The sequence below is a fragment of the Achromobacter sp. D10 genome, assembly GCF_035282245.1.
In the GTDB taxonomy this organism is placed as follows: domain Bacteria; phylum Pseudomonadota; class Gammaproteobacteria; order Burkholderiales; family Burkholderiaceae_B; genus Achromobacter; species Achromobacter insolitus.
The window spans coordinates 283,610-396,819 of record NZ_JAYJLE010000003.1 but is presented as its reverse complement, the minus strand read 5'-3'; the positions used below and the strand labels follow the sequence as shown (position 1 = coordinate 396,819).

At 64.6% G+C, this 113,210-nt stretch carries 107 protein-coding genes and 4 tRNA genes (2 of these 111 running past the window's edge); 39 read left to right on the top strand and 72 right to left on the bottom strand.

Annotated elements, in window-relative coordinates; translation table 11 throughout:
* Positions 1–2,191, bottom strand: partial view of an ABC transporter permease gene (locus VCS63_RS12085; protein WP_063962288.1) — the 5' portion only. 341 nt of this gene lie to the left of the window's left edge; only the first 2,191 of its 2,532 coding nucleotides appear in the window; it begins with the start codon at positions 2,189–2,191; its stop codon lies off the left edge, out of view.
* A gap of 103 nt (positions 2,192–2,294) precedes the next feature.
* Between VCS63_RS12085 and VCS63_RS12080 the strand changes: the two genes are divergently transcribed.
* From VCS63_RS12080 to VCS63_RS12070, 3 genes are all read left to right on the top strand, one after another.
* Positions 2,295–3,269 carry a TRAP transporter substrate-binding protein gene (locus VCS63_RS12080; RefSeq protein WP_042792720.1) on the top strand — a complete coding sequence of 325 codons (975 nt, stop codon included), beginning with the start codon at positions 2,295–2,297 and terminating at the stop codon, positions 3,267–3,269.
* 102 nt (positions 3,270–3,371) lie between these two features.
* Entirely contained in the window at positions 3,372–3,872 is a 501-nt protein-coding gene (locus VCS63_RS12075; RefSeq protein WP_042792719.1) for a TRAP transporter small permease, read from the top strand.
* A 35-nt stretch (positions 3,873–3,907) separates the two neighbouring features.
* The gene (locus tag VCS63_RS12070; protein ID WP_042792718.1) at positions 3,908–5,185 is read left to right on the top strand and encodes a TRAP transporter large permease; all 1,278 of its coding nucleotides are present in this window, start codon (positions 3,908–3,910) and stop codon (positions 5,183–5,185) included.
* Between the two features lie 883 nt (positions 5,186–6,068).
* Here the strand turns inward: VCS63_RS12070 and VCS63_RS12065 are convergent.
* The 8 genes from VCS63_RS12065 to VCS63_RS12030 form a co-directional block, all read right to left on the bottom strand.
* Positions 6,069–7,052, bottom strand: coding sequence for an oligopeptide/dipeptide ABC transporter ATP-binding protein (locus VCS63_RS12065; RefSeq protein WP_323879889.1), 984 nt, complete (start codon positions 7,050–7,052; stop codon positions 6,069–6,071).
* Entirely contained in the window at positions 7,042–8,082 is a 1,041-nt protein-coding gene (locus VCS63_RS12060) for an ABC transporter ATP-binding protein (RefSeq protein ID WP_175199175.1), read from the bottom strand. The genes VCS63_RS12065 and VCS63_RS12060 overlap by 11 nt, the downstream gene beginning before the upstream one ends.
* Positions 8,079–9,566, bottom strand: coding sequence for an amidohydrolase family protein (locus VCS63_RS12055; RefSeq protein ID WP_063641603.1), 1,488 nt, complete (start codon positions 9,564–9,566; stop codon positions 8,079–8,081). The genes VCS63_RS12060 and VCS63_RS12055 overlap by 4 nt, the downstream gene beginning before the upstream one ends.
* Positions 9,566–10,759 carry an amidohydrolase family protein gene (locus VCS63_RS12050; protein ID WP_042792716.1) on the bottom strand — a complete coding sequence of 398 codons (1,194 nt, stop codon included), beginning with the start codon at positions 10,757–10,759 and terminating at the stop codon, positions 9,566–9,568. The genes VCS63_RS12055 and VCS63_RS12050 overlap by 1 nt, the downstream gene beginning before the upstream one ends.
* 24 nt (positions 10,760–10,783) lie before the next feature.
* Complete coding sequence (locus tag VCS63_RS12045) at positions 10,784–11,725, bottom strand: ABC transporter permease (protein WP_042796869.1); 942 nt, start codon at positions 11,723–11,725, stop codon at positions 10,784–10,786.
* Positions 11,715–12,707, bottom strand: coding sequence for an ABC transporter permease (locus tag VCS63_RS12040; RefSeq protein WP_063641605.1), 993 nt, complete (start codon positions 12,705–12,707; stop codon positions 11,715–11,717). Before VCS63_RS12040 ends, VCS63_RS12045 begins: the two co-directional genes overlap by 11 nt.
* Positions 12,708–12,768: 61 nt before the next feature.
* The gene (locus VCS63_RS12035; RefSeq protein WP_323879888.1) at positions 12,769–14,346 is read right to left on the bottom strand and encodes an ABC transporter substrate-binding protein; all 1,578 of its coding nucleotides are present in this window, start codon (positions 14,344–14,346) and stop codon (positions 12,769–12,771) included.
* A 73-nt stretch (positions 14,347–14,419) separates the two neighbouring features.
* Positions 14,420–15,169, bottom strand: coding sequence for an aspartate/glutamate racemase family protein (locus VCS63_RS12030; protein ID WP_323879887.1), 750 nt, complete (start codon positions 15,167–15,169; stop codon positions 14,420–14,422).
* 246 nt (positions 15,170–15,415) lie between these two features.
* Here VCS63_RS12030 and VCS63_RS12025 point away from each other — a divergent pair, with 246 nt between their 5' ends.
* Entirely contained in the window at positions 15,416–16,135 is a 720-nt protein-coding gene (locus tag VCS63_RS12025; protein ID WP_076812225.1) for a GntR family transcriptional regulator, read from the top strand.
* Between the two features lie 78 nt (positions 16,136–16,213).
* Here VCS63_RS12025 and VCS63_RS12020 read toward each other — a convergent pair whose 3' ends face one another.
* Positions 16,214–16,504: a DUF3579 domain-containing protein gene (locus VCS63_RS12020; protein ID WP_013392635.1), complete on the bottom strand. Its 291-nt coding sequence runs from the start codon at positions 16,502–16,504 to the stop codon at positions 16,214–16,216.
* A 236-nt stretch (positions 16,505–16,740) separates the two neighbouring features.
* Here VCS63_RS12020 and VCS63_RS12015 point away from each other — a divergent pair, with 236 nt between their 5' ends.
* Together VCS63_RS12015 and argF are read left to right on the top strand one after the other, a co-directional pair.
* Positions 16,741–17,922 (top strand): aspartate aminotransferase family protein, encoded by a 1,182-nt coding sequence (locus tag VCS63_RS12015; protein WP_076812222.1) that lies wholly within the window; start codon positions 16,741–16,743, stop codon positions 17,920–17,922.
* A gap of 58 nt (positions 17,923–17,980) precedes the next feature.
* Complete coding sequence (gene argF / locus VCS63_RS12010) at positions 17,981–18,922, top strand: ornithine carbamoyltransferase (protein WP_042796867.1); 942 nt, start codon at positions 17,981–17,983, stop codon at positions 18,920–18,922.
* A gap of 70 nt (positions 18,923–18,992) precedes the next feature.
* Here the strand turns inward: argF and VCS63_RS12005 are convergent, their stop codons facing one another.
* The 4 genes from VCS63_RS12005 to VCS63_RS11990 all read right to left on the bottom strand — a co-directional run bounded on the left by VCS63_RS12005 (position 18,993) and on the right by VCS63_RS11990 (position 21,993).
* Positions 18,993–19,556: a DUF4286 family protein gene (locus VCS63_RS12005; RefSeq protein WP_104654052.1), complete on the bottom strand. Its 564-nt coding sequence runs from the start codon at positions 19,554–19,556 to the stop codon at positions 18,993–18,995.
* A 13-nt stretch (positions 19,557–19,569) separates the two neighbouring features.
* The gene (locus tag VCS63_RS12000) at positions 19,570–20,100 is read right to left on the bottom strand and encodes a carboxymuconolactone decarboxylase family protein (RefSeq protein ID WP_063641610.1); all 531 of its coding nucleotides are present in this window, start codon (positions 20,098–20,100) and stop codon (positions 19,570–19,572) included.
* A 2-nt stretch (positions 20,101–20,102) separates the two neighbouring features.
* A complete protein-coding gene (locus tag VCS63_RS11995; protein ID WP_063641611.1) occupies positions 20,103–21,056 on the bottom strand; it encodes a Bug family tripartite tricarboxylate transporter substrate binding protein in 954 nt (317 codons plus the stop codon).
* Between the two features lie 70 nt (positions 21,057–21,126).
* Complete coding sequence (locus VCS63_RS11990; protein ID WP_076812213.1) at positions 21,127–21,993, bottom strand: amidohydrolase family protein; 867 nt, start codon at positions 21,991–21,993, stop codon at positions 21,127–21,129.
* Between the two features lie 97 nt (positions 21,994–22,090).
* On the opposite strand from VCS63_RS11990, the gene VCS63_RS11985 reads away from it, so the two are divergent.
* Positions 22,091–23,017: a LysR family transcriptional regulator gene (locus VCS63_RS11985; protein ID WP_063641612.1), complete on the top strand. Its 927-nt coding sequence runs from the start codon at positions 22,091–22,093 to the stop codon at positions 23,015–23,017.
* 82 nt (positions 23,018–23,099) lie between these two features.
* Positions 23,100–24,440, top strand: a complete 1,341-nt coding sequence (gene argG, locus VCS63_RS11980) for an argininosuccinate synthase (RefSeq protein WP_042792708.1) — start codon at positions 23,100–23,102, stop codon at positions 24,438–24,440.
* Positions 24,441–24,637: 197 nt separating this feature from the next.
* Here the strand turns inward: argG and VCS63_RS11975 are convergent, their stop codons facing one another.
* From VCS63_RS11975 to rnr, 12 genes are all read right to left on the bottom strand, one after another.
* A complete protein-coding gene (locus VCS63_RS11975; RefSeq protein WP_164794336.1) occupies positions 24,638–26,566 on the bottom strand; it encodes a potassium transporter Kup in 1,929 nt (642 codons plus the stop codon).
* The gene (locus VCS63_RS11970) at positions 26,563–27,678 is read right to left on the bottom strand and encodes a sensor histidine kinase (RefSeq protein ID WP_223306431.1); all 1,116 of its coding nucleotides are present in this window, start codon (positions 27,676–27,678) and stop codon (positions 26,563–26,565) included. Before VCS63_RS11970 ends, VCS63_RS11975 begins: the two co-directional genes overlap by 4 nt.
* A 66-nt stretch (positions 27,679–27,744) precedes the next feature.
* Positions 27,745–28,416: a response regulator transcription factor gene (locus VCS63_RS11965; protein ID WP_006218435.1), complete on the bottom strand. Its 672-nt coding sequence runs from the start codon at positions 28,414–28,416 to the stop codon at positions 27,745–27,747.
* Positions 28,417–28,481: 65 nt separating this feature from the next.
* Positions 28,482–28,964 (bottom strand): ExbD/TolR family protein, encoded by a 483-nt coding sequence (locus VCS63_RS11960; RefSeq protein ID WP_063641614.1) that lies wholly within the window; start codon positions 28,962–28,964, stop codon positions 28,482–28,484.
* A complete protein-coding gene (locus VCS63_RS11955) occupies positions 28,964–29,959 on the bottom strand; it encodes a MotA/TolQ/ExbB proton channel family protein (RefSeq protein WP_042792706.1) in 996 nt (331 codons plus the stop codon). Before VCS63_RS11955 ends, VCS63_RS11960 begins: the two co-directional genes overlap by 1 nt.
* Before the next feature lies 1 nt (position 29,960).
* Positions 29,961–30,770, bottom strand: coding sequence for an energy transducer TonB (locus VCS63_RS11950; RefSeq protein ID WP_042792705.1), 810 nt, complete (start codon positions 30,768–30,770; stop codon positions 29,961–29,963).
* 317 nt (positions 30,771–31,087) lie between these two features.
* Positions 31,088–31,163 (bottom strand) — tRNA-Val (locus tag VCS63_RS11945).
* Between the two features lie 155 nt (positions 31,164–31,318).
* Entirely contained in the window at positions 31,319–31,591 is a 273-nt protein-coding gene (locus VCS63_RS11940; RefSeq protein WP_003812968.1) for an HU family DNA-binding protein, read from the bottom strand.
* Positions 31,592–31,944: 353 nt separating this feature from the next.
* Positions 31,945–32,625: a Fe2+-dependent dioxygenase gene (locus tag VCS63_RS11935; protein WP_042792703.1), complete on the bottom strand. Its 681-nt coding sequence runs from the start codon at positions 32,623–32,625 to the stop codon at positions 31,945–31,947.
* 61 nt (positions 32,626–32,686) lie between these two features.
* Positions 32,687–33,931: a cystathionine gamma-synthase family protein gene (locus VCS63_RS11930; protein WP_042792702.1), complete on the bottom strand. Its 1,245-nt coding sequence runs from the start codon at positions 33,929–33,931 to the stop codon at positions 32,687–32,689.
* Positions 33,932–33,983: 52 nt separating this feature from the next.
* Complete coding sequence (gene rlmB / locus VCS63_RS11925) at positions 33,984–34,721, bottom strand: 23S rRNA (guanosine(2251)-2'-O)-methyltransferase RlmB (protein WP_042792700.1); 738 nt, start codon at positions 34,719–34,721, stop codon at positions 33,984–33,986.
* Between the two features lie 130 nt (positions 34,722–34,851).
* The gene (gene rnr / locus VCS63_RS11920) at positions 34,852–37,329 is read right to left on the bottom strand and encodes a ribonuclease R (RefSeq protein ID WP_063641615.1); all 2,478 of its coding nucleotides are present in this window, start codon (positions 37,327–37,329) and stop codon (positions 34,852–34,854) included.
* A 282-nt stretch (positions 37,330–37,611) separates the two neighbouring features.
* On the opposite strand from rnr, the gene VCS63_RS11915 reads away from it, so the two are divergent.
* A tRNA-Leu gene (locus VCS63_RS11915) sits at positions 37,612–37,696 on the top strand.
* A 146-nt stretch (positions 37,697–37,842) separates the two neighbouring features.
* Here the strand turns inward: VCS63_RS11915 and VCS63_RS11910 are convergent.
* Positions 37,843–38,454, bottom strand: coding sequence for a tRNA-uridine aminocarboxypropyltransferase (locus tag VCS63_RS11910; protein WP_063641616.1), 612 nt, complete (start codon positions 38,452–38,454; stop codon positions 37,843–37,845).
* Between the two features lie 160 nt (positions 38,455–38,614).
* Here VCS63_RS11910 and VCS63_RS11905 point away from each other — a divergent pair.
* Positions 38,615–38,699 (top strand) — tRNA-Leu (locus VCS63_RS11905).
* Positions 38,700–38,922: 223 nt separating this feature from the next.
* Here the strand turns inward: VCS63_RS11905 and VCS63_RS11900 are convergent.
* Complete coding sequence (locus VCS63_RS11900) at positions 38,923–39,372, bottom strand: GNAT family N-acetyltransferase (protein WP_372341563.1); 450 nt, start codon at positions 39,370–39,372, stop codon at positions 38,923–38,925.
* A 113-nt stretch (positions 39,373–39,485) separates the two neighbouring features.
* Here VCS63_RS11900 and VCS63_RS11895 point away from each other — a divergent pair, with 113 nt between their 5' ends.
* The 5 genes from VCS63_RS11895 to VCS63_RS11875 all read left to right on the top strand — a co-directional run bounded on the left by VCS63_RS11895 (position 39,486) and on the right by VCS63_RS11875 (position 45,778).
* Positions 39,486–40,379 (top strand): DMT family transporter, encoded by an 894-nt coding sequence (locus tag VCS63_RS11895; RefSeq protein ID WP_063641617.1) that lies wholly within the window; start codon positions 39,486–39,488, stop codon positions 40,377–40,379.
* A 27-nt stretch (positions 40,380–40,406) separates the two neighbouring features.
* Complete coding sequence (locus VCS63_RS11890) at positions 40,407–41,351, top strand: AEC family transporter (RefSeq protein WP_063641618.1); 945 nt, start codon at positions 40,407–40,409, stop codon at positions 41,349–41,351.
* Between the two features lie 11 nt (positions 41,352–41,362).
* Positions 41,363–42,643, top strand: coding sequence for an arsenic transporter (locus tag VCS63_RS11885; RefSeq protein ID WP_063641619.1), 1,281 nt, complete (start codon positions 41,363–41,365; stop codon positions 42,641–42,643).
* Positions 42,644–42,796: 153 nt separating this feature from the next.
* A complete protein-coding gene (locus tag VCS63_RS11880) occupies positions 42,797–44,023 on the top strand; it encodes a YeeE/YedE family protein (protein ID WP_063641620.1) in 1,227 nt (408 codons plus the stop codon).
* Between the two features lie 84 nt (positions 44,024–44,107).
* Complete coding sequence (locus VCS63_RS11875; protein ID WP_042792697.1) at positions 44,108–45,778, top strand: FMN-binding glutamate synthase family protein; 1,671 nt, start codon at positions 44,108–44,110, stop codon at positions 45,776–45,778.
* A gap of 18 nt (positions 45,779–45,796) precedes the next feature.
* Here VCS63_RS11875 and VCS63_RS11870 read toward each other — a convergent pair whose 3' ends face one another.
* Positions 45,797–47,287 carry a phospholipase D-like domain-containing protein gene (locus tag VCS63_RS11870; protein WP_063641621.1) on the bottom strand — a complete coding sequence of 497 codons (1,491 nt, stop codon included), beginning with the start codon at positions 47,285–47,287 and terminating at the stop codon, positions 45,797–45,799.
* An 11-nt stretch (positions 47,288–47,298) separates the two neighbouring features.
* Positions 47,299–47,634 carry a DUF883 family protein gene (locus tag VCS63_RS11865; RefSeq protein ID WP_042792695.1) on the bottom strand — a complete coding sequence of 112 codons (336 nt, stop codon included), beginning with the start codon at positions 47,632–47,634 and terminating at the stop codon, positions 47,299–47,301.
* A gap of 419 nt (positions 47,635–48,053) precedes the next feature.
* Between VCS63_RS11865 and egtD the strand changes: the two genes are divergently transcribed.
* From egtD to VCS63_RS11850, 3 genes are all read left to right on the top strand, one after another.
* A complete protein-coding gene (gene egtD / locus VCS63_RS11860; protein ID WP_042792694.1) occupies positions 48,054–49,031 on the top strand; it encodes an L-histidine N(alpha)-methyltransferase in 978 nt (325 codons plus the stop codon).
* Positions 49,032–49,066: 35 nt separating this feature from the next.
* Complete coding sequence (gene egtB / locus VCS63_RS11855; protein WP_042792693.1) at positions 49,067–50,383, top strand: ergothioneine biosynthesis protein EgtB; 1,317 nt, start codon at positions 49,067–49,069, stop codon at positions 50,381–50,383.
* Positions 50,384–50,531: 148 nt separating this feature from the next.
* Positions 50,532–50,608: transfer RNA gene (locus VCS63_RS11850), tRNA-Met, on the top strand.
* Between the two features lie 72 nt (positions 50,609–50,680).
* On the opposite strand, the gene VCS63_RS11845 is transcribed toward VCS63_RS11850, so the two are convergent.
* The 3 genes from VCS63_RS11845 to VCS63_RS11835 all read right to left on the bottom strand — a co-directional run bounded on the left by VCS63_RS11845 (position 50,681) and on the right by VCS63_RS11835 (position 52,359).
* The gene (locus VCS63_RS11845) at positions 50,681–51,589 is read right to left on the bottom strand and encodes a hypothetical protein (RefSeq protein WP_082884682.1); all 909 of its coding nucleotides are present in this window, start codon (positions 51,587–51,589) and stop codon (positions 50,681–50,683) included.
* A gap of 186 nt (positions 51,590–51,775) precedes the next feature.
* Positions 51,776–51,970 carry a hypothetical protein gene (locus VCS63_RS11840; protein ID WP_063641624.1) on the bottom strand — a complete coding sequence of 65 codons (195 nt, stop codon included), beginning with the start codon at positions 51,968–51,970 and terminating at the stop codon, positions 51,776–51,778.
* 140 nt (positions 51,971–52,110) lie between these two features.
* A complete protein-coding gene (locus tag VCS63_RS11835; RefSeq protein ID WP_042796862.1) occupies positions 52,111–52,359 on the bottom strand; it encodes a hypothetical protein in 249 nt (82 codons plus the stop codon).
* Positions 52,360–52,620: 261 nt separating this feature from the next.
* On the opposite strand from VCS63_RS11835, the gene VCS63_RS11830 reads away from it, so the two are divergent.
* Positions 52,621–52,812 (top strand): hypothetical protein, encoded by a 192-nt coding sequence (locus VCS63_RS11830; RefSeq protein WP_013392602.1) that lies wholly within the window; start codon positions 52,621–52,623, stop codon positions 52,810–52,812.
* A 29-nt stretch (positions 52,813–52,841) separates the two neighbouring features.
* Here VCS63_RS11830 and yddG read toward each other — a convergent pair whose 3' ends face one another.
* From yddG to VCS63_RS11800, 6 genes are all read right to left on the bottom strand, one after another.
* Positions 52,842–53,750, bottom strand: coding sequence for an aromatic amino acid DMT transporter YddG (gene yddG, locus VCS63_RS11825; protein WP_063961868.1), 909 nt, complete (start codon positions 53,748–53,750; stop codon positions 52,842–52,844).
* Positions 53,751–54,229: 479 nt separating this feature from the next.
* Positions 54,230–55,804, bottom strand: a complete 1,575-nt coding sequence (locus tag VCS63_RS11820) for a sensor domain-containing diguanylate cyclase (protein WP_323879905.1) — start codon at positions 55,802–55,804, stop codon at positions 54,230–54,232.
* A gap of 243 nt (positions 55,805–56,047) precedes the next feature.
* Positions 56,048–56,269: a hypothetical protein gene (locus tag VCS63_RS11815; protein WP_042792688.1), complete on the bottom strand. Its 222-nt coding sequence runs from the start codon at positions 56,267–56,269 to the stop codon at positions 56,048–56,050.
* 118 nt (positions 56,270–56,387) lie between these two features.
* Entirely contained in the window at positions 56,388–57,479 is a 1,092-nt protein-coding gene (locus tag VCS63_RS11810; RefSeq protein WP_042792687.1) for an AI-2E family transporter, read from the bottom strand.
* Between the two features lie 54 nt (positions 57,480–57,533).
* Positions 57,534–58,247, bottom strand: a complete 714-nt coding sequence (locus VCS63_RS11805; protein WP_323879827.1) for a DUF3053 family protein — start codon at positions 58,245–58,247, stop codon at positions 57,534–57,536.
* 155 nt (positions 58,248–58,402) lie between these two features.
* Positions 58,403–58,921: a GNAT family N-acetyltransferase gene (locus VCS63_RS11800; RefSeq protein WP_323879825.1), complete on the bottom strand. Its 519-nt coding sequence runs from the start codon at positions 58,919–58,921 to the stop codon at positions 58,403–58,405.
* A gap of 90 nt (positions 58,922–59,011) precedes the next feature.
* On the opposite strand from VCS63_RS11800, the gene VCS63_RS11795 reads away from it, so the two are divergent.
* The 4 genes from VCS63_RS11795 (at position 59,012) to cml (ending at position 62,308) form a co-directional block, all read left to right on the top strand.
* Complete coding sequence (locus VCS63_RS11795) at positions 59,012–59,371, top strand: hypothetical protein (protein WP_042792684.1); 360 nt, start codon at positions 59,012–59,014, stop codon at positions 59,369–59,371.
* A 559-nt stretch (positions 59,372–59,930) separates the two neighbouring features.
* Complete coding sequence (locus tag VCS63_RS11790) at positions 59,931–60,212, top strand: hypothetical protein (RefSeq protein ID WP_042792683.1); 282 nt, start codon at positions 59,931–59,933, stop codon at positions 60,210–60,212.
* 84 nt (positions 60,213–60,296) lie between these two features.
* On the top strand, positions 60,297–60,989 hold the full coding sequence (locus VCS63_RS11785) for a cytochrome b/b6 domain-containing protein (protein ID WP_063641628.1): 693 nt from the start codon (positions 60,297–60,299) through the stop codon (positions 60,987–60,989).
* 131 nt (positions 60,990–61,120) lie between these two features.
* Positions 61,121–62,308 carry a CmlA/FloR family chloramphenicol efflux MFS transporter gene (gene cml, locus VCS63_RS11780; RefSeq protein ID WP_323879823.1) on the top strand — a complete coding sequence of 396 codons (1,188 nt, stop codon included), beginning with the start codon at positions 61,121–61,123 and terminating at the stop codon, positions 62,306–62,308.
* 54 nt (positions 62,309–62,362) lie between these two features.
* On the opposite strand, the gene VCS63_RS11775 is transcribed toward cml, so the two are convergent.
* The 3 genes from VCS63_RS11775 to purB form a co-directional block, all read right to left on the bottom strand.
* On the bottom strand, positions 62,363–63,112 hold the full coding sequence (locus tag VCS63_RS11775; protein WP_042792682.1) for a class I SAM-dependent methyltransferase: 750 nt from the start codon (positions 63,110–63,112) through the stop codon (positions 62,363–62,365).
* A gap of 128 nt (positions 63,113–63,240) precedes the next feature.
* Positions 63,241–63,699, bottom strand: coding sequence for a c-type cytochrome (locus tag VCS63_RS11770; RefSeq protein ID WP_042792681.1), 459 nt, complete (start codon positions 63,697–63,699; stop codon positions 63,241–63,243).
* A 56-nt stretch (positions 63,700–63,755) separates the two neighbouring features.
* Positions 63,756–65,132: an adenylosuccinate lyase gene (gene purB, locus VCS63_RS11765; RefSeq protein ID WP_042792680.1), complete on the bottom strand. Its 1,377-nt coding sequence runs from the start codon at positions 65,130–65,132 to the stop codon at positions 63,756–63,758.
* A 161-nt stretch (positions 65,133–65,293) separates the two neighbouring features.
* Between purB and VCS63_RS11760 the strand changes: the two genes are divergently transcribed.
* Positions 65,294–65,902 (top strand): glutathione S-transferase, encoded by a 609-nt coding sequence (locus tag VCS63_RS11760; RefSeq protein WP_323879821.1) that lies wholly within the window; start codon positions 65,294–65,296, stop codon positions 65,900–65,902.
* A gap of 126 nt (positions 65,903–66,028) precedes the next feature.
* Here VCS63_RS11760 and VCS63_RS11755 read toward each other — a convergent pair whose 3' ends face one another.
* From VCS63_RS11755 to gcvA, 3 genes are all read right to left on the bottom strand, one after another.
* Positions 66,029–66,847 (bottom strand): sulfite exporter TauE/SafE family protein, encoded by an 819-nt coding sequence (locus VCS63_RS11755; RefSeq protein ID WP_063641630.1) that lies wholly within the window; start codon positions 66,845–66,847, stop codon positions 66,029–66,031.
* 106 nt (positions 66,848–66,953) lie between these two features.
* Positions 66,954–68,147: a tRNA 2-thiouridine(34) synthase MnmA gene (mnmA, locus tag VCS63_RS11750; RefSeq protein WP_165609295.1), complete on the bottom strand. Its 1,194-nt coding sequence runs from the start codon at positions 68,145–68,147 to the stop codon at positions 66,954–66,956.
* A gap of 7 nt (positions 68,148–68,154) precedes the next feature.
* On the bottom strand, positions 68,155–69,084 hold the full coding sequence (gcvA, locus tag VCS63_RS11745) for a transcriptional regulator GcvA (RefSeq protein ID WP_063641632.1): 930 nt from the start codon (positions 69,082–69,084) through the stop codon (positions 68,155–68,157).
* Between the two features lie 297 nt (positions 69,085–69,381).
* Between gcvA and VCS63_RS11740 the strand changes: the two genes are divergently transcribed.
* The 5 genes from VCS63_RS11740 (at position 69,382) to VCS63_RS11720 (ending at position 74,530) form a co-directional block, all read left to right on the top strand.
* Positions 69,382–70,371 (top strand): Bug family tripartite tricarboxylate transporter substrate binding protein, encoded by a 990-nt coding sequence (locus tag VCS63_RS11740; RefSeq protein ID WP_042796860.1) that lies wholly within the window; start codon positions 69,382–69,384, stop codon positions 70,369–70,371.
* A 68-nt stretch (positions 70,372–70,439) separates the two neighbouring features.
* Positions 70,440–71,315: an N-formylglutamate amidohydrolase gene (locus VCS63_RS11735; RefSeq protein ID WP_323879819.1), complete on the top strand. Its 876-nt coding sequence runs from the start codon at positions 70,440–70,442 to the stop codon at positions 71,313–71,315.
* Between the two features lie 338 nt (positions 71,316–71,653).
* Positions 71,654–72,772, top strand: a complete 1,119-nt coding sequence (locus VCS63_RS11730; RefSeq protein WP_042792678.1) for a Re/Si-specific NAD(P)(+) transhydrogenase subunit alpha — start codon at positions 71,654–71,656, stop codon at positions 72,770–72,772.
* 4 nt (positions 72,773–72,776) lie between these two features.
* On the top strand, positions 72,777–73,094 hold the full coding sequence (locus VCS63_RS11725; protein WP_042792677.1) for an NAD(P) transhydrogenase subunit alpha: 318 nt from the start codon (positions 72,777–72,779) through the stop codon (positions 73,092–73,094).
* The gene (locus VCS63_RS11720) at positions 73,091–74,530 is read left to right on the top strand and encodes an NAD(P)(+) transhydrogenase (Re/Si-specific) subunit beta (protein WP_042792676.1); all 1,440 of its coding nucleotides are present in this window, start codon (positions 73,091–73,093) and stop codon (positions 74,528–74,530) included. Before VCS63_RS11725 ends, VCS63_RS11720 begins: the two co-directional genes overlap by 4 nt.
* Positions 74,531–74,566: 36 nt before the next feature.
* Here the strand turns inward: VCS63_RS11720 and glcF are convergent, their stop codons facing one another.
* The 6 genes from glcF to tldD form a co-directional block, all read right to left on the bottom strand.
* Complete coding sequence (glcF, locus tag VCS63_RS11715) at positions 74,567–75,814, bottom strand: glycolate oxidase subunit GlcF (protein ID WP_323879818.1); 1,248 nt, start codon at positions 75,812–75,814, stop codon at positions 74,567–74,569.
* Positions 75,815–75,820: 6 nt separating this feature from the next.
* The gene (glcE, locus tag VCS63_RS11710; RefSeq protein ID WP_063641635.1) at positions 75,821–76,927 is read right to left on the bottom strand and encodes a glycolate oxidase subunit GlcE; all 1,107 of its coding nucleotides are present in this window, start codon (positions 76,925–76,927) and stop codon (positions 75,821–75,823) included.
* Between the two features lie 12 nt (positions 76,928–76,939).
* Positions 76,940–78,439: an FAD-linked oxidase C-terminal domain-containing protein gene (locus VCS63_RS11705; RefSeq protein WP_042792673.1), complete on the bottom strand. Its 1,500-nt coding sequence runs from the start codon at positions 78,437–78,439 to the stop codon at positions 76,940–76,942.
* A gap of 213 nt (positions 78,440–78,652) precedes the next feature.
* On the bottom strand, positions 78,653–80,062 hold the full coding sequence (locus VCS63_RS11700; protein ID WP_076812132.1) for an FAD-binding oxidoreductase: 1,410 nt from the start codon (positions 80,060–80,062) through the stop codon (positions 78,653–78,655).
* A 100-nt stretch (positions 80,063–80,162) separates the two neighbouring features.
* The gene (aroG, locus tag VCS63_RS11695) at positions 80,163–81,236 is read right to left on the bottom strand and encodes a 3-deoxy-7-phosphoheptulonate synthase AroG (protein WP_042792671.1); all 1,074 of its coding nucleotides are present in this window, start codon (positions 81,234–81,236) and stop codon (positions 80,163–80,165) included.
* A 324-nt stretch (positions 81,237–81,560) separates the two neighbouring features.
* Positions 81,561–83,021: a metalloprotease TldD gene (gene tldD, locus VCS63_RS11690; protein ID WP_013392574.1), complete on the bottom strand. Its 1,461-nt coding sequence runs from the start codon at positions 83,019–83,021 to the stop codon at positions 81,561–81,563.
* A 793-nt stretch (positions 83,022–83,814) separates the two neighbouring features.
* Here tldD and VCS63_RS11685 point away from each other — a divergent pair.
* A complete protein-coding gene (locus tag VCS63_RS11685) occupies positions 83,815–84,198 on the top strand; it encodes an H-NS family nucleoid-associated regulatory protein (RefSeq protein WP_042792670.1) in 384 nt (127 codons plus the stop codon).
* 89 nt (positions 84,199–84,287) lie between these two features.
* On the opposite strand, the gene VCS63_RS11680 is transcribed toward VCS63_RS11685, so the two are convergent.
* Positions 84,288–84,932 (bottom strand): DUF4136 domain-containing protein, encoded by a 645-nt coding sequence (locus tag VCS63_RS11680; RefSeq protein WP_082884685.1) that lies wholly within the window; start codon positions 84,930–84,932, stop codon positions 84,288–84,290.
* Positions 84,933–85,081: 149 nt separating this feature from the next.
* On the opposite strand from VCS63_RS11680, the gene pepN reads away from it, so the two are divergent.
* Together pepN and VCS63_RS11670 are read left to right on the top strand one after the other, a co-directional pair.
* The gene (gene pepN / locus VCS63_RS11675) at positions 85,082–87,787 is read left to right on the top strand and encodes an aminopeptidase N (RefSeq protein ID WP_063641637.1); all 2,706 of its coding nucleotides are present in this window, start codon (positions 85,082–85,084) and stop codon (positions 87,785–87,787) included.
* Between the two features lie 9 nt (positions 87,788–87,796).
* On the top strand, positions 87,797–88,819 hold the full coding sequence (locus VCS63_RS11670; protein WP_042792667.1) for a class 1 fructose-bisphosphatase: 1,023 nt from the start codon (positions 87,797–87,799) through the stop codon (positions 88,817–88,819).
* A gap of 83 nt (positions 88,820–88,902) precedes the next feature.
* Here the strand turns inward: VCS63_RS11670 and VCS63_RS11665 are convergent, their stop codons facing one another.
* The 4 genes from VCS63_RS11665 to alaC form a co-directional block, all read right to left on the bottom strand.
* A complete protein-coding gene (locus VCS63_RS11665; RefSeq protein ID WP_042792666.1) occupies positions 88,903–89,124 on the bottom strand; it encodes a YgdI/YgdR family lipoprotein in 222 nt (73 codons plus the stop codon).
* A gap of 178 nt (positions 89,125–89,302) precedes the next feature.
* Positions 89,303–90,712 carry a threonine synthase gene (thrC, locus tag VCS63_RS11660; RefSeq protein WP_323879815.1) on the bottom strand — a complete coding sequence of 470 codons (1,410 nt, stop codon included), beginning with the start codon at positions 90,710–90,712 and terminating at the stop codon, positions 89,303–89,305.
* Positions 90,713–90,838: 126 nt separating this feature from the next.
* Positions 90,839–92,143 carry a homoserine dehydrogenase gene (locus VCS63_RS11655; protein WP_042796859.1) on the bottom strand — a complete coding sequence of 435 codons (1,305 nt, stop codon included), beginning with the start codon at positions 92,141–92,143 and terminating at the stop codon, positions 90,839–90,841.
* Between the two features lie 168 nt (positions 92,144–92,311).
* The gene (gene alaC, locus VCS63_RS11650; RefSeq protein ID WP_042792664.1) at positions 92,312–93,499 is read right to left on the bottom strand and encodes an alanine transaminase; all 1,188 of its coding nucleotides are present in this window, start codon (positions 93,497–93,499) and stop codon (positions 92,312–92,314) included.
* Positions 93,500–93,834: 335 nt separating this feature from the next.
* Here alaC and VCS63_RS11645 point away from each other — a divergent pair, with 335 nt between their 5' ends.
* The 3 genes from VCS63_RS11645 to VCS63_RS11635 are packed head-to-tail and all read left to right on the top strand — an operon-like array spanning position 93,835 to position 96,524.
* Complete coding sequence (locus VCS63_RS11645) at positions 93,835–94,296, top strand: Mth938-like domain-containing protein (protein WP_042792663.1); 462 nt, start codon at positions 93,835–93,837, stop codon at positions 94,294–94,296.
* Positions 94,293–94,757: a peroxiredoxin gene (locus tag VCS63_RS11640; protein WP_042792662.1), complete on the top strand. Its 465-nt coding sequence runs from the start codon at positions 94,293–94,295 to the stop codon at positions 94,755–94,757. The genes VCS63_RS11645 and VCS63_RS11640 overlap by 4 nt, the downstream gene beginning before the upstream one ends.
* 60 nt (positions 94,758–94,817) lie before the next feature.
* On the top strand, positions 94,818–96,524 hold the full coding sequence (locus VCS63_RS11635) for a PhoH family protein (RefSeq protein ID WP_063961860.1): 1,707 nt from the start codon (positions 94,818–94,820) through the stop codon (positions 96,522–96,524).
* A gap of 66 nt (positions 96,525–96,590) precedes the next feature.
* Here the strand turns inward: VCS63_RS11635 and VCS63_RS11630 are convergent, their stop codons facing one another.
* The 7 genes from VCS63_RS11630 to VCS63_RS11600 all read right to left on the bottom strand — a co-directional run bounded on the left by VCS63_RS11630 (position 96,591) and on the right by VCS63_RS11600 (position 102,074).
* Complete coding sequence (locus tag VCS63_RS11630; RefSeq protein ID WP_042792660.1) at positions 96,591–96,722, bottom strand: entericidin A/B family lipoprotein; 132 nt, start codon at positions 96,720–96,722, stop codon at positions 96,591–96,593.
* A 41-nt stretch (positions 96,723–96,763) separates the two neighbouring features.
* Complete coding sequence (locus VCS63_RS11625) at positions 96,764–97,459, bottom strand: fumarylacetoacetate hydrolase family protein (protein WP_042792659.1); 696 nt, start codon at positions 97,457–97,459, stop codon at positions 96,764–96,766.
* Positions 97,460–97,636: 177 nt separating this feature from the next.
* Positions 97,637–97,939 (bottom strand): Dabb family protein, encoded by a 303-nt coding sequence (locus VCS63_RS11620; protein ID WP_063641640.1) that lies wholly within the window; start codon positions 97,937–97,939, stop codon positions 97,637–97,639.
* On the bottom strand, positions 97,939–99,816 hold the full coding sequence (locus tag VCS63_RS11615; protein WP_164794411.1) for an ABC transporter permease: 1,878 nt from the start codon (positions 99,814–99,816) through the stop codon (positions 97,939–97,941). The genes VCS63_RS11620 and VCS63_RS11615 overlap by 1 nt, the downstream gene beginning before the upstream one ends.
* A 12-nt stretch (positions 99,817–99,828) precedes the next feature.
* A complete protein-coding gene (locus VCS63_RS11610; RefSeq protein ID WP_042792656.1) occupies positions 99,829–100,521 on the bottom strand; it encodes an ABC transporter ATP-binding protein in 693 nt (230 codons plus the stop codon).
* A 1-nt stretch (position 100,522) separates the two neighbouring features.
* On the bottom strand, positions 100,523–101,284 hold the full coding sequence (locus VCS63_RS11605; RefSeq protein ID WP_042792655.1) for an ABC transporter ATP-binding protein: 762 nt from the start codon (positions 101,282–101,284) through the stop codon (positions 100,523–100,525).
* Positions 101,285–101,294: 10 nt separating this feature from the next.
* Entirely contained in the window at positions 101,295–102,074 is a 780-nt protein-coding gene (locus tag VCS63_RS11600; protein WP_063961858.1) for an SDR family NAD(P)-dependent oxidoreductase, read from the bottom strand.
* 173 nt (positions 102,075–102,247) lie between these two features.
* On the opposite strand from VCS63_RS11600, the gene VCS63_RS11595 reads away from it, so the two are divergent.
* From VCS63_RS11595 to VCS63_RS11580, 4 genes are all read left to right on the top strand, one after another.
* Positions 102,248–102,646 (top strand): cupin domain-containing protein, encoded by a 399-nt coding sequence (locus tag VCS63_RS11595; protein WP_042792653.1) that lies wholly within the window; start codon positions 102,248–102,250, stop codon positions 102,644–102,646.
* Positions 102,647–102,713: 67 nt separating this feature from the next.
* Positions 102,714–103,925, top strand: a complete 1,212-nt coding sequence (locus VCS63_RS11590) for an ABC transporter substrate-binding protein (RefSeq protein WP_063961857.1) — start codon at positions 102,714–102,716, stop codon at positions 103,923–103,925.
* Positions 103,904–104,686 (top strand): SDR family NAD(P)-dependent oxidoreductase, encoded by a 783-nt coding sequence (locus VCS63_RS11585; protein ID WP_323879811.1) that lies wholly within the window; start codon positions 103,904–103,906, stop codon positions 104,684–104,686. The genes VCS63_RS11590 and VCS63_RS11585 overlap by 22 nt, the downstream gene beginning before the upstream one ends.
* Before the next feature lie 15 nt (positions 104,687–104,701).
* The gene (locus VCS63_RS11580; protein ID WP_063641644.1) at positions 104,702–105,520 is read left to right on the top strand and encodes an IclR family transcriptional regulator; all 819 of its coding nucleotides are present in this window, start codon (positions 104,702–104,704) and stop codon (positions 105,518–105,520) included.
* Positions 105,521–105,628: 108 nt separating this feature from the next.
* Here VCS63_RS11580 and ppa read toward each other — a convergent pair whose 3' ends face one another.
* From ppa to sucD, 9 genes are all read right to left on the bottom strand, one after another.
* Positions 105,629–106,159 (bottom strand): inorganic diphosphatase, encoded by a 531-nt coding sequence (gene ppa / locus VCS63_RS11575; RefSeq protein ID WP_042792650.1) that lies wholly within the window; start codon positions 106,157–106,159, stop codon positions 105,629–105,631.
* A gap of 32 nt (positions 106,160–106,191) precedes the next feature.
* On the bottom strand, positions 106,192–107,811 hold the full coding sequence (locus tag VCS63_RS11570; protein ID WP_042792649.1) for a heme biosynthesis HemY N-terminal domain-containing protein: 1,620 nt from the start codon (positions 107,809–107,811) through the stop codon (positions 106,192–106,194).
* Between the two features lie 5 nt (positions 107,812–107,816).
* Complete coding sequence (locus VCS63_RS11565) at positions 107,817–109,010, bottom strand: uroporphyrinogen-III C-methyltransferase (RefSeq protein ID WP_063642305.1); 1,194 nt, start codon at positions 109,008–109,010, stop codon at positions 107,817–107,819.
* A gap of 37 nt (positions 109,011–109,047) precedes the next feature.
* Positions 109,048–109,866: a uroporphyrinogen-III synthase gene (locus VCS63_RS11560; protein ID WP_323879808.1), complete on the bottom strand. Its 819-nt coding sequence runs from the start codon at positions 109,864–109,866 to the stop codon at positions 109,048–109,050.
* The gene (gene hemC, locus VCS63_RS11555; RefSeq protein ID WP_063641646.1) at positions 109,866–110,813 is read right to left on the bottom strand and encodes a hydroxymethylbilane synthase; all 948 of its coding nucleotides are present in this window, start codon (positions 110,811–110,813) and stop codon (positions 109,866–109,868) included. Before hemC ends, VCS63_RS11560 begins: the two co-directional genes overlap by 1 nt.
* 9 nt (positions 110,814–110,822) lie before the next feature.
* The gene (locus tag VCS63_RS11550; RefSeq protein ID WP_042792647.1) at positions 110,823–110,945 is read right to left on the bottom strand and encodes a hypothetical protein; all 123 of its coding nucleotides are present in this window, start codon (positions 110,943–110,945) and stop codon (positions 110,823–110,825) included.
* Complete coding sequence (locus tag VCS63_RS11545; protein WP_042792646.1) at positions 110,932–111,651, bottom strand: TerC family protein; 720 nt, start codon at positions 111,649–111,651, stop codon at positions 110,932–110,934. Before VCS63_RS11545 ends, VCS63_RS11550 begins: the two co-directional genes overlap by 14 nt.
* Before the next feature lie 112 nt (positions 111,652–111,763).
* Entirely contained in the window at positions 111,764–112,462 is a 699-nt protein-coding gene (locus VCS63_RS11540; RefSeq protein WP_042792645.1) for a TerC family protein, read from the bottom strand.
* A gap of 355 nt (positions 112,463–112,817) precedes the next feature.
* Positions 112,818–113,210, bottom strand: the 3' portion of a protein-coding gene (gene sucD / locus VCS63_RS11535) for a succinate--CoA ligase subunit alpha (protein WP_006388410.1). It continues 489 nt past the right edge of the window; the window shows 393 of its 882 coding nt (coding positions 490–882); its start codon lies off the right edge, out of view — the gene reads right to left on this strand; the stop codon is at positions 112,818–112,820.

Sequence of the window (113,210 nt, the reverse complement as noted above, 5' to 3'; positions counted from 1 at the left end):
CCGCCGCCAGCGTGAACAGGAACAGCAATTGCACCGCGCGGCCCACCTCGTTCAGCACGGACTGCAATTGCTGCAGGATGGCGCCTACGTCGAATACCGTCAGATTCGGGAACTCGCGAACCAGCGCGGGCAGCACCGCGGCCTTGTCGGGCGGCAGATAGAAGGAAGTGATCCAGCTTTGGGGCATGTCAGCCAGCGAGGCGGGGGTCAGGATGGCGAAAAAATTGACGCGCATCGTATCCCAATCGACCCGCCGCGTACCTGAAACGGCCACTTCGACCTGCTGGCCCGCCACGTCGAAAGTCATCTTGTCGCCCAGCGAGATGCCCAGCGTCTTGGCCAGGCCGGATTCCAGCGACACTTCGGCCGAACCCGGCTCCAGCCAGCGGCCCTGCTCGATCCGGTTGGAGGAAGGCAATTCGTCGCCATAGGACAGGTTGAACTCGCGGTCCACCAGCCGCTTGGCGCGGGGCTCCTCGTAATCATCCGGCCCGACGGGCTTGCCGTTGATGGCGATAAGCCGGCCCCGCACCATCGGCGCCAGCGTGATACGCCCCAGGCCTTCGCGGGTGAGCGCGTCCGTCACAGCCTGACGCTGGTCGGGCTGCACGTTGATCAGGAATCGGTTGGGCGCATCCGGCGGCAGGGTCCGCTGCCAGCCCTGGATCAGGTCGGTACGCGTCATGGTCAGCAACAGCAGCGCCATCAAGCCTACCGCCAGCGCGCAGACCTGGGTGATGGTGGCGGCACGCCGACGCACCACGCCGGCCAAGGCAAAGCGCAGCGCCGGCAGGCCGGCAGCCAGCCGGCGCACGCGCGCCAGACCCAGGATGCAGAGCCACGCCACCAACGCGAACACGGCAAAGGCCCCGAGAAAGCCCCCCGCCACCACTCCGCCCAACTTCGCGTCACCGGCAAACCACCAGATCAACAGGGCGAACCCCGCGGCGCCCAAGGTATAGCCCAGGGCGCTACGCGCGCTCAGCGTGTCGGCGTCCCGCCGCAGCACGCGGGCAGGCGGCACGTGACGCAGTTGAGCCAGCGCCGGCAAGGCAAAGCCCAGCAAGAGCAGCAGGCCGGTCAGCAGCCCCTGCAGGGCCGGAATGGCCGACGGCGCGGGCAAGCTGGTGTCAATCAACGAACCCAGCAATATCACCAGCACCTGATGCACCGCATAGCCCAGCAGGCAGCCGGCCGCCGATGAAAACAGCCCGACCAGGGTGAATTCCAGGGTCAGCATGCGCGAAACCTGCGACTGCACCGCGCCCAGGCAGCGCATGACGGCAATGCCATCGCGATGGCGCGTCATGTAACGGCCGGCCGCCAGGGCCACCGCCACGGCGGATATCAGCACCGCCAACAGCGCGACCAGCGACAGGAAGCGCTGCGCCCGGTCCAGCGTGCGGCGCACTTCCGGGCGGCCGGATTCCAGGGTGGCGACCTTCTGGCCTCGTTTCAGGTTCTGTTTGAGCCAAGTCGAGTAACCGGCCACGGCATCGGGTTGGCCGGCAACCAGCATGGCATAGCCAATGCGGCTGCCCGGCGCGATCAGGCCGGTCGCGGGCAGGTCGCTGGCACGCAACAGCACCCTCGGGGCCACGTTGACGAACTGCATGCCGCGGTCAGGCTCATAGGTGATGACGCGATCCACCCGCAGATGGGCGTCCCCCACGTTCAGCGTGTCGCCCACCTTGAGGTTCAACAGGGACAGCAATTGGCCGTCTACCCAGACCGCGCCCTCGGGCGGGATGTCGCGTGTCGCGGCATCGGGCTCGAAGGGCGCGCTGGCCACGCGCAGGGCGCCGCGCAGCGGATAACCTGGCTCCACGGCCTTCAGCGCGGCCAATTGGGCGCCGTCGCCAGCCCCCACCATGGACGGAAATTGCCATGTGCTGGAGACGGTCAGGCCGCGTTCGCGGGCCTGATCCATGAAGGCCGCGGGCACCGGTTCATCGGCATCCAGCACCAGGTCGGCGCCCAGCATCTGGCCGGCGTCGCGCTCCAGCGCCCGGCCAACCCGGTCCGCCAGGAAGCCGACGCTGGTCACCGCGGCCACTGCGACGACCAGCGCCAGCACCAGCAGCCGCAGTTCCCCGGCACGGGCGTCGCGCATCATCATCCTGGCGCCCTGGCGCAGGGTGGACCAAAAACCTGGGCGCCTGGCCCTTGACGTATCAGGGAAATCCATCATTCCACAATGTTAACCAACGGCCTAGATCGGGGCCGAATCCCGATATCATCCCGGGGCGGGAGGCAAAGCCACCCATAAAGATACTCAAAACCTGGAGAAGACAATGCGTAAATCCTGGCTTGCCGCCACGATTCTGGCCGCCTGCACGGCCACAACCGCCCTGCCCGCCGTGGCACAGAACACCTTGAAGATGGCCTATGCGCTGTCCACGTCGTCGCACTACGGCGCGGGCGCCGACGCGCTGGCCAAATCCATTGAAGCCTCCACCGGCGGCAAGTACAAGGTACAGCAATTTGCCAACAGCGCCCTGGGCGGCGAGCGCGAAGTGATCGAAGGCCTGCAGATCGGCACCATCGATCTGGCCATCGTGTCGACCGGCGCCACCCTGAACTTCGTGCCCGAGACCGGGGTCTTCGACATTCCCTTCCTGCTGCGCGACCTGCCCCACGCCCGCAATGTGCTGGACAGCAAGATCGGACAAGATATGCTGGCAAAGTTCCCCAGCCGCGGCATCATCGCCCTGGCCTGGGGCGAGCAGGGCTTCCGCCACCTGACCAACAACGTCCGCCCGGTCAAGACGCCGGCCGACGCCAAGGGTCTGAAAATCCGCACGACGGAAAACCCGATCCACATCACGGCCTTCCGCCAGATCGGTATCCTGCCCACGCCCATGGCATGGCCTGAAGTGGCCACCGCCCTGCAACAAGGCACCATCGACGGCCAGGAAAACCCGCTGTCGGTGATCACTTCGGCCAAGCTGTCGCAAATGCAGAAGTACCTGTCGCTGACCGGCCACGTCTATGGCCCGGCCCTGGTGCTGATGTCGGCCAACGTGTATGACGGCCTGTCGGCCGCCGACAAGGCCAATTTCGACAAGGCCGGCAAGGAATCCGCCCAGGCCATGCGCGCCTACGTCGACAACATCGAAAAGACCGGCGTCGAGCAGCTCAAGAAGGAAGGCATGCAGGTGACCGAGGTGGACCGTGCCGCCTTTGCCGCCGCGGTCGAGCCGGCCTACCCCGAGTACTACAAAAAGTTCGACAAGAAGCTGATCGACGCGATCCGCGACACCAAGTAAGCAGGGCTCGCCCCAACCCGGGGCGGATCGCTCCTGGCGGCGGGATTCCGGTCCCGCCGCTTTCGTTCCCATCCTTTGCGTACAACGCCAACGGGATTCATCATGCGTTTGCTCTGCGCCTTCGACCGCTGCCTGTTCAAAGTGGTCTCGGTCTTTGCCCAATTGCTGCTGGTCGCCGCCGCGGCCGCCGCCTTCTACCAAGTCATCGCGCGTTTCGTGCTGCACTCACCCGCCGACTGGAGTGAGGTGCTGACCCGCGCCCTCCTGATCTGGACCGTGCTGCTGGGCGTGGCCCTGGCCTTCCGCCACGGCGCCATGATCAGCGTGGAACTGCTGCGCAACATGCTGGGCGGCACGCGCCGCCGAGTGCTCGAAGCCATCATCGGCCTGATCTGCGCCGGATTCCTGGGCTTTCTGGCCTGGATCGGCGGCAACATGACCTATCGCGTGCGTTTCCAGAACGTGCCGAGCCTGGACATCTCGATTTCCTGGATCTACCTGGCCATCCCCGTGGGCGCCACCCTGGCCGCCATCGCCGTGCTGGCCCGCTGGTGCGCCGGCGAAGAAGACGACGTGCCCGTGCGCAACGACGCGCAAGGCTGAGCCGCCCCTATCGAACATAAGCAGCAGATATCGCCATGTCCCAATTAATGATTGTCTCGATGCTGATTTTCTTCGGGCTGTCCGTGCCGGTCGCCGTGTCGATCGGCCTGGCCAGCCTGGCGGGAGTCGGCGCCGCCGGCCTGCCCTGGCTGGTGGTGGCCCAGCAGCTGTTCGCGGCGCTGGACAAGTACCCGCTGGTCGCAATTCCCTTCTTCATCCTGGCCGGCAACCTGATGGAAGCCGGCGGCATCTCCGAACGCATGGTGGAGTTCGCCAAGAGCGTGGTGGGCGGCATCCAGGGCGGCCTGGCCTGCACCTGCGTCCTGACCTGCATGATCTTCGCCGCCGTGGCCGGCTCCAGCGTCGCCACCACGTTCGCGGTCGGCGCGATCCTGATTCCCGCCATGATCCGGCACGGCTACCCAGCGCCCTTCGCGGCGTCGCTGCAGGCCAGCGCGGCGGAATTGGGCGTGATCATTCCGCCGTCCATCCCCATGATTCTGTTCGCGGTATCCACCGACACCTCGACCGGCGAACTCTTCATCGCCGGGGTCATGCCGGGCATCCTGATCGGCGTGGCGCTGATGTTCTATGTCTGGCTCTACGCCAAGCGCAACAACCTGGGCAAGCGCGACGGCGAAGGCCGCCTGCCGCTCTGGCCTGCCTTCAAGAATGCGTGGCTGGCGCTGCTGATGCCGGTGATCATCCTGGGCGGCATCTACGGCGGCGTCTTCACCCCGACGGAAGCCTCGGTGGTGGCCGTCATGTATGCCGTGGTGGTGGGCAAATTCATCTACCGCCGACTGAGCTTCAAGCAGCTCTCCGACACGCTGCACAAGTCGGTGGTGTCGACGGCGGTGATCATGTTCGTGATCGCCAACGCCGGCATCTTCAGCTTCCTGCTCAACCGCGCGGGCATTCCCGACGCGCTGGGCGTGTGGCTGGCACAGATCTTCGACACCAAGTTCACCTTCCTGATGGGCGTGAACGCGGCGCTGTTCATCATCGGCATGTTCATCGAGACCTCGGCGTCCATCGTCGTGCTGGCCCCCTTGCTGCTGCCGGTGGCGCTGAAGTTCGGTGTGGAGCCGGTGCACTTCGGAATCATCATGGTGGTGAACCTGGCGCTCGGGATGATTACGCCGCCGTTCGGGGTCAATCTTTTCGCGGCTTGCGCGGTGGCGAAGCTGCCGTTGGAGAGGTTGATCAAGCCGTTGATTCCGTTTGTAGGCGTGGTGATTGTCTGCCTGATGATCATTACTTACTGGCCGGGGTTGTCGCTGGGGTTGCGGGATCTGGTCTACGCGAAGTAGGTTCTGCGGTTTGGCTTGGCGGGCTTGGCTTCTTCGTAGGCCGCTCGCCTGCGCGGGCGCCTGAGGGGCGGGCGCCCACGATTGCGGTCCGGAGCGTTCGCTCCGGACTTCCCCCTCGTCATCGTCGTCACCGCCTACGGCGGTTCCTTCCGATTCCCTCGGGCGCATCGAGGTTGCTCGCCCCTCAGGCGCCCGCGCCGGCGAACTACCGAATTCTTGGCCTGTTGCGCTGCTGGACCCGTGGTTAGTGGCGATTCTTGCGTCGCCCGCTGCTTGCGGCCGCGCGGGCGGCCGCAAGCAGCATACGTGGTGGTGGTCGTCGTTGCTATCCGCGCTTGCGCGAATGCGAGGAACTGTTTGCTAATGGCACCGGCATCTGGGGTGTGAGCGGTGATGGGTGGCGCGCGGCGAGCAGCCATTTACGCATCAAGATCCGTTCGCGCGCGCCACCCATCCGGCGGCGGAGTTGAAATGACGATGTTCGCTGACTGTGTCTTGGCGCTTGAAATCAGCCACCAACAGCGCGCAGCGTCATCGCAAATCGCAAGACACCGCGTAAGCCCCAAGAGGCCGCCCGCGCGGCCGGCATGGGGCGGGCCCCGCAAGACCCGTCTCCACTACGCCGATCGTGAAAAAAATGCCAAGAACACCGCCCGCCCCAGCTGAGGTCAGGTTTCAAACGCCGGAGCCAGCCGCGCCTTGGGCCTGGGGCGAGCGGGGCGTCGATAAGCCCGAGGGAATCGGAAGGAGTCGCCAAAGGCGAGGACGACGATGACGACGGGGCAGTCCGGAGCGAAGGCTCCGGACCGCAATCGTTGCCCCGCTCGCCCCAGGCCCACGGCGCGGCTGGCGTCTTAAGAACCAACGCCGCCCAGCCATAGACTCATGCGGCCTGAACCACATCCCAAGTCACCGCATGACACCGCAGCTGACGCCCGCCAACGCTGGCAACCGCCGGCGCCTCCACCTTGCACTGCTCCCGCGCCATCCCACACCGAGGATGAAACGTACACCCCGACGGCGGCGAAATAGGATTAGGCACCTCACCCCCCATCGGCTCCCGATCCCGCCGCGGATCGTCCAGATCCGGAATCGTATCCAGCAGCATCCGCGTATACGGATGCTGTGGCGAATCGAACAACTGATCGGCAGGCGCCTGTTCCACGATCCGCCCCAGGTACATCACCGCCACGCTGTCCGACACGTGCCGCACCACCGACAGGTTGTGGCTGATGAACATGTAAGTCAGCCCGAACTCCTTTTGCAGATCCCCCATCAAGTTCAGGATCTGCGCCTGCACCGACACGTCCAGCGCCGAGGTCGGTTCGTCGCACACCAGGAATTCCGCCTCGGTGGCCAGCGCCCGCGCAATCGAAATCCGCTGGCGCTGGCCGCCAGAGAACTCGTGCGGAAAGCGACCGGCGTCGCTGGCGGACAGGCCCACCAGCTCCAGCAGCTCGTCGACGCGACGCCGCGTCTCGGTTGGCGTGGCCCGCAAGCCCAGCGTCGTGATCGGTTCGGCCACGATATTGCCCACCCGCCAGCGCGGATTCAGGCTGGCATACGGATCCTGGAAGATCATCTGCGGATGCAGCACTCCGCCCTTGCGGTTGCGCCCGTACCGCAACGTTCCGCGCGTCGGCGCCACCAGTCCCACCAGCAACTTCGCCAGCGTCGACTTGCCGCAGCCCGATTCGCCCACGATGCTCAGCGTCGTGCCTCGCGGCACGGATAGCGACACCCCGTCCACCGCCTTCAGCGTCTGCTCGGGCTGACGCGACAAGGTGCGTTCCAACCAGGGCGGCGACACGTCGAACCAGCAGGCCAGGTCTTCGGCCCGCAACAACACATCATCGTTATGCGGCATGGGCGACTCCTCCTTGATGCAGCCAGCAGGCGCTGACAGTAGCCCCGGTCGGGGACGCCGCCAGCGGCGGGCGCTGCTGGCCGCAGCGCGGACCCGCCATGGCGCAACGCGGGTGGAAAGCACAGCCGTCGGGCATGGCGTGCAGGCGCGGCATGGCGCCGTCGATCTGGTTCAGCCGGGCAGCACGCTGGCGCAGGCCGGGAATCGCATTCATCAGGCCCTGCGTGTAGGGATGGCCCGGGCGACGCAAAACGTCCAGCACCGGCCCGATCTCGACGATGCGACCCGCGTACATCACCGCCACGCGGTCGGCGGTTTCGGCGATTACCCCCATGTCGTGCGTCACCAGCAGCACCGACGTGCCCTGCTCTCGGCACAGACGGCGCAAGAGCGCCGTGATCTGCGCCTGCACAGACACGTCCAGCGCCGTGGTCGGTTCGTCCGCGATGATGAGCGCAGGCCGGGCCGCCAGGGCCAGCGCGATCACCACGCGCTGGCGCATGCCGCCGGAAAACTGGTGCGGATAGTGATCGATGCGCTTGTCGGCCGCGGGGATGCCCACCGCAAGCAGCAGCTCCAGCGCCCGCTGGCGCGCGGCCTGCGCCGTGACCTTGTCATGGTGGCGGATCGTCTCGACCAGTTGGTCTCCCACCGTGAATAGCGGGTGCAGGCTGGTCAGCGGATCCTGGAAGATCGCGCCGATCTCCTTGCCGCGCAAGCGCTGGCGCGCCTTGGGCGGCAGATCGTCGATCCGCCTGCCCGCCAGGCGGATCTCGCCGCCCCCTAGCCGGCCTGGCGGTTCCAGCAGGCCGATCACCGCCATGCCGGTCAGCGATTTTCCCGCGCCGGACTCACCGACCATGCCCAGGATCTCTCCCGGGTGAATGTCGAAACTGATGTCGCGCGTCGCGACCAGAACGCCGTGACGAGTAGGAAACTCGACCGACAGGCCACGCACCGACAAGGTCGGCTCGGCGCAGGTATTGGCCGCGGCTGGCGGCTGCGCGGTGCTTGGCACGATTGCCATCATGACGGACTCCTTGCGGGACGCGGATAGCTGGAGGAAAAAATCTGTTCGACCGGAGGATGGCCCCAGGTGCGATCCGGGTAGCGGCCCACCAGTCCGTCGAACTGCATCTGCGCCTGCTCTTGCGCCAGGCGTGCGTCAAAACCGGGGATACGGCCATCCACCATGACGAAACGGCCGTCGATGACCACCTGCGACACGTCGCGCCCGCTGCCGCTCACCATCAGCGTCTGTATCGGGTCTACCAGTTGGCCGTTGCGGTCATGCGAAAAATCGAAGACCACGATGTCGGCCTTGGCGCCCACGGCCAGCCGCCCCAGGTCCGGCCGCCCCAGCGCATCGGCGCCTCCCACCGTGGCCGCGTCGTAGTAGTCCTCTGAGCGCACCGCCTCGGTCGAGCCTTCGGTCACACGGCACAGCATCATTCCCACCTGCATGTTCAGCACCATGTCGGGCGGCCAGGTGTCCGTGCCCATGCCGATATTCACGCCCATCCTGCGGTAGCGCGCAAACGATTCCAGCGTGGCGCCGTGCCGCCCCGACACCAGGGGGCAATGCACGATGCTCGCACCCGAATCGCGGATGATCTCCACGTCGCGCCCCGGCCGGTCGATATGGCGTGTGCCCGACACATAAGTGCCGTGCGGCAGCAAGGCGCGCTCGGACAGGAAATCCAGGCTTTGCAGCCACTCCGGCGGGCTCATGCCGTGCTGCTCCAGCACCAGGTCGTACTCCAGGCGCGACTGACAGCAGTGCAGCCGGATCGGCAGGTTCCGTTCGCGCGCCGCCGTCGCGGAAGCGCGCAGCAGCGCCGGCGTGCAGGTTTCGATGCGGTCCGGCGACAGCATGCCGCGCACGCGGCCATTGTGCCGCCCCTCCACTTCTTCGCAGAAAGCCAGGGCGTCGGCCAGCCCCGCCATGCCACGGGCTTCATCGTAGTGGCAACGGATCTTGCCATCGGCGTCCACATAGGTATGGCCGCTACGGTAGGCCGGACCCAGATAGACGCGCAGACCCAGTTCGCCGGCTGCCTGGGCCGCTGACAGGAACTCATCGCGGGTCTCGCCCCATACCCGGTAGAACAGCGAAGCAATCGGCAGCGCCGTGGTAATGCCGTTCCTGATCAACTGGGCAAAAGCGTAGCGCTTCTGGAATGCCAGCTCGGCCGCGGAGTACATCTCGTACGGCCCCTGCTTCATATAGGTCTCGGGCCAGATGCGGCCCTTCTTCCAGGCGGGCGAGTTGTCGAAACCCAGGATGGTCGTATCCAGATCCGACAGCGCATCCAGGTCCACGAACCCCGGGCCGATCAGCGCCCGCCCATAGTCGCGGCGCTGGGCGACCTGGCCGGGATAGCGGTGGCCCACGTACAGGATGCGGTCGCCTTCGAAAACCACCTCGCCGTTCTCGTACAGGCAATGGCGGCCGTTCTCGTGGCCTACCACCCAGCGGGCGGTGAGCAGGATGGGACCCTGTAGCGCGCTCATTACGGCGCCTCCGCCAGGGCGCGTCCGCCACGCGCGACCACGCGCCCGCTCTTGACGACCAGCTTGCGCACGGGACGCGAGACGATGGCTTGCGCCACCGTCTCGGCATCCACCAGCACGAAATCGGCGCGGCAGCCCGGCGCGAGGCCGTAATCGGACAGGCCCATCACCTGCGCATTGCCGTAGGTGGCCACGTGCAGTGCCAGTTCCAGTTCGTCATCGCGGCGGAAGTTATTGCGCAAGCCCACCAGCATGGTGCGTTCCAGCATGTCCGGCTTGCCGTACGGCCCCCAGGTATCGCGCATGCCGTCATTGCCCGTGCAGACCGTCACACCGGCCGCGTGCAGCCGCGCCACGTTCGGCACTGGCCGCGAGGCCGAGCCCGTGGTCATGATGTGCACGCCGGCCTTCAGCAAGCCTTCCGTGAGGGCCTGTACCGCCTGCGTGTCCGGCATGCCCAGACAGAAGGAATGCGACAGTGTCACCTTGCCCTGCATGCCCAGCGCCAGCACGCGGTCTATGGTCATCTGCATCGAAAACGCACCCAGCTCGCCGGCCTCGTGCAAATGGATGTCGATGGGTTTGCCATGCTTTTCGGCCAGGCCGAAAATGGCGTCCAGATGCCCCTTGGGATCACGGTCCATGCCGGCCGGATCCAACCCGCCCACGACTTCCGCGCCCATGCGCAGGGCCTCGTCCATCAGTTCCAGCGTGCCCGGACGGATCAGCAGCCCGCTCTGCGGGAACGCCACGATTTCCACGTCGATCTGGTCGCGATACTGTTCACGCGCGCGCATCACGCCTTCGATCGCGCCCAGCCCGATGTCCGTGTCCACGTCCACATGGCTGCGGATATGGCTGGTGCCGTCGCCGATCGACATTACCAGCTGTCGGGCCGATTGGCGGTACGGATCGATGCCCAGGCGCTTTTTTTCGGCGCGCTCGTTCTCGATCTTGTCGATCAGGCGCGGGCCGACCTCGTTGCGGTACCAGGGCATGCCGTACATGGTCTTGTCCAGGTGCGCGTGGGCATCGATCAGGCCCGGCAACATCAGGGCGCCCCCTCCGTCCACGACTTCCACCCCGGCGGGGACCGGTCCGCCCAGCGCCTGGATGCGGCCCTCGCGCACCAGCACCGAGGTAATCTCGCCGCCTGCGGGGCGGACTTGGGTATACAGCGTTGCGTTTTCCATGGTTCTACTCTTGTCGGTTTGCGTTCAGCGCAAACGGGGGTTCAGGGCATCGCGCAGCCAATCGCCCAGTAAGTTCACGACCAGCACGATCAGGCTCAGGTACAGCGCGGGAAACACCACCACCCACCACTGCCCCGAAAACAGGAACTGGTTGCCCAGGCGGATCAGCGTGCCCAGCGAAGGCTCGGTAGGCGGCATGCCCACGCCCAGGAAACTGAGCGTGGCCTCGATCAGGATCGCCAGGCCCAGGTTCAGCGTGGCCGTCACCATGACCGGCGTCAACGTGTTGGGCAGGATGTGCGTCAGCATGATGCGCAGCGAACTCACCCGGATCAGGCGCGCGGCCTGCACGTACTCCTTGCCCCGCTCCACCAGTGCCGAGGCCCGCACCGTCCGCGCGTATTGCACCCAGTTGGTCATCGAGATCGCCAGGATCAGGATCACCGCGGACAGCGTTTCGCGCATCCCGGGCGGCAGCAGCTGGCGGAACACCGCCGTGACCAGGATCGCGACCAGAATGGTCGGGATGCTGAGCAGCGTGTCGCCCAGGCGCATCAGCGCGTTGTCGATCCAGCCGCCGAAATAGCCGGCCGCCAGCCCCACCAGCAGACCGATCGCCAACGACAGCACCACGGTCGCCAGTCCGATCACCAGCGACATGCGGGAACCGTACAGGATGGCGGACCAGACATCGCGGCCCTGCGTGTCCGTGCCCAGCAGGAACTGGGGATCCGAGCCGGCCTCCCAGACGGGCGGCAACTCCGCGTTCAGCAGGTCCAACTGCGCCAGGTCATACGGATTCTGCGGCGCGATCCAGGGCGCGAACACCGCCAGCAACACCACGGCCAGCAACACGATGCCCGCCCCCATGGCCACGTAGTCCTGGCGCAGGCTCCACCACAGATCGCTTCGAAGGAAGCGTGCAAGCCGGCCCTCGCCCGCTCCGGCAAATGGTTTAGTGAGCATTGGCTCCCCCCTTGACGTGCTGGCTGCGCAGGCGCGGATCGACCACGCCATACATCATGTCCACCAGCGTGTTCAACGCCACGAAGATGAAGGACACGATCACCAGGTAGGCGGCCATGACAGGAATGTCCACGAACATGACCGATTGGATGAACAGCAACCCCATTCCCGGCCACTGGAACACCGTTTCCGTAATCAGCGCGAAGGCGATCAGGTTGCCGATCTGCATGCCGGTCACGGTGATCACCGGCATCAGGCAATTGCGCAGGGCCAGCCGGAAATGCACCACCCGGTCCGGCAGACCGCGCGCCCGCGCGAATTTGATGAATTCGGTGCGCAGCGTCTCCAGCATCTCGGCCCGCACCAGGCGCATGATCAAGGTGATCTGGAACAGCGCCAGCGTGATAGACGGCAGTACCAACGCGGCGCGCCCCGACGGCGTAAGCAGCCCAGTGGTCCACCAGCCTATCTTCACCGTGTCGCCGCGCCCGAAGCCCGGCAGCCAGCCCAGTTGCACCGAAAAGATCAGGATCAGCATGATCCCCACCACGAAGCTGGGCAGCGATATGCCCAGGATGGAGACGAACTGCAGCGCCTGCGCCAGCCGCGACTTGCGGTAGATGGCGGTCAGCACGCCTAGCGGCACGCCGATGATCAGCGACAGCAGCGTCGCCATCAGGACCAGTTCGAACGTCGCAGGAAAGCGCTCGGCCACCAGCGCGAACACGTCTTGCTGGTTACGGTAGGAAATACCGAATTCCCCCTGCGCCGCGTTGGTCACGAAATGCACGAACTGCATGCCCACGGAAGCGTTCAGGCCCAGCCGTTCGCGCAGTTCATCGCGCTGCGTCTGCGAGGCCTGCTCATTGAGCATCATGTCGACGGGGTCGCCGACGAACCGGAAGATCACAAAGGCCAGCAACGCTACCGCCAGCATGACGCCGACTGCGTTAAAGACCCTTCTCACTATGAATGCCAACATCTGCGGCTCCCTTCAGACCGTTGTCGTTCCCAGGACCGCCGGCGGGCGGCGGCTTGCGGCGTCATTGCATGCGCACAGTCCACAGGCGCGCCTTGTTGTCCGGCATCTGGAGGACTTCACCCACGTTCTGGCCCACGGCCCAGGCCATGGGCTGTTGATGCAACGGCACGAAGCGCACGTCGTCGTGCAGCGTCTGCAGCACGCCGGCCATCATCTGCACGCGCTTGGGACGGTCCATTTCGGCCGCGGCCGCGTCGATCCTGGCATCCAGCGCCGGATCGCCCCATTGCCCCCAGTTGAAGACTCCAGCGGGGCCGCTGCGGCTGTGCATCACCTGCAGCAGGATGGAAAGCGCGTCGATCTGCGGCTCGTTGGCCCAGCCATGGATGGTGATGTCGAACTCGCCGCGCGAACGTTTGGGGTTCTGCAGAGAGCGCGGGCCGCTGGCCAGCGAGGCCTTGACGCCAATACGCGCCCACATGGACGCAGCCGCCTGGCAGATTTCCTCCTCGTTGACGAACATATCGTTCGAGCACAGCAGCGACACCGTGAATCCGTCCGGGTAGCCGGCCTCGGCCAACAACTTCTTGGCGCGGGCGGTGTCAAACGGCAGGCGCTCTTCCTGCTTGGGCTCGTAGCCCGGAATGGATGGCGCCACCAGCGCGCCCGTCGTACGCGACAGGCCGCGCATCACGCGCTTCTGGATCAGCTCCGGCGACAAAGCCATGTACAGCGCCTGGCGCACCCGCAGATCCTTCAACGGGTTCTTGTCGGTGATGTTGGAGCCGACCAGCTTGTCGCCCAGGTTGAAGCCAAAGTACAGCGTGCGCAGCTCCGTGGAGGCCAGCACCTTGACGTTGGTTGCCGCGCGCAGCCGGTCCAGGTCTTGCAGCGGCGCATTCTCGGTAAAGTTGATGTCGCCCGACAGCAAGGCCGCCACCCGCGTGGGCGCGGAGGCGATGGGCGTGAATTCGATGCGGTCCAGATTGTGGCGCGGCTTGTCCCACCACCCCGGGTTGACGACCAGCACGGTGCGCGTGTCGGGACGGTAGGACTCCACCTTGAAGGGGCCGGTGCCGTTGGCGTTGTGCGTGGCGTAGCCTTCGATCTTCTTGGCGGCGTCGGTGGGCTTCAGGCTGTTGTTGTCCACCAGCCACTGGCGGTTGAAGATGAAGATGTTGGTCAGATCATTGAGCATCAGCGGATACGGATGCGTCATTTCAATATCCACTGTGTGATCGTCCACCTTGCGCACCGCCTTGAATGCCGGCAGGTTGCCCTTCAATGGCGAGGCGTCGTCCGAAACACGGGTCATCGAAGCCACCACGTCGTCCGCCGAAAACGGCGCGCCATTGTGGAACTTCACCCCTTTGCGCAAGTGAAAACGCAGTACCGTGGGCGAGGTGCTCTCCCAGGATTCCGCCAAGGCGGGCGTGATGTTGAACTTGTCGTCATAGCGGATCAGCGCTTCGTACACATGATTCAGGAACGCGAGGTTGAACGTGCTGCCGTAGGAATACGGATCCAGCGAATCCAGGTCCCGGGCGGCGCCCCACTTCAACGTGTTGGCGGCGCTGGCCCCGGTCATGGCCGACAGCGCGATCACGGCGCCCGCGGTCCACTTGAGCAAAGTCTTCATGGCTGCAACTCTCCCTTGTGTATCGGTCTGATCTCGCCGGGGTCGTGCCCGGCGCGGTGGGTACGGCAAAAAGCTAGGAATGCGCGTCCGCGCGGATGGGAGACAAACGCTGCGCGCGCTCCAGGGACGCAAGCGCGAGCACCTGGGCCAGGGCGGCGCGGTAGGAATCGATGATGGGAACGGCAGGCAGGCGCGGCAGGCTGGGCAGGTAGCCGGCCAGCGCGGCGCCGGCCACGATGACGACGTCCGCTCCCTGCGCCACTGCGGCGTCCAGCGCCCGGCTGACGTGCAGCGCGGACTCCCCCGAACGCGAGACATAGTCCAGGGCATTGCCCGGCAGGGCCAGAATGGCGGCGCACCGGGACTCCAGCCCCAGTTGGCGGATCTGTTCACGCAGCATGCCGGGCCAGCGCTGCCCTACTGTCACGATGGCGTAGCGGTCGCCCCGCTGCATGGCGCTCATGATCGAGGCCTCGGCCATGCCCACCACGGGCACATCCAGGCGTTCGCGCACCGCGCCGATGCCGGGCTCGCCGAAACACGCCAGCAGGCAGGCGTCGAACCCGGCCGGCGTTTCCACCGCCTTCTCCACGACGTCCAGCACGGCGTGGGCAGCGATCGCCGCCTCCGCCCGGCTGGCGATATAGGCAGGGCCGAACCCGGCCGTGACGGCATGGATATGGACCGAACCGCCGTAAAACGCCTCGGCCTGGCTGGCCAGGCTGGAGGTCAGTTCGGACGTCGTGTTGCCATTGACCACCAACAGGCGGTATGGCGAAGAAACGGACTGCGCGGTGGCGGCGGCCTGGCGTACTGCGGACATGGATCAGCCTTTTGATTTGTATACAAACAATAAGGTTCTTTTAAGACAATCCAGATTGGTTTGTATAAAAATTTGTATACGATTTATGTCGCCAATGTACTCCGCACAATTGCGGCGACAAGCTATCGCTAACCCTTAGCCCAGGGTGTAGTATGCTTTCCGCACTGAGAAAAATGCGCGCCGGCAGCGTCTGCCGGACTATTCCAATACTCTGAAAGCGCGCAGGCATAGGAGCCAAAGAAGAAGATGAAGTCCCTCGCGCCACCGGCCAACGAGCCCGCCAAGAAAGACGTCAGTCGCAACGAAATCGTATACAAAAACTTGCGCCGCGCCATCATCGAGCAGGCCCTGCTACCCGGCGACAAGCTGCCCGAGGACATCATCGGCGAGCGTTTCGGCGTCAGTCGAACCATCGTGCGGGGCGTGCTGACGCGCCTGTTCAGCGAAGGGCTGGTGGATTTGCGGCCGAATCGCGGTGCCGCGGTGGCCCGGCCCAGCCTGGAAGAGGCGCATGACATCTTCGAGGCGCGCCGCTGCCTGGAACGCGACGTCGCGCGCCGGCTGCTGCAGCACATCACAGAAGCCGGTTTGGCCCGGCTGGAGCAGCACGTTGCCCAGGAAGAGGAAGCCCGCAAGCGCAACAGCACCAACGAGTCCATCCGGCTGTCCGGAGAATTCCACATCCTGATGGCGGAGCTCTCGGGCAACGCCGTGTATGCGCGCTATGTCAATGAAATCGTGTCGCGCTGCTCGCTGATCCTGGCCCTTTACGGCCGTCCGCATTCGAGCGAATGCGCGGTCAGCGAACATATGGAGATCGTGACGGGCTTGCGCGCGCGCGACGAAAAGCACGTGCTGCACCTGCTGGAGCATCACCTGGAGTCGGTGACCGCGCGCGCCCTGCTGACCGCGGACGGCCCGGGCGTGCGCGATATCCGCAAGATCCTGGACCGTTACGGCACGTAGGGGCGGCCCCGCCCGATGGGCGTGCCGCAGCCCCCAACGAAAAAGCGCCCGGTTCGGGCGCTTTTTGGTTCAGGAAGGCTAGATTTCGCGTTCTTCCGTCTTGAGGTTGTTGTCGCGAGCGAAATCCACCACAAACTTGTACGCCAGCGGTTCCAGATCGCGCAAACGCAAATCGACCACGATCCCGCGCACGCCGTCGATCACGACGGGCAGCACATAGGGCGAATAGGTGAGGTGGTTACCGGCACAGCCGGCGGGCCGGAATTGTGCCATTACGCCGGCGAGCCGTTCCGCCCAGTCGCTGGGGCGAAAGCGGCTACCGCTTTCGGTAACGCCATGAATTACGAATTGTCTGACGCGAGTTGCCATGAGTTCTTCACTACAGCGCGCCCTTCACGAAAGCCGGATCTTCGGCGTGATCAAACATGCGCCCTGCGCCGCGAATTGTATATGATTGATCCTTTGCCCTCTTTCAAAAAGCGATTCGCCCTGGGAAACCGGCTGCCAGGCAGGCAACTTCCGGCCCGCAGCTCCAGACCGGCAGCTTCCGACAGGAACTCCGGCCAGTCCCGGCGAAGTCCGCTTCATCCCCAGGAGGATCCGCAATGACCTCGCCTCTGGCCAACATCTACTCACGGCTGCCCGTAGCGTTCACGCACGGCCAGGGAGTCTGGCTGTGGGATGACCAGGGCCGCAAGTACCTGGACGCGCTGGCCGGCATCGGCGTGTCCTGCCTGGGGCACGCCCATCCGAAGTTGGTGGCCGCCATCAGCGAGCAGGCCGCCCGCGTCATCCACACCTCGAACATCTACGAAGTGCCGCAGCAGACCGCGCTGGCCGCCCGCCTGACCGAACTGTCCGGCATGCAGGAAGTCGCGTTCAACAATAGCGGCTCCGAAGCCAACGAAGCCGCGATCAAGCTGGCGCGCTACTACGCCTACCAGCGTGGCAACAAGCACGCCCACATCATCACCATGGATTCGTCCTGGCATGGCCGTACCCTGGCCACGCTGGCGGCCACGGGAAGCGAAAAGGCGCGCAAAGGCTTCGAACCGCTGCCCTCGGGCTTCATCCAGGTGCCCTACAACAGCGTGGACGCGGTGCGCTCCGCCGGCGACGCTGAACCGCGCGTGGCCGCCGTTCTGCTTGAAGTGCTGCAAGGCGAAGGCGGCATCCGCCCCTCCGATATCGCCTATCTCCAGGAAGTGCGCCGGCTCTGCACCGAGCGCGGCTGGCTGCTGATGATCGACGAAGTCCAGTCCGGCATTGGCCGCACCGGCAAATGGTTCGCCCACCAGTGGGCCGACATCGTGCCCGACGTCATGACCCTGGCCAAGGGCCTGGCGGGCGGCGTGCCCATCGGCGCCATGCTTGCCGCCGGCCCCGCCGCCGGCGTCCTCACGCCCGGCAGCCATGGCACCACGTTCGGCGGCGGCCCGCTGGTGTGCGCGGCCGGGCTGGCCGTACTGGACGCGCTGGAATCCGAAAGACTGCTGGACAACGCCCACACCGTGGGCCAGCACCTGCAAGCCGCCCTGGCCAATGCCTTGGCCGGCACGCGGGGCGTCACCGAAATCCGAGGCCGAGGCCTGATGCTGGGCATCGAGCTCGCCCGCCCCTGCGGCGTGCTCGCCATGCGCGCCATGGAGGCAGGGCTGCTCATCAACGTCACGCGCGACCGCGTCATCCGCATGTTGCCGCCGCTGATCCTCAGCCGTGACGAAGCCGACCGCATCGTCGCCATCCTGGTTCCGCTCATCCAGGAATTCCTGGCCGAAACACCATAAAATCAACGTCCCGCCCGGGCCATGAGCCTGGCCGGGCCCTATGACCTGCGACATCACCATGACTCCTCCCACGACTCAAAACGGCCCGTTGCGGCACTTCCTGCAGTTCAAGGACTTCTCGTCCGCCGAGATCGCCTATGTGCTGGACCGCGCACGCCTGATCAAGGACAAGTTCAAGCGCTATGAACCCCACATGCCGCTGCACGACCGCACGCTGGCGATGGTGTTCGAAAAGGCCAGCACGCGCACTCGCGTGTCGTTCGAGGCCGGCATGTACCAGATGGGCGGTTCGGTCATCAACCTGACCTCCAACGATTCGCAGCTGGGCCGCTCCGAGCCCATCGAAGACACCGCGCGCGTCATTTCGCGCATGGTCGATATCGTCATGATCCGCACGTTCGAGCAAACGCGCATCGAGCGCTTCGCCTCGCATTCGCGCGTGCCCGTGATAAACGGCCTGACCAACGAATTCCACCCCTGCCAGATCCTGGCGGACATCTTCACCTACATCGAGCACCGCGGCCCCATCGCCGGCAAGACGGTAGCCTGGGTGGGCGACGCCAACAACATGGCATACACCTGGCTGCAGGCCGCCGAAATGCTGGGCTTCACGCTGCATGTGTCCACCCCGGCCGGGTACGAGCTCGAAGCCTCGCGCATCGGCACTCCGCCAGCCAAGGTGCTGCGCCAGTTCAAGGACCCCATGGAAGCCTGCAAGGGCGCGCACCTGGTCACCACCGACGTATGGACCAGCATGGGCTATGAAGCCGAAAACGAAGAGCGCCGCGCTGCCTTCGCCGACTGGTGCGTGGACGCCGAAATGATGGCCGCCGCCGATCCCGCAGCCGTGTTCATGCATTGCCTGCCCGCCCACCGCGGCGAGGAAGTCACGGGCGAAGTCATCGACGGCCCGCAAAGCGTGGTCTGGGACGAAGCCGAAAACCGCCTGCACGTGCAAAAGGCGCTGATGGAGTTCCTGCTGCTGGGCCAGATCAAGTAAGGCCCCCGCAGCAAAATAAAGGCCTGCGCATCTTTCGATGCGCAGGCCTTTTTTCTTGCGCGGGCAACGCCTAGGCGATCCGCTTGAACATGGTCCGGCGGGTGTTGCGGAACGACGGTCGCACGCGGCTGCTCCAGTCGCTGGCGCGCACGGCCAGCCAGGGCGGGCTGCCGAAAGTCTCGCGCGTATGCAGGTCGTAGCACGCCAGATAGCGCGGCGATTCGTCGCGGCATTCAAAGCGCATGGCGCGCACGGTGCCCGGCACCGAAGCCAGGCCCGGCAGGTGTTCCTGGTCGTACCAGGCGTTCAAGTCGGCCTCTGCCTCGGGTAGCACGTCGGTTTCCACGATGTAGTGCCAAGGCGCGTCCTGTCCCGCCGAGGCGCCAGCGAGCTCCAGCGTGGGATGCAGTACGCGCGCCCGCGCGCCCGGAAAACTCTCGGCCAGACGCGCGAGAACCTCCGGCAAGGACGCTGCGGGTCCATGCAGATAGACGTAGGTCTCGTCCTCGTCCACGGCGGCATACGCGGCGGCGCGCACGCCCTCCAGTCCCTGGGTCAGCGTCTGCGCAAGATCGCGGCCGCGCGGCTCGTCGAATCGTTCTCCCAGCGACACCAGCAATACGGTTTCCGGCACAGTCATCTCCTTTTCAATGCCCGACGCGCAAGGCCACCAGGAAGCGCGACACCATGTTGTACGCGCCGACGGTGGCGGCCAGCTCCACCAGCAGCGTGTCATCGTAGCGCGCCCTGAGCGGCGCGAACACCGCGTCGGGTACCTCGATGTCGCGCGTCATGGCGTCCGTCAGCGCCAGCACCTCGGCCTCGCCCGGCTCCAGGCCCGGCAGCGCCGACGCAGCCGGACCGCCCCGCAACGCGTCGACCAGCGTCTGCGGCATTCCCGCAGCCAGCGCGTGCGGCACATGCGCCTCGAACTCATAGGGCGCGTTGTTCAACGTCGCCACCCGCAGGATGATCAGCTCGCGCAGCCGCGGCGGCACGGCCGTATTCAGGCGGATCGCGGTCAGCATGGCTTCCCACCCCTGCACCACGGCCGGACTGTTCAGCAGCACCTGGTACAGGGGCGAAATGCGCCCGCGCGCCGCCGCAATCCGCGCCTCGACGTCAGCCAGTTCCGGGCGCGTGCCCGGCGTCACCAACCCTACTCTGCATGCATTCATCTTCACTCCGGACGGATATTCTTGCGCTGGATCAGCGCGGTCCATTTCTCGCGATCGGACGCGATCAGGTCCGCCAGTTCCTGCGGGCTGCCAGGCGCGGCCTGGGCGCCAAACTTCTCCAGGCGGGCACGCACGCTCTCCGCCCCCAGCGCGGCGCGCACGGCCTGGTTGAGCTTGTCGATGGTGGCCGGCGGGGTAGCGGCAGGAGCGACGATGCCATACCAGTTGTTGGATTCCACTCCGGCGATGCCCTGCTCGGCCAGGGTCTTGACCTCGGGTAGCAGAGGGTGGCGGGTCGGCGCGGCGATACCCAGCGGCTTGAGCTTGCCGCCCTGGATATGGCCGATCAGACCGGGCACATCTCCAAAGAATCCCGACACCTGGTTGCCCATCACGTCGTTAATGACCGGAGCGGCGCCCTTGTAGGGCACGTGCATCACGTTCGCCTTGCTGGCGTCGGCGAACATTTCCAGGGTCAGGTGGGGAATGCTGCCTATGCCGGACGAGCCAATCGCGACGGATTGCGTCGCGGCCTGCGACTTCTTGACGAAGTCCGCCGCGTCGACCGCCGGATTGGAGGGGTTCACCACGAACACCGTGGCGTTGTTCACCACCTTGGACACGGGTGCGAAATCGCGCGCCGGATCGTACGGCAAGTCCTTGTACAGCGCCGGGCTTATTGCGACCGCCCCCACGCTGGTCAGGAACAGCACCGAGCCATCGGCGGGCGCCTTGGCCACGTAGGCCGCGGCAATGTTGCCATTGGCGCCGGCCTTGTTCTCCACGATGACCTGCTGCTTGAGCTCTTTGCCCAGCTGCTCGGCCAGTACCCGGCCGACCAGGTCCACCGGCCCGCCAGGGGGAAAGGCAATGATGAGGCGCACGGGCCCCTCGGCCCGGGCTGCGCCCAGGGCGGCCAGGCTCAGCAAGCCGGCGGACAGTATTTTCTTGAACATGATGTCTCCTGATTGAATGGAATTTTCTTGTCTTGCACGCACCGTCTGATGGCGGCCGCGTTTGCCACGCCTACTCGAATCCGTACAGCCGCGCCGGGTTGTCCACCAGGATGCGCTGGCGCAAGGCCGCGTCGGGACAGGCATCAAAAAGCAGGTCGACCAGCTCGCCGTCGTCGGGCATGTCGCCCGCCACGTTCGGATGCGGCCAATCCGTGCCCCACAGGCAACGGTCGGGCAAAGCCTCGGCCAGCGCTCGCACGAAGGGCAGGCCCTCCGCGAACGGCCGCTTGCCGGACGAGATGCGGTCGATGCCCGACACCTTGACCCAGGCTTGCGGCACGCTCGACAGGTCCAGCAACGCCCTCATCGCCGGCGACTCCAGCCCGTCGCCCGCCTTCAGGCGCCCCATGTGATCGACCACGAAAGGCAGCGGCAGCGCCGTCAGGCGCGGCAGCAACTCAGGCAACATCGCGCCGTCGAGATGCAGGCACAGATGCCAGCCCAGGGGCGCAATCAGCGCCACCACCCGGTCAAAGACCGCCGGATCCGGCGCGCCGCCCAGATGCGGCACGAAGTTGAAGCGGGCCGCGCGCACGCCGCCATCATGCAGTTGGCTGACGGCGGCCTCGGTGGCATCCGCCCCCAGCAGCGCCACGCCGCGATAACGCCCCGCGCTGCGGGCAAGCGCGTCCAGCAAGGCACGATGATCCGATCCATGGCAATTGGCTTGCACCACCACCGCGCGCTCCACGCCCAGGCGCTCATGCAGCGCCGCCATGGCCTGGTAGGGCGCGTCCGGCGGGGTGTACGAACGGCCTTCGGCATACGGGAATACGTCCGCCGGCCCGAATACGTGGCAATGCGCATCGCACGCGCCCGGCGGCAAAGCGTGACGGGGGCGGGACGGCGACGCGAGCGGAGGACGGCAATCGGACACGGGCGGGTTCCTACGTTGAAAACGCCATGGTCCCGGATTGCTCGCCTCCCAACAATGCTATATCTTTGATTTCAGATATAGATTTTCCAAATATCTTATGGACCTCAAGCAAATCGAGTACTTCCTGCGCGTGGCCGAGAGGCGCAGCTTCTCCCGCGCGGCCGAAATGCTGGATGTGGCCCAGCCCACGCTCAGCCGCCAGGTGCGCCTACTGGAACTGGAGCTCGGCCAGCACCTGCTCTACCGCAACGGACGCGGCGCCGAGCCCACCGAGGCCGGGCTGCGCTTTCTGGAACACGCGCGCGCCCTGCTCACCTTGGCCGAGCGTGCCAAGGAAGACCTGCAAACCCTGCGCGAAACGCCCACCGGCAAGGTCGTCGTGGGCCTGCCGCCCCGGATCGCGCGGGTGCTGACGCCACCGCTGGTCCAGGCCTTCCGCCGCAGCTTCCCGGAGGCCTCCATTGCCGTGGCCGAAGGCCTGAGCGCCCAGGTGCGCGAATGGCTGCTGGCCGGGCGGGTCGACCTGGCGCTGCTCTACGACCCGGCGCCCTCGCCCCAGCTCGCCTATGAATCCCTGTTCCGCGAAGACCTGGTGCTGGTGGCCGCGGCCGGACACCGGCCCGCCCTGCCCCCAAGCATCGCGGTGGCAGAACTGGGCAGCTACCCGCTGGTCGTGCCCAGCCTGCCCAACGCCATCCGCACCCTGGTCGAGAGCGTGTGCCGCGCCCAAGGGGTGCGCCTGACCATCGCCGTCGAGGTCGACGCGGTCCAGACCATCGTCGAGCTGGCCGCCCAGGGCGACGCCTACGCCATCCTGCCGCGCTCGGCAGCGCGCGGTCCCGCTGCGGAGCACGAACTGTCGCTGTGCGACATCGTGGCCCCCACCATCACCAACAACCTGGTGCTGGCCAGCGCCCGCCACCGGCCGGCCACGCGGCTCGCTACCGCCACCGCGCTCCTGATCCGGCGGCTGGAGCTGCCGGCGCTGTTCGCCCCGCCGGGCCGCTCCCACCAAAAGAGTTAAAATAGAGTCTGTTTTTCTTGTTTGGCGGCTAGCTGCTGTCAAAGTCTGCTGTCAAAGTCCTGTTGGCGTCTCACTTCAAACAATGACCACTATCCTCCCGAACCTTCCCACCGGCCAGAAGGTCGGCATCGCCTTCTCCGGCGGCCTGGACACCAGCGCGGCGCTCCTGTGGATGCGCAACAACGGCGCCATCCCCTACGCCTACACCGCGAACCTGGGCCAGCCCGACGAGTCCGACTATGACGAGATCCCGCGCAAGGCCATGGCCTACGGCGCCGAGAAGGCCCGCCTGATCGACTGCCGCGCGCAGATGGTGGCCGAAGGCATCGCCGCCCTGCAATCGGGCGCGTTCCACATCTCGACCGCCGGCATCACCTACTTCAACACCACCCCGATCGGCCGCGCAGTCACCGGCACGATGCTGGTGGCCGCCATGAAGGAAGACGACGTCAACATCTGGGGCGACGGCAGCACCTTCAAGGGCAACGACATCGAGCGCTTCTACCGCTACGGCCTGCTGACCAACCCGGACCTGAAGATCTACAAGCCCTGGCTGGACCAGCGCTTCATCGACGAGCTCGGCGGCCGTTCCGAAATGTCGGAATACATGCGCCAAGCCGGCTTCGACTACAAGATGTCGGCTGAGAAGGCCTATTCCACCGACTCCAACCTGCTGGGCGCCACCCACGAAGCCAAGGACCTGGAGCACCTGAACTCCGGCATCCGCATCGTCAAGCCCATCATGGGCGTCGCCTTCTGGCGCGACGACGTCGCCGTCAAGGCCGAGGAAGTCACCGTCCGCTTCGAGGAAGGCCATCCGGTCGCCCTGAACGGCGTGGAATACAGCGACCCGGTCGAACTGATGCTCGAAGCCAACCGCATCGGCGGCCGCCACGGCCTGGGCATGAGCGACCAGATCGAAAACCGCATCATCGAGGCCAAGAGCCGCGGCATCTACGAAGCCCCGGGCCTGGCCCTGCTATTCATCGCCTACGAACGCCTGGTCACCGGCATCCACAACGAAGACACCATCGAGCAGTACCGCGAAAGCGGCCGCAAGCTGGGCCGCCTGCTGTACCAAGGCCGCTGGTTCGACCCGCAAGCCATCATGCTGCGCGAAGCCGCCCAGCGCTGGGTCGCGCGCGCCGTCACCGGCGAAGTCACGATCGAACTGCGCCGCGGTAACGACTACTCGCTGTTGAACACCGAATCGCCCAACCTGACCTACGCTCCCGAGCGTCTGTCCATGGAAAAGGTCGAAAACGCTCCGTTCACTCCCGCGGACCGCATCGGTCAGCTCACCATGCGCAACCTCGACATCGTCGACACCCGCGGCAAGCTCTTCACCTACGTAAAGACCGGCCTGCTCGCCTCCTCCGGCACCTCGCTGCCCCAGCTGAGCGACGAAGGCAAGAAGAAGTAATTCTTCAACGCCAAAAACCAGAAAGCCCTTCGGCATGCCGAAGGGCTTTTTGCTTTACAAACACCAATCGCAAGACACACCCAAGCCCCCAGAGGCCGCCCGCGCGGCCGGCAGGGGGCAAGCCCCGCAATATCCTCCACCAAACCCGCCCCAGGCGTCAAAAGAATGCAACGCGCCGTCAAGCAGCAAGCAGTAGCCTAAAGCTCCACCTGCATCCCCATCTCCACCACCCGATTGGCCGGAATCTTGAAAAACTTGGTGCTCCGCGTCGAATTGCGCGCCATGAAGGAAAACACGGCACGCCGCCACCGCCACAAGGCCGGCTTCTTCGCCGCCACCACGGTCTGCCGCGACAGGAAATACGACGTACGCATCGGCTCCAGATCGATCTCCGGATACGCCTCGGCCACCAGCCGCAACGCCTCCGGCACATCCGGGTCTTCCTTGAAGCCGTAGTTGATCGTCGCCTGCCAGCTCGATGCCGACAGCTTGGTCACGGAGAAGCGCTCCTCGGCCGATACATAGGGCACATCCGCCACCAGGATGGTCAGGAACAGCACATGGTCGTGCAGCACCTTGTTGTGCTTCAGGTTGTGCAGCAACGCCGGCGGCACATTGCCGGAATTCATCGTCATGAAGATCGCGGTGCCCGGCACCCGCGACGGCGGATACTCTTCGAGCTGCGACATGAATTCCTTGAGCGGCTGGCGGTCCCGCTGCTGCATCTCGGACAGCAGCCGGCGGCCACGACGCCACGTCATCATCAGCGTGAACACCACGATCGCCACCAGCAGCGGCAGCCAGCCGCCCTCGTGGATCTTGAATACGTTGGCCGAAAACAGCAGCACGTCGAATAACAGCAACAGGCCCAGCGCCACCATCCACAGCACACGCTTGAGGCCGGTCGAACCGCGCGGCAACACGGCGAAAGCCAGCACCGACGTCGTGAACATCGTGCCCGTCACCGCGAAACCATAAGCGGCAGCCAGGTTGTCCGAATTGCGGAACAGCAGGACCAGGATCAGCACCGCGCACAGCAGCAGCGCATTGACCTGCGGCAGATAGATCTGGCCCTTCTCGATGGCCGAGGTATGCAGGATCTGCATGCGCGGCCAGAAACCCAGTTGCACCGCCTGGCGGGTAACCGAATAGGCGCCCGAGATCACGGCCTGGGAAGCCACGATAGTCGCGATGGTGGCCAACGCCACCAGCGGAGCCAGCCCCCATTCCGGGGCCATCATGAAGAACGGATTGCGTATCGCGGTCGGGTCGCGCAGCAGCAGTGCGCCCTGCCCGAAATAGCACAGCGTCAAGGCCGGCAGCACCATGCTGAACCAGGCCCGGCGGATCGCCGGACGGCCAAAGTGGCCCATGTCTGCATACAGCGCCTCGGCGCCGGTCAGAGCCAGCACCACCGCGCCCAGCAGAACGAAGCTGATCCAGGGAAACTCGACGATGAAGCGCAATCCCCACATCGGATTCAGCGCCCGCAGCACTTCCGGCGTCTGCCAGATCTGCCAGCCGCCCAACGCGGCCAGCGTGCCGAACCACAGCAACATCACCGGGCCGAACAGCTTGCCCATGGCGCCCGTGCCGTGCGACTGGATCGCGAACAGCGCGATCAGCACCACCAGCGACAGCGGCACGACCCAGGCGTCCAGCTGATGCGACACGATGCCTATCCCTTCCAGCGCCGAGAGCACCGAAATCGCGGGCGTGATCATGCTGTCGCCATAGAACAGCGCCGCCCCGAAGATTCCCAGCACGATCAGTACCCAGCGCAGCTTGCCTTCGCGCCCGCGCACCGCCAGTTCCAGCAGGGCCAGCGTGCCGCCCTCGCCGCGGTTGTCGGCGCGCAGCACCAGGGTCACGTACTTGAACGACACCACGACCATCAGCATCCAGAACAGGATGGACAGCACGCCCAGCAGGTGCGCAGGCTCCAAGTCGGTGTGCACGCTCAAGCCCGTCAAACAGGCCCGCAACGTATAAAGAGGACTGGTGCCGATATCGCCATACACCACGCCCAGCGCCCCCAGGATGAGTGCGGCCCGCGACGAGGGGGCGTGGCCGCCCAGGGCTTGCGCATTGGACGACGTAGGTACGCTGACCGAACCTTGGCTCATGATGTCGGTTCTTGACGAGTAAGTTGGGCCCCCTTGCGAGGGCCGGGAAACACGACGGACAGCCGTGTTCCTGCAAAGTCCGGGCGGCTGGTGAGCTTCCACCAGGCGCCATGCGCGTGGGCGATTTCCCGCACAATGGCCAGGCCCAGGCCGGACCCGCCCGCGGTGGCCGTCGGCGAACGATAGAAAGCCTCGAATACGCGTTCGCGCTCGTCCGGCGAAATCCCAGGCCCGTCGTCCTCCACGGTCAGCGACGGCGGATTCGCACCGACGATCAGCGTGATGCGGCCGGTCTTGTTGCCGTAGCGCAGCGCATTGTCGATGAGATTGCCCAGCAGCTCGGCCAGCAATAAGGGATCGGCGTCGATCCAGATGGGCGCGTCGGGAGCCACCAGGTCCAGTTCGTAATGCGCCTCGCGCACCCGCGGAAACCATTCCGCGCCGTGCGCCCGCACCCATTCACACAGGTCGATGCGCACGAAACTGTCTTGCGGGCGGGCGTTGGGGTCGGCGCGCGCCAGGACCAGCAGCTGCTGGCCCAGGCGTATCATGCGGTCGCTCACGGCCTTGATTCGTTCAGCCCGAGCTCGCACGTCGTCGGGCAAGGGACGCGCCAGCATTAATTCGGACTCCAGGCGCAGCCCGGACAAGGGCGTGCGCAACTGATGCGCGGCATGGCCAATAAAACGGCGCTGCGCCGCCAGCGAGGCATCCAGGCGCAGCAGCAAGTCATTGGTGTGCGTGACCAGCGGCTCGATCTCGACCGGCACGCCGGCCACTTCGAGCGGCTGCATGTCGTCGATGGAACGTTGCCTGATCTCTTCGGAAAGGTGGTTTACCGAACGCAGCCCGGAACGCACGCCCTGCACCACGACCCATGTGAACAGCGCGATCAGCGCCACCTGCCCCACCACCATCAGCCAGAAGAAATCTTCCAGCATCCAGAGCGACATGTCGATCTTGTGCGTGATGACCCAGGTAGCCGCCAGGTCCAGCAGGACCAGCAGCAGGATCGGCGGCATCAGGCGGATGACCAGATGCCGCGCAAGCGAACGGGAGGGGAGCAAAGGACGGGCAACCGGGGTAGCGGTAGGAGTGCGTTCCTGCATCATGACGCAATGCCCTCGCCTAGGCGGATGGATGCGCTCGGCCGGCGCAATCCGGCCGTAGCCGGGCCGTCAGGCCGTTTCCACATCCAGCATGTAGCCAAAGCCGCGCACCGTCTGGATGCTGGCGCCCGTGCCCTCAAGGCGTTTGCGCAGGCGGTACACATAGACTTCGACGGCGTTTTCGCTGAAGTCGGCATCCCAGGCCGAAAGCGAGTTCACGATCTGGCGCTTGGTCACGACACGGCCGACGCGGGCCATCAGCATTTCCAGGACGGAGAGCTCGCGCACCGACAAGGACAGGCGCTGGCCATTGGCGCGGACCTCGCGGCCGACGGTATCGAACACCAGCGGACCGACTTCGATCAGCGGCTGCGCCTGGCCGGCGCGACGCCGGCCGAAAGCGCGCACACGCGCCGCCAGCTCGGGAAGTTCGAAAGGTTTAGTGACGTAATCGTCGGCGCCGGCGTCCAGGCCGGCGACGCGATCCTCGATGCCATCGCGGGCGGTGAGGATCAGCACGGGGACCTGATTGCCGTCCTGGCGCAATTGCCGCAGCACGTCCAGGCCGCTCATGCCCGGGAGGTTGAGGTCGAGCAGCATCAGGTCATAGGGCTGGCCTGCCAAGGCACCCAGAACCCGGTCGCCCTCGGTCAGCCAGTCGACCGCATAGCCTTGGTCGGCCAGAAATTCCTGGAGCGCGTGGCCCAGGGTGGTGTCGTCTTCGATTACCAGAACTCGCATGCGGCGATTCTAGCGCGATCCCGGCCGGAGCGGGGCGCGAAATGCGCCCCGGGGCCGGGAAGCGTTCAAGGTGCGGACGGAGCGGGGGCGGCCCCGCCAGCGGCAGGAGCTGCCGCGCCCGCGGCGCCGCCCGAGGGCGGCGTGGTGACGAACCCGATGCGCGTCATGCCCGAACGGCGCGCCGAGGCCATGACCTTGGCCAGTGTCTCGTAGCGGGTGTTCTGGTCCGCGCGGATGCGGATCTCGGGTTGCGGCTTGGTGCCGGCGATCGATTTGAAGCGGTTGGGCAGGTCGTCGATATTGACCGGCTTCTCGTCCCAGAACAACGCGCCGCTGGCGTCGATGGCCAGGTCGACGGTCTTGGGCTCTTCCTCGATCTGCTCGGCGGCCACCTGGGGCATGTTGATCTTGATCGAGTGCGCCAGCAGCGGCGCGGTGATGATGAAGATCACCAGCAGCACCAGCATGACGTCGATCAGGGGCACCATGTTGATCTCGGAAACCGTATGGCTTCCGGATCCTTTGCCCTCGAAGCTGCCAAAGGCCATTATTCGCTCCCGCGTTGAGCCACTGCGCCATTGCCGCCCTGGCGGCGCAGGGCGCGCACCTTGCCGTCGGACAGCGCGACTTGCTGGCCGGTGGTCAGGAACGCGAACAAATCATGCGCGAACGCGTCCAGGCGCGAGAGGAACACGCGGTTGTTGCGCACGAAGGTGTTGTAAGCCAGCACCGCGGGAATGGCGACCGCCAGACCCAGGCCCGTCATGATCAGCGCTTCGCCCACCGGACCGGCGATACGGTTGATGGTCACGCCATCGGACAGGCCGATGCCGACCAGGGCATGGTACACGCCCCAAACCGTGCCGAACAGACCTACGAAGGGCGCCGTCGAACCCACCGAAGCCAGCACGGTCAGGCCGTTTTCCAGCTTGGCGGTTTCTTCGTCGATCACCTTGCGCATGGTGCGCGTGACGAAATCCGAATTGCTGCCCGACTCTTCCAGCTTGGTCGCGCCGAACTTGTTGTGATGCGCCTGCGCATGCATGGCGTGGCTGGCCAGGTGCGAGAACGGATCGCGGGCGCCATGCGTGACGATCTCGTTTTCGACCTGTTCAAGCGAACTGGCATTCCAGAACTTGTTGAGGAAATCCGCCGAGCGCTTGCGCATGCTGACGTTGCTGGCGACCTTGACCAGGATCAGATACCAGGTCACCAGCGACATCAGGATCAGGATGATGAACAGGCTCTTGCCGACGAAGTCGCTCTGCGCCACAAAGTGCAGAAAGCCCATGTCGGGAACCGCGGCGGGAGCCGGAGCGGCCGGCAACGCCGAGGGCAGCGCGGCAGCGGCGCCGTGCAGCGCGTCCGCCGATTGCTGAACGGCGCCAGCGGCTTGCTGAGCCGCGGCACCGACCGTCTCGGCGGCTTGTTGGGCTGCGGGCGCGGCCCCAGCCGCGGAGGGCGCAGCGGCGGCGGCAGCCGGCGCCGCCGGGCTGGTGGTCGCCTGCGCCACCAGGGTGGCGCTATGCAGTGCGTTGGACATCTCAGTTCCTCATTACGAAATCGAACGGAATTTTGGCTTTGGCGGGATAGGCCACGCCGTTACGGGTATACGGTTTGAAACGGCCCTTGCGGGCGGCTGCCAGCGCCGATTCGTCCAAGCGCGGAAAGCCCGAGGATGCGTCGATGGTTGCCCGCTCGACCAGCCCCTGGGTATTGATCTCGACCAACACGACCACTCGGCCCTCCTCCCGCATGCGCCGCGAAGCCATCGGGTAATTGGGCATCGGACGCGCGCCCTGGAACTCGATGCTGGACACCAGCACCGGCTGGTCCGGCGGCGGCCCCTGCTGCGGCCCTTGCGGCGCCTGCGTGCCCTCGGGCGCGCCGCTGGGCGGCGCCTTGGGCGGTTCGGGCTTGGGCTCGGGCTTGACGTCCTGCTTGGGCTCGGGCTTGGGTTTAGGCTTGGGCTGCGGCTTGGGCTTGGGTTTGGGCGCCGGCATCGGCGGCTTTTCAACCACCGGTTCCGGTTCGGGTTCAGGCTCCGGCTCGGGCTTGAGTTCAGGCTCGGGCTCGGGTTCGGGTTCAACCTCGGGCTGCGGCTCCGGCGGTGTTTCCGTCACCGGCTGCTGTTCCTCGGGAGTCGGCTCGGCCTTGGCGATCTGGGGAATGGGCGCATCCACCACGCTCACCATGATGGCTTCCGGTTCCTCGAGTTCAGGGCGATTCTCGGGGGCCATGAAGATGGCGCCGATCACTGCCGCATGAAGCGCCAGGACCGTCAGGCCAGCGCCTGCGCGTATACCGAATGAAGAGCGCGAAGATGAATTCCAACCGCGTTGAAAACTAGGCATGAATCAGCCAGGGTGCATTGACTTATCCGGCCAGCCAGGGAAAGACGCACACGCGATGGCGACGCCGGCTGACCGGTACAAGCCCACAATAATATCTTAAATGCGAATGATTCGCACGTCCTATTTCATCTGATCCGGTCCTACATTTCTGACCTGGATCAATGGATTCAAGCGATGCGTCTCGAGGCGGACACTACAGGCAGCGACCCACGCGCATGGAGCAGCACGGCAACAGATCAACGCCAAAAACAAAAAACCCGCCACCATGACGTGTGCGGGTTTTGTGCGGAGCGCGTATCGGATACAGCCTGGGCTTTTGGTGGGTGCTACAGGGGTCGAACCTGTGACCTACGCCTTGTAAGGGCGCCGCTCTACCAACTGAGCTAAGCACCCATTCTGATGCAGCCTCAAGACGAAATTCGCGAAAAATCCGTACAAGCAACTGCCAACCGGGGCACTCAAAAGCAATACGCGGGCCGGAGTATACCGGACCGCGCAATTGTCGGCAAATCAGCAGGTCTGAATGCCTGCGATCTGCCTGCCGTCCATTAGTTGACGGCATCCTTCAGGGCCTTGCCCGGACGGAACTTCGGCACCTTGGCCTTCTTGATCTTGATGGTTTCGCCGGTGCGCGGATTACGGCCGGTGCGTGCGGCGCGAGCCGACACAGCGAACGTGCCAAAGCCAACCAACGTAACCGTACCGCCCTTCTTCAGGGTGGTCTTCACGGCACCGATCAGGGCGTCGAGCGAACGACCAGCGGCAGCCTTGGAGATGTCGGCCTTGCTGGCGATGTGATCGATGAGTTCGGTTTTGTTCATTCAGGTGTACCCCTCACAAGGTATGGAGTCTGTCGGTAGTGCAGTTCATGGCCGTCATGATTGGACGCCGCTGAAGACGCAAGACCCGACAAACGACGAACAGACAGTGGATAAACTTTTTTCTTGCGCTGCGAAGCACAACTTTTAAACTGCTGCGCCGCTTAGATTCAATGGCAAATTGCCTTCAAATCGTCAGCGACGCAGACGTGTATTAGGCCTTGGCGTAGCGCGGCTGTCAAGCGAAAACCTCACCACAACCCGCGTCAATACTAGCTTTTAGACCGTTTCGCAATAAACAGAAACACGCATTTTGGGGTTTGTGCGACACCCCCGAACACGATATTTAACTTGCGTCAGACATCGGCCCATCGGCGCAGCAAATTGTGATAAACGCCCGTGAGCTGCACGATGGAAGCATGCCCTGCGGCGTCCTGATTCAAGCGCTGTATGGCCACATCCATCTCTAGCAGCAGCGCGCGCTGGCTGTCTTCGCGCACCAGGCTCTGCATCCAGAAAAAGGACGATACGCGCGCGCCGCGCGTCACCGGATTGACCTTGTGCAGGCTGGTGCCCGGATACAGCACCATGTGCCCAGCCGGCAGCTTCACCGCGCGCGGACCATAGGTGTCGTCGATGACCAGCTCGCCGCCATCGTAGGAATCAGGCTCCGAGAAAAACAGCGTGGCCGACAGGTCGGTGCGCACGCGTTCGGCGGTGCCAGTAATGCCGCGCACGGCGTTATCCACGTGATAGCCGAAGGCCTCGCCACCCTCGTAGCGGTTGAACAAAGGCGGGAAGATCTTGCGCGGCAACGCGGCCGACATGAACAGATTGTTGCCCGCCAGGCGTTGCAGGATCAGGTTGCCCAGCTCCTGCGCCAGCGGATGCTGCTCGGGCAATTGGCGATTGCGTTTGACTTCGGCCGATTGATAGCCCGCCGTGACCTTGCCGTCGACCCAATCAGCGGCGTCCAGCCGTCGCCGGATTTCGGCAGCCTCTTCCGGCGTAAAAACTTCTGCGATCTGTATAAGCATGGGCGCTATCCCGATTGTGTTGCAAGCGCGCACGCCCGATGGTCGCGCGCGTGCCGCAGCATTATCCCTGCAGACAGCCGTTGAGCGCCTGATCGAAATCAAACAGCAAATCGGCCTCATCTTCGATGCCCACCGAGACGCGGATGAGGCTGTCGGCAATGCCCATCTGCTTGCGCCGCTCGGCGCCCATCTCGTAATAGATGGTGTGGGCGGCGGGCAGCGCCAGGCTGCGGGTATCGCCAAGATGGGTCGCCATCAGCACGATGCGCAGGCGGTTCAGGAAGTCGAAGCAGTCCACGCCATCGGCCAGCTCAACGCCCAGCAAGCCGCCGAAGCGCGATCCGAACAGCGCTGCGGCGCGCGCATGCTGCGGATGGCTTGCCAGACCGGGGTAATGCACCTTGGCCACGCCCGGGTGCTCTTCCAGGAAGCGCGCCAGCGCCAGCGCGTTGGCGCAATGCTTGGCCATGCGCAAGGCCAGGGTCTCGGCCCCCACGGCGATACGGTGCGCGGGCTCGGCCGCCAACGTGCCGCCCATGTCGCGCAGGCCCTTTTTCTTGATCTGCGTAAGACCCCAGCTGGTGGACGGCCCCTTGCGATAGGCATCGTAGATGTTGGAGTACGCGGACCAGTCATACAGGCCGGTGTCCGTCACCGCTCCGCCCAGCGCATTGCCGTGGCCGCCGATGTACTTGGACAGCGAATTCATGACCAGCGACGCGCCGACCGAGGCAGGACGGAACATCCAGGGCGACGTCAGCGTGTTATCGACAACATAGACCAGCCCTTTCTCGCGGCAGATCTCGCCGATAACCGCCAGGTCGGCGACTTGCGTACCCGGATTGGCGATGGTTTCGGTAAAGACCATGCGGGTGTTGGGCTGGATCGCCGCGCGCACTTGCGACGAATCCGTGGAATCCACGAAGGTGATTTCCACGCCCAGCTCCAGCAGCGTTCCCAAAAGGCTGTTCGTGTTGCCAAAGACGAACTGGCTGGACACCAGATGGTCGCCCCGGCGCAGCAACGTGGTGAAGATAGCCGCCAGCGCTGCCATGCCGGTCGCGAAACTGACCGTGCCTTTGCCGCCTTCCATCTGGTTGACCTTGGCCTCCAGCGCGGTGGTAGTGGGCGTGCCTTGACGGGCATAGGTGAAGCCCGCCTTGCCCTGGAACACCGCGGCCAGCTCGCGCGCGTCGTCGTAGGCGAACTCCGACGACGGATGCATGGGCTTGTGCACCGCTCCGTGCTCGACGGATTGCTTGCGGTCGGAATGGAGGATCGTCGTGGTAAAGCCGTTCTGGTGCATGATGAGCTGACGCGAAAAAGATGGGGTCTACAAAATAGGCAAGGCGGAGATATCAGGCGCGGCGTTGGCGCACGGTTTCGTACAGGCAGACGGCGCTGGCCACGCTGACGTTCAGGCTTTCCACCGAACCCAGCATGGGAATGTTCACCAACTGATCGCAGGTTTCCCGTGTCAGGCGACGCATGCCCTCGCCTTCCGCCCCCATGACCCAGGCCATGGGCTGGCGGGCATCGATCTGGTGCATGCTGTCCGCCGCCTGGTCATCGGTGCCCACCAGCCAGACGCCGCGGTCCTTCAGGCTGCGCATGGTGCGAGCCAGGTTGGTCACCATCAGATAGGGAACCGTATCGGCCGCGCCGCAGGCGACGCGTTGCACGGTCGCATTCAGGCCGACGGCCCGATCCCGCGGGGCGATGACGGCATGCACGCCCGCGGCGTCCGCGGTGCGCAGGCAAGCGCCCAGGTTGTGCGGGTCGGTCACGCCGTCCAGGATCAAGAGCAACGGCGGCCCTTCAATGACGTCGAGCACCTCGTCCACGTCCACCGCCAGCTGGCGCTCTTCGGCCAGCGCCACCACTCCCTGATGGCGGGTGCCGCGGGACAGGCCGTCCAGGCGTTCCATCGGAACCGGATGCAGGCGGCAGCCCGCTTTCTCGGCCTGCTCGATAAACGCCTGCATCCGCTTGTCGCGGCGCGACGCCTCTACATAGATTTCCTTGATTGAGTCGGGCGCGTGGCGCAGCCGCGCGACTACCGCGTGAAACCCGGCCAGGACTTGGGTCGACGCCATAAATGCAATACCTTTAGATAAACGAATACCCGCCCCAGAGCGGGGCGGGCCACCGGATCGAGCCGGGCATAGACGCAATGTTACCCCTTATGGCCAGGCCGCCAAACGACGGCGTGGCCATAAAGAAGTATCAATGGCGCTTGTGCGTGGCTTTCTTGGCCGGCGCGGCGCGCTTGGGGGCCTTCTTGGGAGCCCTGGGCGGCTTGCTGGCTTTCTTGGCCTCGGCACGCCGTTCCTTGGCCGTCTGGCCCTTCAGCGCCGCGGGCTTGGGCGACGCCGCCTTCTTCACGCGGCGCGAGGGTTCGTCGGGCCCCCGGGCCGACGCCTTGCGCAAGGCGTCAAAGCTCGTGCCCTGCACCAGGCGGAACTCGATGCGGCGCGCCTCCAGATCCACGCGCGACACCTGTACCTGGACCTTGTCGGTCAGGCGGTAACGCATGCCGGTGCGCTCGCCACGCAGCTCGTGCAAGGCGTCGTTGAACTGGAAGTACTCGCCGCCCAGCTCGGAAACATGCACCAGCCCTTCGACGTGCAGGGTATCCAGCGTGACAAAGATGCCGAAACTGGCGACGCCGGTCACCGTGCCACTGAAGTCCTCGCCCACACGCTCCTTGACGAACCAGCACTTGAGCCAGGCCTCGACATCGCGCGAGGCCTCGTCGGCGCGGCGCTCGCTCGCGGACAGGACCAGTCCCAGCTTTTCCCAGATGGCGTGTTCATGTTCGCGCTGGGTCCGGCCAATGACCACCGGCTGGTCTTCCAGACTGGGCACATACCGCTCTGCGGCCAGCAATGCCTTGATGACACGGTGAGTCAGCAGGTCGGGATAGCGGCGGATGGGCGACGTGAAATGGCTGTAGCCGGGATACGAGAGGCCGAAGTGCCCCATGTTGTCGGGACTATAGACTGCCTGCTGCATGGAGCGCAGGCACATGGTCTGCAGCAGCTGGTAGTCAGGGCGACCGCGCACCGAATCCAGGAAGTCTCCGTAGTCCTTGGCCGTGGGCGTCTCGCCCCCGCCCAGCGACAGGCCCATGGTGCGCAGGAATTCACGCAGCGACTGCAGGCGTTCGGGCGTCGGCCCTTCGTGGATGCGGAACAGGCCAGGATGCTTGCTGCGGGTCATGAAGTCGGCCGCGCAGGTATTGGCGGCCAGCATGCATTCCTCGATCAGCTTATGCGCATCGTTGCGAACCGATGGCACGATTTGCTCGATACGGCCGAGTTCGTTGCAGACGATCTTGGTCTCGACGGTGTCGAAGTCGATGGCGCCACGCTTCTTGCGCCCTTGCGCCAGCAATTGGTAGAGCTCATACAGATGCTGGACCTGCGGCATGACGCTGCGCATGGCGTGCGCGGCTGGACCGCCGGGCTGCTGCAGCGCGGCCCAGATGTTGGTGTAGGTGGTGCGCGCATGCGAGTGCATGACCGCGTTGTAGAACTGGTAAGCCGTGACCGTTCCCGCCTTGGCGCCGCTGGCCGGGATGACCATGTCGCAGACCAGCACCAGGCGGTCGACGTCCGGGTTGAGCGAACACAGCCCGTTGGACAACGATTCCGGCAGCATCGGAATGACGCGGCGCGGAAAGTAGACGCTGGTGCCGCGTTCGATCGCGTCATCATCCAGCGCATCGCCCGGACGCACATAATGGCTAACGTCGGCGATGGCCACCAGCAGGCGCCAGCCCGGACGCTTGCGCTGGCCCGTGCCCAGCTCGACGGGTTCGCAGTACACAGCGTCGTCGAAGTCGCGCGCGTCTTCGCCGTCGATCGTGATGAGCGGCACGTCGCGCAGGTCCACGCGATCCTTGAGATCGGCCTTGCGGACCACGTCCGGCAGGCGCGCGGCCTGCTTGAGCGCAGCTTCCGAAAACTCGACCGGCACGTCGAACTTGCGCACCGCGATCTCGATTTCCATGCCGGGATCGTCGATCTCGCCCAGCACTTCGGCCACGCGGCCCAGCGGCTGCGTGTGGCGCGTGGGCTGCTCCATGATTTCAACAGCGACCACCTGCCCATGCTGGGCTCCGTTGGTGTCGCTGGGCGGAATCAGGATGTCATGCTTGATGCGCTGGTCTTCGGGGACGACGATGGACAGGCCATGCTCGTGCAGAAAGCGTCCCACCAGCTTGTTGGTGCGGCGTTCAATGACCTCGACGATAGTGCCTTCAGGCTTGCCGCGGTATTCGCCGGAGGGTTTGACCAGCACGCGGTCGCCATGCAGCACCTTGAGCATTTCGCGAGGCGACAGGAACAGATCGGGCCCGCCGTCATCGCGCAGCAGAAAGCCGAAGCCGTCGCGGTGCCCCAGCACCTTGCCGGCGATGAAGTCCAGTTTGGTGGCCAGCAGCAGCACGCCCTTGCGATTGGGCATCAATTGCCCGTCGCGCTCCATGGCGCCCAGGCGGCGTTCAAACCCCACCATCGTCGCGGCGCGCTCGACGCCCATGCGTTCGGCCAGTTCCACCGGAGACAGCGGCGAGCCGGCGGCGCGCAGCGCTTTCAGGATGGCTTCACGAGACGGGACATCGGGATCGAAGTCCGGCGGCGCTTCGGGCAAGGGTGTTGATCTGTTGTTATTCGATTCGTTATTCGATCGTTTTGCCAAAGCTAAAATTTCCGTATATAATGCGCAGCTTCTGTGGTTCGCCCAAGGCTGAACACTGAAGCAGAAAATGGTCAGAAAGGCTCGGTTGTTAAGTTTAAAGTTAAAAAACTTGGAACTTAAAAACTTGGCCGGGGTTTGAAAGCAAAGTTGAAATCAAAGTTGCTTAAAACCTTATTGTAGAACCAACTGCACTTTAGACGCATGTTTTAGTTAATGTGTTTTAACTGAAGCGATGCAACTAGAGCCGCAGCGTATCACATAGTTCTGACAGTATCTCTCAGTGCCCAGGTGGCGGAATTGGTAGACGCGCATGGTTCAGGTCCATGTGCCGCAAGGTGTGGAGGTTCGAGTCCTCTCCTGGGCACCACGGAATTTTCGATCAAGACCAGGCAAGCCAGTCTTGATGACAAAGGCTAAAAAGCCCTGGAAATCGCAAGATTTCCGGGGCTTTTGCTTTGCGGATCCGCGGACTCCTCTTGCATCCGCACGCCTTGCCCGCGCCCGCCCTACCCTTTAGCGCCACGGCACCTTCCGATTCAAATGGTGCCGCGCGTAAAGATCGGCGCCCATGCCTTCGATCTGCCCATCGATCAATGCCTCGAAAGGCCGCAACAGGGCATCGAAATTCATCGGCGCCTCGATGGCGTTCAAGGCATGCGTCACGGCCTCTATCGTGGACAGCGCTCCGGGCACATCGGCATGACGAACCCGGTAACGCGTGGACAATCCCGCCGGCAACATCACGCGCGGCAACGCGGCCAGCCCGGGGTTTATATGCAGCAGCTTGCGCGCATGCCCCCAGGTGCCGTCAGGCACGATCAATCGGATGGGCTCGTCCAGATCCCGCCCGTAACCAGGCATCAGAACCTCTGCGCCCTCGCCGGGAAACAACAAGCGAGGCAGGTGACCTGGCAAGGCCCAATCCTCTTGCGAAAAATACTCGCCCACCACGCGTCGCGCGCCCTCCAGGCCCAGGACGGCCAATCGCGCCGTGTTCAAGGCGTGGCGCGCCTCGCTCGGATGCTGCAAGACGACCACTTGAGTGCGGCAGGAAAGCGAAGGAATCAGGGCGCACAAGCAGTGCGATCGGGGACGCAGGCAATGCGTGCAGAGGGCGCGGGACATGGGGCGACACTATATCGAAAGTTCGCAAGCGGCCCGACTGCAAAAAATATGAAAAAAAAGCCGCACGACTTGCACACTTCTAAAAAAGTGTGCATAATCTCATTCCTCTGCTGCTGAACAAGAAACAACGCGAAAGCGAAGCGACAAGTGAAGCAACAGCGCCCAGGTGGCGGAATTGGTAGACGCGCATGGTTCAGGTCCATGTGCCGCAAGGTGTGGAGGTTCGAGTCCTCTCCTGGGCACCAATTATTACATCACGAGGTACCTGCGTGATGCGCCAAAAAAACCCCGAACGTGTAAGCGTCCGGGGTTTTTTCTTTGCGCGGCACAAACGCATGTGCGACCAGATGCACGTTCGGCCAGATGCACGTTCGGCCAACTGCGGCGCGATCAACCTCGCAAGGGTGTACTGCGCAGCCGATTTGTGGTGCCCGGCCCGCATATCGCTGAGCCGGGGCAAGCCCCTCCCTACTTCAGCACGCGCGTCATGACGACGTGCGGAATGCCGGCTTCGATGAATTCCTCGCCTTCCACGCTAAAACCGTGCGCCTGGTAGAAGCCCGCCGCGTGCGTCTGCGCATGCAGCACCAGCATGCGATGGCCGTCGCCATGGCCTTGCTCGATCAGGGCGTCCAGCAACTGCCCGCCCACTCCCATTCCGCGCGCCCTCTTATGGACTGCCATGCGACCGATGTGGCCGTCGGGCAAGAGCCGGCCGGTACCCATTGGCGTGCCATCCGGGCCATAGGCCACGGCATGCACGGACACGGCGTCATCGTCGTCCAGCTCCACCTCCGGCGGCACTTTCTGTTCGACGACGAACACCTCGTGGCGCACCGAATACGCGTCGTCGCGCAAGCGGTCCCAGGTTCCCAGGGCGATACGCACCGTAGCTTGTTTGTTGGTCGACATGTCCATCCCTCGCGTGCAGCAAATGAATAAAAGAATCCTACGCCGCATTTTGGCAGGGATGAACCATGGCCAAAAGGGGGTACGATCGCGGCTTGCCCACGTCGTCCAGGTTCCGCCACATGCCGCCTGCCGCTCCCCCCGCCTGGCTGAAAGCCGCGCCCGCGCTCTTCCTGCTTCTCTGGTCCAGCGGTTTCGTCGTGCTCAAAGTGGGTCTGGCCTATGCCGATCCCATGACGTTCCTGGCATTGCGCTACGCCTGCGTGGTGCTGATTCTTATGCCTTTCCTGCTGGTCCTGCGCCCGCCGCTGCCGCGCGGCGCCAGCGCGTGGGGCCATCTGGCGATGGTCGGGCTGCTGTTGCAGGCAGGCTACTTCTGCTTTACCTATCTGTCGCTCAAGCAGGGCATGTCGGCCGGCGCCCTGGCGTTGATCACGTCGCTGCAGCCCATCCTGATCGGCCTGCTTGCTCCGGCGATCGCGCATGAGAAGGTCGACGCCCGCCGCTGGGCGGGCCTGGGCCTGGGCGTGTCGGGCGCCGCACTGGTGATCATCGCCAAGGCCTCGATCGACGTGCTTTCTCCGCTGGGCCTGGCGTTCGCCATCAGCGCCCTGCTCTGCATCACCGGCGGCACACTGTATGAAAAGCGCTTTGGCGTGCAGGCGCACCCCGTCACGTCGAATATGGTTCAGTACGCGGTCGGCCTGATCGCCACGGCGCCATTGGCATTCTGGCTGGAGCCGATGCACATCGAATGGACCGCTCCCCTGCTGGCGTCGCTGGCCTACCTGGTAGTGGGCAATTCGCTGGTGGCCATCACATTGCTGCTGACCATGATCCGATACGGCGAGGCCTCGCGCGTGTCCGCGCTGTTCTTCCTGGTTCCGCCCTGTACGGCCATCATTGCCCTGCTCATCCTGGACGAAGCCATCCCGGCGCTGGCCTGGCCGGGCATGGCCCTGGCCGCGCTCGGGATTTTGCTGGTGACGCGCACGGGACGCGCGGCCGCCAAGTAGAATGAGCGCCCTTCCAGGTCCTCGTCCATGAATGCCGTCTTTACCTCCGCCCTGCCGGTCTTCGCACTGATCCTGACCGGTTGGCTCGCCGCCCGCTGGCGCGTCCTTGGTCCCGGCGCCACCGATGCGTTGAACCGCTACGTCGTCTACCTGTCCCTGCCGGCGCTACTGTTCCGCGCCATGACGCAGGTGGACCTGGCGCATATGGCGCACTGGGGCTTCGTGGGCGCCTTCGCGGGCGGCATCGCCGTCACGTTCCTGGCATCGTTCATCGGCGCGCGACGCACGCAAGGCGCACTGACCGACCGCAGCATCCAGGGACTGGCGGCATCCTACGCCAATGCGGGCTATATGGGCATTCCGCTGTGCCTGGCGCTGCTGGGGCCCGACAGCATGGCGCCCGCCACGTTCACCACACTGCTGACTGCAAGCGTGCTGTTCGGTTTCGCCATCGCCTTGATCGAATTCGACCGCCAACAAACACCCAACCTGCCCTCCACCCTATACAAGGTCGGACGCGCGCTGCTGCGCAATCCCCTCTTGGCGGCGCCGCTGCTGGGCCTGGCCTGGGCTTTCACCGGTCTCGCGCTGCCTGAAGGGGTGGACCGCTACGTGGCCTTGCTGGGGGCCTCCGCCAGTCCGTGCGCGCTGGTCACGATAGGCCTGTTCCTGGCGCAGACGGAAACCTCCAGTTCGGGCCCGGGCGTCATGCGCCTGGTCAGCGGCAAGCTGCTGCTGCAGCCCGCCGTCACCGCGTTGCTAGCGTTCTATGTCTTCGCCATGCCGCCGGTCTGGGCCTGGACCGCCGTGCTGATGAGCGCGCTGCCCATAGGCACCGGCCCCTTCATGCTGGCGCAAATGTACGGCCGCGACGCCCGAGTGACCTCGCGCGCCATTCTCGTCTCCACCGTAGCATCGGTACTGACCGTCAGCCTGCTGGTCGCCTGGATCAGCGCCCACCCGATTTCCTGAAACAACCCGCCATGCTGCTCGCCACCGCCATTTTCGTTATCACCATTACGCTGGTCATCTGGCAACCCAGGGGGTTGTCGATAGGCTGGAGCGCCGTGCTGGGCGCAGCCCTGGCGCTGGCCACGGGCGTGGTGCACCTTGCCGACATCGCGGATGTCTGGCGCATAGTCTGGAACGCCACCGCCACCTTCATTGCCATCATCGTCACCAGCCTCATCCTGGATGAAGCCGGTTTCTTCGAATGGTCGGCCTTGCACGTGGCGCGCTGGGGCGGAGGTCGGGGCCGCCTGCTGTTCGTCCTCATCGTGCTGCTGGGCGCAGCGGTTTCCGCACTGTTCGCCAACGACGGCGCGGCGCTGATCCTTACGCCCATCGTCATGGAAATGCTGGTGGCGCTGGGTTTCGGCCCAGGTGCCTCACTGGCTTTCGTGATGGCCGCGGGCTTTATTGCCGACACAGGCAGCATCGCGCTGATCGTGTCCAACCTTGTCAACATCGTCTCGGCCGACTTTTTCAACATCGGTTTCGGCGAGTACGCGTCGATCATGCTGCCGGTGAACCTGATGGCCGTTGCATCCACGCTGGCCGTGCTGCTGCTGTTTTTCCACCGTAGCATTCCGCCGCGCTACGACGTGAACCAACTGCCCGCGCCCTCCTCCGCCATCCGCGACCTGACCACCTTTCGTGCGGGTTGGGTCGTCCTGGGGCTGTTGCTGGCGGGCTTTTTCATCCTGGAACCGATGGGCATCCCCGTCAGCGCCATTGCCGCCGTCGGCGCGCTGGGCCTGCTGCTGATCGCCGGCAGGCAGCACATCGTGGGCACGCGGCGCATCATGCGCGAGGCGCCGTGGCACATCGTGGTCTTTTCGCTGGGTATGTACCTGGTGGTGTATGGCCTGCGCAATGCCGGCCTGACTGCGCATCTGGCGCAAGTGCTGGACCGGTGCGCGGAATATGGCGTCTGGGGCGCGGCGATGGGCACGGGCATCATCACCGCCTTCCTTTCATCCATCATGAACAACCTGCCAACAGTGCTGGTGGGCGCGCTGTCGATCGCGGACACCAGTGCCACCGGAGCGGTGAAAGACGCGATGATCTACGCCAACATCATCGGCAGCGATCTTGGCCCCAAGATCACGCCGATCGGCAGCCTGGCGACGTTGCTGTGGCTGCACGTGCTGGCGCGCAAGGGTCTGCGCATCACCTGGGGCTACTACTTCAAAGTCGGTATCGTACTGACGCTGCCGGTGCTATTGCTGACATTGGCCGCACTGGCGTGGCGACTCCAGTAGCCCGTCGGGCCAGCTCAATATTACTTTTAGTTATTTAAAAGACATTAATTGATGGTTTGAGTCAGGCATCCGCCACTTTAGACTTTCAACATCCCACGGGTGCCTGCGCGCGCCCGTTTTGCTTTCTTACGCATCAGATCCCGGGACTCGCCCATGAGCACCAACGCCACGACTTTCCCCCTGCCGTCTTCCGCCCTGCCGCCCATCCAGATCAACCGCAAGCCGCTCTGGATCGCCTTGCTGCTGGTATTGGCCGGCACGCTGTATCTGCACCAGACCGTCGGCTGGCGCCAGGGCGCGCTGTGGGTGGTGGGCGCCCTGCTGGGCGTGACCCTCTATCACGCCTCTTTCGGCTTCACGCAGGCCTGGCGCGTCTTCGTGTCCGACCGCCGCGGCGCCGGGCTGCGCGCACAGATGCTGATGCTGGCCGCGGGCGTGCTGCTGTTTTTCCCCTTCCTTGCGGCAGGCACCCTGTTCGGCCAGCCGGTCAGCGGCTTCGTGTCGCCCCCGGGCATCTCGGTCTTGCTGGGCGCCTTCCTGTTCGGCATCGGCATGCAGCTGGGCGGCGGCTGCGCCTCGGGCACGCTGTTTGCGGTCGGCGGCGGCAACACCCGCATGGTGGTCACGCTGCTGTTCTTCATCGTTGGGTCGGTCATCGCAACCGCTAACTTCGGCTGGTGGTCGAACCTGCCGGCGCTGGCTCCGACCTCGTTGATCAAGACCTGGGGCCTGGCTCCCGCGCTGATCGCAAACCTGGCGGTGTTCGCCCTGATCGCCTGGGCGGCCACCGCTCTGGAAAAGCGCCGCCACGGCCACGTGATTTCGTTCGCCTCGCGCACCGCGCGGCCAGTTTCCCTGCTGCAAGGCCCCTGGCCGCTGATCTGGGGCGGCGTGGCGCTGGTGGTGCTGAACTTCGCCACGCTAGCCCTGGCCGGCCGCCCCTGGGGCATCACGTCGGCCTTCGCGTTGTGGGGCGCCAAGACCCTGGACGCCATGGGCGGCGACGTGGCTACCTGGGCCTACTGGGCCAAGCAACCGTCGCTGGCCGCGCCCTTGCGCCAGGACGTCACCACCGTCATGGACATCGGCCTGATGCTGGGCGCGCTTGCCGCCGCCAGCGCGGCCGGCAAATTTGCGCCGGTATGGAAGGTGCCTGCCCGTTCGCTGGCCGGTGCGATCATCGGCGGGCTGCTGCTGGGCTACGGTTCGCGCCTGGCTTTCGGCTGCAACATCGGCGCCTACTTCAGCGGCATCCTGTCCGGCAGCCTGCACGCCTGGCTGTGGCTGCCCGCCGCCTTTGCCGGCAGCGCCTTGGGCGTGCGCCTGCGTCCCGCGTTCGGCCTGGCGGTCGAAAAAACCCCGACGGCGTCCAGCTGCTGAGAAACAGAATTCCAGGACCGTCCCGCGGCGCGGCGGGACTACTCCTGGTGTATGGTTGCTCCATCCCGAAATACGGAGATGGACATGAGCTGGATTTTCGGCCGCTACACGGCCTTTTTATTGACCCTGATCGGCGCCGCGGTCACCGCCGCCCTGGCAGCGTCCAGCTCGCCCTGGTGGCTTTGGCTGGCCGTGCCGCTGACGATGCTGGCGGCGCTCGGCCTCTATGACCTGATCCAGACCCGGCACGCCATCCGGCGCAACTATCCGGTCCTGGGCAACCTGCGCTTCCTGTTCGAATTCATCCGGCCCGAGATCCGCCAGTACTTCCTTGAAGACGACACGCAGGCCGCGCCGTTCTCGCGCGCGCAGCGCTCCATCGTCTATCAGCGCGCCAAGCGCGAAATCGATAAACGCCCCTTCGGCACCCAGGAAGACGTCTACGGCGACCGCTACGAATGGATCAACCATTCCATGTCGCCATCGCAGATTGCCGACACCGACTTCCGCGTCACGGTGGGTGGCCCCGATTGCAAGCAGCCTTATTCCATGTCGGTTTTCAACGTGTCGGCGATGAGCTTTGGCGCGCTGTCGGCCAATGCCGTCCTGGCCCTGAACGAAGGCGCACGCCAAGGGAATTTCGCGCATGACACCGGTGAAGGCGGCATCAGCCGCTACCACCGCCAGCCGGGCGGCAGCCTGGTCTGGAACATCGGTTCGGGCTACTTCGGCTGCCGTGACGAACAAGGCGCATTCTCCGAAGAGGCCTTCATCAAGAATGCCTGTACGCCGCAGGTCAAGATGATCGAGATCAAGCTATCCCAAGGCGCCAAGCCCGGCCACGGCGGCATCCTGCCCGCCGGCAAGGTCACGCCCGAGATCGCCGAAGCGCGGGGCGTCGTGGCATGGCAAGACTGCAACTCGCCGGCCACTCACTCCGCCTTCGATTCCCCCATCGGGCTGATGAAGTTCGTGGCACGCCTGCGCGAGCTCTCCGGCGGCAAACCGGTGGGCTTCAAGTTCTGCGTGGGCCATCCCTGGGAGTGGTTCGCCATCGTCAAGGCCATGCTCGAAACCGGCATCACTCCGGACTTCATCGTGGTAGACGGAGCAGAAGGCGGCACGGGCGCCGCGCCCGTGGAATTCGTGGACCATGTCGGCACGCCCCTGCGCGAAGCGCTGCGCCTGGTCCACAACACCCTGATCGGCGTGAACCTGCGTGATCGCATCAAGCTGGGCGCGTCCGGCAAGATCATCACGGCCTTCGACATGGCGCGCGTCATGGCCATGGGCGCGGACTGGTGCAATGCCGCGCGCGGCTTCATGTTCGCCATCGGCTGCATCCAGGCCCAGGCCTGCCACACCGGCAAGTGCCCCACGGGCGTGACCACGCAAGATCCGCTGCGGCAGCGCGCGCTGGTGGTGCCGGACAAAGCGCAGCGCGTGGCCAATTTCCATCACAACACCTTGCATGCGCTGGCGGAACTGCTGGCGGCAGCCGGTTTGACCCATCCCGGCCAGTTGCGCCCGCACCATATCGCGCGCCGTATCTCGCCCAGCGAAATCCGGCTGCTCTCGGCGTTGTTCCCGGAACTTGCGCCCGGCGAATTGCTGCGCGGAGAGTTCCGCCACCAGGTATTCCGTGCGGGCTGGGCGATGGCGCAGGCGAGTTCGTTCCAACCGACCCACGACATCACCACGGCCTTGGCACAAGAACACGCCGCCCACGCAACGCCCGCGGCCGCCCAAGTCTGAGCCGATGGACGCCGGGCGCTACAACCAGCGCTCGAACATGCGCGAGAAGAATTCCATCGAACGGTCTCCCACGCCCCGGGCCTGCCAGGCTTCGGGCGTGATCGCGACCGAATCGGCAACGTCGCGCTGGAACAGCGCTTCCATTTCCGCCGCGAAGTCTGGCCCCAGCACCACGGCATTGATTTCGTAGTTCAGCGCAAAGCTGCGCCAATCCATATTGCTGGATCCCACCGTGGACCACACACCATCGACCACGGCTGTCTTCGCATGCAGCAGCGCATCGCGCCGCTCGTAGATTTTCACGCCCGCGCGCAGAAGGTCCGTGTAATGTGAACGCCCCGCATGGAATACCAGCGACGAATCGCTGAAACCGGGCAACACCAGCGCCACGTCGACCCCGCGCCGCGCCGCATCCGTCAGCACTTCGATGAAGGCCGGATCCGGCACAAAGTACGCCATGGTGATGTGTATGTACTCCTGCGCGCTTTCAAATGCCGACATCAGCGTCAGGTAGACGGTGTAGCCGTCGCTACGGTCGGGCTGGTTTGCGAGGATCCGCACGCTCGTTGCACCCACCGACGGCGACACGCGCGAATCTCCTCCCTTGATGGGCTCTTTGGACTGCGATTCCCAGCCCGAGCGGATGACCTGCTCCAGCTGCGCGACCGCAGGCCCTTCGATGCGCAAATGCGTATCGCGCCACGGCGCGGCCTTGGCATCCCCCGCTGCCGGCGCGTCGGCCTTGCCGGCGCTGCTTCCCGCTCCCGCACCGGAGCCGGAGCCCGACCCTGACCCTGACCCTGGTGAAGACTCGTAGACGCTGCTGACGTTGATGCCGCCCAGGTATCCCACCTTGCCGTCCACCACCAGCACCTTGCGATGATTGCGCTGGTTCGGCGACCAACCTGCTCGCGCGCCCGCCGGATTGACCGGGTTGAATATCGCCACCTGCACACCCGCATCGCGCAGGCGCTGGAACAAGGCATCCGGCGTCTTGATCGTGCCGACCGCGTCAACCATCAATGACACCTCGACCCCGCGATTTCGCGCCGCGATCAACGCTTCGGCAAAGCGCGCCCCCTCTGCATCGTCATCGAAGATATAGGTTTCCATGTGCACGTATCGGCGTGCCTGGGCGATGGACTGCAGCATCGCGCGATAGGTGCTGGGTCCGTCGGCCAGCAGCTTGACGCGATTGCCCGCCACCAATGGCGCGCCGCTGACCGCTTGCTCCACAGCCAGGTGGCGTGCAAGAAAGTCATCCTTCGGAGTCCGCGGATCCGCGGCAATGCCCTGCCCGCGGCGATAGCTCTGGAGCGCCGCATCGGCCGACAAGCTGGCCTGCGATTCGCGAGCGCGGCGCTCCGCGGCATCGGGAACGCTGGCGCACGCCGCCAGCAAGACCGCGCACATCAGCGGCAACAGCCACCGATGCGCGCTGGCCAGCCGCGCGCGCACGTTCCGCCACCGCCGCAGTTCCAGCCGGCATGCGGCCGCTGGCGGCTTCATGGCATTACGGCTTAGCGCCGGCCACCCGACGCCAGCAGGCAACCGAGCACGGCGCCCACCAGCGCTGCCACACCCACCGACTTCCAGGCATGCTCATGCACGTACTCGTCGGCATAGGCCGTCGCACGACGCGCGCGTTCGCGCGCCGCGCCCTCCCAATCGCCCGCGGATTCGCGCGCGTCGGCCAATTGGCGCTTCAGGCGCGCGCGCGCCGCCTCGATTTCGGAGCCCGTGTACGAAGCCGTGGAGCGCAGCAGGTCTTCGGTTCCCGCCAGCAATTCATGGAGACTGTCGCTCACCCGTTCACGATGCAGGGCCATTTCGGCGCGTTGGTGCTTTCGGTTCATGGTCGCTCCTTGTCGTTGTTGGGCCTCGCGGAGTCGGGCCGCCTGACGCAACGCAGCATGCCGTGTTCCCAGACAGGGCTGCGCGTTGCAGGCCCCATTGTGACGATCATCGGCCGCCCCCGCCAGAGCTTTGGCAACCAGCCGTAAACCGATATTTCAGCGCAAGCAAACGTGTCGGCGGCTGTTCTCCCACGCTGGCGCCCATATGGCAACCGCCGGTTCCAAATTCGTAAAAGTCCATTGCATTCAGCAGCTTGGCGCTTGACACCGGCCCCGCCCTGGCGGCCACAATAAGCTTTTGCAATGCGCCAGAACCCCGCCTGGACTGAGCCTCCCAACGCCGTGCGCACCCCGCCAGGCCCTCCCTTCCGGGGATGCTCCCAAGCGGGATCGCCAACCGGCAAAAAAGGAACAGACGCATGGTTTCGCCTTCCGCACTGTTTGCCCCCGCCGCGCCGAAGTTCATCGCGCAAAACCCGCAGCCCCCCAGCGCCGAACAAGTCGAACTGCGCGAAGGCTTGATGGCGCGTCCTGCACACATCGATCCGAAGTTCCTCTACGACGCCTTGGGCTCGGCGCTCTTTACCGCGATCACCCAGCTGCCGGAGTACTACCCGACGCGCTGCGAATCCGAGATCTTCCAGCACCACGGCGCCGACATCGCGCGCCATATCGGACCGGTGCTATCGATGATAGATCTGGGCGCGGGCGACTGCGTCAAGGCCGAACGCCTCTTTCCCAGCCTGCGGCCTCGCCACTATGTGCCGATCGACATCTCCGCGGACTACCTGCAGGCTGCGGTGCGCCGCCTGCAGCTTTCGTATCCCGACTTGCAGATCACCGCCATCGGACAGGATTTCACCCACGAACTGGCCCTGCCCGCCGGGATCCCGGCAGAACAGCGATTGTTTTTCTATCCGGGGTCCAGCATCGGCAATCTCAGTCCCGAGGACGCGCACGCCATGCTGCGGCGGATCCGTGAACAATGCGCCGGCGGCGGACTGTTGGTGGGCGTGGACCGCGTCAAGCCCAAGCACGTCCTGGAACCCGCCTACGACGACGCGCTGCATCTGACCGCCGCCTTCAACCTGAACCTGTTGCGGCACGTAAACAGCGTGCTGGACGCCGACTTCGACGTGGACGACTGGCGCCACATTGCGCTCTTCAACAGCGCCAGCTCGCGCATCGAGATGCATCTGGAAGCGCAACGCGCGGTGCGTGTGGCGTGGCCCGGTGGCGCGCGCGCATTCAGCGCTGGCGAACGCATCCACACCGAAAATTCCTACAAGTTCACTCCGCAAGCCTTTGCCGACCTGCTGCAAAGCGCTGGCTACCGCGACGTCGCGCACTGGTCGGATTCCCGCGGCTGGTTCTCAATTTTCAGCGCCCGCGCATGACGCGGACCCGCCCTTAACGCCACTGGAGGATCGCCATGGAACCTGCGTGCCTGCTGACTCACCCTGCCACCGGACCCTATGCTGCCGGCCAGGCGGGCCAGCACGACCGCTACGATGCCGTGCGTTCGACCAGCACGGCCCTGGCCGCCCCACTGAGTCCCGAAGATTGCCAGGTGCAGTCCATGCCGGACTGCAGCCCCGTCAAATGGCATCTTGCCCATACGACCTGGTTCTTCGAGACCTTCCTGCTGACGCGTTTTCATCCGTCCTATTCCGTCTTCCATCCGCAGTACCGCATGCTGTTCAACTCCTACTACAACGCCGTCGGCGCCAAGCACCCGCGTCCGCGTCGCGGCCTGCTGTCGCGCCCCGCGCTTGCGGAGGTGCAGCACTATCGCCGGCACGTGGACAGCGCCATGCACGAGCTGATCTCGCGCCTGGGCGGCAACGACCCCGCGTTCGACGCATTGCTGGAACTGGGGTTGAACCATGAACAGCAGCATCAGGAGCTGATCCTCACCGACCTGAAGCACATGCTGTCCGCCAATCCGCTCAAGCCTGCCTATGTGGCGCCCGGGCCGCCCGCGCTGCCGCCTTCCACCCCGGTGGGCTGGACTCGCTACGCAGGCGGCATCACCCGCATCGGCCATGACGGTCACGGCTTCGGTTTCGATAATGAAGGCCCCGCCCATGATGTGCTGCTGGCCCCCTTTCATCTGGCCGACCGCCTGGTGACCCAGCACGAGTACCTGGCCTTCATCCGCGATGGCGGCTACAAGCGGCCCGAGCTTTGGTTGTCGCTGGGCTGGGACCGAGTCTGCGCCGAAGGTTGGCGCGCGCCTCTCTACTGGGAAGGGCAGCGCGACGATTGGCGCATCTTCACGCTGCGCGGCATGCAGGAACTGGAACTGCAGGCGCCGGTGACGCACGTGAGCTACTTCGAGGCCGATGCCTACGCGCGCTGGGCCCGCGTGCGGTTGCCGCGCGAAGCCGAATGGGAGCATGCCGCCCGCCAATTGCCCGAAGGCGCGCTGACGGGGCGCGCCAACATGCTGGAAAACGGCCACCTGGACACACGCCCCGCCCCTACGCGCAACGGCTCCGGGGGCCCCGTGCAACTGTTTGGAGACGCGTGGGAATGGACCAGCAGCGCCTACGACGCCTATCCCGGCTTCAAGCCCGACAGTGGCGCCGTTGGGGAATACAACGGCAAGTTCATGTGCGGTCAGTACGTGCTGCGAGGCGGATCCTGCGTTACGCCCCGGGACCATATCCGGCCCAGCTACCGCAACTTTTTCCCGCCCGAGGCCCGCTGGCAGTTCTCGGGCATTCGGCTGGCGCGGGACGCCTGAAGAATTCTTTGAATATTTGATGGCAGACCGCTTGCAAACGCCAAAAAAACCGTGCTAGAATTTCGTTCTTCGTTGATCACCTTCTGCTGAACAAACGGCTCTGCGTAAAAAGTACCGCGCAAGACCGGCCGCAGGGATCAAACGAAATGGCGCATTAGCTCAGCCGGTTAGAGCGACGGAATCATAATCCGCAGGTCCCCTGTTCGAATCAGGGATGCGCCACCAGAATCAAGAAAGGCCCTCGCTTCGGCGAGGGCCTTTTGCATTGCAGCTTGGGTTGCGCTCAGGGGGGGCGCCTCAGGGCAGGCGTACCGCGTCGCGGCGCCTGCCGCCCCAAGTTGCCGCCAGGCTGGCCACAAAGGCGCCTATCAGCATCGAAGCAAAACCCCACAGCGCGAATGCAGCCGCGGCCTTGCGCGCCTGGTCCGCCGCTTCCTTGGCCTTTTGCTTGGCATCGTCCGCGGCCTGCTTCACGTTCTGCACCGCCTGCTCGACTCGGCGTTGCGCCGCCGCGGGATCCATGCCGGTCTGTGCCGCCACGACTTTCACGACGTAGTCGCGATCCTCGCCCGTCATGGAGCCGCGCGCCACGCTCATCGCCACGATGCGGCCCACTTCTTCCCTCGCGCCGTTGCGGTCGGACACTGCATCAGGCCGTTCCGAACGCAGCAGCGCATCGGAGAAATAGCCTTGGACCTGCGCCATTGCGTCGCCTCCGCCCGCAGCAGCCGCTGCCGTGGCGGCCGTGCCGGCCCCTGCCGCCATGGAGGCTCCCGCCCGGGCCACACCGGATGCCACGGTAGCAATGGACGCCCCCAGCAACACGGCGCTGACAACCGCGCTCAATGCCCATACGAGGAACCCGTGCGCCGTGTCGCGGAAATAGACCTCGTCCGAATGCACGTCGACCCATTTGGTGCGCAGCCGCCCCGCGACATAGCCTCCGATACCGTAGGCGACGATCTGCGTTGCCAACATCCAGACGATGAGACCGATGCCTATCGCTGGCGCCGTAGCTCCCTCGCCGCTCCACGGCGAGATCGAAAGAAAGCCCAAGCCCGTCCCGCCAGCGAACAACGCCAGGGAAAGCGCTGCGGCGATGACAGCGCCGGCGATGACGGCGGCCCAGGACACGGCAGAAATGGCGGACTCCCGGGGAGGCACTCCGCCCATATATGGCTGACTCAATGAAGATGGGTTTTCCATGGATTTGTTCCTTGTTCATGATTCAACGCAGCCGCGCAAACGCGCCGCCGCGGCAGGAAAGCCTCGCGGATCAATGCCAGAAAAGCGCCAGCAAAATGATGATGGGAATGGGCACGCCAAGCAGCCACAACAAAATGGAACGCATAAAACCTCCTTGAATAATGTCCTGCGCGCTGGGCGCAGCATTCAGGCCAGATCAATCGTGCCGGGCGCCCGAGGGTCCGGCGGCGGCGGCGCCACGGGATCGATGACATCGGGATCGTTACGCGGGCGCTTCGGATCCAGCGGCGGATCGTCCGGGGGCGGATTATTGGGAAAGGCGGGATCATCGGGCGCAGGCTCGTCGCCCCCGCCAGGTTCCCGATGCATGGACTGGGACATAGTGTGGTCTCCTCAAGCGGCGCCTAGCGCGCCGCCAGCCCTCTCAGCAAACCGCATTCCCGGGCCATGCCGGCAGCAACAAAAAAGCCCTCTTGCGAGGGCTTTCGTGCGGGCGGCGAGCAAGATCGCACAGGCCTTGATCAGGATTTGCTCTTGGCGTCCTTGAGCTGTTCGCCGGATTTTTGACTGTCGGCTCCCAGGAATTCGACGACGGCGGCCTTTCCCGCCGCGGACGCTTCGTCCTGGCTGGCGTAACGCCTGGCCGAATAATTGGTGCTGCGCACATTGCCGGTTTCGGGGTCAAACAGGGTGATGATCCAGGCGAACTCCCCCGGCATCAACTGCCTGACTTGCAACGTGGCGCGCGTGCCTGGGCGCAGTTGCGGCATGTGGCGGCCTTTATCGTGATTCGACGCCGCCATCGTAGCGCAAGATGCCCGGCGCGGACACGCCGCCACGGACATGGGCGGAAATGCTGCGCCCGCACATGAATTCATGCTGCACGCCCCGAGGCAAATACGCCACAAACCGCGCATCGCGTCAGGAAAACCCTAGGGCCTATTGCCCGAATACAGGCGCACAATCAATACAAACATCTAGACCGCTCAGCGGCAGCCGCATCCCTTTAATCAGGCGAGGACGGAGACAACATGACTTATGTAGCAGTGGTTATGAGCTGTTTGATGGTTGTGGGTATCGTCGCGTTGGTGATTCAAACGGTTCAAAGCGCAGGGTCCGAACCCTGGCTGAAAATCTCGGCGGCGATAGTCAGTTCCCTGTTCGCTTCACTCTTGTTGATTCCGCTCGGATACGCGGTTGCGCAGACCGTGTTGATCGAATAATTCCATAGTCGCGACACTCGCGCCTGGGGCTACGCGCCCCGGGCGGCCTTGCCGCGGGTCGCCGCCCAGCACAGCAGCGACCCGGCGGTCACCATGGCCACGCCCTGCCAGAACGAGGCAGTCAACCGGGTGGAGAGCCACACGGCCGCGAAGAACGTCGAGAACACGGGAGTGAAGTAGGAGGCCGTGGCCAGCAAGGTCAGGTTGCCTTTGAGTATCCCCAGATTCCATAGCGCATAGCCTGCCGCCATGGCGCCACCCGTCACCGCCAATTCCAGCGTGGCCGGCCAGGTGAAGGTCAAGGCAGGCTCGGCACCCACCAAGTACTTGATCCAGAGGGCCGCTGCCGTCAGCATGAAGAACAGGGCGACGCCGTTCTTGCCGTCGGCGAATCGCGTGGTCACGTTGCAATACACGGCCCAGATGATGGCGCCGCTGAAGGCCAACCCATAACTGAGGGGATTGCTGGAGACGTTGGCAATGGTGCGATCCCAGGAAAGCCCGCCGGAGCCACCCAGGACCCAGACGATGCCGGCCAAGGACAGCAAGATGCCGGGCACCACCCATGCGCTGGCCCGCTGGCCATTGATGAGCATGGCGAGGATCACTGTAAAACAGGGCCAGAGATAGTTGACGATACCCAGTTCGATCGCCTGCCCGCGGTTGGCCGCGAATCCCAGCGAGAGCGACAGGCAGATCTCGTACGCGACGAAGAGCAGGCTGCCAACGATGAGATACGAGCGTGGAAAGGTCCGCAGCTTTGGAAAGCCCAGCAGCAGCACCAGGAATGCGGAGCCGGTCGTGTAAATGAGCGCGGCGCCGCCAATGGGACCGAAGCTTTCGCTGACGCTGCGGATCAGGCCGACCACGGTGCCCCATAACAGCACCGCCAGCAAGCCCAGTGAAGTCGCCGTGTTCCGGCTCAGGGAGAGTTGCATTACCGATTCCGATTGCCCGCTGTAGGGCGCCAAGCCGGGCAGTGTAGCGAAAACCCGCGTGCCCCGCGGCCGGTCTCCGGCTGGCGGAAAACCAGCGCCTCAAACCGACATGCCCGCCCGAACAGGACAAAAGAAGGAGCAAGCGCCGTATGACCATATCCATACGCAGATTGAGCGACGTGCTTGCCAGCACGGAATCGGGCCGGCTTTACCGGATTGAAGTGTTTCTGCGAGCGGGGGAGCCGGGCGGGACCGCGGCGCGGCCTGACACGGCCCGGCCTGACGCGGCGCGGCCTGACGCGGCCCGGCCTGACGCGGCCCGGCCTGACGCGGCGCGCTACATACTCCGGACGACGGAGGGGGAGCGGGTGTTGCCGCTGGATCGGAACCGGTATCGATTGAAATCGGGCGAGGTCCTTACCGCCCTGACACCGCCGCGCCACGATATCTGATGACGCGTCGCCGGCGGCCGGACGCGATCACTGGTCCACCTCCACCCGCCGCTTGCCCTGCCCTTTCGCCTTGTACAGCGCCATGTCGGCGCGCTCCAGCAATTCGCGCACGGCCACGCCGGATTGCGGATAGACGGCGATCCCCACGCTGGCGGATACGGCGACGCTAATGTCGGGATACGGCATGGACAGACTCTCGACCAATGCCTGGGCCACACGCCGCGCATTCTCCTTGTCCGCGCCCAGCAGCAGCACGGCGAATTCATCGCCGCCCAGCCGCGCCGCCGCGTCCGATACGCGGATCGCATCGGCCATGCGCTCTGCCGCCTCCTGTAGCACCGCATCGCCGGCCGCATGGCCATGCAAGTCATTGACCGCCTTGAAACCATCCAGATCGATGGCCAGAATCGCGAAGGATTCCCCGCTGCGCTGCGCCACCGCCAGTTCGCGCAATACCAGTTCGTTGAACAGCACCCGATTGCACAGGCCGGTCAGCGGATCGTAATGCGCCAGGTGTTGGGCATGCGTCAGCATGCGGGACGCCTGCACCAAGGCTCCGCCCACTTCCGCGACTTCCTTGATGCGCGTGCCCGGCACCGTGACCGCATGCCCCTTGCCTAGCGCCAGCGCGGGCTCGACCAGGCTCTGCACCGATGAGGTCAAGCGGCTGGCGAGCCGCAGAGCCAACAGCAAGCCCAAGCCGAATGCCACCAAAGTGCCCAGGGCGATCCACGCGATGGAGCGGTAGAGGTCCGTGGTCAGCAGACTCATCGGCGCGCCGGCCGCGACGGTCCAACCCGACAGCGACGAACGGCTGAACGCGGTATAGACGGGCGTGCCTTCCTTGGTGACGGTTTCCAGCGAGCCTTCGCTTTCCTGCTGCACGGCGCGCGCCAGTTCGGGAACGGCCTTCTGGCCCACGAACTTAGCCGTGTCGCGCGTGCGCGCGAGAATCGTGCCGCTATCGTCCAGCACGGCGGCCACCCAACCGTCCGGCAAAGCCCGCCTGCCCAGCAGGTTGCCGATGCGCTCGGGCAGGATGCCGACATTAAGGCTGTAGGCAACCTCGCCGTTGCGCAACACCGGCACGCCAAGCGCAATCAGGGGACCTTGATTGACCTTGCTCGTGAAGAGACCCGTCAACACCGCCGCGCGGGTCTGGAACACCTGGGCAAGCTCAATGGAGGCGCCGGTGGTCGGCAGCGGATTGCCAAAAGGCACGGACGTGTTGATGAGCTGGCGGCCAGCCTTATCGGTCAGGACGTAGCTGTCTATGATCTGGAAGCGCACGGATTCACGTGCCCGCCGATGAAAACCGGCCAGATCGCCCGCCACCAGGTCCGGCGACGACGCCAGCATCTGCAAGCCGGCCTCGACGCCGGTCAGTTCGCGGTCGAGGATGGCGGTAAGGTTGCGCGCCAGGAAAATCGTATCGCGGAAAATCCGCTCTTTCTGGATGACATAGCTTTCGTATACCGCCACGGACGCCATGACCAGCGCCGGCGTGATACAGGCGAAGACCAGGGTCAGCAGGCCCGCGCGCATGGAATAGCGGCGCGGCCGGCGAATGCGCGCGCCCACCAGGCTTTCGCCGTCACCCACGGGAACCTCGCCCTGCGACGTGCGCAAGCGTCGGCCTGCCGATCGAAACCACACCTCTGGACCCATGCGCCTCCCGAAACGCTCCGTCCGGCCCATTTCCAGAGGACGAACGAACGTCAGAAATTATTGCAGAAGTTCGCAAACGCACAATCCGCGCCATGGGAATCCCCTCGCCGCGTCGATACAGATGTGGTGAAAATGTTGCGTCCCCGATTTATCCCGAACGCTAGGCGCATGCCTGCGCTATCGGTCTTCCAGGTCCGGGGTGCCGGTGAACTGCGTCTTGAGCAGAGTCAGCGCCCCCTTCTCGGCCAGCGCCTCGTTGGGGAACACATGCTTGGTGTCTTCCAGCACCGGAAAGCCGAAGACCCGCACGCGGGTGTGATACCCCTCCGGGGTCTCGGCGAATTCGATGTCGAAGTTGCGTTCTTCGATCCAGCCGGATCGGTGCAGTTTCCATTCCATATCCCACGCGCTCCCGAATAAACGAGGTTGATACGAAAGACCGGCCCCGATGGAAGCCGGCGCTGCTACACCATACACCCGTCTTGACACGGGCGGATTGCCACTGCGCAAGCCCCGCCTACTTTTCTGCGCGCGGCTTATCTTCGACGCTGCCGGGCAACCCGTCCACCGGCGGCGCGAACAAATCCCAGCTCGCCATGAACAGCGCGGCGATCAGCGGGCCGATCACGAAGCCATTCAGCCCGAACAAAGCCATCCCGCCCAGCGTAGAGATCAGCACCACGTAGTCCGGCATTTTGGTGTCCTTGCCCACCAGAATGGGGCGCAGCACGTTGTCCACCATGCCAATGACCAGCACGCCGAACAGAATCAGCGCGACGCCCTTGATGGTGGCGCCAGTCAACAGGAAGTAGATTGCGACCGGCGCCCAGATCAGCCCGGCGCCCACCGCGGGCAGCAAGGACAGGAACCCCATGATCACGCCCCACAGCAGCGCGCCCTGGATGGACAGGATGGAGAAGATGATGCCGCCCAGCGCGCCCTGCGCCGCCGCCACCGCGACGTTGCCCTTGACGGTGGCGCGCACGACGGTGGTGAACTTGCGCAGCAGATGCTGCTTATGCATGTCGCTCAGCGGCATGGCGCGCTTGAGTCGCGCCGACAGCTGCGGACCATCGCGCAGCAGGAAGAACAACAGGTACAACATGATGCCGAAGCTGATCACGAACTGGAACGTGTCCTGTCCGATGCTCAGGGCCTGGGTCGCCAGGAACTGGCTTGCCTGCATCGCGCCCGCGCTGAGCTTCTCCTGCAAGCTCGGGATGTCCGCCAGGTCGAAGCGCGCCAGCAGGTCGTGCACCGACGGCGGCAAAGCCTCCATGGCCTGCTGGAAATAAGCGCCGAAGTTGATCTGCCCGGACTTGATGCTTTGATAGAGGTTCGCCCCTTCGCGCACCAGCGATCCGCTGATGACGATGAGCGGCAGGATCACAAGCAGCAGCACCAGCAGCAAAGTGATCAGCGCGGCCAGGTTGCGCCGTCCGCCTATGCGCGGCACGAGCCGGCGCTGCAGAGGCGCAAAAATGATGGCGAGGACGGCGCCCCAGAAAACAGCGCCATAAAAAGGCCACAACAACCAGCCGAATGCGATGGTGACCACCACCAGCAGGAGCAGAAAGGTTCTGTAGTGCACGCTGGAAGATTGGCTCATGTTCCGTCCCAGGCTCGGCTGACGCCGCGAGACCCGCATTGTACAAAGCGCCGCTCAGCGGGCGTCCGGCGGCTGCCCGGTGACCTGCAGCAAGGCGGCGCGCGCATGCTCCAGGACGTCCGACCGCGCGTTCAGCCCCTGCAGACGCAGGTTCAGCTCCTGTTGCAGCGTGGGAGTCGCGACGCGCGCCTGCCCGTCGGCCAGCAGGATATCCTGGGCATTCGCCGCCACGAAATCCGCAACGCCCAGCGCATCGCGCGCCACGGCGTCCATGCCGGCAGCGGCATCCAGCAATTCGGCTGCCGGCGCTGTCACGGCTTCGTCATAGACACCGTCATAGACGGGCGCAAGATCGGCCGGCAAGGCCAGGGCAGCCCGCGCCTTGTCTGCCTTCGCCTGGGCCTGCTGGACCTCGGCGGCCTGCTCGGCCAGTGTCTTGCGCGCTGCCTCGAAGCGGGTCCGCCGCTCCACGATCTCGGCCACCGAATGGATGCTCTCGACTTCCAGCACGTCGAGCAGGGAAGCGGCCGACTGCGCCATGGTCTGCTGGAAATCGGTAATCACTTCGTAGGCATCGGCGTAGTCGCCGATGGCTTCTTTTTCCGGCTCTCCGAGCGAGCCTATCGGCAGCAAGGACGCGCTGCTCATCCGGCTTTGCAGCAACTGGATAAACGCGGCCCGCTCCTGGGGCTCCTTATTGACGCAAGCCGCCAGAAACAGCATCGAGGCCATCGTCAGGCCCAGCAGGCAAGCTCGCAGCAGTGCCATGCCCATCCTCCTTGCACGGGGGTTCGCGAAATCGGCGCCGCCCCCAACCAGGGAGGCCGCCTTCCGGCAGATTATCCCGAAGGCGCTTCCCACCATCCCTAGTGGGCGGATTTTGTTGCCATCGAAGCGTGTTGACACAGGGTCGGCCGCGCGCATCAAGGTTCCAGGGAGTACATCATGGCGCAGCGGCGCGCGGCATCGAAACCCGCGGCATGCTCGAAATGCAAGCGCGCCCGCAAGCCTGGCGAGAGCGCGGCTGCCGGCACCTCGGTAAAACCTTGTCGCTGGTAAAAAGGTTTGTTCCAGGGCAAGTCGCGGTCGGTGGTCAACACCACCGACCGATAGCAGCCCGCAGCGCGAGCATGCGCGCATACGGCACGCAGCAGCGCACGCCCCAGGCCACGCCCCTGCCACGGCAAAGCCACCGCCATCTCGGCCAGGTAGAGATCGCCGTCCATGGGCCGGGTCAGTGCGAAGCCCGCGGCTGCGCCGTCGGCGGTCTCGGCGACCCAGAGCAGGCCGGCGGCTTGCGCCTGCGCCAAGTCGGCCGCCGGCACGGTGCCGTCGCCAGCGGCCCACGCCATGTGCGTGTCCAGAAACCGCTCTGCGGCGGAACGTTCGATATCGGCCAGGCTGGCCAAGTCTGAGGGTCGTGCGAGTCTGATCATAGGCATGGCAGTATGCCTCATGCGGGCCAGCAGCCCGATCCCATAAAATAGCGCCTTCGGCCACAATGGCCTCGCACCACAGGCTAGCCCCAAGACATGACTCAACACGCCACCTCCGACACCTGGGGCTTTGCCCATCCCGATTGCCGCGGCGCGGCCGCCCTGCTGTTCTTCATGAACGACCTGGCACGGGTGGTCAACCAGTACCTGAGCCCCGGCCAGCTGTCTGACGAAGCGCTGGCGGATGCGCAGAAGGCGGTCGATGCCCTGCTGGCCCGCTACGTCGAAATCCAGGCCGCGCCCGAGGCATTCGACAATGAACGCATCGAACTTGCCCTGGAAACCGAGCGCCAGCCAGACGGCCAGACGAGCGCGCAAGTGGCGCTGCGCATGTCGGCGCGCCTGGAAGGCCTGATCATCGAAGCCCAACGCCAGGCCCGTCCTGCCGCACATTAACGGTCAATAAAAGAGGGGGACTCGCCCCCCTCGCGAAAAAACGCTTGCAAAATCAAGCGACAAGCATTAATATCAATGGTTGGGTCCACACCCCACGCCAGCTTTTACTCGAAAATAACGAAAATAAAGCGGCGAAATCAGGGTGGGCCGAATAGGGTGAGCCATAGCGCTCCTCCAGGGCAAATCCCTGCCAACACTCTTCCACGGTCGACGGAACATAAATCCGGATAGCGGCCAGGAACAAAACGCCTTCACCAAACCGCCAGTCCGGCTTGGCACGAAGCAATCACATCATCAGCGGCGCCCGGCAAGCCTGCCTTGCCCATACTCGCGTGCCGCAACCCAATTGATGCCGTCCCGGACTGATGGGCAGCATCGCGCCGTCCGCCCATACGCGCAGAACATGAGAATGCGCAAAGGAATGGCGGCACTTATGCGTTAGTGTCACGACAAGCCTGCCCGGTTCGATACGGCTGGCAGCGGCACGCGGCGGCAATACCGCGCGCCACGTGGCCAGACGCGGCTTTTCCCATAACTAGAAACCAAGAGAACAAACACCATGAATACTCGTTTCACTACCTCGGATCTGATCCGACGCCCGGCTCACACCACGCTGGACAACACGCCGATCCATGTCGGCGACATCGTTTACCTGAAACCTGCAAACGGCCCGGAAATCCGCGCCACGGTCATCTACAACGCGCCCATTGACGGCACGACGACCTACACGACCGAAATCGTGCCCTGCGGAGCTGCCGCGCAAAAGGCCCCCGGCCAGCGCATCCGGTTCCGCCACGAGCACGTGCATCGCATTGAATCGGTGCGCCACAGCACCCACTGAAGCAGTGCCCCGCCCCGTTGCGCTTGCAACGGGGCAATTTATGCGTGATAAAGTCCCCGGCAATACAGCCCTGGCGATCCCCCCATGCAGAACAATCGTCTCGCGGTCCACATCTGGGACCTTCCCACCCGCCTTTTCCATTGGGCGCTGGTCGTTTGCATCATCGGCGCATTCGTCAGCGTCAAACTCGGTGGCCTGTACATGGACTGGCACGTGCGCTTCGGCTGCACCGCGCTGGGCCTGATCCTGTTTCGATTGCTGTGGGGATTCTTCGGCCCCCGCTACGCACGCTTCTCGCAGTTCGTGCGCGGCCCGGCCGCCGTGGCCCGCTACCTCAAGGGCGCCGCAGCGCCCGCTGGCCATAATCCGCTCGGCGCGCTGTCGGTGCTGGCGCTGCTGCTCGTCATCGGCTTGCAGGCCGTCAGCGGCCTCTTCACCACTGACGACATCATGACGCAGGGCCCGCTGTTCGGCCACGTCAACGAAGCCGTGTCGGCCGCAATGACTTCCTGGCACAAGCTCAATGAATGGGTCATCCTGACCCTGGTCGCCCTGCATCTTGCCGCAGTGCTCTGGTACGCACTGGTGCGCCGCAAACGGCTCGTGCGCGCGATCATCACGGGCAAGGTCGACGCCAAGGACGTACCCACGGGCACGCCGCCCACCCAGGACGGTTTAGCCGTCTGGCTGCGAGCCCTGGTGCTGGGCGCCTGCGTAACCGGCCTGGTGCTGTGGATCCGGTCGCTGGAAGTGGCGGCCGACATGTCCTTTTCCTGATGCCATGAACACCGCCAAGCAAGCAGACAAGTAAGCCGCAACAACTCGCTTTTTTTGGTTGTTGCGGCGTTCTCACGATTGCAGTCGCTCAAGGAGAGCGCCGCCTGATCCTTTTTGAAGGAGATGGTTTCGTGCGCTCAAATGGTTTTCCCTGGCGGCACTCGCTTGTCGCCACACTCTTCCTGTTGTCACCGTTCGATCTGCTGGCCTCGCTGGGCATGGACATGTACCTGCCCGTGGTGCCTTTCATGGCCGATGCGCTAGGCACCGGCCCCGCAACGATCCAATGGACATTGACGGCCTATTTGGTTCTGCTTGGGACCGGACAGCTTGTGTTCGGCCCACTGTCCGACCGGCTGGGCCGTCGGCCAGTCCTGCTGGGAGGCGGCCTCGCCTACTGCGCGGCGTCGTTCGGTCTCGCAGCAGCCTCCTCGCCTGATGCGTTTCTGGGCCTGCGCATGCTTCAGGCCTGCGGCGCCTCGGCCTGCCTCGTTGCCACCTTCGCAACCGTGCGCGACGCCTACGCGGGCAGCAACGAAAGCCACGTCATCTACGGCCTGCTGGGCTCACTGCTCGCGATGGTACCGGCTGCAGGCCCGTTGCTGGGCGCCCTGGTCGATGCCTGGCTGGGATGGCGCGCCATCTTCGGTCTGCTGGGAACCGGGATGACAGGGGCCGTCATTGCCGCTTGGCTGCTTTGGCCCGAGACCAGGCCTCGGAAAGCGAAGCCCACTCAACGGCCCCGGCTCCTCGAGCCCGCCGCAAGCCGTAGCTTTTGGCTCTATACGCTAGGCTACAGCGCGGCCATGGGCAGCTTCTTCGTCTTTTTCTCGACCGCGCCCTGGCTCATGATGGGGCGCCAAGGGCTGTCGCAGCTGAATTTCAGCCTGCTGTTCGCGACGGTGGCGCTCGCGATGATGGGAACGGCGCGCCTTATCGGACGCATGATTCCCCGGTGGGGCAAACTGAAGACCTTGCGGTTCGGGATGGGCGGCATGATAGCCGGAGCTACCTGCCTCGCCATTACCGAATTGCTTGCGCCGCATTCAGTGTTGGGCCTCATCGTTCCGATGTGGCTGGTGGGCGCCGGCATCGCCACGACTGTCTCCGTGGCCCCCGACGGCGCGCTGCAGGGCCACGACCACATGGCAGGCACCGCCACCGCACTGTACTTCTGCCTGGGCGGGCTGATACTGGGTGGACTTGGCACTCTCGCCATCACCCTGCTCCCAAACGAGACCAGTTGGCCCATCACGGGTTATTGCCTGGGCTTGGCCACCGCGGTGCTTTGCCTGTCGTTCACCGGCAAACACGATTGATGCGCCTCCGGACCCTGCGTTCGCTCGCTGCGCTGCCTGCCGGCCAGGGTCCGCTCAACGCCGTGCTTCAATCAGGTGCCGGGTCGAATGGGCGACGAACGGCTCCCCGGCGCGCATCCGGTCATCCAGCGCCAGCAAGGCCGCGCGGTACTTGTCGGCAGAAAAATCCGGCACCCACCACACGCACTTGCGCAGTATCCAGACCACGGCGCCCACGTCATGGAAGATCATCCGGCAGCGTGCAGAACGCAAATCCATCACGGTAAGCCCGGCAGCCGCGGCGGCCGCCGCTTCTTCCTGCGGGTCGCGCAGGCGCCGCTGCTGCGGCAATGGCCCAAGAAAATGCTCGATCAACTCAAAGGCCGACGCAGCGCCCACATGCTGCGCCAAGTAGCGCCCCCCAGGCTTAAGGACGCGGCGTATCTCTGCCCAGTCCGGATTCACGGGATGCCTGGACGTCACCAACTCGAATGAAGCGTCGGCGAATGGCAAGGCGGCGCCTGGCGCGGTCTGGATGACCTGTACACCGCGTCCGACCAGAAGGTCGTGCGCCTTTCTGGCATTGGGCGGCCAAGCTTCGGTCGCATACATCACCGGCGGGAACCGGGATGCTTCGCCAAGCACCTCGCCGCCTCCCGTGTCCAGATCCAGCGCCGCCTGCACGCCAGCCAGATGCTGCGCGAGGAGTTTGGCATAGCCCCATGGCGGACGTTCCTCGGTAGCCCTGCCGGCCAGCCAATCAAAGCCCCAGCCGCTGACATCCGCGGCCTCGGCCTCCGCCACTAGATCATCAAAGGGTCTCATCGGTTCTCCCCTACGAAGGATGCCTGGGGTTCCGGAAACCGCGACGCCCATGCAATGACGAAAAAAAAAGGCGCCAACGCTTGCGCTGACGCCTCTTTGCCCCCAGCCGCCCGCGGACGGCAGGCGCTTTATTTCTTTTTGCGGTATGCGTCGTGGCAAGCCTTGCAGCTTGCGCCGACATCACCGAATGCGGCACGCAGCTTGTCGAGGTCGCCCGCATCGGCGGCGGCCGACAGCTTGACGATGTTGTCCTGGAAGGCCTGCTGCTTCTGCTTGAAGCCCGCGGCGTCGCTCCAGACTTCGGGACGGGCGTCGCCACCCTCGGTGCCTGGCCCGAAACCCGCCCAGGGCAAGCCGGACAGCGTCTTCAGCACTTCCACATTGGCCTTGATCTGCGCGGCGTCGTAGGGCTGCTGGCCCTTGACCACCGGCGCCATGCGGCCAAAGTGGGAAGCCATCAGCGTCAGCGCCGACTGGCGGTACTTGACCGCGTCTTCGGGTTTGGCGAACTGCGCGGACGCGCTCGTCGCCAGCAGGGGCCCAACCGTCATACAGGCCAACGCGGCGAGCGTGGACAACTTCTTCATTGCAATCTCCCGTAGGTTCAACAGAGGCCGCGCGCGCCAGGCGCGCGGCTAGGCGACTATACCGCCCGGGCCAAGTCAGCCGCCAGCCCGATGTAGGAACGCGGGGTCATCGCCAGCAGGCGAGCCTTGGGTTCTTCGGGCAGGGCCAGGCCCTGGATGAATTCTCGCAGGCCTTCCTCGGTAATGCCCTTGCCCCGGGTCAATGCCTTGAGTTGTTCGTACGGCTGCGGCAGGCCATAGCGGCGCATGACGGTCTGCACCGGCTCTGCCAGCACTTCCCAGCAAGCATCGATATCGGCGTCGATCGCGACGGTGTTGACCTCCAGCTTGCCCAGGCCGCGCATGCAGGCATCCCAGGCCACCACGCTGTAGCCCAGGCCCACGCCCAGGTTGCGCAGCACGGTGGAGTCCGTCAGGTCGCGCTGCCAACGGGAGATCGGCAGCTTGTCCGACAGGTGGCGCAGCACGGCATTGGCCAAGCCCAGATTGCCTTCCGAGTTTTCGAAGTCGATCGGGTTGACCTTGTGGGGCATGGTGGACGAACCGACTTCGCCTTCCTTCAGGCGCTGCTTGAAGTAGCCCAGCGCCACATAGCCCCAGACGTCGCGGTCCAGGTCCAGCACAATGATGTTGGCGCGCGTGATGGCGTCGAACAGGGCCGACATCCAGTCATGCGGCTCGATCTGGATGGTGTGGCGGTTCTGGGTCAGGCCCAGGCCTGCCAACACGCGCTGGCTGAACGCGGGCCAGTCGATCTCGGGATAGGCCGACAGATGGGCGTTGTAATTGCCGGTGGCGCCGTTCAGCTTGGCCAGGGGCTCGACGGCCTCGATGGCGGCGATGGCGCGATTCAGGCGCGCGGCCACATTGGCGAATTCCTTGCCCAGGGTCGTCGGGCTGGCAGGCTGGCCGTGCGTGCGCGAAAGCATGGGCTGATCAGCCTGGGCAACCGCCATGTCGTTGAGCTTGGCAGCGACTTCGCGCAGGCGCGGCACCACGACCTCATTGCGGGCGCGCGTCAGCATCAATGCATGCGAGGTGTTGTTGATGTCTTCGGAGGTGCAGGCGAAATGGATGAACTCGGCGGCGCGGGCCAATTCGGCGTCATCGGCCACCTTTTCCTTGAGCCAGTACTCAACGGCCTTGACGTCGTGGTTGGTGACGCGTTCGATGTCCTTGATACGGGCGGCATCCGCCTCCGAGAAGTCGCGCACCAATTGTTGCAGACGGGCGCGGGCGGCTTCGGAGAAGGTGGGCAGTTCCGGCAGACCGGCATCGGACAATGCGATCAGCCAAGCCACCTCGACTTCGACGCGGTGCGCCATGAAACCGGCTTCGGAAAGCAGGCCGCGCAGCGCGTCGCCCCGGGAAGCGTAACGGCCATCCAATGGCGAAAGGGCGTTGAGTTGGCTGAGCTGATCGGCGATTTGCATGGTCTGGGAAAGAAAAAGCGGGGAATGAGCGAATCGGCCGATTTTATCATCCGGAAGCACGCAACATTGTGGCAAACTGACGAAGATTCCGGCCTCTTGACCGTCTTGCCGTCATACGGCCTGCTATACTTCGGCCGCTTTCCGACTCCGCTTGTGACTCCATGAAACTGATCGGCTCGCTTACCAGTCCTTACGTGCGCAAAGTGCGTATCGTTATGGCCGAGAAAAAGCTGGACTACCGGCTTGAACTCGAAAACGTCTGGTCCGCCGACACGCAGATCCAAACGTACAACCCGCTGGGCAAGGTGCCTTGCCTGGTCATGGAAGACGGCGGCGCCCTCTTCGATTCTCGCGTCATCGTCGAGTACGTCGACACGCTGTCTCCCGTCGCTCGCCTGATCCCCCAGCCGGGGCGTGACCGCGCGGCCGTCAAATGCTGGGAAGCCATCGCCGATGGCCTCCTGGACGCCTGTGTGACCATCGTCAAGGAAAACCAGCGTCCCGAGGCTCAGCGCAGCCCCGAATGGATCGAACGCCAGTACTCCAAGATCCACGCCAGCCTGGACGCAATGAACAAGAGCCTGGGCGACAACGCCCATTGCATGGGCATCAACTACAGCCTGGCCGATATCGCCGTCGGCTGCGCGCTGGGCTACCTGGACCTGCGTTTCGCTGCGCTCGACTGGCGCGCCAACCACCAGAACCTGGCCCGCCTGTACGACAAGCTGTCGCAGCGCCAGTCGTTCATCGACACCGTTCCGGTGGTGTAAGTCGCCCCCCCCGAGGCGCTGCGCGCCTCCCCCAGGGGGCGCCGCTACGGACCGGCGGAGCCGGATCCGTGCGGCCCCGCTTCTGCCCCGGCGGCACTTGCTCGCCGGCGCAGCCCCATATCCGGCTCAGCCGTTGAACGTCTGCCAGGCCTTGAACAGCATGTAGGCGGCCAGCGCGAACAGCAGGCAGGCAAATACGCGTTTGAGGGTCTGCACCGGCAGGCGATGCGCCATCCGCGCGCCCAGGGGAGCCGTCAGCACACTGGTGCATACCAGGGCAATCAGGGCCGGCCAGTAGATATAGCCCAGCATGCCCGGGCGCGTTTCGCCGGAATTCAGCCCCGACACCACGTAGCCCACGCTATTGGCCAGCGCAATGGGAAAGCCCAGCGCCGCCGAGGTTGAGACGGCGTTATGCAACGCCACATTGCACCAGACCATGAACGGCACCGACAGAAAGCCGCCGCCCGCGCCCACCAGTCCGGACAGAAAGCCAATGCCCGCCCCCGCCGCGCTGGTGCCGACCACACCCGGCATCTGGCGACTGGGCTTGGGCTTCTTGTTCTGCAGCATGCTCCAGCCGGAATAACCGACAAAGAGCGCAAAGAACAGCGACAACCACAACGTGCTGAGCGCGGCAAAGACCGCGCCGCCAGATAGCAGGCCGCCGATGATGATGCCCGGGGCCATCGCCCAGACGATGCCCCACTTGATGGTTTTGCGTTGCTGGTGCGCCCGGACGCTGGAAATGGAGGTGAACAGGATCGAGGTCATCGACGTGGCGATGGCGGCATGCACCACCAGATCGGAAGGCATGCCCTTCCAGGCGAACAGCATCGTCAGGAAAGGTACCAGCAACATCCCGCCGCCTATGCCCAGCAGGCCCGCGGCGAAACCCACCACGCCGCCTAGCACCAGCAGGCAAATCACCATCGTTACATCCACAACTGTCTCCTCTTTCTTCTTGCTAATGAACAAAGCCCCAGGGGCTGCGCCCGAGGGGCTTTGAATAAAATCCACGCCTGCCGCGCGGCAGATGCCGACGCGGCGGCTACAGGATGATGCCTCCGCCCAGGCAAACCTCGCCATCGTAAAGCACGGCGGACTGCCCGGGCGTCACCGCCCACTGCGGCTCGGTGAAGTCCAGGCGGAAGGTGCCGTCCCCGGCGCCGTCCAGTCGGCAGGCCGCATCGGCTTGCCGGTAGCGCGTCTTGGCGCCATAAGCGCCCGGCGCCGGCGCATGGCCCGCGACCCAGCTGGCATCCTGCGCCCGCAATTCGCCCGACAGCAGCCAGGGGTGATCATGCCCCTGCACCACATAAAGGATATTGCGCTCCAGGTCCTTGCGCGCCACGTACCAGGCCTCGGCCGTGCCGTCCTCGCGCTGCCGTCCTTTCACGCCACCCACGCCCAGGCCCTTGCGCTGGCCCAGCGTGTAGAACGACAGCCCTTCGTGGCGGCCGACCTTTTGCCCTTCCGGCGTCATGATCGGACCCGGCTCCGTGGGCAGGTAACGATTCAGGAACTCCCGGAACGGCCGCTCGCCGATGAAGCAGATCCCGGTGGAATCCTTCTTGGCGGCGTTATGCAGGCCGATCTCGTGCGCGATGCGCCGCACCTCGGTCTTGTGGATCTCGCCCAGCGGGAACATCGTGCGCGACAACTGCGCCTGATTCAGGCGATGCAGGAAGTAGCTTTGGTCCTTGGAGCCGTCCAAAGCCTTGAGCAGCTGGAATTGCGTGCCGCCCCCCTCGGCCGGCACTTCGCGCACCCGCGCATAATGCCCCGTGGCGATGTGCTCCGCGCCCAGCGCCATGGCGTGGTCCAGGAAGGCCTTGAACTTGATCTCCGCATTGCACAGCACGTCAGGATTGGGCGTGCGGCCCGCGGAATACTCGCGCAGGAACTCCGCAAATACGCGGTCTTTGTATTCGGCGGCGAAATTGACGAATTCGAACTCGACCCCGACCAGGTCCGCGACGCTGGCGGCATCCAGCAGGTCCTGCCGGGTGGAGCAATATTCGGAATCATCGTCGTCTTCCCAGTTCTTCATGAACAGGCCGACGACCTCATAACCTTGCTGCTTGAGCAGCCAGGCAGTGACCGACGAATCGACCCCGCCGGACATGCCGACGACAACGCGGCCTTTTTTGCCTTCGGACCGCTGCGAGGCAGAAGCTCCCTCGGGGGGAGAGCAAGCCAAAGCCGCGGCGTGAGGGCCGTTCTGGGTGGATGTTTGAATCATGATCGGACTATTTTAGATCGGACGGCAGGGCGTCTTCCTGGGGCTGCGGCTCGGCGGCCCGGGACACTTCCATCAACCAGGTGCGGAATGCCTGCAACGTGGGCAGATTCGCCTTCTGCTCCGGGTAGCACAGGTAATAGCCCATGCGCGCCCGGATCGGCAGTTGGATGGCGACGGCAAGCTTGCCGTCACGCAGCTCGTCTTCGATCAGGCAGCGCGGAATCAGCGCCACGCCAAAGCCTGCGGCGGCCGCCTGCGACAACAGCGCGTACTGATCGAAGCGCGCGCCCTCCAGGCTGCGCCGGGTATCGCAGCCCGCCTGCTCGAACCAGTCGCGCCAGCCCTCCAGAGCCGAGGTGTGGTGCAGAAGCGGATAAGCCAGCAGGTCCGCCGGCGAGGTGCAACCGCCCGGAATCAGGCGTGGGCTGCAGACCGGCAGGATTTCGCGCCCGACGATGTAATCCGCCCCGCTGCCCGGCCAGATGCCCTCGCCAAAGCGCACGGCGGCGTCCAGCTCGGGCGTGGAAAAGTCATAGCCCTGGCGGTGGGGCAGGAATTCGACGTGGATGTCCGGCCGCAGGCGCATGAAGGCCGTCAGGCGCGGGATCAGCCAGCGCGCGCCGAAGGTCGGCATACAGGTCAGATTGAGCGTGCCGCCCTGGCCCTGGTGCGCGATCAGCTCCACGGTGGCGGCCTCGATCTGCCCCAAGCCCGCCTGGATTTTGGTGAGATAGCTCCGCCCGGCCTCGGTCAAGACCAGGCCTTGCCTGATCCGCAGGAATAGTTCGATGCCGACGAACTCCTCCAAATGTTTCACCTGCTTACTGACCGCGCCCTGCGTGACACACAATTCCTGCGCCGCGCGCGTGAAACTGCTATGTCTCGCGGCGACTTCGAACGCCTGGAGATCCGTTAAAGAGGGACAAAAACGCCGCATAAATGATGTCGTCCCGCGGTAGCCGCAGGCTCCTTCCCCCTGGCAAAGGGGCATAGATCCGGGAGCGACCCCGCGGAAAGACGCTCCGCGTTCCCGGAAAGGCTTGCGTTGGGCACGCAAATTGTTTCAGGCCACGCGGCAAAACAGGGCTGTTCCGGGGCCGCCGCGAAAAGAGGCATGAAAAAAAGTCATAGCTTACGGAGAAACTTTCGTTTGCGCAAACGGGACCGCCAGGAAAGAATCGTTGCGTTTGCGTCTGCCTTTGCGCATCCGCTTTCCAATTCATTAGGGGAATTCATGCAACGCCGTAACGTAGTACTGGGCCTGTGTGTCGCCGCCGCGACCCTGGCCACGCCACTGACCTCGGGCATCGCGCACGCCGAAGACGCGTATCCGACCAAGCCCATCCGCCTGATCGTTCCCTTCCCGCCCGGCGGCACCACCGACATCGTCGGCCGGCTGTTCGCGGACAAGCTGGGCAAGGAACTGGGCCAGACCGTCGTGGTGGAAAACCGCGGCGGCGCCGGCGGCTCGATCGGCAGCGCCTTCGTCGCCAGCAGCGCGCCGGACGGCTACACGCTGGGCATCGCCACCGTCAGCACGCACGGCATCAACCCGGCCATCTACCCGAACCTGCCGTTCGATGGCGAGAAGGACTTCACGCCCATCTCGAACCTGGCCGCCGTGCCCAACATCATGACCATCAACCCGAAGGTCCAGGCCAAGAACATCGCCGACTTCATCAAGCTGGCCAAGAGCGAGCCGGGCAAGCTGACCTACGCGTCCGCAGGCAACGGCTCGGTCTCGCACATGATGGGCGAACTGTTCAAGATGGCTTCGGGCACCAACTTGATGCACGTGCCGTACCGCGGCGTGGGTCCGGCGCTCAACGACGCCCTGGCCGGCCAAGTCGACGTCATGTATGACAACCTGCCCTCTTCGCTGCCGCACGTGCAATCCGGCCGCCTGATCGCCATGGCCGTCGCCTCGCCCAAGCGCGTGGCCAGCCTGCCCGACGTGCCCACCTTCGCGGAAGCCGGCCTGCCGGCCGTGAACGACGCGTCCTGGTTCGGCCTGGTGGCCCCCGCCAAGCTGCCCCAGCCCGTGCTGGACAAGCTGAACGCCGCCGTGCAGAAGGTCAGTGCCGAAGCCGACGTCAAGAGCCGCCTGGAAGCCCTGGGCGCCGCGCCTGCCGCCAACACTCCGGCCGAATTCGCCGCCCAGATCTCGGCTGAAATCGCCAAGAACAAGCGCATCGCGAAAGAAGCCAACGTGAAGATCGACTAAGCGGTCTTCGGTCCTCGTCGCCCCCGCGGGGCGCGAGGACCTCCAATTCACGAACGCAATACCCCCATATGCGAATTACCAACCCCCTGTCTTACCGGCTCGACCTCCCGCAGCAATATCCTGATTCGGAACCCTCGGCTCCTCTCGTGCTGGACTCCCCGCACAGCGGCACCGCCTACCCCCCCGATTTCGCGGCTGCGGTGGACTTTGGCGCACTGCGCACCGCCGAGGACACCTGGGTTGACGACCTGTGGGGCGACGCCATCGAAATGGGCGTGCCGATGATTGCCGCCGCGTTTCCGCGCGCTTACATCGACGCCAATCGCTCGCCCGACGAAATCGACGAACTGCTGCTGGACCAGGCGTGGCCCGATGCCATCAATGCCTCACCCAAGGTCAAGCTGGGCAAGGGCCTGATCTGGCGCATGCTGGACGATGGCACGCCGCTCTACAACCGCAAGCTGACGGTGGACGAAGTCCGCCACCGCATCGATGCCTGCTGGAAGCCCTATCACGCCGCGCTGGGTCAGGTGCTGGACGCCGCCCACAAGAAATTCGGCAAGGTCTGGCACATCAATTGCCATTCCATGCCCAGCGTCGCCGGCGCCTACGCCACCGACCGCCCGGGCCTGGTGCATCCTGATTTCGTGTTGGGTGACCGCGACGGCAGCACCAGCGACCCGGCATTCCGCGAGTTCATCGCCGCCTGGCTGCGCGAACGCGGCTACGACGTGACCGTGAACGACCCCTACAAGGGCGTGGAACTGGTCCGCGCCTTCGGGCGCCCCGAAGAAGGCCGTCACAGCCTGCAGATCGAAATCAACCGCAAACTCTACATGGACGAGGTCTCGCTGCGTCCGTCCGAGAACTACGGCCGCCTGAAAGCCGATCTGCGCGAACTCACCGCCGCGCTGATCACCTGGACTCGCGCGCAAACGGCTTGACGCCGGACGTTTGCGCGCAAGTGCCGGCCGGCGCAAAGCCAAGACCGGCCGGAGCAATTGGGTTGCAAAACCCCAGCCCCATGGTTCGCCATGGGGCTTTTTTTCGGCCCGATCTCAAGAAGATCCGAAGCGACGAGCAAGCCGAAACGGAAAACGGTCTGCGATCGGAGGAACCCGCAGCCATTGCGCGCAGTCAATGCGACTCCAGTGCCGGCCCGCTGCCGGGCCGCCCCAACGCGGGCCAGCCCCCTCGGGGGGCAGCAAGCGAGCGTAGCGAGTGCGGCTTGGGGCCCACATTCCGTGTATAACTACTGCGAACCTTCTGAGGAGAGGCGTAGATGCACATCGGGATACCAAAAGAAACCCGAGACGGGGAAACTCGTGTCGCAGCAACACCGGAGACCGTCAAGAAGTACGTAGGCGGCAAACACACCGTTGTCGTGGAGCGCGGGGCCGGCACAGCCGCCCGCTATCTCGATGAGGCTTATGAGGCAGCGGGCGCCACGCTCGGCACCGCCCAGGATGCGCTGGGGGCAGAACTCGTCATGAAGGTGCGCGCGCCTTCGGCGGCCGAACTGCCCCAGATGAAATCCGGCTCTGTGGTGATCGGCATGCTGGATCCCTTCGACGCCGAAGGCATACAGCAGATGGCCGCCGCCGGGCTCACCGGCTTCGCGCTGGAGGCCGCGCCCCGCATCACGCGGGCCCAGAGCCTGGACGTGCTGTCCTCGCAAGCCAACCTGGCCGGCTACAAGGCCGTGCTGCTGGCGGCCCATCACTACGGCCGACTGATTCCCATGATGATGACCGCCGCGGGCACGCTGAAAGCGGCCCGCGCCGTCGTGCTGGGCACCGGCGTCGCCGGGTTGCAGGCCATTGCCACCGCCAAGCGCCTGGGCGCGGTCGTCGAGGCATCCGACGTGCGCCCTGCCGCGCGCGAACAGGTCGAATCGCTGGGCGCCAAGTTCATCGACGTGCCCTTCGAGACCGACGAGGAACGCGAAATCGCGCAAGGCACGGGCGGCTATGCCCGGCCCATGCCACCCGCATGGATGGCGCGGCAAGCGGCGCTCGTGTCCGAGCGCTGCAAGCAGGCCGACATCGTCATTACCACGGCGCTGATTCCCGGCCGCCCCGCCCCCACCCTGGTGTCTGCGGAAACCGTTGCGGCCATGAAACCCGGTTCGGTACTGGTGGACCTGGCGGTCGAGCGCGGCGGCAATTGCCCGCTGTCAGAGAAAGGCCTGGTCGTGGAAAAGCATGGCGTGACGATCATCGGCCTGACCAACCTGCCAGGCCTGGTCGCGACCGACGCGTCGGCGCTGTATGCGCGCAACATCCAGGATTTCCTGAAGCTCATCATCAATGCGGACGGCGCGCTGGCAATCCAGCGCGACGATGAAATCGTCGCGGCCTGCCTGGTGTGCGAAGGCGGCAACGTGGCGCGGAGGAACTAACAGCATGGAAGCGATCAACCCCACCCTGATGAACCTCATCATTTTCGTGCTGGCCATCTATGTCGGCTACCACGTCGTGTGGAACGTCACCCCCGCATTGCATACGCCCCTTATGGCCGTCACCAACGCCATTTCCGCCATCATCATCGTGGGCGCCATGCTGGCCGCCGCGCTGACCGAAGGCGGACTGGCCCGTGGCATGGGCGTCTTCGCCGTGGCGCTGGCCGCGGTCAATGTGTTTGGCGGCTTTCTCGTGACGCGGCGCATGCTGGAGATGTTCAAGAAGAAGGACAGGAAGCCGGGCAAGGAGGAAGCGCAATGATCTCGCTGAACCTCGTGACCCTGCTCTACCTGATCGCCTCGGTCTGCTTCATCCAGGCGCTCAAGGGCTTGTCCCATCCGACCACGTCGCGCCTGGGCAATGTTTTCGGCATGGCCGGCATGGCGATCGCCGTGCTGACCACGGCCGCGCTCATCGTCGGACTGGCCCGCGACGGCGCCGCCACCATCGGTCTGGGCTGGGTTGTGCTGGGCCTGCTTGTCGGCGGATCCATCGGCACGCTGATGGCCAAGCGCGTCGAAATGACCAAGATGCCCGAGCTGGTGGCCTTCATGCACAGCATGATCGGCCTGGCGGCGGTCGCCATTGCCGTGGCCGTGGTGGCCGAACCGCATGCTTTCGGCATCGTGCCGGCCGGCATGCCGATCCCCACCGGCAACCGCTTCGAGCTGTTCATCGGCACATTCGTGGGCGCCATCACGTTCTCGGGTTCGGTGATCGCGTTCGGCAAGCTGTCGGGCAAGTACAAGTTCCGGCTGTTCCAGGGCGCGCCCGTGGTGTTCTCGGGCCAGCACATGTTGAACCTGGCGCTGGCGCTGCTGATGCTGGCTTGCGGCATCTGGTTCATGCTCACGCAGGAATGGACGCCCTTCGTCATCATGACGATCATCGCCTTTGTGCTGGGCGTGCTGATCATCATCCCGATCGGCGGCGCCGACATGCCCGTGGTCGTCTCCATGCTGAACAGCTACTCGGGCTGGGCCGCGGCCGGCATCGGCTTTTCGCTGAACAACCCGATGCTGATCATCGCGGGCTCGCTGGTGGGCTCATCGGGCGCGATCCTGTCCTACATCATGTGCAAGGCGATGAACCGGTCGTTCTTCAACGTGATCCTGGGCGGTTTCGGCGGACAAGCTGGAGGCGCAGCCGCGGCCGGCGAAGCGCAACAGCGCAGCGTCAAGTCGGGCAGTCCCGACGATGCCGCATTCCTGATGACCAACGCCGAAAGCGTGACCATCGTTCCGGGCTACGGCTTGGCGGTGGCGCGGGCTCAGCACGCACTGAAAGAGCTGGCCGAGAAGCTCACCGAGCGGGGCGTGACCGTCAAGTATGCAATTCATCCGGTCGCGGGCCGCATGCCCGGTCACATGAACGTACTCCTGGCCGAAGCAGAGGTCCCTTACGACCAGGTCTTCGAAATGGAGGACATCAACAGCGAGTTCGGCCAGACCGACGTGGTGCTGGTGCTGGGAGCGAACGACGTGGTCAACCCGGCCGCGAAGAACGACCCGAAGTCGCCCATCGCCGGCATGCCCATTCTCGAAGCCTACAAGGCCCGCACCGTGATCGTGAACAAGCGGTCCATGGCCTCGGGCTATGCAGGCCTGGACAATGAACTCTTCTACATGGACCGCACGATGATGGTTTTCGGCGACGCCAAGAAGGTGTTGGAAGACATGGTCAAGGCCGTGGAATAAGAAGCTGGCGCCGGATGCCCCGCAGGCGTCCGGCGCTTATGCGCCGCGCTGGCCGGCAGGCTGGCGCAACTGCTCGTCAACGACCTCGATCCAATGCCGCACAGGCGTATCGGTACCGCTTTGCAGGTGGCCGATGCAGCCAATGTTGGCGGACAGGATCACGTCCGCCCCCCCCGCAGCAATGGCGCCCAGTTTGCGGTCGCGCAGTTCCAGCGCGATCTCCGGATTCAGCACGGAATAAGCACCCGCCGAACCGCAGCACAGGTGCTTGTCGGCAAAAGGCTGCAGGGCAAAACCCAGGTCCGCCAGCAACTGCTCGGACAACGGCCGCAGCCCCTGCCAATGCTGCAACGTGCATGGCGGATGGAAGGCTGCCCTTGTACCCGTCGCAGGCAGGCGCTCGCGTAGCTGGGCCGCATGCGGCGCTACGATTTCGGCCACATCTTTCACCAACGCCACGATCTCCGCGGCCTTTTGCGCATAGGCAGGATCATGCCGCAGGTGATGCGCGTACTCCTTGACCATCGCCCCGCAACCGGACGCGTTCATTACGATGGCCTCGACTTTCCCGTCCTGCAGCAGCGGCCACCATGCGTCCACATTGGCACGCATCTGTGCCAACGCATCGTCCTGCGCGTCCAGGTGGAAGCTGACGGCCCCGCAGCAGCCCGCGCCGGGCGCGATGCGGGCCCCGATGCCCACCGCATCCAATACGCGGATCGTAGCGGCGTCGATGGTCGGCATCATGGCAGGCTGCACGCAGCCGGCCAGCATCAGCACCTGCCGCGCATGCCCTGCCACTTGAGGCAGCGGCCCGGCCGCGCGGCGTTCCGGCACCTTGCGCTTGAGGGCCTCCGGCAACATGCCACGCACCGCCTGCCCCAGCCGCATCGCGGGTGCGAACAGCGGCGACAGCATGGTCTTGCGCAGCAGGGTCCGCTTGGTCTTGTCGGCCCAACTGCGCGGCACGCGTTCTTCGACGATCTTGCGGCCGATATCCACGAGATGACCATACTGCACGCCGGACGGGCACGTGGTCTCGCAATTGCGGCACGTCAGGCAGCGATCCAGGTGCTGCTGCGTGGACTGCGTGGGTTCGGCGCCTTCCAGCACCTGCTTGATCAGGTAGATGCGTCCGCGCGGGCTGTCCAGTTCATCGCCGAGCACCTGGTAGGTCGGACAGGTGGCGGTGCAGAAGCCGCAGTGCACGCAACGCCGCAGGATGGCGTCGGCCTCCTTGCCCAGATCGGTGTCGCGTGCCCAGGATGCCAGATTGGTTTGCATGATGCCCTATAGATCCAGGACCAGGCGGCCGGGGTTGAACAGACCGGCCGGATCGAGCTCTTGTTTGAGGCGGCGCGTGATCGAAGCGATCCCGGGCGCCAGCGGATGGAATACACCGTCTGTGGGCGGCCTGGCCTGCCCCGTGCGGAACAACGTGGCGTGCCCTCCCAGCCGTTCCGCGGTCTCGCGCAGCGCGGCGGCGTCATGGTCGCCTGGCAGCCAACGCTGCCCCCCGCCCCATTCCAGCAGCGTTGGCCCCATGCCGAGCGCGGCGGCCGTGGGAGGCAGCGCCAGACGCCAAAGAGGCCGGCCTGGCGCGAAAAAGGCATGGGTCTGTTCCCGCAGCGACCGCCACCACGCCTGCGCAGCCTCAGGCGCCATCGGCGTTCCGCCGATCAACTGGCGAGCACTGGAGATCGCGGGCGGCGCGCCCGACAGGCGCACGGCCATCTCGCCTTCAGCGCCATCATCGTCGCCGCTCCAGCTGGTGGCCGATATCGGCAGAGGCTTGCCGCGCCACAGGGCGAAGCTTGCCAGCGCCTGCGCCTGCGTGGCGGGCAGCGTCAGCGTGAGCTCTTCCATCGGCCTGGGCACGACCTTCAGGGACACTTCGAGTATGGCGCCGAAGATGCCATGCGAACCGGCCAGCAGGCGCGACACGTCGTAGCCCGCCACGTTCTTCATGACCTCTCCGCCAAACGAGAGAATGCGGCCTTCGGAGTCCAGCAATTGCGCGCCCAGGACAAAGTCCTTGAGCGCGCCGGCGCTCATGCGGCGCGGGCCCGACAGTCCCGCCGCCACGCATCCGCCCACTGTGGCCGATGCCGAGAAATGCGGCGGTTCGAAGGCCAGCATCTGTCCGTGCTCCGCCAACGCCGCCTCGAGTTCGGCCAGCGGCGTGCCCGCACGCACGGTCACCACGAGTTCGGATGGGTGGTAGCTGACAATGCCGCGATACGGCGTCATGTCGAGCAGGCAATGGCCATCCTGCGGCGTCACCGGCCGGTAATTGCCATAGAACGCCTTGCTGCCGCCCCCCATCACGAACAGGGGTTTGTGGCCGGCACGGGCCGTCATGACCTGGTCGCACAATTCCGACAGGACAAAATCCATAAGGGACAGGTCCTAGAAACGGGCGAGATCGGGGAAGCGCAGTTCTCCCGCATGGACATGCATCTTGCCGTATTCGGCGCAACGAGCCAGCGTGGGGATGACTTTTTCAGGATTGAGCAGGCAGGGCGGATCGAAGGCCCGCTTTACCGCCAGGAACGCGTCGAGTTCTTCGCGAGAGAATTGCACGCACATTTGATTTATCTTCTCCATTCCCACCCCGTGCTCTCCAGTCACGGTCCCTCCAACCTGCACGCACAGCTCGAGAATGGCGGCGCCGAATTTTTCGGCACGCTCCACCTCGTCCGGCTTGTTCGAATCAAACAGGATCAACGGATGCAGGTTGCCGTCGCCCGCGTGAAAGACGTTCGCGCAGCGCAGGCTGAACTCGTCTTCCATCTGCTCGATGGCGCCCAGCACGCGCGCCAGATGACGGCGCGGTATCGTGCCGTCCATGCAATAGTAATCGGGCGACACCCGCCCGGCAGCCGGAAAGGCATTCTTGCGACCGGCCCAGAACTTCAGGCGTTCGCTCTCCGACGAAGATACCTGGCAGCGCGTGGCGCCCGCCTCGCGGAACACGGCCTCCATGCGCGCGATCTCATGCTCCACCTCTTCGGGCGTGCCGTCCGATTCGCACAGCAGGATGGCTTGCGCGTCCATGTCGTAGCCGGCACGCACAAAAGGCTCGACCATGTGCGTCGCGCGGCGGTCCATCATTTCCAGGCCCGCCGGTATCATGCCGGCTGCGATCACCTGCGTCACCGCATTGCCCGCCGCCTCAACGCTGGAAAAGCTGGCCATGACCACCTGTGCGCAGGCGGGCTTCGGGATCAGCTTGACCGTCACCTCGGTCACCACCCCCAACATGCCTTCCGAACCGATGAAGACGGACAGTAGATCCAGGCCCGGCGCATCAGGCGCCTCCGAACCCAGTTCGACCACGTCGCCATCGATGGTTACGACCCGCACGCGCAGCACGTTGTGCACGGTCAAGCCGTACTTCAGGCAATGCACGCCGCCGGAATTCTCCGCCACGTTGCCGCCGATGGAACAGGCGATCTGGCTGGAAGGATCAGGCGCGTAGTACAGCCCGTAAGGCGCGGCCGCCTCCGAGATCGCAAGATTGCGCACCCCCGGCTGCACGACGGCCGTCGCGCTGGCCAGGTCGATGTGCTTGATGCGGTTGAATTTCGACAAGCCGAGCAAGACGCCCCGGCTGTGCGGCATGGCGCCTCCGGACAAACCGGTCCCGGCGCCTCGCGCAACCACGGGTGCGTTCAGCCGCTTGCAGATGCGCATGACGGCTTGCACCTGTTCTTCGGTTTCGGGTAGCGCAACAACCGCGGGCAACGCGCGATAAAGAGAGAGGCCATCGCACTCGTAGGGGCGCGTATCCTCTTCGCGGAACAACACGCAGTGCGTGGGCAAGGCGGCCGACAACGCCTCGATGAGCTGCTGCAAGGAATAAGGCGCCTGCACTTGTGCCAGGCCGGTTTCGACCAATGAATTCATGAGCGCAACAATAGCGCGAGCGCCCATCCTAAGCAGACCGGGATTTACCCGCATCCGTGCACTCTGGGGACACCAGATAAGTAACCAGCCGTAATCGCCAGTGACGCCAGGCGCGCCGGGACGACGCTCTGCTCTCCAGCTCTCGCCGCAGCCAACGAAAAAGCCGACGGCATGCCGTCGGCTTCGGATGTCGGCGGCGCTAAGCCGCCAGACTTACCAGGACACGATCTTGCCTGGATTGAGGATGTTGTTCGGATCGAACGCATGCTTCAGGCTGCGCATCAGATCCAGGGCGTCTTCGCCATGTTCCTCGGCCATGAACTGCATCTTGTGCAGGCCCACACCGTGTTCGCCCGTGCAGGTGCCATCGGCAGCGATCGCGCGGCGCACGAGATTATGGTTGATGGTCTCGGACTCCTCCCATTCCTTGGCGCTGTCCGCATCCAGCAGCATCAGCACGTGGAAGTTGCCATCACCGACGTGGCCCACGATCGTGTAGGGAAAACTGGCGCGGTCGAGTTCCTCGACCGTATCGCGCACGCAATCGGCCAGGCGCGAGATCGGCACGCATACGTCGGTGGTGCTGGCGCGGCAACCCGGGCGCAATTGCAGGCCCGCGAAATAGGCGTTGTGGCGGGCGGTCCACAGACGGCTGCGGTCTTCAGGACGCTCGGCCCATTCGAAGTCCATGCCGCCATGATCCGCCGTGATCGCCTGCACGGTTTCGGCCTGCTCCTGCACGCCGGCGGGGCTGCCATGGAACTCGAACACCAGCAGCGGCGTTTCGCGCAGGGTCAGCTTGCTGTGCAGGTTCACGGCGCGCACGCTGGCCGCGTCCATGAATTCGACGCGAGCGACCGGCACCCCCATCTGGATGATTTCGATCACGCTCTGCACCGCGGAATCCAGCGTGGGGAAATTGCAGACCGCGGCCGACACGGCTTCCGGCTGGGGATACAGGCGCACCGTCACTTCAGTGATGATGCCCAGCGTCCCCTCGCTGCCCACGAAGATGCGCGTCAGGTCGTAGCCCGCCGAGGACTTGCGGGCGCGGCCCGCGGTGCGGATGATGCGGCCGTCCGCCGTCACCACCGTCAGCGACATGACGTTCTCGCGCATCGTTCCATAGCGCACCGCGTTGGTGCCCGAAGCGCGCGTGGCAGCCATGCCGCCCAGGCTGGCGTCAGCGCCGGGATCGATCGGGAAGAACAGCCCGGTGTCGCGGATTTCCTCGTTGAGCTGTTTGCGCAGCACGCCCGCCTGCACGGTGGCGGTCAGATCCTCGGCGTTGACCGCCAGCACCTTGTTCATCTGCGACAGATCCAGGCTGATGCCGCCCTGGATGGCAAGGATATGGCCTTCCAGGGAAGACCCGGCGCCATAGGGGATCAGCGGAACGCGATGCTCGTTGCACACCTTGGCGATCTCGGCCACTTCCTCGGTCGTGTGCGCGAAGACCACGGCATCCGGCGGCATGGCCGGATAAGGGGATTCATCGCGGCCATGGTGTTCGCGCATGGCGGCGGCTTCGGACAAGCGGTCGCCAAAGCGCGCGCGCAAGGCATCCAGACAGGCGGCCGGCACCGGGCGGCGCAACGTTTCAGCGTGCAAGGGAGCGTTCATGGTCAGCGTGTTCTCGGGTTCGTTAACCTGAATATTCTACGCCGCCGCGCGCCCTGCGCCGCAAACCGCCAACGCAGGCGATCCGCGGCGCTGCCGGGACTTACTTGCCGGAGGTCAGGGCGACCCGGCGGCGTTCGCGCACGGCGTGGGCCAGGCGTTCGAGCACGGCGACGGACGCGTCCCAGTCGATGCAGCCGTCCGTGATGCTCTGACCGTATACCAGCGGCGTGCCGGGCACCATGTCCTGGCGACCGCCCAGGAGGTGGCTTTCGACCATGACGCCCACCAGGCGGCTGTCGCCCGCTTCCATCTGGCGCGCCACGTCTTCGATGACCAAGGGCTGGTTTTCGGGTTTCTTGCTGCTGTTGGCGTGGCTGGCGTCGATCATGATGCGCTGCGCCAGGCCGGCCTTGGACATGTCCTGGCAGGCCGCCTCGACGCTGGCCGCATCGTAATTCGGCGTCTTGCCGCCGCGCAGGATAACGTGGCAGTCCTCATTGCCGGCGGTCGACACGATGGCCGAATGCCCGCCCTTGGTCACCGACAGGAAATGGTGCGGCTGCGATGCAGCCTTGATCGCATCCACCGCGATCTTCACATTGCCGTCGGTGCCGTTCTTGAACCCCACCGGACACGACAGTCCGGAAGCCAGCTCGCGATGCACCTGGCTTTCCGTCGTCCGAGCCCCGATCGCCCCCCAGGAGACCAGATCCGCGATGTACTGCGGCGTAATCATGTCCAGGAACTCGCAACCCGCCGGCAGTCCCAGGCTGTTGATGTCCAGCAGCAATTCGCGGGCGACGCGCACGCCCTTGTTGATATCGAAGCTGCCGTCCAGGTCCGGATCGTTGATCAGGCCCTTCCAGCCTACCGTGGTGCGCGGCTTCTCGAAGTAAACGCGCATCACGATTTCCAGGTCGGCGCTCAGCCGGTCGCGCACGGGCTTCAGGCGCTTCGCATATTCGATGGCCGCCCGGGTGTCATGGATGGAGCAAGGACCGATCACGACGATCATCCGGTCATCCATGCCATGGAGGATGCGGTGCATCCCCTGGCGGGCGGCGAACACGGTGTCGGACGCCTCCTTGGTGCAGGCGAACTCGCGCATGACGTGCGCGGGCGGGTTCAGCTCTTTGATTTCTCGAATGCGAAGGTCGTCGGTATTGTGTGACACGGTACTGCTCCTGGGTTGCCCGCCACGGAGAGAGGCCCGAGGCGGTTTCCTCGGTAGTTTCCTCAACTGGCGGCGCAAAAAAAGCCGCCAGTTCGCTGGCGGCTTTTTTGGGGGGATTCTTTCCAAACTTCAGATTGAGCGCGTCCCTTCCTCCGCCAGCGGCTTCAGAAAACCATAAAAATAAAAATAAAAAGCGGGGGACGCGAATTTCATGGGGAATGACTCTAGCACAGATTTTTCCGGCCGTCAGAATTTTTATTGGGGGCAGCGGGCCCGCGCAGCGATGCGATGTGGGGCATCGAGCGGGGGCTCGATGCGGGGCTGTTACGCCGTGCCACCGACCGTGAGGCCTTCCATGCGCACCGTCGGCATGCCTACGCCCACCGGCACGCTCTGGCCGTCCTTGCCGCAAGTGCCGACGCCGGAATCCAGCTGCAGGTCGTTGCCGATCATGGTGACGCGGTTCATGGCGTCCGGACCGTTGCCGATCAGGGTCGCGCCCTTGACCGGATAGGTCACCTTGCCGTTTTCGATCATGTAGGCCTCGGACGCCGAAAACACGAACTTGCCATTCGTGATATCGACCTGGCCGCCGCCGAAGTTGACCGCATACAGCCCGCGCTTGACGGACGACACGATTTCCTCGGCCGGCTTGTCGCCAGCCAGCATATAGGTGTTGGTCATGCGCGGCATGGGCAGGTGAGCGAACGATTCACGCCGGCCGTTGCCCGTGGCCGCGGTCTTCATGAGGCGCGCGTTCAGGGTGTCCTGCATATATCCGCGCAGGATACCGTCCTCGATCAGCACATTGCGCTGGGTGGCGTTGCCTTCGTCATCGATGTTGAGCGAGCCGCGACGGTCCGGAATGGTGCCGTCGTCCACTACCGTCACGCCCTTGGAAGCGACGCGCTCGCCGATGCGGCCGGAGAACACGCTGGAACCCTTGCGGTTGAAGTCGCCTTCCAGCCCGTGGCCAACGGCCTCGTGCAACAGGATGCCGGGCCAGCCGGAGCCGAGGACGACAGTCATCTCGCCCGCCGGCGCCGGGCGAGCTTCCAGGTTCACCATGGCTTCGTGGACCGCGCGCTCGACGTAGCCCTGCAGCATTTCGTCCGTGAAATAAGCCAGGCCCAGACGTCCGCCGCCACCGGCATGGCCCATCTCGCGGCGGCCGTTGCGCTCGGCAATGACGGTCAGCGACAGGCGCACCAAGGGGCGCACATCAGCGGCCAGGCGGCCGTCGCTGCCCGCCACCAGCACCACGTCGTACTCGGCACCGAGGCCCGCCATGACCTGGATCACATGCGGGTCGCGCGCGCGCGCCATGCGTTCCACGCGTTCCAGCAGCGCGACCTTTTCGGGTGCGCTCAGCGTGGCCACAGGATCAATATCGGCATAGAGGCTACGGCCGATTTCAGCTTCGACCTGCGCCGCCACCTTTACCTTTCCGGCGCCGCGGCGCGCAATGCCACGCACGGCGTGCGCGGACGACAACAGCGCCTCCGGCGACAGCGAATCCGAATAGGCGAAAGCCGTTTTCTCGCCGCTGACGGCGCGCACTCCGACGCCCTGGCTGATCGAAAAACTGCCCGTCTTGACGATCCCCTCTTCCAGGCTCCAGCCCTCGCTGCGCGTGTACTGGAAGTACAGATCGGCATAGTCGACCTTGTGCGTGAAAATCTCTCCCAAGGCACGCGCCATATCCGCCTCGGTCAGGCCCCAGGGGTCGAGCAGCAGGGATTTGGCGGTGGCAAGGGAAGCAATGGCAGGATCGATGATTTTCATGGGACTCTATTCAGGAGGCGGCGCGCAGGCGCGCGCTCGCGGTGATGCTCAAGATCATATCGTAACGCCGACGCGGCCCGGCGTCGCCTCGGCGGCTGGCTGCTCGAAAGCCGCAAAGGCACGGTGGCGAAAAATGCCGTGGGCATTATCTATAGCGAATGGGTGGGGGCGAAATATTACATATCAAGTTAAGCAAAGCAGCACAGACCGTGCTGGATATGCCCCTTTTTCCGAACCTCGCCCGGACATTACGAGCGCGCCGCCATACCGCCGACCGATAGCACGGATGCAAACGCAAAACTCGTCATACAACCTGACATGAAAATGAAATATACGGAATAGAGGAGCGAGCAGGCTCCTATTGGATCTTATGCAGCATGCGCGGTTAAAAATCAGACCACAAGGCAATTGATTCGTTCCTACCCATCATGTCATCAGACCTCTTAACGTGCTCTGGAATGGAGGCTGGGCTGCGGCCGAACGAGCTCAAGAACCGCGGATTTGCGTGGGATGCGAAACAAATCGCGTGTTTGCAAGGCTTTACGGGGCTATTTGTCCGCCTCGTGAACCAATAACCCAATTGTTTCAAGTTGTCCCAAATTCGAGAATATCCTTCCCAAAACTTGGTCAGCGCCGGCCCGCCGCTAACTGAAATTGGCGCCCAACCCTTTTGATACAAAGTAATTAGTCTGAAAACCGGGAAGTCAAGCCGCAATTTCTGTATTATGCGAAGCACAACAATTACACATAACTTCGCCGGCGATTACAGCAGTTCCATAATCAGGAATAAACCATGGCCCGAGAATCCTACGCAGCACTGCAAGCAAAGATCGAAAAGGAAATCAACAAGCTACAAAAGAAGGCTGAAGTCCTGCAAACCAAGCGCCGCAAGCCGGTGATCACGCAGATCATCACGTCGATGCGCGAGTACGACATCACGCCTGAAGAGATCATCGCAGCCTATGGCGCCGGCAAACCCGCCCGCGCCGCCACCGGTGGCCGCCGCAAGGCCGGCGCCGCCGCCCGTCCGGCCAACGCCGCCAAACGCGCCGTTGCGCCCAAGTACCGCCATCCCCAAACAGGGGAAACGTGGAGCGGCCGTGGCAAGGCTCCCCGCTGGCTCGCCGCGGAAGAAGCCGCGGGCGCAACCCGCGAGAGTTTTCTCATCAAAGAATAAAACCTATCCGCCAGTAAGAAATAAAATCGGCGCACCAGAATGGTGCGCCGATTTTTATTTAGAAGCTGGTTCAGAAAGAGCGTGGCGGCTCACTGCACCGGGAAACGTATTTCGCGCTCCGCGCCATTATTTCCGGGAAAATTATCAAATATTGCGCGCACCAGGTACGGCATCGTCCGCAGGAAATCATCACGCTCGCTCAATATGAAAGCGCTGGAACGGTATACCTCCGCGCCGCCGCGTTGCGTGTCGTAGATATGCAGAGTGAGCGTATTGCGCTGAACGACCATGGGTACGTCCACCCAATCCGGTCCCCAATAGCCGTATCCGGCTCCCCACGGGCGCGGGCCATAGAAACCGCCATACCCGTAACCGTAGCCGCCGTAAAAATATGGATCGTAGGGACGCTGCACCATTATCTGGGTTTGCGTCGTGCCGTAGTTGAACGACACGTCGAAACGGCCTTTGGCTCCCGGCCTGGCCTCTACCAGGCCGGTGGCGCCTATCCCTGCCCGCACCATGTCCTGATAAGACTGATATTCGAGGTTGTTGTTTTGGGAAGCGTCCGCAGCCACGAATTGATATGTCTGCCCTTCAACGCCCGAGGGCCATTGCTGAAAGGAGGTCACCCGCGCGGAAACCGTGGGAGCCGCACACCCCGTCAAGGCAAGCGCCCCCGCCACGGCCAGCAGGCCTGCCCAGCGGCGTACATTGAACATGGACAATCTCGACATTTTGCGACCCTTCCCGCGCGCGACGGCGCCATGATACTGACTTTGACCCGTACCGCTACAAAAAGTTTACGGTACGCCATAAGGCCCAGGGCAGCACGTCATGCCCAGCCACTACAATAGACTCCTCGTTCATACAGGACTGCAATCCCATGCGCACCGACACGCCCATAACCGTATATCGCAAGGATTACCAGCCCTACCCCTACGACATTCCCGAAGTCGCCCTCGCCTTCGACCTCGCGCCGGACGCGACCGAAGTACGTTGCACGATGCAAGTGCAGCGCAAGCCCGGAGCCAGCGCCGACGCCGCCCTGGTCCTGGATGGAGAAGACCTGGAACTCGTCTCGGTAGGCGTGAATGGCGCTCCCCTGCCCGCGGACAGCTACCGTCTGTCCGAACATAGCCTTGCGTTGTATGGTCTGCCGGCCAGCGCCACCGTGGAAATCGTCAGCCGCTGCAAGCCTTCGGCCAACTCCACGCTGATGGGCCTGTACGTCTCGGGCGGCAATTTCTTTACGCAGTGCGAAGCCGAGGGCTTTCGCCGCATCACCTGGTTTGCGGACCGGCCCGACGTCATGTCGCGCTACCGCGTGACTTTGCGCGCCCAGCCGGAATACCCCGTGCTGCTGTCCAATGGCAACCTGCTCGCTAGCCGCCAGTTGCCGGATGGCCGCAATGAAGTCGAATGGGAAGATCCCTTCCCCAAGCCCTGCTACCTGTTCGCGCTGGTGGCCGGCAACCTCACGCACCGCGAAACCACCGTGAAGACCGCCAGCGGCCGCGACGTCCTGCTGCAGGTCTACAGCGATCCGGGCTCGGAATCCAAGACCGAATGGGCCTTGGATTCGCTGGTGCGCGCGCTGCGCTGGGACGAAAGCCGCTTCGGCCTGGAGCTGGACCTGGACCGCTTCATGGTCGTGGCCGTCCATGACTTCAACATGGGCGCCATGGAAAACAAAGGCTTGAACATCTTCAACGCCGCCTATGTGCTGGCGGATGCGGATACCGCCACGGACGCCAATTACGAAGGCATCGAGTCCGTCATCGGACACGAGTACTTTCACAACTGGACCGGCAACCGCGTCACTTGCCGCGACTGGTTCCAGCTCAGCCTGAAAGAAGGCCTGACCGTCTTCCGCGATCAGGAATTCAGCGCCGACATGATGGCCCAAGGCATGGATGCGGCCGAAGCCGCTAGCGCCCGCGCCGTCAAGCGGATCGACGATGTGGTGGCGCTGCGCGCCGCCCAATTCCCGGAAGATGCCGGGCCCATGGCCCACCCGATCCGGCCGGAAAGCTACCAGGAAATCGGCAACTTCTACACCGCCACCGTGTACGAGAAAGGCGCCGAGGTCATCCGCATGCAGCACACGCTGCTGGGCGAGGAAGGCTTCCGCGCGGGCATGGATGAATACTTCCGCCGCCACGATGGGCAGGCCGTGACCTGCGACGACTTCGTCGCCGCCATGGAATCGGTTTATGTGCGCCAGCATCCAGACCGCGACCTGTCCGTGTTCCGCCGCTGGTACCGCCAGGCCGGCACGCCTCGCGTGACCGTGAAACTGGACCACGACGCCGCCACGCGCCGCTGCACCGTGACGCTTACGCAGGAATGCCCGCTGGTCGGCGTGGAAAAGAAAGCTGGAGCCGACTACGTAAAGGCTCCCTATCACATCCCGTTCTCCATCGGCCTGCTGGACCAGCGCGGCCAGGCGCTGCCGTTGCGCCACGCCGGCGAGACCAAGGAAACCGCGCTGCTGGAACTGACCCAGCAAAGCCAGCAATGGGTGTTCGAGGATATCGCCGAGCGCCCCGTGCCATCGTTGCTGCGGGATTTCTCCGCTCCCGTCATCGTCGATTACGGCTGGACCAACGAAGAACTGGCCCTGCTGTCGGCGCATGACAGCAACCCCTTCGCGCGCTGGGAAGCTGGCCAGGAGTTTGCCACCCGCCAGATCCTGGCCCTGGCCGAAGCCCGCCAGGCGGGCAAGACCCTGCATGCGGATGCCGCCTTCATCGAAACCTGGCGCGCATTGCTGACCGATCCCGCGCTCGACGCCGCCTATCGCGCCCGCGCCCTGGCCCTGCCGTCCGAAAAGACCCTGGCCGAGCGCATGCAGCAAGTGGACCCGCCCGCGCTGGCGGTGGCGCGCGATTTCCTGCGCGCCGAACTGGGACGCCAATTGGCCGCCGAGTTCCGCCAGGCGTTCGACGCCAACCAGACCCCCGGTGAATACAGCCCGGCGCCAGTCCCGGCCGGCAAGCGCGCCTTGAAGAACCTGGCGCTCAGCCATCTGATGGCGGCGGGAGAGCTCGACGCCCAGCGCCTGGCCGAGCAGCAGTACGACAAGGCCGGCAACATGACCGACAGCATGGCGGCGCTGTCCGCCCTGATCAATTTCGGCCAAGGCGATTTTCCCCAGACGGCACTGGCCGCGTTCTACGACAAATGGCGCGACAACGCCCTGGTGGTGGACAAGTGGTTCGCCTTGCAGGCCGCGGCTCGCTCGACCACTGTGCAGACCGCGCGCGAGCTGATGCAGCATCCTGCGTTCACCTTGCGCAACCCGAACCGCGCACGCGCGCTGATCTTCCAGTTCTGCCTGAACAACGCGCGCGGCATGCATCATCCCGACGGCACGGGCTATGCCTTCTGGGCCGAACAGGTACTGTCGCTGGATGCCCTCAATCCTGAAATCGCCGCTCGGCTGGCGCGTGCGCTGGACAACTGGTCGCGCTTCGTGCCCGCGCTGCGCACGCCCATGCAGGCTGCCCTGCAGCGGGTGCGCGCACATGAAGGCCTGTCGCGCAATGTGCAGGAAATCGTATCCAAGGCTTTAGAATTCGCAGCATAGGAGATCCCTTTGAAACGCAAAACATTGACCCAATACCTGGTGGAGCAGCAACGCTCCGCCCAAGCCCTGGCGCCGGAAGTACGGCTCCTCATCGAAGTCGTGGCGCGGGCCTGCAAGGCCATCAGCCACGCAGTGAGCAAGGGTGCGCTTGGCGGCGTCCTCGGCAGCCTCGAAAGCGAAAATGTCCAGGGCGAAGTGCAGAAGAAGCTGGACGTCCTGTCCAACGAGATTCTGCTCGAAGCCAATGAATGGGGCGGTCACCTCGCCGCCATGGCCTCGGAAGAGATGGAAACCATCCATCTGATCCCGAACCGCTACCCCAAGGGCGAATACCTGTTGCTGTTCGACCCCCTGGACGGCTCGTCGAACATCGACGTGAACGTTTCCATCGGCACCATCTTCTCGGTGCTGCACGCGCCGCACAATGTGTCCGGCGCCCCCGTTTGCGAACAGGACTTCCTGCAACCGGGCGACAAACAGGTCGTCGCCGGCTATGCCGTCTATGGCCCGCAGACCATGTTGGTGCTGACCATAGGCAATGGCGTGGTTGGCTTCACGCTGGACCGCGAAATGGGCTCTTGGGTGCTGACCCACGAAAACATCCGCGTGCCGGAAGACACCAAGGAATTCGCCATCAACATGTCGAACATGCGTCACTGGGCCGCCCCGGTCAAGCGCTATGTCGACGACTGCCTGGCCGGCACGACCGGTCCGCTGGGCAAGGACTACAACATGCGCTGGATCGCCTCCATGGTGGCCGACGTGCATCGCATCCTGACCCGCGGCGGCATCTTCATGTACCCCTGGGACGCCCGCGAACCCGGCAAGGCCGGCAAGCTGCGGCTGATGTACGAAGCCAACCCCATGAGCTTCCTGGTCGAACAGGCTGGCGGCGCCGCAATCAATGGCACCCAGCGCATCATGGAGATCCAGCCGGACAAGCTGCACCAGCGTGTCAGCGTGATCCTGGGCTCGAAGAACGAAGTCGACCGCGTCGGCCGCTACCACGCGGAAGAAGCCGCCAAGCAGTAAAACTGCGACGCTGCATCCATGAAAAAAGCCCCGGCGCCTTACGCGCCGGGGCTTTTTTCATGGACGAATGATCAGGGCGACGGTCACTTGACCTGCTCAATGGACTTCACGTCGTCCTTGTTGATCTGGACCTTTTTGCCGTCCTTGTCATACTCGTACATGCCTGATTCCTCATCGTACTTGGGCGTATCGGGCGTCACGGTCGAGCTGCCGTCCCGCTGCTGAATGACCGACGGAGACGAGCATCCGGCCAGCACCCCGAATCCGGTCACGGCCAGGGCGAGCGTCATGGTCTTCAGTTTCATGGGCGTGTTCTCCGAAAGTGAATCGTAAATTCACTGTATCTGACCCTGTCCCCGCATTCGTGACGGGTTGTGGTCAAAATGCATGCGAAGGTAATGAGGTCGCCCCCCAAAAGGCACAAAACCCCTCGCAAGCCGGGCCTGCGAGGGGTTGCACACGCACACAAGACGCAAGCGGCCTTTACACCTTGGCGTGGGCCTCAATGTAACGGCGCACTGCGGTCACGTCGCAATCCATGGTTTCAACACGCTGCGGCAGGGATTCCAGATCGGCCAGGTTGCCCGGCGGCGTGGCCGGACGGCCCAGCGCCTGTTCGATGGTTTCCGAAAACTTCGCCGGCAAGGCGGTTTCCAGCACCAGCATCGGCACGCCGGGTTCAACGAAGTCGCGCGCCACCTTGACGCCATCGGCGGTATGCGGATCGATCAACACGCCGGTTGCGTCGTAGACCGAGCGGATGGTAGCCAGACGGTCGTCATGCGAGCTCGCGCCCGACACGAAGCCATAGCGCTCCTCGAATTGCGGTTTCAGCGAGGACAGATCGAACGATCCATCGCGCGCCATGCTGGCCCACAACGCTTTGACGCGGGCGGCATCGCGGCCCACCAGATCGAACACGAAGCGCTCGAAGTTCGAGGCCCGCGAAATGTCCATCGAGGGGCTGGAGGTGGCATAGGTCTGCTCGGCGGGACGCGGACGATAGACACCGGTACGGAAGAACTCTTCCAGCACATTGTTCTCGTTGGTGGCCAGCACCAGGCGGCGGATGGGCAGGCCCATGCTGCGCGCGATATGTCCGGACAGGATATTGCCGAAGTTGCCCGAGGGAACCGCGAACGAAACCTGCTCGCCAGCCTTGCTGGTGGCGCGCAGCCAGCCATGGAAGTAGTACACCACCTGGGCGGCGATGCGCGCCCAGTTGATGGAATTGACCGCGCCGAGGCGATACTTGGTCTTGAATTCCAGGTCGCCCGCCAAGGCCTTGACGATGTCCTGGGCCTCGTCGAAGACGCCGCGCACGGCGATGTTGTGGATGTTCTCGTCCTGCAGCGAGTACATCTGGGCGCGCTGGAACGCGCTCATGCGGCCGTGGGGCGACAGCATGAATACCGCCACCCCCTTTTTGCCGCGCAAGGCATACTCGGCCGCCGAACCCGTGTCGCCGGACGTTGCGCCCACGATATTCAGGGTCGTGCCACGCTTGGACAGCACATACTCGAAGACCTGGCCCAGGAACTGCATGGCCATGTCCTTGAAGGCCAGCGTCGGACCTTCAGACAGCCCCAGCAGCGACAGGCCGCCGTCCAGCGGGCGCAGCGGGACGATGTCCTCGCTATTGAAGATTTGCTGCGTGTAGGCCGCGCGGGTGAGGCGGCGCAGATCGTCGGCCGGGATGTCGGTGGCGAACAGCGACAGCACTTCGAACGCCAGGTCGGCATACGGCAGGCCGCGCCAGGACTCCAGCGTGTCGGCCGCGACCTGGGGCAGTTGCTCCGGAACGGCCAGGCCGCCGTCCGGCGCCAGGCCTTCCAGCAGGATGTCCGAGAATTGCAGCGGTGTCATGCCGCCACGAGTAGATATGTATTTCATGTCGATGGTTCCGCTATGCGCTACGCCGTTGCTCCCGGACCCCGGCCGCCGCGGAACCGGCTTTGCCGGTCCGCCAGCGGCGCCCCCTGGAGGAGGAAGCGCAGGCGCTTCGGGGGTGGGGCTTGCTCACGTCAGGTTTTCCACGCGCAGGCGCGTGACTTTGGAACGGACGAACGGCAGGGCCTCGATACGCTCGATCGCCCGATTGACATTGCCTTCGACTGCTTCATGCGTCAGGAAGATGATGTCGGCGCCGCCGATGTGGGACGGCTGCTGGATCATCGATCCGATGGAAATGGAACGGTCGGCCAGAATGCGCGCGATATCGGCCAGCACGCCCGGCTGATCGTCCACGCGCAGGCGCAGGTAGTACGAGGTGCTGACCTCTTCGATCGGCAGGATCGGCGTATCGGACATGGCGTCCGGCTGGAAAGCCAGATGCGGCACGCGGTTGCCCGGATCGGCGGTGTGCAGGCGGGTCACGTCGACCAGGTCTGCCACCACGGCCGAGGCGGTGGGCTCTTCGCCCGCGCCCTGGCCATAGTACAGCGTGGGGCCCACGGCATCGCCCTTGACCAGCACGGCGTTCATGGCACCTTCGACGTTGGCCAGCAGGCGCTCTGCGGGCACCAGCGCGGGATGCACGCGCAGTTCGATGCCATCGGGGCGGCGCTTGGTGACACCCAGCAGCTTGATGCGATAGCCCAGGCGTTCCGCGTGTTCGATGTCTTCGGCAGCCAGCTGCGAAATACCCTCGATGTAGGCGCGGTCGAATTGGACCGGTACGCCGAAAGCGAGCGAAGCCAGCAGGGTCAGTTTGTGAGCCGCATCCACGCCTTCCACGTCGAACGTGGGATCGGCTTCGGCATAGCCCAGGCGCTGCGCCTCGGCCAACACGTCGGCGAATGGCAGGCCGCGCGAACGCATCTCGGACAGGATGAAGTTGGTGGTGCCGTTGATGATGCCGGCCACCCACTGGATGCGGTTGGCGGTAAGGCCCTCGCGGATTGCCTTGATGATGGGAATACCACCGGCGACGGCGGCCTCGAAGGTCACCATCACGCCGCGCTCGTGGGCCGCCGCGAAAATTTCGTTGCCATGCTTGGCCAGCAAGGCCTTGTTGGCGGTCACGACATGCTTGCCGTTGGCGATGGCTTCCAGCACCAGTTCACGCGCCAGCGTATCGCCGCCGATGAGCTCGACGACGATGTCGATTTCAGGATCGCGCACCAGCGCGCGTACATCGGTATCGACCAGAATGGCGTCGCCGACACGGGCGCGCGCCTTGGCCACGTCGCGCACGGCGGCGCGGGTCACCTCGATGCGGCGGCCGGCACGGCGAGCGATTTCTTCTGCATTACGCGACAGCACCGCCCAGGTGCCTCCGCCAACCACGCCCAGGCCGAGCAGGCCGACTTTCATGGGTTTCATCGCGGCGCCTTCTGCGGGCGGGCGTTGAGGGGAATTCATTTCAGTTCTCCATAGCTGCTATGCAAGGGACACCATACCTGGCAGCACCAAGCGCGGCCGCGCGGAGCCGGCTTCGCCGGTCCGCTGCGGCGCCCCCAGGGGGAAGCGCGCAGCGCTGCGGGGGGAGCCCTACTTCAGCAATCCGTCCTTGCGGAACATGTCTTTGATGCCTCGCACCGCTTGCCGCGTGCGCTGCTCGTTTTCGATCAGGGCGAAGCGCACGTATTCGTCGCCGTACTCGCCGAAGCCGATCCCGGGGGACACGGCCACTTTCGCATCCGACAGGACACGCTTGGCAAATTCCAAAGAGCCCATCGCCCTGTAGGGTTCGGGAATCTGCGCCCAGATGTACATGGACGCCTTGGGAATTTCCACATTCCAACCTGCTTCATGCAAGCCGCGCACGAGCACGTCGCGGCGGCTTTGATACTGTGCCACGATTTCGTTCACGCAGTCCTGCGGACCGTCGAGGGCGGCGATGGACGCCACCTGGATCGGCGTGAACGTGCCGTAGTCGTGATAACTCTTGATGCGCGCGAGCGCATTGACCAGCTCGCGGTTGCCGACCATGTAGCCGATGCGCCAGCCCGCCATGTTGTAGCTCTTGCTCATCGTGAAGAACTCGACCGCGACATCGCGCGCGCCAGGCACCTGCATGATGGACGGAGCCACGTAGCCGTCGAAGGTGATGTCGGCGTAGGCCAGATCGTGCACGACCAGGATATCGTGTTCCTTGGCCAGCGCGACCACGCGTTCGAAGAACGACAGGTCCACGCACTGTGCGGTCGGATTGCTGGGAAAGCCCAGCACCATCATCTTGGGCTTGGGAATGGATTCGCGCACGGCGCGCTCCAGTTCCTCGAAGAAATCCACGCCCGGCGTCATGCGCACCGAACGGATGTTGGCGCCGGCGATGACCGCGCCGTAGATGTGGATCGGATAGCTGGGGTTAGGCACCAGGACCGTGTCGCCGCGGTCCAGGGTGGCCAGCATCAGGTGGGCCAGGCCTTCCTTGGACCCGATGGTGACGATGGCTTCGGAGTCCGGATCGAACTCGACCGCATAGCGGCGCTGGTACCAGTCACAGATCGCCTTGCGCAGGCGCGGAATGCCCTTGGACACCGAATAGCCGTGCGTCGTCGGGCGGATTGTGGCTTCCACCATCTTGTCGACGATGTGCTTGGGAGTTGCGCCGTCCGGATTGCCCATGGACATGTCGATGATGTCTTCGCCGCGCCTACGCGCCGCCATCTTGAGCTCGCCGGTAATGTTGAAAACGTACGGGGGCAAACGCTCGATGCGGGAGAACTTCCTCATGATGGGAATCCTTAGGGGCGATAAAAGGGCAAAAAAACCAGGGCGCGAATGCGCGAAGGGGAAATGGGTTCGAAACGCCGCGGGAGCACAAGATTGCAGCGCAGCAAAACCCTGTAATCTAGCGCAAGGACGCCCGTGCGGCAAATGGGAAAAAAACGGGGCCGCTTTCCGCGTCCGCCTCCCGTAAAAGTCCGCATTTCGGGGGGTGCTGCCTCGCTCTCCATTTTGCTCGTTGCCCAAACCCGCGAAACCGGCGCCTTCGGGGGGCGTGGATACCCTGCAACATGGCGTCATCCTGATGCGCTATTATCGGGAACATAAAGCCGGAGTTTTTATTGAAGCTGCATACCGATCCTGCGACGGCCGCTCTGAATACCGTCACCGCCTATGGCGATGGCTACATCGAGGTCAACCAGGTACGTTTTTCCTCCTCGGTCGCATTCGGCCCCGAAGGCGAAGTTACCCACTGGCCCGTTGAGTCGCCGGCCGACATCACCCCCACCCTCTTGCGCCAGGCGGCCGGATTGTCCGAGCCCGTCCGCGACCCCATGGCATTTCTGGACGAACCAGAAGCCAGCCCTACCCGTCCCGCGAACGCGCCGGAAGTGCTGCTGGTGGGCACGGGCGCGCGTCAGCAGTTCCTGCGCCCCGACGTGCTGCGCCCCCTGCTGGCGGCCGGCATCGGGGTCGAGATCATGGACACCCACGCCGCCTCGCGTACCTACAACATCCTGATGGCGGAGGGCCGGCGCGTGGTCGTGGCCCTCATCCCCCCCAACGGAGAATCCCAGAAATGACGCCGACCATAGGCAAACCCGCGCCGCTGTTCACCGCCGAAAGCACCATAGGTCCGATCAGCCTGGAGCAATGCCAGGGCCGCGCCGTGATCCTGTATTTCTACCCCAAGGACAATACGCCTGGCTGCACCACCGAAAGCCAGGACTTCCGCGACCTGCACGCCGATTTCCTGGCGGCCAGCGCCGTGGTCATCGGCATCTCGCGCGACTCCCTGAAATCGCACGAGAACTTCAAGGCCAAGTACGAACTTCCCTTCCCTCTCATTTCCGACGCCGACGAAACCGTCTGCAATCTGTTCGGCGTCATCAAGCAAAAGAACATGTACGGCAAGCAGGTGCGAGGCATCGAACGCAGCACTTTCCTGATCGATGCCTATGGTGTGCTGGTGCAGGAGTGGCGCGGGGTGAAGGTCCCGGGCCACGCCAAGGAAGTCCTGCAGGCAGCAAAAAGCATCGGTTAGCCGTCAGCACAGGTTTACCCGTCAGGCGCTATAGCCGGCCCACACTGGAGAGTGACAAATATGCCGCTTCCGAAGTTGCCCACCCGTCCCGCAGCCATCCTGACCTTCCCCTCGGGCGAATCCGCCCGGGCGCAGGCCCGCAGCCCCAAGACCGCCGCTGCGCGGTCCAATACCCAGGCAGTCCTGGCCGAAGATGACGAGGACGAGCTTCTCGTCCAGCCCGAACTCGAAGGCCTGGCAGCGCCGGCCCGCAAGGCGCAGATTCCCGCGCCTGCTCGCCAGGTGCCGCCACCGGCGCCCGCAGCCCCTGCCGCACGCGCCGAAACGCGCCGCGCCAAGCCCGCGCCCGCTCCAGCCAAGCGCGCCAAGGCCCGCGCCCAGAACGAACCGCGCAAGCTGTTCGTTCTGGACACCAACGTATTGCTGCACGACCCCAGCTCGCTGTTCCGCTTCGAAGAGCACGACATCTTCCTGCCGATGATGACGCTCGAAGAGCTGGATCACCAGAAAAAAGGCATGTCGGAAGTGGCGCGCAACGCGCGCCAGGTCAGCCGTTCCCTGGACGCGCTGGTGCAGGACGCGACCCAGCTCGATGAAGGGCTGGAACTGGCCAAGCTGGGTAACAAGGACGCCACCGGCCGCCTGATGTTCCAGACGACCGCCATCCACAGCACCCTGCCCTCCGACCTGCCCATGGGCAAGGCCGACAACCAGATCCTGGGCGTTGTCCGGGCGTTGCAGGAAAAGTACCCCCAACGGGAAGTCGTGCTGGTGTCCAAGGACATCAACATGCGCCTGAAGGCGCGCGCGCTGGGCATGGCCGCGGAAGATTACTTCAACGACCATGTGCTGGAAGACTCGGACCTGATGTATTCGGGCGTGATGCAACTGCCCGAGGACTTCTGGAACAAGCACGGCAAGGACGTCGAATCCTGGCAACAGGGCGGCACCACCTTCTACCGCATCCATGGCCCGCTCTGCTCGCAGTTCGTGGTCAACCAGTTCGTCTACTTCGAAGGCCAGATGCCGCTGTACGCCCAGGTGCGCGAAGTCAGCGGCAAGATGGCGGTCCTGGCGACCCTGCGCGACTACACGCACGGCAAGAACAACGTCTGGGGCATCACCGCGCGCAACCGCGAGCAGAACTTCGCCATGAACCTGCTGATGAACCCGGAATGCGATTTCGTTTCGCTGCTGGGCCAGGCGGGCACGGGCAAGACGCTGCTGGCGCTGGCCGCAGGCATCACGCAGGTGCTGGAGACCAAGCGCTACACCGAAATCATCATGACCCGCGTCACGGTGCCGGTCGGCGAAGACATCGGTTTCCTGCCGGGTACCGAAGAAGAGAAGATGCTGCCGTGGATGGGCGCCCTGGAAGACAACCTGGACGTCCTGAACATGGGCGAAGGCGAAGGCAACGGCGACTGGGGGCGCGCCGCCACCATGGATCTGATCCGTTCACGGATCAAGGTGAAGTCCCTGAACTTCATGCGTGGCCGCACCTTCCTGAACAAGTACCTGATCATCGACGAAGCGCAGAACCTGACGCCCAAGCAGATGAAAACGCTGGTCACCCGCGCGGGCCCCGGCACCAAGGTGATCTGCCTGGGCAATATCGCCCAGATCGATACGCCCTACCTGACGGAAGGCAGTTCCGGCCTGACCTTCGTCGTCGACCGTTTCAAGGGCTGGCCGCACTCGGGGCACGTCACCTTGCAACGCGGCGAACGTTCGCGCCTGGCCGACTACGCCGGCGATGTTCTGTAACCCCTTGCCACCAAAGAGAAAAGCCCCTTGATCGCTCAAGGGGCTTTTTTTTTGCCGGCGTGACGACTATTTGTCAGCGGCGTTGGTAATGGCGTTGCCAGCCTTGGACATGTCCTTGCCCATGCCCGCGACGGTATTGCAACCGGCGAGGACGAAGCCGAACACGACAAAGGCGGTCAGCACGATCTTGCTGCGCATGCTGGCGCTCCTGAGGTGGTGAAACGAATCCGGGGCGTACTTTAGACGATCTGGACGCGAAGTTCACCCAGGCCTTCGACGCCGCCGGTGATCACATCCCCTTGCAGCACGGCGCCGACGCCTTCCGGCGTGCCAGTGAAGATGATGTCGCCGGGTTGCAGCTCGAACAGGCCGGACAGGTAGGAAATGCTCTCGGGTATGTTCCACAGCATCTGGGAGATGTCGCTGGACTGCTTGCGCTGACCATTGACGTCCAGCCAGATGGCGCCCTTTTCCAGGGTGCCGACCACGCTGCGCGGATGGATCGGGCCCAGCGGCGCGGACAGGTCGAACGCCTTGCCGATTTCCCAGGGACGGCCCTGCTTCTTCATTTCGCCTTGCAGGTCGCGGCGCGTCATGTCCAGGCCCAGCGCATAGCCCCACACGCAATCATTGGCCTGTTCCACCGGAATGTCGCGGCCGCCCTTGCCGAGTACCACGACCAATTCCATCTCGTAGTGCAGATTGGACGTCTTGGGCGGATACGGCATCTTGCCGGTTTCGCCGTCGGCCACGCTCAGGACGGCATCGGCGGGCTTGCAGAAGAAGAACGGATCCTCGCGGCCGGTGAAGCCCATTTCCTTGGCGTGTTCGGCGTAGTTGCGGCCGACGCAGTAGACGCGGCGCACCGGAAACAGCGCGGCGCTGCCGGCAACGGGAACCGCGACGGGCGGCTGGGGGGGCAATACGTAGTCCATGTTCAATCGACCTATGAAGAATACGTGGCCGGAATCCGGCAAAAGAAAATAGCCAGCCCCGCGAGGCGCCCGCTACCGGAAGAGGCAGGAGGCGGCCTCCGTGGGAGGCGGACCAGACGGTGAAAAGTCATCCGCGAGTTTATCCCTTTCCGCGCGCGCAGGCGCGGCCGGGAACGTTCAGCTGAAAGTAGGAATTTCCCCGTCGTACACCACCAGGCGCTCGATGAAGCCAGCCATATACGTCTTCATTTCCTGATGCGCCGGCGACACCTGGTAGCGGTCGTGCGCGGGACCGTCCGCGAACGCCGCCACCACCGCATGCGTCAGACCGTCCGAGCGGCTGGCGACGTTGGGCCGGAAGGCATATCCCACCACCCCATCGCATTCGGCCAGGATGCGCTGGCAATAGCCCTGCACGCGGTCATGGAAGCGCGCATCGGCGGCGCCGGACAGTTGCAGCATTACGACATGCAAGAACATCAGGATTCCTTTTTCGTGCGGGTAAGCGCCAGCCAGGCCCGCGAGACCAGTCCCATGATGCCGTCGCGGAACAAGAGGACGCAAAGTATGAAAATCGCGCCTTGGACGATAAGCACCCAGGAGCCCAGCGGCGCCAGATAGTTCTGCAACGAGACAAAGGTAAAGGCGCCGGCCAGGGGACCGAACACCGTCCCGATGCCGCCCAGGAGCGCCATCAGCACCACTTCGCCGTTGGCATGCCAATGCACGTCCGTCAGCGAAGCGACGCCAAACACCAATACCTTGAGGCCGCCGGCCAGCCCCGCCACCGAGGCCGACAGCGTGAACGCCATGAGCTTGTAGCGCGAGGTGGAATAACCGAGCGAGCGCGCGCGTTGTTCGTTGTCGCGCACCGAGCGGATCACTTCGCCGAAAGGCGAATTCAGCACGCGCAGCACAAAGGCGTAGCCCAGCGCGAACACCGCCAAGGTGAAGTAATACATGGGCATCACGCCTTCCAGGTCGAAGATGCCGAACAGCTTGCCGCGCGGCACGCTCTGCAGGCCATCCTCTCCGCCTGTAAAGCCGGCCTGGACCGCAATGAAGTAGACCAGCTGCGATAGCGCCAACGTGATCATCGCGAAGTAGATGCCTTGGCGGCGGATCGCGACCGCACCGAAGGCCAGGCCGAGCAGACCGCCTGTCAGCACGCCAGCCAGCAGGCCAAGTTCGGGAGTCGCGCTCAGAAGCTTCATCACGATACCCGTCGCGTAGGCCGCTGCACCGAAGAACGCGGCATGCCCGAACGACAGCAGGCCCACATAGCCCACCAGCAGATTGAAGGCCGCCGCAAACAGCGCGAAGCACAGCACCTTCATCAGGAAGGTCGGGTAGATGAACCAGGGCGCAACCAGCGCAGCCACCGCCAGCACCGCCATCGCGACGCGCATGCCGCGGCGGCTGAGTTGCACCGGCTCGCGGGTTGCCTCGGCAGCCAGCACGTTCTGCACCTGCAAGGGCTTGCCGAACAAGCCGGCGGGCTTGCACAGCAGCACCAGCACCATGATGATGAAGATCGCCAGATTGGCGGCTTCGGGGTAGAACACTTTGGTCAGGCCTTCGATGATGCCCAGTCCGAAGCCGCTGACGATCGCTCCCATGATGGAGCCCATGCCGCCGATCACCACTACCGCGAACACGACCACCACCAGGTTGGATCCCATCATCGGACTGACCTGGTAGATGGGCGCGGCGATTACGCCCGCCACCGAAGCCAGCGCCACGCCCAGCGCATAGGTCAGCGTGATGAGCAGCGGCACGTTGATGCCGAAGGAGCGCACCACCGTCGGATTTTCGGTGGCCGCGCGCAGCATGGCGCCCACACGGGTCTTCTCGATCAACACCCAGACCGCCAGGCACAGCACCAGCGACACGGCCACCGCCCAGCCGCGATACCAGGGCAGGAACATGAAACCCAGGTTGACGCCACCGGCCAGCGCCTTGGGTATCGTGTAAGGCAAGCCCGACACGCCGTAAGCCTGCCGCAGGCCGCCTTCGATCAGCAACGCGATGCCGAAGGTGAGCAGCAGCCCGTACAGGTGATCCATGCGGTAGGTGCGCGAGATCAGCACGCGCTCGACCACGATGGCGAACACGGCCATGATGAGCGGCACCAACACCAGCGCAGCCCAGTAATTCACGCCCAGATAGTTCAGCAGCATCCAGGCAAGGAACGCGCCCGCGGTGTATTGCGCGCCATGGGCGAAGTTGATGATGTTCAACAGGCCGAAGATCACCGCCAGCCCGATCGACAGCAGCGCATAGAACGATCCGTTGATCAGGCCCAGCAGCAGCTGGCCGAATAGTGCCGTCGACGGCACACCGAAAATTTCGAACACGTGGATTCTCCCTCAGACACCCAGGCGGCGCTTGATCCGCTCGGGATCGTTGCGCGCTTCTTCCGCCGACAGCTGGTCAACCACGCAGCCGTGTTCCATGACGTAGTGGCGGTCGGCCACCTTGGTCGCGAAGCGGAAGTTCTGCTCGACCAGCACGATGGTGAAGCCCCGTTCCTTCAAGGTGCGGATGGCATGCCCGATCTGCTGCACGATGACGGGCGCCAGGCCCTCGGTAGGTTCGTCCAGCAGGATGAGCTGCGCGCCGGTGCGCAAAATGCGCGCGATCGCCAGCATCTGCTGTTCTCCCCCCGAGAGATTGCCGCCCGAACTGGCACTGCGTTCGCGCAGGTTGGGAAACAGCGTATAGATCTCGTCGAGCGACATGCCGCCGTCGGCCAGACGCGGCGGCAGCATCAGGTTTTCGGTCACGTTCAGGCTGCGGAACACGGCCCGTTCTTCCGGGCAATACACGACGCCCAGCCGCGGAATGCGGTGCGGGGCCATGCCCACGGTTTCCTGGCCGTTCAGGCGGATGGAGCCGCGCCGCTTGTCCATGATGCCCATGATGGCGCGCAGCGTGGTCGTCTTGCCCGCCCCGTTGCGGCCCAGGATGGTGACCAGCTCACCGCGCTTCACTTCCATGTCCACGCCATGCAGCACATGGGATTCGCCGTACCAGGCGTTGAGGTCCTTGATCGACAGCATCTCAGTGCGCCTCCTCGTCCGAACCCATGTATGCGGTGATGACGCGCTCATCGCTCGACACCGTGGCATAGTCGCCCTGGGCCAGCACCGCCCCGCGCGCGAGCACCGTGATGGTGTCGGACAGGTCCGCCACCACCGACAGGTTGTGCTCGACCATCAGGATGCTGCGGTTGGCCGATGCGCGCCGGATCAGCGCGGCAATGCGGGTCACGTCTTCCTGGCCCAGTCCCGCCATGGGCTCGTCCAGCAGCATGATCTCTGGCTCCAGCGCCAGGGTCATCGCGATCTCCAGCGCGCGCTTGCGCCCATAGGGCAAGAGTGCCGCGGTGGTGTGCGCCAGGCCGGTCAGGCCGACTGCATCCAGCAGTTCCATGGCGCGCCCGTTCAGGCGGTCGATGCTGCTGCGGCTGCGCCAGAAACGCCATCCATCGCCGTGTTGGCGCATCAGCGCCACACGCATGTTCTGCAACGCCGTCAATCCCAGGAACACGGCGGATATCTGGAACGAACGGACGATGCCCAGGCGCGCGATCTGCTCCGGCGCGAGCGCCGTGATGTCTCGGCCGCGATAGTGGATGACGCCTGCATCGGGCGTGAGGAACTTGGTCAGCAGATTGAAGCAGGTGGTTTTGCCTGCGCCATTGGGGCCGATCAAGGCATGGATGGAACCTTCGCGCAGAGACAGGGACACGCCGTCGACGGCGTTGAAGCCGCCGAACCGCTTGATCAGGCCCTGCGCGGACAGGACCGCTGGGGAGTTCATGGGCGCGCTCCTACATGCGGGCCAACAGGCCGCCATCGATCGCCAGGACAAGTCCGTTGACGAACGACGCGCCCGGCGAGACCAGATAGACCACCGCGGGCGCGATATCTTCCGGTGCGGCCCAGCGCCCGGCGGGCACCGCTGTGGCCAGGAAAGACTGGAACTGCGGATTGTCCTGCAGTCCCTGCGTGAAATCGGTGCGCACGAAACCAGGTGCCAATGCGTTGCAGGTGATGCCGCTGGCGCCGTACTCGACCGCCAGCGCGCGGGTGAACGCCGCAATCGCGCCCTTGGCGGTAGCGTAGGCCGCGATATTCGGCATGGTGGCCTGCCCCGCCACCGAAGACATCAGCACGATGCGGCCGAACCCGCGCTTGCCCATGCCGGGCAGCACGGCCCGCGCGCAATGGAAGGCTCCGTTGACGTGCACGTTCTGCAGCATCTGCCATTCGGCGGAACTCATCTCCACCACAGGCTTGCGGTTCTGGTTGCCCGCGTTGCTGACCAGCACGTCGATCGCCAGCCCCGCGCCCTCCAATTGCGCAACGGCCTCAGACACGGCCTTCTCGTCGGCGACGTCGAATGGCGCCCCATGGGCCTTGATGCCTTCGGCCGCCAAGCGTTCGCATGCCGCGACGCAAGCCTCGGCCGACAGGTCATTGATTACCACCTGGGCGCCCGCCTGGCCCAGTGCCCGCGCGATCGCATAGCCCAGCCCCCTTGCAGCGCCAGTCACCAGCGCGACGCGCCCCGCCAGACCGAACGTGCGGTCCAGATAGTCGTGTTTCAAGCTTGTCTCCTTGTTTTTTATGTGCCGGATTTCTTGGCCCGGCCTGTGTCGCTGCACGCTTCCGACTCGCGAAAACGTGATTGACATAAATCTCAATATACGCGACTATTTTTAAACACTCAATAACAAGATTTTTTCTTTATCTCTCATAAAGAGTTCTGGTAGGAGACACCATGGCCCTAGAAACCCCCGGCTGCCCCGCAGCCAACGCATTGCCGCCCCTGGCATCGCGCTTCCTCAAGGTTGCCGATCTGCCGTGGAAGCCCACGCAAGTGGAAGGCATCGAGATGAAGGTGCTGATGCAGGACAAGGAGACCGGACTCTTGACCGCCCTGTTCCGCTGGCAGCCCGGCACCGAACTGCCCTTGCATGAGCACGTAGAGGTCGAACAGACCTTTGTGCTGGAAGGTTCGATCGTCGACGCCGAGGGCGAAGTCTGCGCCGGCGACTACGTGTGGCGCCCGCGCGGCAACCGGCACGTGGCGCGGGCACCCAACGGCGCCCTGGTGCTCAGCTTTTTCCTGAAACCCAATATGTTCATCGACGCCTACGCCGGCCAGACGCTGGAATAGCCCACCCCGATGCGACCGTCCGGCACAGGGCGGCGCACAAGAACGAAGCCCCCGAGGAGACATACCCATGAAGACCCGTTTCAAAAACAGCCTGGCCGCCTGCGTGCTGGGCGCCCTGTCCGTGTCCGCCCAGGCGCAAGTGTCGGATGACGTCGTGAAGATCGGCGTGCTGGGCGACCAGTCCGGCATGATGGCCGACCTGTCCGGCAAGTTCGGCGTGGAAGCCGTGAAAATGGCCGTCGAGGATTTTGGCGGCACGGTGCTGGGCAAGCCCATCGAGGTGATCTCGGCCGACCACCAGAACAAGGTGGACATCGGCGTGGCGACCGCGCGCCGCTGGTACGAGAACGACAAGGTCGACCTGATCCTGGACGTGCCCAACTCCGCGATCGCGCTGGCCGTGCAGGACTTGACCCGCCAGATGAAGCGCGTGGTGATCTTCACCAGCGCGGGATCGGCCGACCTGACCGGCAAAGCCTGCTCGCCCAACGGCATGCACTGGACCTACGACACCTACGCCTACGCTACCGGCGTGGCCAATGGCGTCATGGAAGACGGCGGCAAGAGCTGGTACTTCATCACCTCCGACTACGCTTTCGGCCATTCGCTGGAACGCGATGCCATGGCGGTGGTCAAGTCCAAGGGCGGACAGGTGGTCGGCAGCGTGCGCCACCCGATCGCAAGCGCGGACTTTTCCTCGTTCCTGCTGCAGGCGCAAGCTTCCAAGGCCCAGGTGATCGGCCTGGCCAACGGCAGCGGCGACACCATCAACAGCATCAAGCAGGCGTTCGAATTCGGCATCATGGGCAGCAAGCAACGGGTGGCCGCCCTCTTCATGAGCATCGTGGACGTGCGCAGCGTGGGGCTGGAATACGCACAAGGGTTGAACCTGGTCGAACCTTTCTATTGGGACCAGGACGACAAGGCGCGGCAATGGTCCGAACGCTATTTCAAGCGGACGGGCCGCATGCCGTCCATGGTCCAGGCCAGCAACTACAGCGCCGCCATGCACTACCTGAATGCCGTCAAGGCTGCGGGTACCGACGCCTCCGAACCGGTGCTCAAGAAGATGCATGAAACGCCCATCAATGACTTCATGACCGAGAACGGCCGCATTCGCGAAGACGGTCGCATCATGCGCGACCTTTACCTGTTCCAGGTCAAGAAGCCGTCGGAATCCAAGCGCGATTGGGACTACTACAACCTGGTGCGCAAGATTCCCGCCGAACAGGCCTTCCGTCCGCTGAAGGACGGTGCGTGCCCGCTGGTGAAATCGTGATGGACGGCGCGCTTGGACTGCTGGCCGGCAAGCGCGCCATTGTCACGGGGGGAGCCAACCCCCGCGGCATTGGCGCGGCAATCGTCGACCTCTTCATCGCGCAGGGCGCCACGGTCGCCGTGCTGGACCAGACCTACCCGGATGGCGCCGACGCAATGCTGGCCGCAGGCCGCATCGACCTGCATTGCGACGTGTCGCGCGCGGCCTCTTGCGAAGCCGCTGTTGCCCGCGCCAAGCAAGCGCTCGACGGCATCGATGTGCTGGTCAACAATGCCGGCATCGTCGCCGCCACCCGCATCTGGGACCTGCCCGAGGATGAATTCCGGCGCATGGTGGAGGTGAACCTGACCGGCACCTACAACGTCACGCATGCGGCCCTGCCCGCACTGCTGGATAGCCCGCGGCGTCCGGCCATCGTCAACCTGGGATCCACCGCCGCCCTGCGCGGCGGCGGCCTGCTGGGAGGTTCGCATTACGCCGCGTCCAAAGGGGGTGTCATCAGCTTCACCAAGGCGCTGGCCCGTGAACTGGGGCCACGCGGCGTGCGCGCCAATTGCGTGGCGCCCGGCATCATCGAAACGGACATGACGGTGGGCAAATTCGGCGAAAATTGGGAACAAGAACTCAAACAGGGCATTCCGCTGCAGCGCTTCGGCTCGCCCGCCGAAGTCGCCCAAGCCATACTCTTCCTGGCTTCGGACCTGTCCTCCTATTCAACCGGCATCGTGGTCGACGTCAATGGCGGCTTCCACATTCACTAGGCACGCCCTCCCGCAATGAGCACTCCAGACCGCATGTTGTCCATCCTCGACCTATTTCGCGACGACACCACCGCCGCGTTCCAGGAAGACGTCATGGCGCATCTGGACTGCTCGCGCGCCACGGCGTACCGCTATCTGAAGTCGCTGACCGAAAGCGGACTGCTCGCGCCTACCTCGGGCGGCGCCTATGTGCTGGGATCGCGCATCATCGAACTGGACCGCCATCTGCGCCAACACGATCCGCTGATGCGCGCGGCGCGCGAGGTCATGCGCGCCACGGGCGACGAGTTGCACGCCAACCTGATGCTGTGCAACTACTACGGCGACAAGGTCATGTGCGTGGATCGCTACTGGACCGACGATTCCATCGAATCCAGCTATGCGCGCGGCCGGCCCTACACCATGTTCCATGGCGCCACGGCCAAGCCCATCCTGGCGAACCTGCCGCCCTACCAGCTGCGCAACCTGATGCTGTGGCATGCCGCCGAAATCCGCGAAGCCGGACTGGGCGAGGACTGGGACGAGTTCCGCGCCAACCTCAAGCGCCTGCGCGCCGCCGGCGTGTATGTGTCGCACGGCGAAGTCGACCCCGGACTAATAGGCATAGGATCCGCCATCTTCAGTCCCGAGCAAAAGGTGGTGGGCAGCCTGGTGTTCATCGCCGCGGAGGCGCGCACTACCCCCGAGCGGCTGGAGATCTTGCAGGCGCGCATCCAGATCGCGGCAGCGCAGGTGTCACATAACCTGCAGGCCCCGCAAAGCAACGGCGCGGCGGCGATCGGCATCATGCCGTCGCGGCCGCGCCGCATCAAGACATCGGCCAAGTCGAAGTAGCCCCTACGCCGCGCCTTTGGCTTGCTGCCCCCCGAGGGGGCGCTTTTGCCTTGGGGCGGCCCGGCGGCAAAAACCCGCCGGACCCGCCGGCCCGGTCCCGACCTGAAATCAGGCCTTGTTGTAGCGCTCGGCGCTGCGCACGATTTCTTCGTGCGCGGCTTCCAGGCCCTTCCAGCCCTTGACCTTGACCCACTTGCCCTTTTCCAGGTCTTTGTAGTGCTCGAAGAAATGCTGGATGCGGGAGATGTCTTCCGCCGGCAGGTCTTCGTAGGTCTTGATGTTGCGGTACGGGGGGTACAGCTTTTCGATAGGCACGGCCAGCAGCTTGGCGTCGCCGCCCGACTCGTCGTCCATTTCCAGCACGCCAATGGCGCGGCAGCGCACGACCGCGCCGATCTGGATCGGGAACGGGGTCAGCACCAGCACGTCGGCGGGGTCGCCATCTTCGGACAGGGTTTGCGGGATGTAGCCGTAGTTGCACGGGTAGTGCATGGCCGTCAGCATGAAGCGGTCAACGAAAATCGCGCCCGTGTCCTTGTCGACCTCGTACTTGACCGGGTCGGCGTTCATGGGGATTTCGATGATGACGTTGAAGTCTTCCGGCAGCTTCTTGCCAGGGGAGACGCGATCAAGACTCATGATTCAACCTTGTTGTGTGTCTGAAGGATTGTTCAAATCGAGCCGTCGTCCTTGAACGGCGGCTTGGTCGCCGGCACGGGCGCGGCGGCCGGCGCGGGCTTGGCCGCGGCGGGCTGTGCCGGCGCATACGTGGGCACGGGATCATCGAAAGCCGCCGCGGGAATCGGCGCGCTGTCGAAGTACTCGTCGATGTCCGAGGTGCCGCCGGCCAGCGGGGCATCTTCGGGAGCCAGCGCCCGTTCGCGTTGCTCTTTATTCACGCGCGCGTCGGGATCCAGCACGTAGTCGGAGGCCGAAGCCGCCACCGCCGGCGGCAGCGCGGGGTAGTCCCCGCCCAGATCGGCATCGCTATCGGTATCGGACAAGCCCACCGCATAGCCGCCTTCGGCGTCCACGCGATACGGATCCGAACCGGTGTCCGCCGCGGGCAAGGCGGCATCCGCCGCCAGCACGGGCAGCGCCATGCTGGCCGCCGTCGCCAGCCGCCAGTGGCGCACAGCGTCCGCGGGACGGTCCAGACGGTCATACAGGCTGCCCAGCAGCGCGTGCGTCTGCGCATCGCTGCGGCGGCTGAGGCTGCGCAGCAGATAGCGTTCAGCCTGGCCCCAGAGCTGGCCATTCAGGCACAGCATGCCCAGCGCGGTAAGCAGGTCCGGATCGGTGGGACGCTGCTGCAGCCAGGTCTCGGCACGGGCCAGCCGGCGCGAAACCTGCTCGGCTTCGCAGCGGGCGTAGGCCGCCACCAAGGCCGGATTGAACTTCACGGCAACCGCGGCTTCCAGCACGCGGGCCGCTTCGCTGGCTTCGCCGGCCGCTTCGAACGCGGCGGCGCCCGCCAGCGCGATTTCCGGCAAGAGGCGCTCTTCGGCCTTCAGGTCTTTCCAGATGGCGCGCCAGGCATCGTTGCCGCCCGCCGCGGCGGCGCGCAGGCGCGCGGCGCCCGAGGCGTCGATCAGATGGTCGGCTTCCGCGCGGGCCAACGCATTGCGGCGCACCAGGCCGCGCGCCAGCGTGAAGACCTGCTCGTCGTGATGCAGGGCCGTGTGGGCGCGCAGCAGCAAGCGCATGGTGTGCAGGTGACGCGCGCCACCGTCGGCCAGCGGCTCCAGCACCGCCAGCGCGCGCTCGGCACGGCCCTGGTCCAGCAGCATGTCGGCCGACACCGTGGCGGTTGCCTCGATCAGGCCGGCGTCCGTGCCGGCTTGTTCCTGCGCCGTCGCCAGCAGGCGGTCGCGGCGATCGAATTCGCCCAGGCCATGCGCGGCACGGGCCGCGGACAGGGCCGCCAGGACGCGGCGCGTCTGGACCTTGGTCTGGTCCAGCAGCTTGGTCAGATCCTTTTCAGCGGTGGTGTAGCGCCCTTCCAGCAGGCCGATCCAGCCCCGCTCCAGGAGTTCGTGATCGCGCGCCTGGGCGCGCTTGCCGCGCCAGGCCCGCACGCGGTCCGGAATGGCGAGCAGCCATGCCAGCAAGCGCAGGCCCACATAGAGCACGATGAAGGCCGCGACGATCAGCAAGACCGCCAGCGTCAGCGACATGCTGATGCGCCACGGCCAGACCAGCAACAGCACGTTGCCCGAATGCGAACGCAGGACCACCGCCAGGGCGACGGCGACAACGGCGAGCAGCAGTGTCCAGAACCAGGTACGCATAAGCCTCAGTCCTGTCCGCTGGTCTTGAAGCCCGCTGCGCGCAGCGCAGCCACGGCATTCAGGCTGTCGGCCACTTCCGGCATGCGCACGGCGATGTCGGTTTGCGCCAGTTCGCGCGCCAGCGTCTGTGCGGCGACGGTATCGGGGGAACGGTTGTCGAAATACTTGGCGAGCGTGACGCCGACGTTGTCGAGCTCGCTCTTCCAGACGGCGGGCTGGCGCATCAACATGGCCAGTTGCGCCGTCAGCAGACGCTGGCGCAGCGTGCCGCGCACTTGATCGGCCTGTTCAGGCGACAACAGCAAGGCCGCGGGTTCGTCCACGCGCTGGATGGTGATCAGGCCGCCCAGCTCGTGGGCCAGTGCGGCGCCTGCACGGCCGGGCCAGGAGGCCATCTCGGCGCGCCAACGCTGCCACCAGGGCGCGTCGGCCGGCAGGCCGGCCAGCGGATCGACCGTGGGGGCCGGCGCGGCCGCAGGAGCGCTTTCGCCAGCCGGCGCCACGCCAGGCGCGGCAGCATCCGGAACCAGCAGAGGCGCCTTGCCGATGAGCGCCACCAGGCGGTCGATGCGGGCCGACTGGGCAGGGATATCCACGGTGGAGACCGCGCGCAGGCGATCCAGGTCGCCATTGATGGCTTGCTGCAGGCTGGAGAAACGCGGACGGTCGGCGCGCGCCAGGCGCGATTGCGCCGTTTCGAGCGCCACGATCGCGTTGGAGACGTTGCCGGCCAGCCGCAGTTGCTGGTTTGCGATGGTCAGCAGGCGCTCGACGTCGTTCGCCAGCAATTCGTCGCTGGCGCTGTCGTTGAAGTTCTGCCAAGCCAGTTGCAGGGCGTTGTACTGGCTTTGGGTCTCGCGCACGGTGTCTTCGAGCTCACCGACGCGGCCAGCCTGGGCTTGCGCCAAGGCCAGGGCTTCGCGGGTGTCCTTGCGGGCCTGCGCGAGGTCGGTGGTGAGGGTATCGATGCGCGTGGCGACCTCGCGGCCGGCGGATACGAACTGGGTGCGCTGCATCCAGAGGGCATAACCCAGACCGCCAGCCAGCAGGATGAGAATGATGAGCGCGGGAACCAGCGGTCCACTGCCGCGCTTGGCCGGGCGGGCCTTGACGGAATCGGCCGGGGCCGATGCGGGCGCAGTTGCACCCGGGGCGGCCGTCGGAACGACCGGATCGGTAGCGGGAGTCTTGTCTGTCATGACGCGATTGTATTCGGTGTCAGTCCGATGCAACGAATCAAGCAGCAACAAAAGCCTGGAATATCGACTCGTCGTTGGGCAAGCAGATTTTTACCATCGGCCGCGCCCTGCCTTGATGACAGCCCTGCGGGATCCGGCGCTCCAGGGCGGGATGCGTCAGCACAAAGTTGCATTGCGCCCACCAGGCCGCCAGCCCCGCCTCCTGCAGACCGGCCCGCACCGCATCGGCGCCCTCCCCGCTGGTGATGAGCCAGGTGGCCGGAATTCCCGCGTCGGCCCAGCGCCGCAGGCTGGCGACTTGATCGGCGTCCCAGCGGGCGGGACGGCGCAGGTAAGCCGCATGGCGGGTCACAGCCACGCCGTGCGCCTCGAGCTTGTCGCCCAGCCAGTCCCTGCCCTGGGTGCCGCGCACCAGCAACACGCGGCCAGGCAGTTGCGGCAAGCCGAGCAAGACCGCCCAGAGGGCCTCGGAATCGTGGCTGGGCGCGCTTTCCGGGGGATGCAAAACTGTTGTATTCGCGCCAAAACAGGCGGACTCGCGCAAGGCCTGGGCACTGGCTGGCCCGACGGTGGCAGCCATGACGCCCGTGGGCCAGGAAACCGTCCCGTCCGACTGCGCCCACTGATCCAGATACAGTCTGGCCGCGTTGCCGCTGACGAAGACGACCAGGTCGTAGTCGGCGGGCCGCGGCGGGCCGCCAGCCGCGACGGGCAGCGCCTGGATTTCCAGGGCCGGCAGCATGCAGGGCGTCCAGCCGGCGCCAAGCAGGCGGCCGGCCAATGCCTCGTTACGGCCCTCGGGCCGCGTCAGAATGGCGACCCGCGGCAGTTCGGCGGCAGCGGACGCCCCGGCCATCAGTCGGACCTGGGTTCGTCTTGCAGCAGTTCGCGCAGGATGTCCTGCGCGCCTGCATCCAGCAGCGCCTGGGCCGCGGCTTCGCCGATGGACTGGGCATCGGCCACCGGGCCGCTGTGCGCCGTACGGACCACGCGCACACCATCGGGCGACGCCACCAGGGCGCGCAGCGACAAAGTGCCCCCGGCGATCTCGGCATACGCCGCCAGGGGCACCTGGCAGGACCCGCCCAGCTTGCGGGAGACGGCGCGCTCGGCCACCACACAGGAAGTGGTGTCCGCGCTGACCAGGGGAGCCAGCCACGCGCGCATGTCGTCGCGGTCGTCCCGGATCTCGATGCCCAGGGCCCCCTGCCCGGCCGCCGGCAGGCTGTCGGCGGGTTCGAGCAGGCTGCGGATGCGCGCGCTCAAGTCCAGGCGCTCCAGTCCTGCGGCCGCCAGAACGATGGCGTCGTATTCGCCCTTGTCCAGCTTGCCCAGGCGGGTGTCGAGATTGCCGCGCAATGGCTTCACCACCAGCTTGGGGTAGCGCGCGCGGATCTGGGACTCGCGGCGCAGGCTGGACGTGCCGACAATGGCGCCTGCCGGCAGATCGGCCAGCGAGTCATGGGTATTGGAAACGAAGGCATCGCGCGGATCCGCGCGATCGAGGACGGCGCAAAGCTCGAACGGCGCCTGCAGATCGACCGGCACGTCCTTCAAGGAGTGCACGGCCAGATCGGCCCGGCCGTCGAGCAGCGCGTTTTCGAGTTCCTTGACGAAGAGCCCCTTGCCGCCCACCTTGGAGAGCGTGCGGTCGAGGATCTGATCGCCTCGGGTCGTCAGGGTGAGAAGCTCAACCGCGCACGCCGGGTACAGCGTGCGCAGCCGGTCGCGCACATGCTCGGCTTGCCACAGGGCAAGCCGGCTGGCGCGGGTCGCGATGACCAGGCGTTGCGGTAGAGACACGAGACGGCATCAAACGAAATTGGAAACGATGACCGTCGCGACCACCCCGAGGATGGCCAGCACGAACAGGCCCTGAAGAAGGCTCAGGCCCGATTCGGATTGCTGGGGATCGGTGGATCTACGCAGACTCATGTGCTGATTCCTTGGAAGCGGTTTTGCGGCTTGCCAGCCACCGTCCAAGGACAACAACCAGCAAGGCGCCAATGATTTCTGCGCCGATTTTAACCGCAGTGGGCTGCACGCCGAATTGACGTTCGACAACCACGTCGGTAATCAACATGCCGCCGGCGATCCAGCCCAGCAAGGCAGCGCCGAAGGTGACGACCAGCGGATAGCGGTCGATGAGCTTGAGAACCAGGGTGCTGCCCCAGATGATGATGGGCACGCTGACGATCAGGCCGAAGGCGACCAGGCCGATCTGGTGGTCGGCGTGGGCGTTCTGGGCCGCGCCGGCGATGGCGATCACGTTATCCAGGCTCATCACGAAGTCGGCGATGATGATGGTCTTGATCGCCGCGGCGATGGATGTTCCGCCCTTGATGTTGCCATGGGCATCATCCTCGGGAATCAAGAGCTTGACGCCGATCCAGACCAGCAACAGGCCGCCCACGACCTTCAGGAAGGGAATCGACAGCAGCGTCAGAGCGAAGGCAATCAGGACCACACGCAGCAGAATCGCACCGGCGGTACCCCACAGAATGCCTTGCATGCGCTGCTTGGGCGCCAGATTGCGGCAAGCCAGCGCGATCACGACGGCGTTATCGCCGCCGAGCAGGATGTCGATGAGGATGATCTGGAATACCGCTGCCCAACTCAGCGTCTGGAAAAACTCAAGCACTATGAACCCCCGAAGGCATTTATGAAAAGAGTGGCCGGTCCCGGTCCGGCGAGGCTCGCCGCGCATGGCGCGGCGAGCTTATTCAGTACAACTTATTAGTATAATTCAGCTTTCAGTCAGCTTTCTGGCGCATCAGCAAAACTTTGCCGATTGCCAGCACCAGCACCGCGCCCAGCGCGCCCGACATCAGCGCAAAACTGTGCTGCGTCACACCCAGGGCGGCGTCGATGCGCGCCACGGGTTCCTGCAGGGCCGGATCGCCCACCAGCAGTTCGCCTGCGATGAAACCCAGCAGCGCCGCGCCCACCCAGACGATGACCGGAAAGCGTTCGATGACCTTCAGAAGCAGCGTGCTGCCGAAGATGACCAGCGGAATACTGATGGCCAGGCCCAACACCAGCAAGGTCGTATCGCCCATGGCAGCGGCAGCGACGGCCACCACGTTGTCCAGGCTCATGACCAAGTCGGCAATCATGATAGTGCGGATTGCAGTCAGCAGATTGCCCTGCGTCTTGCCCCCGCCGTCTTCCTCGCCCTCGGGCAACAGCAGCGTCACGCCGATGTAGACCAGGAGCAGCGCGCCGATCAGCTTGAGCCACGGCAGCAACAGCAGCTTGGCAGCCACCAGCGTCAGCACGATACGCATGATGATCGCTGCGGCGGAGCCGACGACGATCGCTTTTTTCTGTTGGGCCGGAGGCAGCGAACGCGCCGCCAGCGCAATAACCACGGCGTTGTCGCCCGATAGCAGAATGTTGACCCAAATGATCTGGAGCAACGCTATCCAGAATGCCGCTGAACTAAGTTCCATGCCTCTCTTTCCTAGGTGTGATCCCCCTAGGACGAACCAAATGAATGGGTGAAATAAGACGAAAAAAACGTACTGACCGCCTTGGTGCGAGCCCGGCGGCATTCTTGCTTGGTACGCGTGGAATTTCTTTCATTATAGTTTCGTTCAGCTTTCCGTATGTTTGCCAGGCCGCGGCATGGACACGGGATTTCCCTAGGATTGCCGAAAAAAAGACGAAAAAAAGCCCGCCGTGGCGGGCTTGGAGCAGGCGGATACGTGCGCTGGAAACCAGGGGTTTGGCACCAACGCCAGGGCGTCCGCCAGCAGGCCGGGCGCCGGACGCCAGAGGCGTTCGGACACCACGACCTGATGCTTTTTACAGCACCGACTTGAGCAGCTTGCCCATTTCGGACGGGTTGCGCGTGGTGCGGATGCCGCAAGCTTCCATGACTTCCAGCTTGGCGTCGGCAGTGTCGGCGCCGCCGGAGATCAGGGCACCGGCGTGACCCATGCGCTTTCCGGGAGGGGCGGTAACACCAGCGATGAAGCCGACCACGGGCTTCTTCATGTTGTCCTTGGCCCACTGCGCGGCGTTGACTTCGTCCGGACCGCCGATTTCGCCGATCATGATGACGGCGTCGGTGTCGGGATCGTCATTGAACATCTTCAGGACGTCGACGTGCTTCAGGCCGTTGATGGGGTCGCCACCGATGCCGACGGCGCTGGATTGACCCAGGCCCAGCTCGGTGACCTGCGCCACGGCTTCGTA

Coding starts and splice junctions, on each gene's coding strand:
- VCS63_RS12080 (WP_042792720.1), top strand. CDS start 2,295: ATGCGTAAATCCTGGCTTGCCGCCACGATTCTGGCCGCCTGCACGGCC.
- VCS63_RS12075 (WP_042792719.1), top strand. CDS start 3,372: ATGCGTTTGCTCTGCGCCTTCGACCGCTGCCTGTTCAAAGTGGTCTCG.
- VCS63_RS12070 (WP_042792718.1), top strand. CDS start 3,908: ATGTCCCAATTAATGATTGTCTCGATGCTGATTTTCTTCGGGCTGTCC.
- VCS63_RS12065 (WP_323879889.1), bottom strand. CDS start 7,052: ATGCCGCATAACGATGATGTGTTGTTGCGGGCCGAAGACCTGGCCTGC.
- VCS63_RS12060 (WP_175199175.1), bottom strand. CDS start 8,082: ATGATGGCAATCGTGCCAAGCACCGCGCAGCCGCCAGCCGCGGCCAAT.
- VCS63_RS12055 (WP_063641603.1), bottom strand. CDS start 9,566: ATGAGCGCGCTACAGGGTCCCATCCTGCTCACCGCCCGCTGGGTGGTA.
- VCS63_RS12050 (WP_042792716.1), bottom strand. CDS start 10,759: ATGGAAAACGCAACGCTGTATACCCAAGTCCGCCCCGCAGGCGGCGAG.
- VCS63_RS12045 (WP_042796869.1), bottom strand. CDS start 11,725: ATGCTCACTAAACCATTTGCCGGAGCGGGCGAGGGCCGGCTTGCACGC.
- VCS63_RS12040 (WP_063641605.1), bottom strand. CDS start 12,707: ATGTTGGCATTCATAGTGAGAAGGGTCTTTAACGCAGTCGGCGTCATG.
- VCS63_RS12035 (WP_323879888.1), bottom strand. CDS start 14,346: ATGAAGACTTTGCTCAAGTGGACCGCGGGCGCCGTGATCGCGCTGTCG.
- VCS63_RS12030 (WP_323879887.1), bottom strand. CDS start 15,169: ATGTCCGCAGTACGCCAGGCCGCCGCCACCGCGCAGTCCGTTTCTTCG.
- VCS63_RS12025 (WP_076812225.1), top strand. CDS start 15,416: ATGAAGTCCCTCGCGCCACCGGCCAACGAGCCCGCCAAGAAAGACGTC.
- VCS63_RS12020 (WP_013392635.1), bottom strand. CDS start 16,504: ATGGCAACTCGCGTCAGACAATTCGTAATTCATGGCGTTACCGAAAGC.
- VCS63_RS12015 (WP_076812222.1), top strand. CDS start 16,741: ATGACCTCGCCTCTGGCCAACATCTACTCACGGCTGCCCGTAGCGTTC.
- argF (WP_042796867.1), top strand. CDS start 17,981: ATGACTCCTCCCACGACTCAAAACGGCCCGTTGCGGCACTTCCTGCAG.
- VCS63_RS12000 (WP_063641610.1), bottom strand. CDS start 20,100: ATGAATGCATGCAGAGTAGGGTTGGTGACGCCGGGCACGCGCCCGGAA.
- VCS63_RS11995 (WP_063641611.1), bottom strand. CDS start 21,056: ATGTTCAAGAAAATACTGTCCGCCGGCTTGCTGAGCCTGGCCGCCCTG.
- VCS63_RS11985 (WP_063641612.1), top strand. CDS start 22,091: ATGGACCTCAAGCAAATCGAGTACTTCCTGCGCGTGGCCGAGAGGCGC.
- argG (WP_042792708.1), top strand. CDS start 23,100: ATGACCACTATCCTCCCGAACCTTCCCACCGGCCAGAAGGTCGGCATC.
- VCS63_RS11975 (WP_164794336.1), bottom strand. CDS start 26,566: ATGAGCCAAGGTTCGGTCAGCGTACCTACGTCGTCCAATGCGCAAGCC.
- VCS63_RS11970 (WP_223306431.1), bottom strand. CDS start 27,678: ATGATGCAGGAACGCACTCCTACCGCTACCCCGGTTGCCCGTCCTTTG.
- VCS63_RS11965 (WP_006218435.1), bottom strand. CDS start 28,416: ATGCGAGTTCTGGTAATCGAAGACGACACCACCCTGGGCCACGCGCTC.
- VCS63_RS11960 (WP_063641614.1), bottom strand. CDS start 28,964: ATGGCCTTTGGCAGCTTCGAGGGCAAAGGATCCGGAAGCCATACGGTT.
- VCS63_RS11955 (WP_042792706.1), bottom strand. CDS start 29,959: ATGTCCAACGCACTGCATAGCGCCACCCTGGTGGCGCAGGCGACCACC.
- VCS63_RS11950 (WP_042792705.1), bottom strand. CDS start 30,770: ATGCCTAGTTTTCAACGCGGTTGGAATTCATCTTCGCGCTCTTCATTC.
- VCS63_RS11940 (WP_003812968.1), bottom strand. CDS start 31,591: ATGAACAAAACCGAACTCATCGATCACATCGCCAGCAAGGCCGACATC.
- VCS63_RS11935 (WP_042792703.1), bottom strand. CDS start 32,625: ATGCTTATACAGATCGCAGAAGTTTTTACGCCGGAAGAGGCTGCCGAA.
- VCS63_RS11930 (WP_042792702.1), bottom strand. CDS start 33,931: ATGCACCAGAACGGCTTTACCACGACGATCCTCCATTCCGACCGCAAG.
- rlmB (WP_042792700.1), bottom strand. CDS start 34,721: ATGGCGTCGACCCAAGTCCTGGCCGGGTTTCACGCGGTAGTCGCGCGG.
- VCS63_RS11910 (WP_063641616.1), bottom strand. CDS start 38,454: ATGTCCCGCGCCCTCTGCACGCATTGCCTGCGTCCCCGATCGCACTGC.
- VCS63_RS11900 (WP_372341563.1), bottom strand. CDS start 39,372: ATGGACATGTCGACCAACAAACAAGCTACGGTGCGTATCGCCCTGGGA.
- VCS63_RS11895 (WP_063641617.1), top strand. CDS start 39,486: ATGCCGCCTGCCGCTCCCCCCGCCTGGCTGAAAGCCGCGCCCGCGCTC.
- VCS63_RS11890 (WP_063641618.1), top strand. CDS start 40,407: ATGAATGCCGTCTTTACCTCCGCCCTGCCGGTCTTCGCACTGATCCTG.
- VCS63_RS11885 (WP_063641619.1), top strand. CDS start 41,363: ATGCTGCTCGCCACCGCCATTTTCGTTATCACCATTACGCTGGTCATC.
- VCS63_RS11880 (WP_063641620.1), top strand. CDS start 42,797: ATGAGCACCAACGCCACGACTTTCCCCCTGCCGTCTTCCGCCCTGCCG.
- VCS63_RS11875 (WP_042792697.1), top strand. CDS start 44,108: ATGAGCTGGATTTTCGGCCGCTACACGGCCTTTTTATTGACCCTGATC.
- VCS63_RS11870 (WP_063641621.1), bottom strand. CDS start 47,287: ATGAAGCCGCCAGCGGCCGCATGCCGGCTGGAACTGCGGCGGTGGCGG.
- VCS63_RS11865 (WP_042792695.1), bottom strand. CDS start 47,634: ATGAACCGAAAGCACCAACGCGCCGAAATGGCCCTGCATCGTGAACGG.
- egtD (WP_042792694.1), top strand. CDS start 48,054: ATGGTTTCGCCTTCCGCACTGTTTGCCCCCGCCGCGCCGAAGTTCATC.
- egtB (WP_042792693.1), top strand. CDS start 49,067: ATGGAACCTGCGTGCCTGCTGACTCACCCTGCCACCGGACCCTATGCT.
- VCS63_RS11845 (WP_082884682.1), bottom strand. CDS start 51,589: ATGGAAAACCCATCTTCATTGAGTCAGCCATATATGGGCGGAGTGCCT.
- VCS63_RS11840 (WP_063641624.1), bottom strand. CDS start 51,970: ATGTCCCAGTCCATGCATCGGGAACCTGGCGGGGGCGACGAGCCTGCG.
- VCS63_RS11835 (WP_042796862.1), bottom strand. CDS start 52,359: ATGCCGCAACTGCGCCCAGGCACGCGCGCCACGTTGCAAGTCAGGCAG.
- VCS63_RS11830 (WP_013392602.1), top strand. CDS start 52,621: ATGACTTATGTAGCAGTGGTTATGAGCTGTTTGATGGTTGTGGGTATC.
- yddG (WP_063961868.1), bottom strand. CDS start 53,750: ATGCAACTCTCCCTGAGCCGGAACACGGCGACTTCACTGGGCTTGCTG.
- VCS63_RS11815 (WP_042792688.1), bottom strand. CDS start 56,269: ATGGAATGGAAACTGCACCGATCCGGCTGGATCGAAGAACGCAACTTC.
- VCS63_RS11810 (WP_042792687.1), bottom strand. CDS start 57,479: ATGAGCCAATCTTCCAGCGTGCACTACAGAACCTTTCTGCTCCTGCTG.
- VCS63_RS11805 (WP_323879827.1), bottom strand. CDS start 58,247: ATGGCACTGCTGCGAGCTTGCCTGCTGGGCCTGACGATGGCCTCGATG.
- VCS63_RS11800 (WP_323879825.1), bottom strand. CDS start 58,921: ATGCCTATGATCAGACTCGCACGACCCTCAGACTTGGCCAGCCTGGCC.
- VCS63_RS11795 (WP_042792684.1), top strand. CDS start 59,012: ATGACTCAACACGCCACCTCCGACACCTGGGGCTTTGCCCATCCCGAT.
- VCS63_RS11790 (WP_042792683.1), top strand. CDS start 59,931: ATGAATACTCGTTTCACTACCTCGGATCTGATCCGACGCCCGGCTCAC.
- VCS63_RS11785 (WP_063641628.1), top strand. CDS start 60,297: ATGCAGAACAATCGTCTCGCGGTCCACATCTGGGACCTTCCCACCCGC.
- VCS63_RS11775 (WP_042792682.1), bottom strand. CDS start 63,112: ATGAGACCCTTTGATGATCTAGTGGCGGAGGCCGAGGCCGCGGATGTC.
- VCS63_RS11770 (WP_042792681.1), bottom strand. CDS start 63,699: ATGAAGAAGTTGTCCACGCTCGCCGCGTTGGCCTGTATGACGGTTGGG.
- purB (WP_042792680.1), bottom strand. CDS start 65,132: ATGCAAATCGCCGATCAGCTCAGCCAACTCAACGCCCTTTCGCCATTG.
- VCS63_RS11760 (WP_323879821.1), top strand. CDS start 65,294: ATGAAACTGATCGGCTCGCTTACCAGTCCTTACGTGCGCAAAGTGCGT.
- mnmA (WP_165609295.1), bottom strand. CDS start 68,147: ATGATTCAAACATCCACCCAGAACGGCCCTCACGCCGCGGCTTTGGCT.
- gcvA (WP_063641632.1), bottom strand. CDS start 69,084: ATGCGGCGTTTTTGTCCCTCTTTAACGGATCTCCAGGCGTTCGAAGTC.
- VCS63_RS11740 (WP_042796860.1), top strand. CDS start 69,382: ATGCAACGCCGTAACGTAGTACTGGGCCTGTGTGTCGCCGCCGCGACC.
- VCS63_RS11735 (WP_323879819.1), top strand. CDS start 70,440: ATGCGAATTACCAACCCCCTGTCTTACCGGCTCGACCTCCCGCAGCAA.
- VCS63_RS11730 (WP_042792678.1), top strand. CDS start 71,654: ATGCACATCGGGATACCAAAAGAAACCCGAGACGGGGAAACTCGTGTC.
- VCS63_RS11725 (WP_042792677.1), top strand. CDS start 72,777: ATGGAAGCGATCAACCCCACCCTGATGAACCTCATCATTTTCGTGCTG.
- VCS63_RS11720 (WP_042792676.1), top strand. CDS start 73,091: ATGATCTCGCTGAACCTCGTGACCCTGCTCTACCTGATCGCCTCGGTC.
- glcF (WP_323879818.1), bottom strand. CDS start 75,814: ATGCAAACCAATCTGGCATCCTGGGCACGCGACACCGATCTGGGCAAG.
- glcE (WP_063641635.1), bottom strand. CDS start 76,927: ATGGATTTTGTCCTGTCGGAATTGTGCGACCAGGTCATGACGGCCCGT.
- VCS63_RS11705 (WP_042792673.1), bottom strand. CDS start 78,439: ATGAATTCATTGGTCGAAACCGGCCTGGCACAAGTGCAGGCGCCTTAT.
- VCS63_RS11700 (WP_076812132.1), bottom strand. CDS start 80,062: ATGAACGCTCCCTTGCACGCTGAAACGTTGCGCCGCCCGGTGCCGGCC.
- tldD (WP_013392574.1), bottom strand. CDS start 83,021: ATGAAAATCATCGATCCTGCCATTGCTTCCCTTGCCACCGCCAAATCC.
- VCS63_RS11685 (WP_042792670.1), top strand. CDS start 83,815: ATGGCCCGAGAATCCTACGCAGCACTGCAAGCAAAGATCGAAAAGGAA.
- VCS63_RS11680 (WP_082884685.1), bottom strand. CDS start 84,932: ATGTCGAGATTGTCCATGTTCAATGTACGCCGCTGGGCAGGCCTGCTG.
- pepN (WP_063641637.1), top strand. CDS start 85,082: ATGCGCACCGACACGCCCATAACCGTATATCGCAAGGATTACCAGCCC.
- VCS63_RS11665 (WP_042792666.1), bottom strand. CDS start 89,124: ATGAAACTGAAGACCATGACGCTCGCCCTGGCCGTGACCGGATTCGGG.
- thrC (WP_323879815.1), bottom strand. CDS start 90,712: ATGAAATACATATCTACTCGTGGCGGCATGACACCGCTGCAATTCTCG.
- VCS63_RS11655 (WP_042796859.1), bottom strand. CDS start 92,143: ATGAAACCCATGAAAGTCGGCCTGCTCGGCCTGGGCGTGGTTGGCGGA.
- alaC (WP_042792664.1), bottom strand. CDS start 93,499: ATGAGGAAGTTCTCCCGCATCGAGCGTTTGCCCCCGTACGTTTTCAAC.
- VCS63_RS11640 (WP_042792662.1), top strand. CDS start 94,293: ATGACGCCGACCATAGGCAAACCCGCGCCGCTGTTCACCGCCGAAAGC.
- VCS63_RS11635 (WP_063961860.1), top strand. CDS start 94,818: ATGCCGCTTCCGAAGTTGCCCACCCGTCCCGCAGCCATCCTGACCTTC.
- VCS63_RS11630 (WP_042792660.1), bottom strand. CDS start 96,722: ATGCGCAGCAAGATCGTGCTGACCGCCTTTGTCGTGTTCGGCTTCGTC.
- VCS63_RS11625 (WP_042792659.1), bottom strand. CDS start 97,459: ATGGACTACGTATTGCCCCCCCAGCCGCCCGTCGCGGTTCCCGTTGCC.
- VCS63_RS11620 (WP_063641640.1), bottom strand. CDS start 97,939: ATGTTCTTGCATGTCGTAATGCTGCAACTGTCCGGCGCCGCCGATGCG.
- VCS63_RS11610 (WP_042792656.1), bottom strand. CDS start 100,521: ATGCTGTCGATCAAGGACCTCAACGCCTGGTACGGCGAATCCCATGTG.
- VCS63_RS11605 (WP_042792655.1), bottom strand. CDS start 101,284: ATGAACTCCCCAGCGGTCCTGTCCGCGCAGGGCCTGATCAAGCGGTTC.
- VCS63_RS11595 (WP_042792653.1), top strand. CDS start 102,248: ATGGCCCTAGAAACCCCCGGCTGCCCCGCAGCCAACGCATTGCCGCCC.
- VCS63_RS11590 (WP_063961857.1), top strand. CDS start 102,714: ATGAAGACCCGTTTCAAAAACAGCCTGGCCGCCTGCGTGCTGGGCGCC.
- VCS63_RS11580 (WP_063641644.1), top strand. CDS start 104,702: ATGAGCACTCCAGACCGCATGTTGTCCATCCTCGACCTATTTCGCGAC.
- ppa (WP_042792650.1), bottom strand. CDS start 106,159: ATGAGTCTTGATCGCGTCTCCCCTGGCAAGAAGCTGCCGGAAGACTTC.
- VCS63_RS11570 (WP_042792649.1), bottom strand. CDS start 107,811: ATGCGTACCTGGTTCTGGACACTGCTGCTCGCCGTTGTCGCCGTCGCC.
- VCS63_RS11565 (WP_063642305.1), bottom strand. CDS start 109,010: ATGACAGACAAGACTCCCGCTACCGATCCGGTCGTTCCGACGGCCGCC.
- VCS63_RS11560 (WP_323879808.1), bottom strand. CDS start 109,866: ATGGCCGGGGCGTCCGCTGCCGCCGAACTGCCGCGGGTCGCCATTCTG.
- VCS63_RS11550 (WP_042792647.1), bottom strand. CDS start 110,945: ATGAGTCTGCGTAGATCCACCGATCCCCAGCAATCCGAATCGGGCCTG.
- VCS63_RS11540 (WP_042792645.1), bottom strand. CDS start 112,462: ATGGAACTTAGTTCAGCGGCATTCTGGATAGCGTTGCTCCAGATCATT.